The organism is Nonomuraea maheshkhaliensis (genome assembly GCF_039529435.1).
Classification (GTDB): Bacteria; Actinomycetota; Actinomycetes; order Streptosporangiales; family Streptosporangiaceae; genus Nonomuraea; species Nonomuraea maheshkhaliensis.
Window position 1 is genome coordinate 1 of the sequence record NZ_BAAAMU010000031.1, and the last position, 100156, is coordinate 100156.

General features: G+C 71.6%; 86 protein-coding genes. 44 read left to right on the forward strand and 42 right to left on the reverse strand.

What is annotated here, in order from left to right; translation table 11 throughout:
• The 4 genes from ABFX54_RS21820 to ABFX54_RS21835 all read left to right on the forward strand — a co-directional run.
• Nucleotides 1–833 (forward strand): carbohydrate ABC transporter permease (locus ABFX54_RS21820; protein WP_346107484.1); only part of this gene is annotated, 833 nt, incomplete at its 5' end.
• 8 nt (nt 834–841) lie between these two features.
• A complete protein-coding gene (locus tag ABFX54_RS21825) occupies nt 842–1684 on the forward strand; it encodes a carbohydrate ABC transporter permease (protein ID WP_346107485.1) in 843 nt (280 codons plus the stop codon).
• A gap of 135 nt (nt 1685–1819) precedes the next feature.
• The gene (locus ABFX54_RS21830; RefSeq protein WP_346107486.1) at nt 1820–4738 is read left to right on the forward strand and encodes an Ig-like domain-containing protein; all 2919 of its coding nucleotides are present in this window, start codon (nt 1820–1822) and stop codon (nt 4736–4738) included.
• Between the two features lie 96 nt (nt 4739–4834).
• Nucleotides 4835–7627 (forward strand): AfsR/SARP family transcriptional regulator, encoded by a 2793-nt coding sequence (locus tag ABFX54_RS21835; RefSeq protein ID WP_346107488.1) that lies wholly within the window; start codon nt 4835–4837, stop codon nt 7625–7627.
• Nucleotides 7628–7640: 13 nt separating this feature from the next.
• Here the strand turns inward: ABFX54_RS21835 and ABFX54_RS21840 are convergent, their stop codons facing one another.
• The 6 genes from ABFX54_RS21840 to ABFX54_RS21865 all read right to left on the reverse strand — a co-directional run bounded on the left by ABFX54_RS21840 (nt 7641) and on the right by ABFX54_RS21865 (nt 14039).
• Nucleotides 7641–8411, reverse strand: a complete 771-nt coding sequence (locus ABFX54_RS21840) for an AfsR/SARP family transcriptional regulator (protein ID WP_346107489.1) — start codon at nt 8409–8411, stop codon at nt 7641–7643.
• Nucleotides 8392–9231, reverse strand: a complete 840-nt coding sequence (locus ABFX54_RS21845; protein WP_346107491.1) for an AfsR/SARP family transcriptional regulator — start codon at nt 9229–9231, stop codon at nt 8392–8394. The genes ABFX54_RS21840 and ABFX54_RS21845 overlap by 20 nt, the downstream gene beginning before the upstream one ends.
• 79 nt (nt 9232–9310) lie before the next feature.
• Nucleotides 9311–10525, reverse strand: a complete 1215-nt coding sequence (locus tag ABFX54_RS21850; RefSeq protein ID WP_346107493.1) for an MFS transporter — start codon at nt 10523–10525, stop codon at nt 9311–9313.
• Complete coding sequence (locus ABFX54_RS21855; RefSeq protein WP_346107495.1) at nt 10522–11610, reverse strand: SagB/ThcOx family dehydrogenase; 1089 nt, start codon at nt 11608–11610, stop codon at nt 10522–10524. The genes ABFX54_RS21850 and ABFX54_RS21855 overlap by 4 nt, the downstream gene beginning before the upstream one ends.
• Nucleotides 11611–11872: 262 nt before the next feature.
• Nucleotides 11873–13123 carry an MFS transporter gene (locus tag ABFX54_RS21860; protein WP_346107496.1) on the reverse strand — a complete coding sequence of 417 codons (1251 nt, stop codon included), beginning with the start codon at nt 13121–13123 and terminating at the stop codon, nt 11873–11875.
• Nucleotides 13124–13289: 166 nt separating this feature from the next.
• Complete coding sequence (locus ABFX54_RS21865; RefSeq protein WP_346107629.1) at nt 13290–14039, reverse strand: hypothetical protein; 750 nt, start codon at nt 14037–14039, stop codon at nt 13290–13292.
• Between ABFX54_RS21865 and ABFX54_RS21870 the strand changes: the two genes are divergently transcribed.
• Nucleotides 13926–14198 (forward strand): nitronate monooxygenase family protein, encoded by a 273-nt coding sequence (locus ABFX54_RS21870; protein ID WP_346107626.1) that lies wholly within the window; start codon nt 13926–13928, stop codon nt 14196–14198. The genes ABFX54_RS21865 and ABFX54_RS21870 overlap by 114 nt on opposite strands.
• On the opposite strand, the gene ABFX54_RS21875 is transcribed toward ABFX54_RS21870, so the two are convergent.
• Nucleotides 14161–14832, reverse strand: a complete 672-nt coding sequence (locus tag ABFX54_RS21875; protein WP_346107498.1) for a TetR/AcrR family transcriptional regulator — start codon at nt 14830–14832, stop codon at nt 14161–14163. The genes ABFX54_RS21870 and ABFX54_RS21875 overlap by 38 nt on opposite strands.
• A gap of 95 nt (nt 14833–14927) precedes the next feature.
• Between ABFX54_RS21875 and ABFX54_RS21880 the strand changes: the two genes are divergently transcribed.
• Nucleotides 14928–15839 carry an SDR family NAD(P)-dependent oxidoreductase gene (locus ABFX54_RS21880; protein ID WP_346107500.1) on the forward strand — a complete coding sequence of 304 codons (912 nt, stop codon included), beginning with the start codon at nt 14928–14930 and terminating at the stop codon, nt 15837–15839.
• Between the two features lie 36 nt (nt 15840–15875).
• Here the strand turns inward: ABFX54_RS21880 and ABFX54_RS21885 are convergent, their stop codons facing one another.
• Together ABFX54_RS21885 and ABFX54_RS21890 are read right to left on the reverse strand one after the other, a co-directional pair.
• Nucleotides 15876–16910 carry a glycoside hydrolase family 76 protein gene (locus tag ABFX54_RS21885; RefSeq protein WP_346107502.1) on the reverse strand — a complete coding sequence of 345 codons (1035 nt, stop codon included), beginning with the start codon at nt 16908–16910 and terminating at the stop codon, nt 15876–15878.
• Between the two features lie 18 nt (nt 16911–16928).
• The gene (locus ABFX54_RS21890) at nt 16929–18053 is read right to left on the reverse strand and encodes a GntR family transcriptional regulator (RefSeq protein WP_346107505.1); all 1125 of its coding nucleotides are present in this window, start codon (nt 18051–18053) and stop codon (nt 16929–16931) included.
• A gap of 144 nt (nt 18054–18197) precedes the next feature.
• On the opposite strand from ABFX54_RS21890, the gene ABFX54_RS21895 reads away from it, so the two are divergent.
• The 5 genes from ABFX54_RS21895 to ABFX54_RS21915 are packed head-to-tail and all read left to right on the forward strand — an operon-like array spanning nt 18198 to nt 24112.
• Nucleotides 18198–19472 carry a glycoside hydrolase family 125 protein gene (locus ABFX54_RS21895; RefSeq protein WP_346107507.1) on the forward strand — a complete coding sequence of 425 codons (1275 nt, stop codon included), beginning with the start codon at nt 18198–18200 and terminating at the stop codon, nt 19470–19472.
• Nucleotides 19469–20407: a carbohydrate ABC transporter permease gene (locus ABFX54_RS21900; RefSeq protein ID WP_346107509.1), complete on the forward strand. Its 939-nt coding sequence runs from the start codon at nt 19469–19471 to the stop codon at nt 20405–20407. The genes ABFX54_RS21895 and ABFX54_RS21900 overlap by 4 nt, the downstream gene beginning before the upstream one ends.
• A complete protein-coding gene (locus tag ABFX54_RS21905; RefSeq protein WP_346107510.1) occupies nt 20404–21276 on the forward strand; it encodes a carbohydrate ABC transporter permease in 873 nt (290 codons plus the stop codon). The genes ABFX54_RS21900 and ABFX54_RS21905 overlap by 4 nt, the downstream gene beginning before the upstream one ends.
• Nucleotides 21277–21306: 30 nt before the next feature.
• Nucleotides 21307–22587: an ABC transporter substrate-binding protein gene (locus tag ABFX54_RS21910; RefSeq protein ID WP_346107512.1), complete on the forward strand. Its 1281-nt coding sequence runs from the start codon at nt 21307–21309 to the stop codon at nt 22585–22587.
• Between the two features lie 43 nt (nt 22588–22630).
• Nucleotides 22631–24112: a glycoside hydrolase family 76 protein gene (locus ABFX54_RS21915; RefSeq protein ID WP_346107514.1), complete on the forward strand. Its 1482-nt coding sequence runs from the start codon at nt 22631–22633 to the stop codon at nt 24110–24112.
• A gap of 140 nt (nt 24113–24252) precedes the next feature.
• Here ABFX54_RS21915 and ABFX54_RS21920 read toward each other — a convergent pair whose 3' ends face one another.
• The 3 genes from ABFX54_RS21920 to ABFX54_RS21930 are packed head-to-tail and all read right to left on the reverse strand — an operon-like array spanning nt 24253 to nt 27148.
• Entirely contained in the window at nt 24253–24903 is a 651-nt protein-coding gene (locus ABFX54_RS21920) for a chorismate mutase (RefSeq protein ID WP_346107515.1), read from the reverse strand.
• Between the two features lie 29 nt (nt 24904–24932).
• Nucleotides 24933–26306 (reverse strand): FAD-binding oxidoreductase, encoded by a 1374-nt coding sequence (locus tag ABFX54_RS21925; RefSeq protein ID WP_346107517.1) that lies wholly within the window; start codon nt 26304–26306, stop codon nt 24933–24935.
• Between the two features lie 38 nt (nt 26307–26344).
• Nucleotides 26345–27148, reverse strand: coding sequence for an alpha/beta fold hydrolase (locus tag ABFX54_RS21930; protein ID WP_346107519.1), 804 nt, complete (start codon nt 27146–27148; stop codon nt 26345–26347).
• Nucleotides 27149–27377: 229 nt separating this feature from the next.
• Between ABFX54_RS21930 and ABFX54_RS21935 the strand changes: the two genes are divergently transcribed.
• The 4 genes from ABFX54_RS21935 (at nt 27378) to ABFX54_RS21950 (ending at nt 30689) form a co-directional block, all read left to right on the forward strand.
• Entirely contained in the window at nt 27378–27806 is a 429-nt protein-coding gene (locus tag ABFX54_RS21935; RefSeq protein WP_346107520.1) for a MarR family winged helix-turn-helix transcriptional regulator, read from the forward strand.
• Nucleotides 27796–28329, forward strand: a complete 534-nt coding sequence (locus tag ABFX54_RS21940; RefSeq protein WP_346107522.1) for a hypothetical protein — start codon at nt 27796–27798, stop codon at nt 28327–28329. Before ABFX54_RS21935 ends, ABFX54_RS21940 begins: the two co-directional genes overlap by 11 nt.
• An 87-nt stretch (nt 28330–28416) precedes the next feature.
• Nucleotides 28417–29541: a threonine aldolase family protein gene (locus ABFX54_RS21945; RefSeq protein ID WP_346107524.1), complete on the forward strand. Its 1125-nt coding sequence runs from the start codon at nt 28417–28419 to the stop codon at nt 29539–29541.
• Between the two features lie 206 nt (nt 29542–29747).
• Complete coding sequence (locus tag ABFX54_RS21950; RefSeq protein WP_346107525.1) at nt 29748–30689, forward strand: esterase/lipase family protein; 942 nt, start codon at nt 29748–29750, stop codon at nt 30687–30689.
• A 21-nt stretch (nt 30690–30710) separates the two neighbouring features.
• Here ABFX54_RS21950 and ABFX54_RS21955 read toward each other — a convergent pair whose 3' ends face one another.
• A complete protein-coding gene (locus ABFX54_RS21955; RefSeq protein ID WP_346107527.1) occupies nt 30711–31553 on the reverse strand; it encodes a LysR family transcriptional regulator in 843 nt (280 codons plus the stop codon).
• Between the two features lie 72 nt (nt 31554–31625).
• Between ABFX54_RS21955 and ABFX54_RS21960 the strand changes: the two genes are divergently transcribed.
• The 4 genes from ABFX54_RS21960 to ABFX54_RS21975 all read left to right on the forward strand — a co-directional run bounded on the left by ABFX54_RS21960 (nt 31626) and on the right by ABFX54_RS21975 (nt 36664).
• Nucleotides 31626–32819: an MFS transporter gene (locus tag ABFX54_RS21960; RefSeq protein WP_346107529.1), complete on the forward strand. Its 1194-nt coding sequence runs from the start codon at nt 31626–31628 to the stop codon at nt 32817–32819.
• A gap of 179 nt (nt 32820–32998) precedes the next feature.
• Nucleotides 32999–34183, forward strand: coding sequence for a hypothetical protein (locus ABFX54_RS21965; RefSeq protein WP_346107531.1), 1185 nt, complete (start codon nt 32999–33001; stop codon nt 34181–34183).
• A gap of 90 nt (nt 34184–34273) precedes the next feature.
• On the forward strand, nt 34274–35404 hold the full coding sequence (locus ABFX54_RS21970) for a hypothetical protein (protein WP_346107532.1): 1131 nt from the start codon (nt 34274–34276) through the stop codon (nt 35402–35404).
• A gap of 96 nt (nt 35405–35500) precedes the next feature.
• Nucleotides 35501–36664: an NAD(P)-binding protein gene (locus ABFX54_RS21975; RefSeq protein WP_346107534.1), complete on the forward strand. Its 1164-nt coding sequence runs from the start codon at nt 35501–35503 to the stop codon at nt 36662–36664.
• Nucleotides 36665–36745: 81 nt separating this feature from the next.
• Here the strand turns inward: ABFX54_RS21975 and ABFX54_RS21980 are convergent, their stop codons facing one another.
• Entirely contained in the window at nt 36746–37690 is a 945-nt protein-coding gene (locus tag ABFX54_RS21980; protein WP_346107536.1) for a methionyl-tRNA formyltransferase, read from the reverse strand.
• A 122-nt stretch (nt 37691–37812) separates the two neighbouring features.
• Here ABFX54_RS21980 and ABFX54_RS21985 point away from each other — a divergent pair, with 122 nt between their 5' ends.
• Nucleotides 37813–39129 (forward strand): lysine N(6)-hydroxylase/L-ornithine N(5)-oxygenase family protein, encoded by a 1317-nt coding sequence (locus ABFX54_RS21985; protein ID WP_346107538.1) that lies wholly within the window; start codon nt 37813–37815, stop codon nt 39127–39129.
• 148 nt (nt 39130–39277) lie between these two features.
• On the opposite strand, the gene ABFX54_RS21990 is transcribed toward ABFX54_RS21985, so the two are convergent.
• The gene (locus tag ABFX54_RS21990) at nt 39278–40378 is read right to left on the reverse strand and encodes an alpha/beta hydrolase-fold protein (protein ID WP_346107540.1); all 1101 of its coding nucleotides are present in this window, start codon (nt 40376–40378) and stop codon (nt 39278–39280) included.
• Between the two features lie 143 nt (nt 40379–40521).
• On the opposite strand from ABFX54_RS21990, the gene ABFX54_RS21995 reads away from it, so the two are divergent.
• From ABFX54_RS21995 to ABFX54_RS22005, 3 genes are read left to right on the forward strand one after another with little or no spacing between them, the layout of a single operon-like run.
• Nucleotides 40522–42297, forward strand: coding sequence for an ABC transporter ATP-binding protein (locus ABFX54_RS21995; protein WP_346107542.1), 1776 nt, complete (start codon nt 40522–40524; stop codon nt 42295–42297).
• Between the two features lie 24 nt (nt 42298–42321).
• The gene (locus ABFX54_RS22000) at nt 42322–53409 is read left to right on the forward strand and encodes an amino acid adenylation domain-containing protein (protein ID WP_346107544.1); all 11088 of its coding nucleotides are present in this window, start codon (nt 42322–42324) and stop codon (nt 53407–53409) included.
• The gene (locus ABFX54_RS22005; protein ID WP_346107545.1) at nt 53402–55090 is read left to right on the forward strand and encodes an ABC transporter ATP-binding protein; all 1689 of its coding nucleotides are present in this window, start codon (nt 53402–53404) and stop codon (nt 55088–55090) included. Before ABFX54_RS22000 ends, ABFX54_RS22005 begins: the two co-directional genes overlap by 8 nt.
• Before the next feature lie 62 nt (nt 55091–55152).
• On the opposite strand, the gene ABFX54_RS22010 is transcribed toward ABFX54_RS22005, so the two are convergent.
• On the reverse strand, nt 55153–55314 hold the full coding sequence (locus tag ABFX54_RS22010; protein WP_346107547.1) for a hypothetical protein: 162 nt from the start codon (nt 55312–55314) through the stop codon (nt 55153–55155).
• A gap of 121 nt (nt 55315–55435) precedes the next feature.
• On the opposite strand from ABFX54_RS22010, the gene ABFX54_RS22015 reads away from it, so the two are divergent.
• Nucleotides 55436–56194 carry an AfsR/SARP family transcriptional regulator gene (locus tag ABFX54_RS22015; RefSeq protein WP_346107548.1) on the forward strand — a complete coding sequence of 253 codons (759 nt, stop codon included), beginning with the start codon at nt 55436–55438 and terminating at the stop codon, nt 56192–56194.
• Between the two features lie 82 nt (nt 56195–56276).
• Here the strand turns inward: ABFX54_RS22015 and ABFX54_RS22020 are convergent, their stop codons facing one another.
• From ABFX54_RS22020 to ABFX54_RS22040, 5 genes are read right to left on the reverse strand one after another with little or no spacing between them, the layout of a single operon-like run.
• Nucleotides 56277–56462 carry a hypothetical protein gene (locus ABFX54_RS22020; protein WP_346107550.1) on the reverse strand — a complete coding sequence of 62 codons (186 nt, stop codon included), beginning with the start codon at nt 56460–56462 and terminating at the stop codon, nt 56277–56279.
• A gap of 25 nt (nt 56463–56487) precedes the next feature.
• Nucleotides 56488–56649: a hypothetical protein gene (locus tag ABFX54_RS22025; RefSeq protein WP_346107552.1), complete on the reverse strand. Its 162-nt coding sequence runs from the start codon at nt 56647–56649 to the stop codon at nt 56488–56490.
• Nucleotides 56622–58517 carry an ABC transporter ATP-binding protein gene (locus tag ABFX54_RS22030; protein WP_346107553.1) on the reverse strand — a complete coding sequence of 632 codons (1896 nt, stop codon included), beginning with the start codon at nt 58515–58517 and terminating at the stop codon, nt 56622–56624. Before ABFX54_RS22030 ends, ABFX54_RS22025 begins: the two co-directional genes overlap by 28 nt.
• Nucleotides 58507–58929, reverse strand: coding sequence for a S26 family signal peptidase (locus ABFX54_RS22035; RefSeq protein WP_346107555.1), 423 nt, complete (start codon nt 58927–58929; stop codon nt 58507–58509). Before ABFX54_RS22035 ends, ABFX54_RS22030 begins: the two co-directional genes overlap by 11 nt.
• 8 nt (nt 58930–58937) lie before the next feature.
• Nucleotides 58938–59444: a TlpA family protein disulfide reductase gene (locus ABFX54_RS22040; protein WP_346107557.1), complete on the reverse strand. Its 507-nt coding sequence runs from the start codon at nt 59442–59444 to the stop codon at nt 58938–58940.
• Nucleotides 59445–59620: 176 nt separating this feature from the next.
• On the opposite strand from ABFX54_RS22040, the gene ABFX54_RS22045 reads away from it, so the two are divergent.
• A complete protein-coding gene (locus ABFX54_RS22045; protein WP_346107558.1) occupies nt 59621–60346 on the forward strand; it encodes a haloacid dehalogenase type II in 726 nt (241 codons plus the stop codon).
• Between the two features lie 59 nt (nt 60347–60405).
• On the opposite strand, the gene ABFX54_RS22050 is transcribed toward ABFX54_RS22045, so the two are convergent.
• Nucleotides 60406–60834: a hypothetical protein gene (locus ABFX54_RS22050; RefSeq protein ID WP_346107559.1), complete on the reverse strand. Its 429-nt coding sequence runs from the start codon at nt 60832–60834 to the stop codon at nt 60406–60408.
• Nucleotides 60835–61056: 222 nt separating this feature from the next.
• Here ABFX54_RS22050 and ABFX54_RS22055 point away from each other — a divergent pair, with 222 nt between their 5' ends.
• Together ABFX54_RS22055 and ABFX54_RS22060 are read left to right on the forward strand one after the other, a co-directional pair.
• Complete coding sequence (locus ABFX54_RS22055) at nt 61057–62433, forward strand: sensor histidine kinase (RefSeq protein ID WP_346107561.1); 1377 nt, start codon at nt 61057–61059, stop codon at nt 62431–62433.
• 156 nt (nt 62434–62589) lie between these two features.
• Entirely contained in the window at nt 62590–63999 is a 1410-nt protein-coding gene (locus ABFX54_RS22060) for a HAMP domain-containing sensor histidine kinase (protein WP_346107563.1), read from the forward strand.
• Here ABFX54_RS22060 and ABFX54_RS22065 read toward each other — a convergent pair.
• Genes ABFX54_RS22065 through metX form a run of 3 tightly spaced genes read right to left on the reverse strand, consistent with a single transcriptional unit; the run spans nt 63971 to nt 67018 of the window.
• Entirely contained in the window at nt 63971–64453 is a 483-nt protein-coding gene (locus ABFX54_RS22065) for a CoA-binding protein (protein WP_346107564.1), read from the reverse strand. The two genes, ABFX54_RS22060 and ABFX54_RS22065, sit on opposite strands and share 29 nt — an antisense overlap.
• Nucleotides 64450–65787 (reverse strand): O-acetylhomoserine aminocarboxypropyltransferase/cysteine synthase family protein, encoded by a 1338-nt coding sequence (locus ABFX54_RS22070; RefSeq protein ID WP_346107566.1) that lies wholly within the window; start codon nt 65785–65787, stop codon nt 64450–64452. Before ABFX54_RS22070 ends, ABFX54_RS22065 begins: the two co-directional genes overlap by 4 nt.
• A gap of 19 nt (nt 65788–65806) precedes the next feature.
• Nucleotides 65807–67018, reverse strand: coding sequence for a homoserine O-acetyltransferase MetX (metX, locus tag ABFX54_RS22075; protein WP_346107568.1), 1212 nt, complete (start codon nt 67016–67018; stop codon nt 65807–65809).
• 80 nt (nt 67019–67098) lie between these two features.
• Between metX and ABFX54_RS22080 the strand changes: the two genes are divergently transcribed.
• A complete protein-coding gene (locus ABFX54_RS22080) occupies nt 67099–67647 on the forward strand; it encodes an OsmC family protein (RefSeq protein WP_346107570.1) in 549 nt (182 codons plus the stop codon).
• Between the two features lie 72 nt (nt 67648–67719).
• Nucleotides 67720–68943 carry an NAD(P)-binding domain-containing protein gene (locus ABFX54_RS22085; RefSeq protein WP_346107627.1) on the forward strand — a complete coding sequence of 408 codons (1224 nt, stop codon included), beginning with the start codon at nt 67720–67722 and terminating at the stop codon, nt 68941–68943.
• 6 nt (nt 68944–68949) lie between these two features.
• Here the strand turns inward: ABFX54_RS22085 and ABFX54_RS22090 are convergent, their stop codons facing one another.
• The gene (locus ABFX54_RS22090; protein WP_346107572.1) at nt 68950–69075 is read right to left on the reverse strand and encodes a hypothetical protein; all 126 of its coding nucleotides are present in this window, start codon (nt 69073–69075) and stop codon (nt 68950–68952) included.
• A 191-nt stretch (nt 69076–69266) separates the two neighbouring features.
• Nucleotides 69267–70490: a formaldehyde dehydrogenase, glutathione-independent gene (fdhA, locus tag ABFX54_RS22095; protein ID WP_346107574.1), complete on the reverse strand. Its 1224-nt coding sequence runs from the start codon at nt 70488–70490 to the stop codon at nt 69267–69269.
• Between the two features lie 270 nt (nt 70491–70760).
• Here fdhA and ABFX54_RS22100 point away from each other — a divergent pair, with 270 nt between their 5' ends.
• The 3 genes from ABFX54_RS22100 (at nt 70761) to ABFX54_RS22110 (ending at nt 73181) form a co-directional block, all read left to right on the forward strand.
• Nucleotides 70761–71390 (forward strand): HD domain-containing protein, encoded by a 630-nt coding sequence (locus ABFX54_RS22100; protein WP_346107575.1) that lies wholly within the window; start codon nt 70761–70763, stop codon nt 71388–71390.
• Nucleotides 71391–71457: 67 nt separating this feature from the next.
• A complete protein-coding gene (locus ABFX54_RS22105; RefSeq protein ID WP_346107576.1) occupies nt 71458–72039 on the forward strand; it encodes an LppU/SCO3897 family protein in 582 nt (193 codons plus the stop codon).
• A gap of 107 nt (nt 72040–72146) precedes the next feature.
• Nucleotides 72147–73181, forward strand: a complete 1035-nt coding sequence (locus ABFX54_RS22110; RefSeq protein WP_346107578.1) for a trypsin-like serine peptidase — start codon at nt 72147–72149, stop codon at nt 73179–73181.
• Nucleotides 73182–73282: 101 nt separating this feature from the next.
• Here ABFX54_RS22110 and ABFX54_RS22115 read toward each other — a convergent pair whose 3' ends face one another.
• The 4 genes from ABFX54_RS22115 to ABFX54_RS22130 form a co-directional block, all read right to left on the reverse strand.
• Nucleotides 73283–74317: an ABC transporter ATP-binding protein gene (locus ABFX54_RS22115; protein WP_346107580.1), complete on the reverse strand. Its 1035-nt coding sequence runs from the start codon at nt 74315–74317 to the stop codon at nt 73283–73285.
• A gap of 102 nt (nt 74318–74419) precedes the next feature.
• On the reverse strand, nt 74420–75325 hold the full coding sequence (locus ABFX54_RS22120; RefSeq protein ID WP_428834548.1) for an ABC transporter permease: 906 nt from the start codon (nt 75323–75325) through the stop codon (nt 74420–74422).
• A 31-nt stretch (nt 75326–75356) separates the two neighbouring features.
• Nucleotides 75357–75770, reverse strand: coding sequence for a TOBE domain-containing protein (locus tag ABFX54_RS22125; protein WP_346107584.1), 414 nt, complete (start codon nt 75768–75770; stop codon nt 75357–75359).
• A gap of 128 nt (nt 75771–75898) precedes the next feature.
• Nucleotides 75899–76348, reverse strand: a complete 450-nt coding sequence (locus tag ABFX54_RS22130; RefSeq protein WP_346107586.1) for a carboxymuconolactone decarboxylase family protein — start codon at nt 76346–76348, stop codon at nt 75899–75901.
• Nucleotides 76349–76433: 85 nt separating this feature from the next.
• Here ABFX54_RS22130 and ABFX54_RS22135 point away from each other — a divergent pair, with 85 nt between their 5' ends.
• The 5 genes from ABFX54_RS22135 to ABFX54_RS56985 all read left to right on the forward strand — a co-directional run bounded on the left by ABFX54_RS22135 (nt 76434) and on the right by ABFX54_RS56985 (nt 79870).
• Nucleotides 76434–77303 carry a sigma-70 family RNA polymerase sigma factor gene (locus ABFX54_RS22135; RefSeq protein WP_346107588.1) on the forward strand — a complete coding sequence of 290 codons (870 nt, stop codon included), beginning with the start codon at nt 76434–76436 and terminating at the stop codon, nt 77301–77303.
• A gap of 93 nt (nt 77304–77396) precedes the next feature.
• Nucleotides 77397–78122, forward strand: coding sequence for a hypothetical protein (locus ABFX54_RS22140; RefSeq protein WP_346107590.1), 726 nt, complete (start codon nt 77397–77399; stop codon nt 78120–78122).
• A gap of 106 nt (nt 78123–78228) precedes the next feature.
• The gene (locus tag ABFX54_RS22145; protein ID WP_346107592.1) at nt 78229–78801 is read left to right on the forward strand and encodes a dienelactone hydrolase family protein; all 573 of its coding nucleotides are present in this window, start codon (nt 78229–78231) and stop codon (nt 78799–78801) included.
• A gap of 121 nt (nt 78802–78922) precedes the next feature.
• A complete protein-coding gene (locus ABFX54_RS22150; RefSeq protein ID WP_346107593.1) occupies nt 78923–79336 on the forward strand; it encodes a hypothetical protein in 414 nt (137 codons plus the stop codon).
• A 327-nt stretch (nt 79337–79663) separates the two neighbouring features.
• Nucleotides 79664–79870, forward strand: a complete 207-nt coding sequence (locus tag ABFX54_RS56985; RefSeq protein ID WP_428834549.1) for a tetratricopeptide repeat protein — start codon at nt 79664–79666, stop codon at nt 79868–79870.
• Between the two features lie 90 nt (nt 79871–79960).
• Here the strand turns inward: ABFX54_RS56985 and katG are convergent, their stop codons facing one another.
• From katG to ABFX54_RS22180, 6 genes are all read right to left on the reverse strand, one after another.
• On the reverse strand, nt 79961–82192 hold the full coding sequence (katG, locus tag ABFX54_RS22155; RefSeq protein WP_346107595.1) for a catalase/peroxidase HPI: 2232 nt from the start codon (nt 82190–82192) through the stop codon (nt 79961–79963).
• Nucleotides 82193–82226: 34 nt separating this feature from the next.
• Nucleotides 82227–82664 carry a Fur family transcriptional regulator gene (locus ABFX54_RS22160; protein ID WP_346107597.1) on the reverse strand — a complete coding sequence of 146 codons (438 nt, stop codon included), beginning with the start codon at nt 82662–82664 and terminating at the stop codon, nt 82227–82229.
• 99 nt (nt 82665–82763) lie between these two features.
• Nucleotides 82764–83936: a serine hydrolase domain-containing protein gene (locus ABFX54_RS22165; protein WP_346107598.1), complete on the reverse strand. Its 1173-nt coding sequence runs from the start codon at nt 83934–83936 to the stop codon at nt 82764–82766.
• A 51-nt stretch (nt 83937–83987) separates the two neighbouring features.
• Nucleotides 83988–84365 carry a hypothetical protein gene (locus ABFX54_RS22170; protein ID WP_346107600.1) on the reverse strand — a complete coding sequence of 126 codons (378 nt, stop codon included), beginning with the start codon at nt 84363–84365 and terminating at the stop codon, nt 83988–83990.
• A gap of 102 nt (nt 84366–84467) precedes the next feature.
• The gene (locus ABFX54_RS22175) at nt 84468–85688 is read right to left on the reverse strand and encodes a cytochrome P450 (protein WP_346107602.1); all 1221 of its coding nucleotides are present in this window, start codon (nt 85686–85688) and stop codon (nt 84468–84470) included.
• An 81-nt stretch (nt 85689–85769) separates the two neighbouring features.
• The gene (locus ABFX54_RS22180) at nt 85770–87386 is read right to left on the reverse strand and encodes an FAD-dependent oxidoreductase (RefSeq protein ID WP_346107603.1); all 1617 of its coding nucleotides are present in this window, start codon (nt 87384–87386) and stop codon (nt 85770–85772) included.
• A 210-nt stretch (nt 87387–87596) separates the two neighbouring features.
• Here ABFX54_RS22180 and ABFX54_RS22185 point away from each other — a divergent pair, with 210 nt between their 5' ends.
• Nucleotides 87597–89126, forward strand: coding sequence for an alpha-N-arabinofuranosidase (locus ABFX54_RS22185; protein ID WP_346107605.1), 1530 nt, complete (start codon nt 87597–87599; stop codon nt 89124–89126).
• 2 nt (nt 89127–89128) lie between these two features.
• Here ABFX54_RS22185 and ABFX54_RS22190 read toward each other — a convergent pair whose 3' ends face one another.
• Together ABFX54_RS22190 and ABFX54_RS22195 are read right to left on the reverse strand one after the other, a co-directional pair.
• The gene (locus ABFX54_RS22190) at nt 89129–90514 is read right to left on the reverse strand and encodes an amino acid permease (RefSeq protein WP_346107607.1); all 1386 of its coding nucleotides are present in this window, start codon (nt 90512–90514) and stop codon (nt 89129–89131) included.
• A gap of 22 nt (nt 90515–90536) precedes the next feature.
• Complete coding sequence (locus ABFX54_RS22195) at nt 90537–91661, reverse strand: aminotransferase class V-fold PLP-dependent enzyme (RefSeq protein ID WP_346107609.1); 1125 nt, start codon at nt 91659–91661, stop codon at nt 90537–90539.
• 88 nt (nt 91662–91749) lie between these two features.
• On the opposite strand from ABFX54_RS22195, the gene ABFX54_RS22200 reads away from it, so the two are divergent.
• The 5 genes from ABFX54_RS22200 (at nt 91750) to ABFX54_RS22220 (ending at nt 96356) form a co-directional block, all read left to right on the forward strand.
• Nucleotides 91750–92283 (forward strand): helix-turn-helix domain-containing protein, encoded by a 534-nt coding sequence (locus tag ABFX54_RS22200; RefSeq protein ID WP_346107611.1) that lies wholly within the window; start codon nt 91750–91752, stop codon nt 92281–92283.
• Nucleotides 92284–92333: 50 nt separating this feature from the next.
• The gene (locus ABFX54_RS22205) at nt 92334–92813 is read left to right on the forward strand and encodes a DUF305 domain-containing protein (protein ID WP_346107613.1); all 480 of its coding nucleotides are present in this window, start codon (nt 92334–92336) and stop codon (nt 92811–92813) included.
• Between the two features lie 213 nt (nt 92814–93026).
• Nucleotides 93027–94469, forward strand: a complete 1443-nt coding sequence (locus tag ABFX54_RS22210; protein WP_346107615.1) for a phytoene desaturase family protein — start codon at nt 93027–93029, stop codon at nt 94467–94469.
• A gap of 34 nt (nt 94470–94503) precedes the next feature.
• Nucleotides 94504–95403, forward strand: coding sequence for a phytoene/squalene synthase family protein (locus ABFX54_RS22215; protein WP_346107616.1), 900 nt, complete (start codon nt 94504–94506; stop codon nt 95401–95403).
• Nucleotides 95400–96356, forward strand: coding sequence for a phosphate acyltransferase (locus tag ABFX54_RS22220; RefSeq protein WP_346107618.1), 957 nt, complete (start codon nt 95400–95402; stop codon nt 96354–96356). Before ABFX54_RS22215 ends, ABFX54_RS22220 begins: the two co-directional genes overlap by 4 nt.
• 8 nt (nt 96357–96364) lie before the next feature.
• Here ABFX54_RS22220 and ABFX54_RS22225 read toward each other — a convergent pair whose 3' ends face one another.
• Nucleotides 96365–97102 carry a spheroidene monooxygenase gene (locus ABFX54_RS22225; RefSeq protein ID WP_346107620.1) on the reverse strand — a complete coding sequence of 246 codons (738 nt, stop codon included), beginning with the start codon at nt 97100–97102 and terminating at the stop codon, nt 96365–96367.
• A 40-nt stretch (nt 97103–97142) separates the two neighbouring features.
• Here ABFX54_RS22225 and ABFX54_RS22230 point away from each other — a divergent pair, with 40 nt between their 5' ends.
• Nucleotides 97143–97817, forward strand: coding sequence for a glycerol-3-phosphate acyltransferase (locus tag ABFX54_RS22230; RefSeq protein WP_346107621.1), 675 nt, complete (start codon nt 97143–97145; stop codon nt 97815–97817).
• On the opposite strand, the gene ABFX54_RS22235 is transcribed toward ABFX54_RS22230, so the two are convergent.
• Both ABFX54_RS22235 and ABFX54_RS22240 read right to left on the reverse strand, forming a co-directional pair.
• Nucleotides 97768–98811 carry a glycosyltransferase family 2 protein gene (locus tag ABFX54_RS22235; RefSeq protein WP_346107623.1) on the reverse strand — a complete coding sequence of 348 codons (1044 nt, stop codon included), beginning with the start codon at nt 98809–98811 and terminating at the stop codon, nt 97768–97770. The genes ABFX54_RS22230 and ABFX54_RS22235 overlap by 50 nt on opposite strands.
• Before the next feature lie 158 nt (nt 98812–98969).
• On the reverse strand, nt 98970–100156 hold a 1187-nt coding region (locus ABFX54_RS22240), incomplete at its 5' end, for a phytoene desaturase family protein (protein WP_346107624.1).

The window sequence follows — 100156 nt, forward strand, 5'->3', positions numbered from 1 at the left end:
CCCCCGCCGTCGTGATCTACACGGTCATGACGATCGTCCCGGTCGTCGTGGCGCTGTACCTGAGCCTCACCGACTGGAACGGCTTCTCCTCGGCCGCGTTCGTCGGCCTGGACAACTACACCCGCCTGTTCGACGACCCGGACACCGTCAGGGCCGGAGCGGTCACCGTGATCGTGGCCTTCTTCGGCTCGGTCGGGATGCTCGGGCTCGGCCTGGTCTACGCGCTCCAGCTCAAGGAGCGGAACTGGGCCAACTCCTTCTTCCGCACCCTCGCCTACTACCCGCACGTGATCAGCTCGCTCATCCTGGGCTTCCTGTGGAGCGCCATCCTCGGCACCAACGGCGCGATCAACAACACCCTCGCCGACCTCGGCATCGGCCCCGTCGGCTTCCTGTTCGACGAGAACCTCGCGGTGATCACCCTGGTGGGCGTCATCGTGTGGGCGGGCTTCGGCTTCAACGTGGTGCTGTTCGTGGCCGGCCTGCAGACGGTACCGCGCGAGCTGGTCGAGGCGGCGCAGATCGACGGCGCGTCGCGGCGGCAGATCAACCGCAGGATCGTCATCCCGATGATCGCACCGGTGGTCACCGTCGCCATGGTGCTCAACCTGGTGGGGCTGATCAAGGTGTACGACATCGTCGTCAGCCTCACCGACGGCGGCCCGGCCGGGGCCACCGAGACCATCGCGTACGTCATCCTCACCAGGTCGTTCGCCGGCACGGACGTCGGCTTCGCCACCGCCCAGGCCGTGGGCCTCATGGTGGCCTCCGCGGCGCTGTCGGTCGTCGTCACCGCCCTGCGCAACCGGCAGGACCGGGCCGCGACCAGCTAGGAGCCCCCATGACTTCTGAAACCCGTACAAAGTCGCCGGTTCGTGTCGCGCTGCTGACCCTGCTGTTCGCCGTCATGACCGTGCCGGTCTACCTGCTGCTGGTCAACAGCTTCAAGTCGCAGCAGGACATCCAGAACAGCCCGTTCTCGCTGCCGTTCGCCAGGATCTCGCTGGACTACCTGGCGGCGGCGGTGCAGAGCCCCCAGTACAACGTGCTCGAGAGCTACGGCTTCACGCTCGTGCTGGTGGTGGCCGTCGATGTGCTCTGCATCCTGTTCGCCGGGCCCGCCGCGTACGTGATCGCGCGCAGTCTCAAGCGGCGCACCCAGTTCCTGCTGCTGTTCTTCCTGGCCGGCACGTTCATCCCCGCCTCGGCCCTCATCGTGCCGCTGATCTACGTGCTGCGCGCGATCGGGCTGGGCAACACGGTGACCGGGCTGATCCTGCACGACGTCGCCATGACGCTGCCGGTGAGCATCTTCCTGTTCGTCGGCTTCATCCGGACCGTGCCCCGGGACATCGACCACGCGGCCGCGATCGACGGGGCCGGGCGGCTGCGTACGTACTGGCAGGTCATCTTCCCGCTGACCCGGCCTGCCGTGATCACGGTGCTGATCCTCAACTCGATCGGGATCTGGAACGACTTCATCAGCCCGCAGATCCTGCTCAGCCCCGGCTCCGGCACGTACACGGTCACCACCGCCATCTACGCCGGCATCAGCCAGTACGCGACCGACATGACCAAGGTCTTCCCCAACCTCCTCCTCGCCGTGGCCCCGGTGATCATCTTCTTCGTCTACATGCAGCGGCACATCATCAGCGGCCTGACGGTCGGCGCGCTCAAGGGCTGAGCGCCGCCGAGCCCGGTTGAGCGCGGTTGAGCGCACCCCACCCCCCTCGGAAAGGCAGGAACTGTGTCCATCACACGACGGCTACATGCCCTTTTTGCGGCTTGCCTCCTGTTACCGCTCACGGCGACACCGGCGGTGGCGCACGGGTCGCGAGCGCCGGGACAGATCCTCTACGTCGCGCCCGGCGGCAACGACGCCGCCAACGGGACGAAGGGCCGCCCCCTGCGCACCCTCGAAGGGGCCAGGGACGCGATCAGGAAGCTCAAGGCCCGCCACGGCCTGCCGGCCGGCGGGGTGACCGTCTACCTGCGCGGGGGCACGTACCAGCGGAGCGCGTCCTTCGCGCTCGACCAGCGGGACTCCGGCACGGCGAAGGCGCCGGTCGTCTACCGCTCCTACCCCGGCGAGACGGCCAGGCTCACCGGCGGGCGGCAGCTCTCCCACGACAGCTTCACCCCCGTGACCGACCAGGCCGTGCTGGGGCGCATCGTGGACGAGCCGGCCCGGGACAAGGTGCTGCAGGTCGACCTCAAGGCCCTCGGCTTCACCGACTACGGCCAGCTCAGCCGGCACGGCTACTGGAAGGCCAACGACGTCAGCACCGTCCCGCCCATGGAGCTGTACGTGGCGGGGCAGGGCATGACGCTGGCCCGCTGGCCCAACGACGGCACCGTACAGATGAAGGACATCATCGACGCCGGGCCCACCGTGAAGGACGCCGACCTGCAGAACCGGGGCGGCACGTTCAGCTACGGCTACGACCGGCCGCGCCACTGGACGCAGGCCGAGGACGTCTGGCTGGACGGCATCTTCGGCTACAGCTGGGAGTGGTCGTACAACAAGATCGCCTCGATCGACCCGGCGGCGAAGACGATCACGCTCCGCTACGGTGAGATGTCCGGCCTGATGAAGTCGTGGTACCCGGACTTCCACTTCGCCCAGAACCTGCTGGAGGAGCTGGACGCCCCCGGCGAGTACTACATCGACCGGGCCAAGGGCGTGCTGTACCTGATGCCCAACGCGGCCTTCCGTACCAAGCAGGGCGACATCACCGTCACCATGCTCAAGGAGCCGATGATCAAGACCGCCGGCGCCTCGTACGTCTCCTTCCAGGAGCTGGCGCTGGAGTACGGGCGCAGCCTGCCCGCGGTGATCCTCGGCGGCAGCCACGTCACCATCGAGCGCAGCGACATCCAGAACTTCTCCGACGGCGGCGTCTACATCAACTCGGCCGGCCGCTACGTCTACGACGGCATCCCGGACAAGAACAAGGGCCGCGACCACGCCGTGATCTCCTCCACGATCCGGCACGTCGGCGGCGTGGGCGTCGTCCTCAACGGCGGCGACGACAAGACCCTGGAGCCGGGCCGCAACCGGGTGGAGAACTCCCACATCCACGACTTCGCCTACTACCACAAGGCGTACAACCCGGGCGTGATGTTCGACGGCGTCGGAAACACGGCGCGCGGCAACGAGATCCACGACGCGCCGCATCCCGGCATCATCGTCCACGGCAACGACCATCTCATCGAGTACAACGACATCTACGACATCTGCCAGGACTTCCAGGACCTCGGCGCGATCTACATGAACGCCGGCATGACGCCGCACGAGCGCGGCACCGTGATCCGGCGCAACTACTTCCACCACATCGGCGAGGGGCGCGGCGGCGTCGAGGGCGTCTACCCCGACAACCTCACCATGGGCCTGACGATCGACGAGAACGTCTTCTACCGGATGGGCAACGACGCCATCAAGAGCGGCTCCGGCGACCACATCAAGGCCAGAAACAACATCTTCGTCGACACGCACGTCCCGTACGACAACTACGAGATGTGGATGGGCGACCAGCCCGGCAACACGGTGGACAAGAACTACCTTCCGGCCTGGCAGAAGCTCTTCGAGGAGAACGGCGGCTTCACCGGTACACCGTACGCCGCCAAATACCCCGAACTGCTCACCTTCTTCGACGAGAACCACTACTTCCCGGCCAAGAACTTCTTCGAGAACAACCTCGTCTGGAACCCCGAGCTGACCCGCGCCTCCAGCGTCAACCAGCACGGCGCGCGCGATATCAAGAACCTGCTCAACTACGCCGGCAACTGGGTCGCCGACCACGACCCCGGCTTCACCGACTGGCGGGCCGGCGACTTCTCGCTGACCGCGGACGCCGAGGTCTTCCAGCGCATCCCCGGCTTCAAGGCCGTCCCGTTCGCCGAGATCGGCACCCACGGCAAGATCGGGCTGCCGGGCGGGCCCGACCGGATCGAGCTGACCGCCCTGCACCTGCCCGGCGACCAGCTCACCGTCCCGCTCGGCAAGACGCTGTCCGTCCGGGCCGAGCCGGTACCGTGGAACGCCACCGACCAGGCGGTGACGTACGCGAGCAGCGACCCGGCGGTGGCCACGGTGAACGCGGCCGGCACGGTCACCGCGCTCATGCCCGGCACCACCACCGTCACGGTCACCGCCAAGGCCCATCCGGAGATCACCGACACGGCCACCGTCACCGTGAGCGAGGGCGACGGCGTCATGCACGCCACCGACTTCGAGTCAGGCGGCAACGGCTGGCCCGTGGACCCCAACCGCAGCATCGTCGCCGACCCTGACGGCAACCACTGGTACCGGATCGTCAACGGCGCCAACGGGCTGCTCGACCGCGCCTTCACCGACTACGCGCTGTCGTACCGGCTGCGGACGCCCGCTCAGGTGCCGGAAGGGGCGGTCCTCATCATGTACGACCGCCAGGGCAGCGCCGGTTTCGTCCGCTACCGGCACGCGGCGGCCGGTCCGACCTGGACGCTCTACGACCCGCAGTGGCGCACGCTGAAGCAGGTCGTCCTGCCGGCCGACGGCGGCCTGCGTCCCGGCACTGGGTACGACGTGCGGCTGACGGTGCGGGGCACGTCGGTGACCGTCACCGTCGACGGCGAGACCGTACTCGAAGGCACGAACCCGGCACAGAACCCGTCCGGCAAGATCGGCTTCTATACCGAGGGCTTCCAGCACCTCGACTTCGACGACGTCACCGTCTCACTCCCCCGATCCTCCTGACCGATGTTCCGGGGCGCGCCACCCACCGGCCGCGCCCCGGAACACACCGATGAACCGGGCTGCCGCAGCATCGAGATGTGCGGTAGACCTGGAGCCGTGGGCATCGGCAGGGGGCTGCGGTTCAGTGTGCTTGGGCCGTTACGGGTGGCCGGCGGCGATGGGCCGATCACGATCAGCGCGGGGAAGCAGCGGGTGGTGCTGGCCACGCTGCTCCTCCACGCGGGGCAGGAGATCTCCTACGACCAGCTGACGGATCGGGTGTGGGATCTGAACGCGCCGGACGACCCGCGTAGCGCCCTGTTCATCCACGTGACGCGATTACGCCGGGTGCTGGGCGACCGGGGCGAGGAGCCCCGGCTGATCCGGACGCACGGGCACGGATACGCCATCGACGTCGAAGACGACTGTTTGGATCTGACCCGGTTTCGCCGGCTGGCCCGGCGGGCCGAGCGGGCGGCGGGAGAAGGCGACCTCTCCGGGGAGGCGGACCTGCTGGAGCAGGCGCTGGGACTGTGGCAGGAGCCGGTTCTGGGCAACGTACCGTCGGAAGTGGTGCATCGCGACGACGTCCCGCAGCTCGTCGAGGAGCGGATGCGGACGCTGGAGCGGTGGTTCGACGTCAGTCTGACGCTCGGCCGGCACGGTCAGATCGTCGGGGAGTTGCTGGCGGCGGCGGACGCCCACCCGCTGCGCGAAGGGCTGCGGGCGCGCCTGATGGTGGCGCTGTACCGGTCCGGTCGCCAGGCCGAGGCGCTCAAGGCGTACCAGGACCTGGCGACGCTGCTGCGCGAGGAGCTGGGTGTGGATCCCGGCAAGGAGGTGCGGGCGTTGCGGCAGGCCATTCTGAACGACGACGCCGAACTCGCCGCTCCTGGGACGGCCGGTCAGCGGGTGCACGCGCGGGTGGTGCCCCGGCAGTTGCCCGCTCCGCCCGCGCCGTTCGTCGGACGCCACGACGAGCTGGAGCGACTGGACGACGCCCGCGCCGCGGGCGGACCCGTGGTGATCTCGGCCATCGCCGGCGGCGGCGGGATGGGCAAGACCTGGCTGGCGCTGCACTGGGCGCACCGCAACCTCGACCGGTTCCCGGACGGGCAGCTGTTCGTGGATCTGCGCGGGTTCAGCCCGGACGAGACGCCGATGGCGCCGGAGGTCGCGGTGCGGGGGTTCCTGCACGCGCTCGGCGTCGCGCCCGGCCAGGTGCCGGATCAGCCGCACGCCCAGGCGTCGCTGTTCCGCAGCCTGGTGGCGACCAGGCGGATGCTGCTGGTGCTGGACAACGCGGTGGACGCCGCCCAGGTCGCTCCGCTGCTGCCGGGCGGCGGGACGTGCGTGGTCGTGGTGACGAGCCGCAGGTGGCTGTCCGGCGTGACCACCCGGCACGGCGCGCGCCACCTGGCGCTCGACACCCTCTCCGACGACGAGGCCCATGCGCTGCTGACCCGCAGGATCGGCGCGGCGCGGGTGGCCGCCGAGACCGCGGCCGTCACAGAGTTCGTCGCGTTGTGCAAGGGCTTGCCGCTCGCGTTGAGCATCATCGCCGCCCGAGCGGCGGCCCAGCCGCGCCGGTCACTGATGGAGCTGGTCGCCGAGCTGCGTGACGAAGGACTCGGCGCGCTCGACGACGACGATCCGTCGGCCAGCCTGCCGGCCGTCCTGTCGTGGTCGCTGCGGGCGCTCCCCGCCGAGCAGGCCCGGGTGCTGGCGCTGCTGGCGATCGCGCCCGGTCCCGACCTCGGTCCGTACGCCGCCGCCGACCTCACCGGGTTGCCCCTCGGCCGGACCAGGACGGTCCTGCGCCAGCTTGAGCAGGCGTCGCTGCTGAGCCGGGACGAGCACGCCCGGTACCGGATGCACGACCTGGTCCGCCGCTACGCCGCCGAACGCGGACCGGCGGACACCGCGGCGTTGCGCCGGGTCGTCGGCTTCTACCTGCGCACGATGAGGACGGTCGACATGGTGGTGCACCCGGCCGCCCCGGTCGTCGAGCTCGACCCGCCCGCGACCGGCGCCGACCCCGCTCCGCCGCACGACATGGCGGCGGCGCTGTCGTGGTTCGACAGCGAGTATCAGTGCCTGCTCGCCGCCCAGAAGACGGCCGCGGACCATGGCATGCACGTCCCGGTGTGGGCGATGGCCTGGTATCTGAACAACTACCAGGAGCGGCGGGGACTGCTCCGCGACCAGCTCGATGTCGTCCAGGCCGGTCTGGACGCCGCCGTGCACCTCGGCGACCCGGCCGCCGAGGCCCGCATGCGCAGGCTGCTCGGGAACGTGTCCGCCAAGCTCGGCCGGTACGACCAGGCGATGGAGCACCTGACCCACGCACTGACGCTGGCCCGCGAAACCGGCGACCGGCTCGCCGAGGCCCGGGCCTACCGGGCGATCGCGGTGGTCTGGATGCACCGGGAGGACTACGAGCCGGCACTCGACCAGGTCACCCGAGCTCAGCAGATCTTCCACGCCCTCGACGATCCGGTCGCGGAAGGCGACGCGCTCAACGACATGTCCTGGTACGCCGCCAAACTCGGCCGCTACGACGTCGCCCGTGAGACCGGCGAGGCCGCACTGCTGCTGGCACGACGCACAGGGAGTCCTAGCGTCGAGGGAACCACGCTCGACACCCTGGGATACGTCAACCATCTCAGTGGCGACCATGCTCGGGCGGTTCAGCACTACCGCGACGCGCTGAGGATCCAAACCGAGATCGGCAGCCACTACTTCGCCGCCAACACGCTGGTACGGCTCGGTGACGCGTACGCCATGCTCGGCGACCACGACGAAGCCCGTGCCGCGTGGCAGCGGGCCCTCTCGATGTACCAGCAGCAGGGGCGCGCCCAGGACGTCGCCCGCGTCCGCCGCCTTCTCGGACCGGACCAGAGCCGGTAGCGCGCCGGCGACCTCACGAGAGATTCACGGTGCGAGCGGACCGGTGACGCGCGTACGCCTGCTGGATCTCCGGACCCGGGTCGAGGCCGAGCTCCGCACGCAGCAGCGCACGGACCGTCCGGTACGTCTCCCGCGCCTCTGCAGGACGTCCCCCGAGGGACAGCGCGAGGATCAGCTGGGCCCAGAGCCGTTCGTGCGTGGGGTGCGCGCCCACGGCCGCCCGCAGCTCGGGGATCACCTCGGCGGGCTCACCCAGTCTGATGCACGCCTCGAACCAGCGTACCTGCGCGCGCAGCCGCTCCTCCTCCAGGAGCGGCACCACCTCGCGGTGCAGGGATTCCGAGGTGATGTCGGCGAGCACGGGCCCGCGCCACAACGCCAGCGCCTCACGCAGCAGCCGCGCCTCCTGCCCGGTGTCGTCCCGCGACCTCGCCGCCGCAGCCGACCCGACGAGCCGGCGGAACCGCAGCACGTCGAGCGTCTCGGCACCGGCTTGGATCGAGTAGCCCAGGTCGTGGGTCCTGATCAGATTCCGGCCGGCCCGCAGCGAACGCCGGAGCCGGGCGATATGCGTGTGCAAGGAAGCCGTCGGGTCGGCAGGAAGGTCGTCCGCCCAGATCCGGTCGATCAGCTCGTCCCTGGTGACCAGGTTGCCGGCCTGCAAGAGCAGCGTGACCAGGGCCACGCGTTGTTTCGCCGCCGCGATGACGACCGGAGCTCCCCCTCCGACGATCTCCAACTGGCCGAGCACGCCGAAACGCAGCTCATCGCCTGTCTGCTCCATCGTGCAGGAACACCCCCTCATCCCCCGGATCCCGCTCCGTCGGCCGCGGGTGGTCCCCGCTGGCCAGCCGCAGGTGACAGGGCTCGATCGGCTGCCGGCGCAGGATCAACGCCTGGATCTGCCGCATCTCCTCGCCCGGCTCCAGGCCGAGCTCCGCGCGGAGCCTGCCGCGTACCGTCTCGTACGTCTCCAGTGCCTCCGCCGGACGGCCCGACTGGTAGAGGCAGAGCATGAGCCGCTCGCACAAGCGCTCGCTCAGCGGGAAGGCGCTCAGTGCCGCCCGCACCTCGCCGATGACCTGCGCGCCCTGGCCGGAGCGCAACGCGAGGTCGAACCAGCGCTCCTGTACGCCCAGGCGCTCGGCGGCCAGAGCGGGCACCTCTTCGCGGTGCAGCACGTCGGACGGCACGTCGCCGAGCAACGCTCCCCGCCACAACCCGAGCGCCTCGCGCAGCAGCCCTTCGGCCCGGTCGTGGTCCCGGGCCGCCTCGGCCACCAGCCGCCGGAATCTCAGTACGTCCAGCGACTCCGGGCATGCCCGCAGGAGATAACCGCCCTGGCCGGTCTCGATCAGGGCCGGACCGAGCCGGCCGTCGCCCAGCGTGTGCCGGAGCCGGGCCAGGTAGGTGTGCAGCGAGGAGCGCGGATCGGCCGGGCCCTCGTCGTACCAGAGCCGGTCGATCAGCCGCTCCATCGACACCTGTCGGTTGGCGTGCAGCAGCAGCGTCGCCAGCAGGATCCGCTGCTTGCTCGCGGTGATCGCGAGCGCGGTTCCGTCGCGCTCGACCTGCAGCGGACCCAGCACCCGGAAAACCAGCACGTCCACCTCCTTCGGCACCGCGAATATAGGCAGCCGCCTTTTCGCCGATCTTTCGTGCCGCTTTCGCGAGGTCGTCAGGTCAGGAGGTTCTGGCAGAGCCGCTCGTCCGTACCCATGCCAGCGACAGGCCGATCGCCAGGGCCGTTCCGATCGCTCCCGAGGCCGCGATCACCGTGGACGACGTCGCGTGCTGGGCGGCGAACCCGAACATCAGGATGGCGACGCCCTGTGTGACCCGCATGGTCGTGGTGAGCAGGCCCACGGCCTGCCCGCGCATGTCGTCGGGGACGGTCTGGGTGAACTCGGCGGTGAGCGGGATCCAGAAGTACAGCGCCATTCCTGAGACCACGATCAGCACGGTCGCGACCACCGCCCCCGGCACGGCGGCGAACAGCATCAGCGGCAGGCAGCCGAGGGCCGACAGGACCACCACGTGCGGCGGGCGCTGATCGGGGATCAGCAGGGGCAGCAGCCAGAGCCCGATCACGATCCCGGCGGGGGTGGCGCCCATCAGCAGGCCGGCGACGGCCGTCCCCTGGCCGAGCTGTGCCGCGTACGGCGCCGCGAGTGTCGCGGACACGAGGCAGGCGGCGATGGGCAGGGTGAACAGCATGATCACCCGCAGCCGTGGGTGCGCGGCGATGTAGCGGGTCGCGGTGCGGAACGAACCGAGCCAGGACGGCGCGGAGGCGCCGCCGCCGGCGGTGGCCGGCCGGGCCCGTACCCCCGCCAGGATCGCCAGGCCGGACAGGACGAAGGTCGCGGCGTTGAACACCAGGACCGCGGACAGTCCGGTGATCGCGACGATCACGCCGCCGAAGGCGTACCCGATCGTGTAGGAGACGTGGTTGACCACCTGCGTGACCGCAGACCCCTTCACCAGCCGCCGGCCCGGCAGCACCACCGACATGGTGGCCAGATAGGAGCTGCTGAACGGCGAGTCCAGCAGCCGGATCAGGAAGAGCAGGGCCCACAGGGCGACCAGCGGCAGCCCGGGGATCGCCATGATGAGCAGGAGGAACGCTCTGCCGAGGTCGGCGGCCACCATGACGGCGCGCCGGGGGATTCGGTCGGCCAGACCGGCCAGTAACGGGCCGCCGATGAGGTCCGGGAGTGTGGTCAGGGCGAAGGTGACGCCCATGAGCGCCTCCGACCCGGTGTCGGCGAAGACCGCGATGACCAGCGCGGCGCGAGCGACGTAGTCGCCGACGGTGGCCAGCACCCGGCTGGCGAACAGCGCGCGGAACTCACGCACGCCGAAGATCTCCGCGTAGGTGACGCGGCCGGCGGTCATGCGCCCCCGCACCTCGTCCGCGGCATGCCGATCACCGAGCAGCCCATCACCAGTTCGCCGGCGGCGTCGATGCCCAGCAGGTCTTCGAGCTGCTCGTCCCTGATCGCCGCGGTGAAGGTGACGCCGAGCCCGAGCGCGGCGGACAGCAGGTAGAGGGTCTGGCTGAGGTGACCGACATCGAGGTGGAGCATCCGGTAGGTACGCGGAGTCGAGTATTTCCACATGCTGCGCGCGAGCACACAGGTATAGAACACGACACAACCGCTGGCCGCCACCCACTCCTGGCCTCCGAGCAGCTCCACGAGGGCGTCCCCGGTGTGCGGCGGCCCGACGAGTTCCAGCTCGTGGCGCCGGACGTTCAGGTGATACAGCCCGGGAGCGAGCCCGCTGACGCGGTGCGCGTGGAGGTAGATCTCGGTGGGGTGCCGGCCTCCTCCTGAAGGGGAGGTTCTGAAGGCGGTCTGGGTGGGCTCGTCGAGTTCGACGATCCCACCGCCCCAGCGCAGCAGCGCGCTGATCGCGTCGAACGGCACCGGTTCCCCGCTGAACCGGCGTGAGCTGCGGCGATGGGACAGGACGTCGAGGAAGCCGGAACGGGCCCACGGCGCCGTGCCGGCCTCGGCCAGCACGACGCGGTGCGGTGCCGGCACCTCCCGGCACACGGCGGGCGGCGGCTCGTCGTCGGGCCGCCGCCGCAGCCGCTCCTGTTCGAGCTCGGCCGTCATGAACGGCTGGTCGCGCAGGTTGCGGGTTTCCGCGTGGAACACGGCGGCGAGCCGGCCCCAGCGATGCCAGGCGGCCTCGCCGGCGGCCTCGGCGCGGTGCCGTTCCGACTTCCAGGTGACGAGGACGTTGGCCGCACGCAGCCGCTCGACGATCGCGACCAGGAACGCGGCGTGATCATCATCGCGGGCGCACGTACGCACCTCGCTCAGTGGCCGCCAGGTGGTGAAGCACCGCAGCACGGCGTCGGCGTCCTCACCGAGGACGAACCGGCGATGAGCCAGGGTGTCGTGCCAGACCAGCTGATCGGCGTGCCACAGCAGCGCACCGCACGATGAGATCCGCAGTCGTGGGTCGTCCACGTGCAGCCTCGCCGGTCAGCCGATGTCGGGCGTGCGGTCGACCCAGCTCGTCAGGATCTCGGCGGGCGCGTATTCGCCGGCCAGCTCGATGACGGCCTCGTCCGCGGCTGATGTGTTCATCTCTTGCTCCTTCGCTTGTTCTGCCGGACTTTTGCTTACTGGTCTTTACTGGTCCTTTCCTCTGGTCATTCCCGTTCCCTCCCTTCCGGTTCTCGCCGGCCGATGGTGCCGGTGCGGGTTCACCAGTTCTGTCCCGGCTTTCTCATGGATTTCGCCTCCTCTCTTCGGTTCGGGCGGCCGCCCACTCCCGGGCCGGATATGCGCCGGCCATGATGCCGGCGAGGCCGGCCAGGGCGATCGCCGCGACGGGTCCCGTCCAGGTGGCCACCACGCCGCCGGCGAAAATGCCCAGACCTTGCACCGTGATGAGCCCGGACGACATCACCCCCATTCCCTGGGCACGGGACGCGTCCGGAAGAATGCGTACGAACAATGCGCCCACCTGCATCTGGTAACAGATGGAGCAGGCGCCGGAAAGCGCGAAGAGAATCGCGGACATCGTCAGGCCGGGCCACAGAACGCACAATGCCAGCGGCACGCCGGCCAGCAGGGCGAGCACTCCCACCGTTCTGTCGCGGACCGGCTCGGGAACGAATCTGCCGAAGATGAACGCGCCGATCACGCATCCGACCGGATCCGCCGCCATGATCACACCGACGGCCAGGGCGGAGCCTTCGTCCAGCGCATCGGCGTATGGAGCCGCGAGCCCTTCCGGCATCACGTAGAAGCCGGCCAGCCAGCTCAGCGCGGCCAGTGACCGCAGCCGCGGATCCCGCCACACCATCGCCAGTCCGAATCCGCCCGCCGGCACCCTCGACCGTCCGCCGCCTCCCGCCGCCGCAGGTCGCCGGCGCGTGCCGAACCTGACCAGCAGCGCGGACAGCACGAACGTCGCGGCGTCGACGGCCAGCCCCGTGGTGGAGCTGAGCGCCTGGGCGAGCAGTCCCCCGCCGAGGAAACCGCCGATCTGGGCGCTCTGAATGGTGATCTGCCGGATGGAAAGACCGAGGACGTAATGGTCGCCGGTCAGGACATCGGCGAGCAGGGAGAGTTGGGCCGCCTTGAACGGCCCGCTCAACGCGGTCATCACGGCCAGCAGCACGGCCAGCGCCGGTAACGGCATGCCGGGCAGTGCCATCGCCGCGACCAGCACCGCGCGTACGAGATCGACGACGAAGATGACCTCGCGGCGCGGATATCGATCGCCGACCCAGCTCAACGTCATTCCGCCCACCAGGGACGGGAGGTACGTCAACGCATACGTCAGCCCGGTCAGCGCGGCCGAGGCCGTTCGCTGGTAAACCAGGACCGCGATCGACACCCTCGCGAACTGGTCCCCCACCTGGGAGAACAACTCCGCCGACCACAATGCCCTGAACTCGGCGACCCCCAGCACCGCACGAAACGTCGCCTTCTCCCCCGATGCAACAGCATTCACAGCGAACTCCGTCACGCCCCGGAAACGATGCCGGCGAAAGAATCTCCCTCGAAGACGGCCGACGCCTGCCTACCGCGCACCAATCTGCCGCATCGCCCTCTCGTCCCCCTGTCGTCCTGCTGTCGTCGACATCGCGGTGGACAGAACGCGGGCACCGCTTTCGCCGTCTTTCGTCGCGCCGTCACCCGCTCACGGCGATCGCGACGAAGTTGACCAGCTGAAGGAGCGACTGCACGACGGCGAGAGCGGGCCCCGTCCATTTCGTCACCGGCCGTCTGACCGGGAGCGCGAGAGCGGAGATGCCCGTCACCGCGCTGCCGATGAAAGCCCAGAACGCCACCGTTCCGAGCAGCCCCGCATTCGGATTGCAGTCTCTCCCCCTCTCGAAGCAGATCCCCCACGACGGAGTGATGATCATGATGAAGCCGGCCAGGATGACGGACGGAATGAGGGTGCCGAGGCTGATCATCGCGGAAATTCGCCAGGCGATCCTTCGTCGTAAGACCGGGTTTTCTTGGTTCTCGGACATGTCTGCCAATCTGAAGGTCGTGCCCGGCAACATACAGGACGCTTGAGAAAAAGGGCGATGACTTTTCCTGCTTTCCCGGCGAAAGAATGGCGACAGCGTCAAGAAATCCGCCTGGCCTAAAATGCGGCGCGGATATGGCCGGTGTTCGGGCGCCGGTAATATCCTGCTGCCGATACCGAAATGACAGCCCAGAGACCGGGGGTCCGCATGACGACACCTTTGTGCGATCGGCCGGTGATCGCCGCCGGAGGCATCGGTGACGGGCGCGGGCCGGCCGCCGCGCTGGCCCTGGGTGCGCCGGCGGGGTGGCTGGGGACCCGCTTCCTGACCGCCGAGGAAACGGCCACCCACGACACGTACCGGCAGGCTGTCTGCCGGGCGTCCGCCGGCGACACCGTTCACACCACGTGCTTCGACGGCGGCCGGCCGGACGCGCCGTATCGCGTGCTCGGCAATCGCACCCTGGAGGCGTGGGAGCGGGCGAGCCCGTCGGCGGCTCCCGATCGGCCGGGCTCGTGCGTGATCAGGCGCGTGGCAGCAGGCCCACGAGTGTCGCGGTGAAGGCGGAGCGGAGGGCGTCGCGCAGGTCCAGGTGGAGCATGTTGAGTGCGGGTTCCTCCGCGTAGGCGGCCAGGACGCTGGGCGGCGGCGGGACGTACGAGGACAGGGCGCCCGCCGAGACCATGGCCATCAGGCAGAACAGTCGCGCGTCGTCCCCGAGCTCCGGCAGGTGACGGCGGATGAGGTCGGTGATGGTCGTGAGCCGGGCGAGAGAGGCACGTTTGTGCCGTTTGACCACCTCGACCGAGACGTTGTGCTCAAGGACGCCGCCCTGCGCGCCGAAGAGGTCGCAGAGCACCTTCCGCTCCGCCAGCGACCGGCTGAGGATCTCGGCCAGCTGACGGGCCCGCACTTCCGGGGTCGCCTTGGCGTCGATGCCCGCGGCCAGGGCGTCCGTCATCTCGGCTTCCCAGCTCGCCAGGAAGGCGTCCAGCAGTTCGAGCAGCACCGCCTCGCGTGACTCGAAGTAGCGCAGGACGTTCGACTTGGCCAGGCCCACGCGCCGGCTGAGCTCGTTGAGGCTCACCTCGGCCACCGGCATCTCGTCGAGCATCGCCGCCGCCGTGTCCAGGATCACCTGGCGGCGGATCTCCCGCTGCTCCTCACTACGCGCCCGCTTGAATGTCACAGCCATCACCCTAGCTTAAAGACCGGCAGTCTCTTGACAGCAGACCGATGGTCTCTTATGTTGAGGCACGTAAGAGACCGACGGTTCTTTAGGAGGACCTCATGAGTGGCAACTGGACCGAACAGGACATCCCCGACCAGAGCGGGCGGGTGGCGATCGTGACCGGCGCCAACACCGGGCTGGGCTTCGAGACCGCGCGGATGCTGGCCGAGCACGGGGCCACGGTGGTACTGGCCGTACGCAACGTCGAGAAGGGCAGGCAGGCGGCCGGCCGCATCAGCGGCGACGTCGCCGTCCAGGCCCTCGACCTGACCTCACTCGACTCGATCCGGTCCGCGGCGGCCGACCTGCGCGCCACGTACCCGCGCATCGATCTCCTCATCAACAACGCGGGCGTGATGTACACCCCGCCGCAGCGCACCGCCGACGGCTTCGAGCTGCAGTTCGGCACCAACCATCTGGGCCACTTCGCCCTGACCGGCCTGCTGCTGGACCGGCTGCTGCCCGTGCCCGGCTCCCGCGTCGTGACGGTCAGCAGCACCGGCCACCGCATCAGGGCCGCCATCCACTTCGACGACCTGCAGTGGGAGCGCTCGTACAGCCGCGTCGGCGCCTACGGCCAGTCGAAACTCGCCAACCTGCTGTTCACGTACGAGCTGCAGCGCCGGCTCGCCCCGTACGGCACCACGATCGCGGTGGCCGCGCATCCCGGCGTGTCCAACACCGAACTCGCCCGCAACACGCCCGCCCTGCTCCGCCTGCCCATCACCTGGCTCGCGCCGCTGCTCACCCAGGACTCCGACATGGGCGCCCTGCCCACCCTGCGCGCCGCCACCGACCCGGCCGTCACGGGCGGCCAGTACTACGGCCCCGGCAACCGGGGGGAGATCAGCGGCTACCCGAAACTGGTCACCTCCAGCCCCGCCTCCCATGACCAGGCCGTCCAGCAGCGCCTGTGGACGGTGTCCGAGGAGCTGACCGGAGTGACGTTCTCGGCGCTGGCAGCGCAGTGAAAGCCCTCATGAGTTCCCAGTCTCGGCGGGGGGCCGTCAGCCGGTGGTGAGGGCGGCGCAGGCCTCGGTGGCCATCACCGCGCTGAGCTGGGCCGAGAGTGAGACCTTCGGGCCCGGCGGGTGGTTCCAGTTCTGGCCGGCCAGCAGCAGGCCGTCCCGCAGGGACGACTTCCACAGCCGTTCGGTGCTGTCCAGCAGGAAGTCCCGGACCTCCGGCACGTCCTGGGCCTCCAGCAGGCGGTGGGCGTACCGGTAGTAGATGCCCTTGAACAGGCCCTCGTCGCCGCCGTCGCCCTCGTGGGCGAAGACGCCGTCCGAGCTCAGCTCCGTGATGGCCGTGCGGGCCGTGCGGGTGGCGCGGGACAGGTAGTCGTCCCGGCCGAGCGCCTGGGCGAGCTCGACGCAGGCCCCGGCGTAGAGACCCTGGTTGTACGTGAAGCGCCACTGCACGTCGATGGCGTGATCCTCCTGGCGGTTGACGCCGTCCTCGACGAAGCCGTCCGGCCGCACCAGGGCGCCCTCCAGCCAGTCCATCGTCCTGACCGCCCACTCCAGGTAGCGGGGGTCGCCGGTGACGCGGTGAAGGCGGGCCGACAGGATGGCGAAGGGGCCGTTGGCGGGGGTGTTCTTGTAGTACGGCTGCTGGACGCGCCAGGCGATGCCGCCGCCCTCGTGGTCGTTCCAGCCGTCGTCGAGCACGTGCTGCCAGATCACGATGACGTCGTGGCGCAGGTCGGCGGAGCCGGTGGCCTCGGCCAGGCGCAGGGTCGCGAGCGCGAGCCAGAGCATGTCGTCGAAGTAGTCGTTGAAGAGCCGGCCGCCGTTGCGCCGGCGGATACCCGCCAGGATCGCCGCGGCCTGGTCGAGCCGGGCCGGGTCGCCGGTCCGCCGGTGGGCGTCGATGCGCACGTCCATGGCGTGCGCGAGCCACCAGTAGTTGAAGGTGTCGTTGTCGCCGGGCTCCAGCGGGTGCCAGTTGTCGAAGAGCTGGTCACCGGGGGCGGCGAAGTAGTGGTCGAGGCTGCGCTGAGCCAGGTCGGCGCGGTCGTTCCAGAGGTCGGGCAGCGACAAGGGTGGGTCCTCCGTGGATCAGCTGGTCTCGGGGTCGACGATCGAGAACGGGACGATGGAGCGTGGCGGCACCGGCTCGCCGCGCATCTGGGCCAGCAGCAGGTCCACCGCCTGCCGGCCCATCTCCCGCTGCCCCTGCCGCACGTGCAGGAAGCCCGGCCCGGCGACCGGGTCGAGGGGTGAGTCGAAGCAGGCGATGAGCGGGCGCGGCTCCGTGCCGGAGATGGCCCGGCCCATGACCCGCGCCAGGTTGTACTCGCACACCACGAACGCGGTCACCTCGGGCTCGCGGGCCTGGAAGGCGCGGATGCGTTCGACGTCGGCCCGCACGTTGTCGGGAGTGAACGCGCCAGGCAGCGTGCTGGACAGGTCGGTCAGCTGGTGCACGAAGTCGAGGGACAGGCCGCGCCCGGTGAAGGCGGCGCGGAAGCCCTCCAGCCGCTCCTCGATGCTGGAGGTGTTCTCCGGCGGCGGGGAGGCGAACGCGATGTGCCGGTGCCCCTGGTCGAGCAGGCGCTCGGTCAGGGCGCGCGCGGCGGCGACGTTGTCGGTGTGCACGGCGCACACCTGGATCCCGGCCAGATAGCGGTCCACGAGGACGAGCGGGAAGCCGTCGAGGATGGTGCGGAGCAGGCCGGCGTTGTAGTACTCGCCGTGCACGGGGAAGACGATCAGGCCCTCGGCGAGCCCGGCGTCGACCATCGACTCGATGGCCTTCTCCTCCTCTTCCTGGCTGCCGCGGGTCCGCTTGATCACCAGGGTGATGCCGCGCTCGGCGCAGCGCTCCTCGACCGCGCAGAGCAGCTCCAGCCCGTACGCCTCGGACGCGTCCGGATAGATCATCGCGATCGTGCCGGGCACCCGCTCGCCCTCAGCCGCCGCGCGGACCGGTGAGAGCGCCAGGGAGTCGAGGTCGGGCAGCTCCGCGGCCACGAACGAGCCCTTGCCGCGGACCCGGTGCACGACGCCGGCCTGCTGGAGGATCTCCAGCGCCTTCTTCGAGGTGATCCGGCTGACCTCGAACCGCTCGGCCAGCTCCATCTCCGAGGGGACGCGGTCGCCGGGGGTCAGCGCTCCACGCCGGACCTCGTCCAGGAGGTAATCAATGATCCGCTCGTACAGGAGCGGGCCTCTCGCAGCCACTCTTCCCCTTCATAGCTTGGTATGTCAGCACATCTAGATATATATCATCTCATAAATTGAACCATCGAAACATATTGACTTATGCCAACTTGATTCCTACGTTTCCCTCAGATGACATCTCGCGCACCTCACGAAGGGAAACGCGTGAACGCTGTCCCAACTGTGCTGCACGACGTGGCCGACCGCGTACGAACACTGCTGGCGCCCCGGTTCCCCGAGGCCGCCGCGATGTTCGAGCAGTGCTTCCTCAACACGCTGGAGACCACGGTCAGGCGGCTGCCGGACGGGACCACGTTCGTGCTGACCGGCGACATCCCGGCCATGTGGCTGCGCGACTCCGCGGCCCAGATCGAGCCGTACGTGCGCCACGCCGCCGACGACGACGGCCTGCGGGCCATGGTCCGCGGGGTGATCCGCCGCCACGCCCGGTACGTCGCCCTCGACCCGTACGCCAACGCGTTCAACGAGGGCCCCGACGGCATGGGCCACCAGGACGACCGGACCGAGCTCACCCCCTGGGTCTGGGAGCGCAAGTGGGAGCTGGACTCCCTGTGCCACCCGCTGCGGCTGCTGCACCTCTACTGGACGGTCACCGGCGACGCCGAGGTGTTCGACGAGGCCGTGCACCGCATGCTCACCGTCGCGGTCGCGACCATGCGCACCGAGCAGCACCCCGAGTCCTCGCCGTACCGCTTCGTCCGCCCGAACCCCCAGCAGCCCACGGACACGCTGGTCAACGAGGGACGCGGCCCCGAGTGCGGGTACACCGGCATGGTCCGCTCGGCGTTCCGGCCCAGCGACGACGCCTGCACCTACGGCTTCCTCGTCCCGTCCAACATGTTCGCGGTCGTCGTGCTCGGCCACGTGGCCGCGTTCGCCCACGACTTCTACGCCGACACGGCCCTGGCCGACGACGCCGCCGCGCTGCGCGCAGAGATCGAGGAGGGCATCGGCCGGTACGCGGTCGTCGACCATCCCGAGCACGGGCCCGTCTACGCGTACGAGACCGACGGCCTCGGCAACCACCTGCTCATGGACGACGCCAACGTCCCGAGCCTGCTGTCCATCCCCTACCTGGGCTACCGCCCGGCCACGGACCCCACGTACCGCAACACCCGGGCCTTCGTCCTCAGCCCGGGCAACCCGCACTACAGCTCGGGCAAGCACGCCCGCGGCGTGGGGAGCCCGCACACCGCGCCCGGCCACATCTGGCCGATGTCGCTGACCATGCAGGGCCTCACCAGCACCGACCCGGCCGAACAGGCGGAGCTGCTGGACATGCTCGCCGCCACCACGGCCGGCACCGGATACGTCCACGAGAGCCTGGACCCCGACGACCCCGGCGTCTTCACCCGCCCCTGGTTCGGCTGGGCCAACAGCCTGTACGCGCAGTTCGCCATGGAGGTGGCGCTGACATGACCCAGACGCTCGCCGGCCCACCCGCGGTCGGCCGGGCCTCCCCCGGACAGGCGAGGCGGCGGCGGTCCCGGATGTCCCGGCACCAGGCGCGGGCCGGGGTGCTGTTCGCCACTCCGCCGATGGTGCTGTTCGTCGTCTTCACCGTGCTGCCCGTGGCCGGCGCGCTCGGCCTGAGCTTCACCACGTACGACGTCTTCACACCGCCGCAGTGGGCCGGCCTGCAGAACTACGCCAGGCTGCTCGAAGACACCACCTTCTTCACCACGCTGAAGAACATCCTGCTCTACTGCGCGATGTTCGTGCCGCTGATGATCGCCGCCTCGCTGCTCCTGGCGGTGGCGCTCAACAGCAGGCTGCCGGCGATGAGCGTCTTCCGCACCATCTACTACATCCCCGTGGTGACCTCGCCGGTGGCCGCCGCGACGGTGTGGACCTGGATGCTCAACAGCCACTACGGGCCGATCAACGAGATCCTCGGCTTCTTCGGCATCCCAGGCCCGGCGTGGGTGGGCGACAGCAGCACGGCCATGGTGTCGATCGTGCTGGTCACGCTCTGGCAGGGGGTCGGCTCCAACATGCTGATCTACCTGGCGGGCCTGCAGAACATCCCCACGCACCTGTACGAGGCCGCCGCCCTCGACGGGGCCGGGCGCTGGGCCACGTTCGTCCACGTCACCTGGCCGCAGCTGCGGCTGACCACGCTGTTCGTCACGACCCTGTCGCTGATCGGCGCCTTTCAGCTCTTCGACCAGGCGTACGTGATGACCAAGGGCGGTCCCGGCAACTCGACGCTGACGCCCGTCTACCAGATCTACGAGACCGCCTTCAACCGGCTGCAGATGGGCTACGCATCGGCGCAGGCGTTCACGCTCTTCCTCATCATCGTGGCGGTCACCGTGATCAACATGCGGATCAACCGGAGTGACGAGACATGACCATGGCCAGGCGGATCAGGATCGCCCTGTTCTACGGCGTGCTCACGGTCGTCGGGCTGTTCATGCTGCTGCCGTTCCTGTGGTCACTCAGCACGTCGCTCAAGCCCGACGACGAGATCATCGCACTGCCCATCAAGTGGCTGCCCAGCTCGATCACCTTCGAGCACTACTGGTCGGCGTTCACCACCGTGCCGTTCGCCCGGCACTTCGCCAACTCGATGCTGCTGGCCGTGGCGGGGGTGATCACCAACCTGCTGCTCGGGGCGCTGGCCGGGTACGCCTTCGCGCGGCTGCCGTTCCGGGGCAGCCGGGTGCTGTTCCGGCTGCTGCTGGGCTCGATGATGGTGCCGGCCGTGGTGACGCTCGTGCCGTCGTTCGTCATCGTCCGCAGCATGCCGCTGGCCGGCGGCAACGACCTCATGGGGCAGGGCGGCGTCGGGCTGCTGAACACGTACTGGGCGGTCATCCTGCCGGGCGCGGTCGGCGCGTTCTCCGTGTTCATGATGCGGCAGTTCTTCCTCGCCCTGCCGAAGGACCTGGGCGAGGCGGCCCGGGTGGACGGCTGCCCCGAGTTCCGCATCTTCTGGAAGATCTACCTGCCTCTGTGTCGTCCCGCCCTGGCCACGCTCGCGGTGTTCACGTTCGTCGCGGGCTGGAACGGCTTCCTCTGGCCGCTGATCGTGCTCAACGACCCCGACATGAACACCATCCAGATGAGCCTGGCCGCCTTCTCCTTCAACAAGCAGACCGACTACGGGCCGCTCATGGCCGGATCCATCGTCGCCATGGCGCCCACCCTGCTGCTGTTCGCCTTCGCACAGCGCTACCTCACCCGGGGACTGGCCTTCACCGGCTCCGGTCTCCAATGACATGTCTTCACGAAAGGAAGTGAGCCGCCGATGCACGCGACCCTGACCAGGCGGCTGGCAGCCGCCGCCCTCGCCGTCGCCACGGTGATCACCACTGGTTGCGCCTCCTCCGGTTCGTCCTCCTCGTCCTCCTCGGGCGACGTGGTGCGGCTGAAGTTCTGGGGCGACTGGTCCGGAGAGGGCGAGCAGCAGTTCAGGACGATGACCGCGGCCTTCAACAAGACCCACCCCGGCATCCAGGTCGAGTACGTCGTCCAGGAGGACATGCTCACCAAGTTCCTCACCGCCTCCACCTCGGGCCAGGCCCCCGACGTCATGTTCTGGGACCGCTGGCGGACCGCGAGCTACGCGCCCAAGAACGTGCTGGAGCCGCTCGACGAGCGGCTCAAGAAGGACGGCATCCCGCCGGACCGCTTCTACGGTGAGGCCGTGCGCGAGCTCACCCACGACGGCAAGCTGTACGGGCTGCCGCTCACGGTGGACGCCCGCGCCCTGTTCTACAACAAGGCCCACCTCAAGGAGGCCGGCGTCGAACCGCCGAAGACCTGGGCCGAGCTGGAGCAGGCCGCGGTGAAGCTGACCAAGCGCGACGGCGGCAAGCTCGTCCGCGCCGGACTGTCCATGGACGACGCCGGCCTGTTCAGCATGTACCTGGCCCAGGCCGGCGGCCAGATGGTCACCGACGACTGCTCGCGCACCGCCTTCAACAGCCCGCAGGGCCTGCAGACACTCGACCTGTGGAGCCGGATGATCAAGGAGGGCGTCTACCAGAGCGGCTTCGAGAAGGGCCTCGGCGAGGGCACCGACGCGTTCGCCACCGGCAAGGTCTCCATGATCCTCACCGGGCCGTGGAACATCACCACGTACAAGAAGTACGGCAAGGACCTGGACTTCGGCATCGTGCCGCCGCCGAGCGGGCCGCAGGGCGGCAACGCCAGCCTCATGGGCGGCTTCGGCCTGGTGATCCCGCGCGCCGCCAAGCAGAAGGACGCGTCCTGGGAGTTCATCAAGTGGTGGACGGCCGAGAAGGACAACTCCATGTTGTGGGCCAAGACCAGCCTGAACATCCCCGGCAACGTGCAGGCGTCGGAGGATCCGTTCTTCTCCGGCGACCCGTTCTGGAAGCCGATCCTCGACACGCTGAAGTTCGCCAAGACCCGCCCCGCCTGCGCCGGCTACGCGCCGATGGAGGAGGAGGCGGTCATCCCGAACCTCCAGCTCTTCCTGGAGGGCAAGGCCGGCGCACAGCAGGCCCTCACCCAGGCGCAGCAGCAGGGCGACCGGGTGCTGAAGGACAACAACCTCAACTAGGGAAGCGCAGATGAGATTACGCGTCGCCGCTGCCGGTGTTCTGTTGTCGGCAGTCTTCATCCAGCCCGTCCAGCCGGCCCACGCCGCCGTTCCCGAAGCGGGCCGCCGCCCGGCCCACGTCCCCGCCGATGCCGACGCCGCCATGTCGGCGTTCGTCACGACCTTCTGGGACCCGGCGAAGAAGTACTTCTACACCAACAGCGACCGGCAGATCCACGAGCACGCGCACGGCCCCGAGAACGGCCGCTACACCGACTTCTGGTGGGAGGCCCAGCTGTGGGAGCTGGTGATGGACGCCTACCAGCGCACCGGCAAGGCCACGTACCGCACGATGATCGACGACGTGTACGCCGGGTTCCTCGCCTACTACCCGACGTTCGAGAACGACTTCAACGACGACCTGGGCTGGTGGGCGCTGGCCAGTGCGCGGGCGTACGAGATCACGCGTAACACCACGTACCTGGACCGGTCGCGGTCGTTGTTCGACCGCATCTGGGCCGAGCAGGACTCCACGTACGGCGGCGGCATCTGGTGGCAGAACAACACGCGCAACCAGAAGAACGTGGCCACCAACGCCCCGGCCGTGCTCACCGCCACCAAGCTCTACGCCGCCACCGGCGACGCGAGCTACCTGAACCGGGCGCGGGACCTGTTCGCCTGGATCAAGGCGAACCTCCAGGAGTCGGGGCACGTCTACGACCACCTGGAGGGCTCCGGCACTCTCGTCAAATGGGACTTCACCTACAACTTCGGGACCTACATCAGCGCCGCCGCCGCGCTGTACAAGGCCACAGGAACGGCGTCCTACCTGGCCGACGCCCGCGCGGCGGCCGACTGGGCCACCGCCAACCTGACCAACGGCGGCACGGTGCTGCACGAGGGTGTCAATGACGGCGGCGGCTTCAAGGCGCGGCTGATCCGCGGGCTCAACACCCTCGTCACCGAGCACGGGCAGCGCCAGTACCTGCCGTTCCTGCAGCGCAACGCCACCCAGGCGTGGCAGCACCGCCGCACGTCCGACGGCCTCGTGGGCCCGGACTGGTCGGCGCCGGCTCCGAGCACGTACCTGCAGAGCCTGACCGCGGCCGCCGCCGTCAGCACGCTGCAGATCGTCCAGCCGGACGGCAACTCCGGGCTCCAGCCGGAGAACGGCGTCTACGAGGCCGAGAACGCGCGGCCGTCCGGCATCGGCTCGGAGAGCAGCCAGCCCGGCTTCAGCGGCCGTGGCTACCTGGCCGGCTGGAACACCGCCCGCCAGACGCTCACGTTCCACGTCAACGTGGCCTCCGCGGGGGCACACCAGCTGCGCTTCCGCTACGCCGCCGGCGCGGGCGACGCCACCCGCCGGGTCCTCGTGAACGGCGCCCAGGTCACCGCCGGCCAGCCGTTCGCCTCCACCGGCGGCTGGGGCACGTGGAACACGGCCGTACTGAGCGGCGTGAACCTCGCGCGGGGGTACAACACGATCCAGCTCGAAATGGGGTCGAACTTCCTCAACCTGGACCGGCTCGACATCACCCGTTAGCAGCGGGGTGGCGGGGCCGGTCGGCGTCGTGCGCGGTCCGATCGGGGGCGTGCACGACCCGGCCGGCGGGTCAGACCGCGTCGACCAGGTGGTGCGAGGGGCCGTAGCCGATCTTCCAGTCCCCGCGACGCCAAGGGCCGTCAGCGGCGAGCGGCCGGCCCGCCCTCACCGGTACGGCACACGGACGGGGTCGCCGCCTTGAGCGCCTGGCGGTGCAGCCGGTCCAGCCGTTCCCGTGACGCCCCCGACGCGGTGGCCAGCGCCAGCTGCACCGAGCACGCGACCGGCCTGTCCCGCACCCGCTCGGTGTTCTTGAGCTCGGCGAGCAGGTCCGTGGTCAGCCGGTCGAGCCGCTCGCGGATCTGGCCGAGGTCGGGGCGCGTCGTGGGCGCCTCCTGCGGATGCGCGGTCCAGCGGGCGAACAGTCCCTTCTGCACGACCTTGCTGGCCGTGATCTGGTCGCGGAAGAACGCCACCGCCGCGTCCGGGTCCAGCTCGGCCGCGGCGGCCTGCTTCCTGACCTGCGCAAGGACCTGCTGCTCGCGTACGGGGTCCTCGATGGGCGAGTCGGTGCCGAACTTGGAGGCCGCCACGTCGTCGCCCACGCGGATGCGTTCGATGACCAGGTCCGTCAGGGGGCCGAGCCTGCCACGTGACGCGGTCGCCTCGACCGAGCTGCCTGCACTCGCCGGGGCCACCGCGGCCGCGGCCGGCGGGGCGGCCAGCCCGGTCGCCGCTCCGAACATTCCGGCGATCATCGCGAATCGCGTCATCCTTGTACGCAGGTTCATTTGCCTACCTCTATTTGGATCTAGAAGCTTCATGACGGGTCCGGCAGCGGGATCGCGTGGAAGACGTGGTCCGGGTCGAAACGGCGTTTGACCGCCAGCAGCCGCTCGGTGTTAGGACCGTAGGCGTGCGCGATCCGTGCGACCTCGTCTTCCCCGAGCAGGTTGGGGTAACCGCCCGGCAGCGCGTCGGGGTCGAGGGCACCGGTCACGTCGGCGGCCCACGCGCGGTGCTCCGCCGCACGCGTGTCGCCGGGTTCCCAGAGGGCGATGATCTCGATCATGAGGTGCGGGTCGCGGTTGCCGAACGCCGTCTCCGTCACGGGTACGCGCGCCGCGGCCCCGTGCAGGCTGTGCACGGACACGGCCGAGTAGGGCGAGGTCAGGGTGGCGCCCGCGAGGCTCAGCGCGTCCCGGACCCCGGAGGTCGGTGACGGCACCCAGCGGGGCCGGATCTCGACGTGCCGGCCGAAGGGGAACTGCGCGTCGATGCCCGCGAGCAGCTCGGGCATGGTGGCCGGGGCGATCTGCGAGACGAGGGGCGTGCCGAGGGCGTCGAGCCGGGCCAGCGCGCGGCCGCCCGCCGCCGCGTCGTCGCCGCTCCAGGTCGGCGAGAGGAACACCATGGGCCGGCCGTCGGGTCCTGCCAGGACGCCGAACTGCACGGTCAGCTCGTCCGCGCTCCCGGCCAGGACCTCCGGCAGCCCGGCCAGCACGGTCCCGGCCTGGTCCCACGGGAACAGCACCATGCCGGACAGCAGCGTCGGCACGGCGTGCAGGCGTACCCGCATCGAGGTGACGAGACCGAAGTTCCCGCCGCCGCCGCGCAGGGCCCAGAACAGGTCCGGCTCCCGCTCGCGGTCGGTGGTGACGACGGAGCCGTCGGCGAGCACCACGTCGGCGGAGAGCAGGTTGTCCAGGGCGAGACCGAAGCGGCCGCTGAGCGGCCCGTAGCCGCCGCCGAGCGTCAGGCCCGCCATGCCCACGGAGCCGGCGGAGCCGGTCGCGGCGATCAGGCCGAAGGGCTGGGCGGCGCGGACGACGTCGCCGGCCGTGGCCACGCCGGACACGGTCGCGACCTTCGCCTCGGCGTCCACCGTCACCCGGCGCAGACCGGACAGATCGATGGTCAGGCCGCCGTCGCTCAGCGACCTTCCGCCCCAGTCGTGGCCGCCGCCGCGCACGGAGAGAGGCACCCCGGCCTCCCCCGCGGCCAGCACGGCGGCCCTGGCCTCGGCCGCGTCGGCGCACCGGACGACGACGCCGGGGCGGGCGGTCACGGCGCCGTTCCAGACGGCCCGGCCGGCGTCGTAGTCAGGCCCGGTGGTGGCCACGCGGCCCCTGCGGATGGCCTGGCGCAGGGTGCCGGTCAGCGGGCCGAGCCGTGGATGTGGCGTCGTGGACACGGAACTCCTGTCTCGAGAAATCGGGTGCGGAACGCGTTTCACCGGACGCTGCGGGCCGCGTCCTCGATCACCCGCGTGACGGCGTCGGGACGGCTGACCATCACCGCGTGGGAGGCACTGACCTCCTCGATGTGCGCGCCCGCCCGCTTGGACATGAAGCGCTGGAGGTCGGGGGCGATGGCGTGGTCCTGGCGGGTGATCAGGCTCCAGGAGGGGACGGTGCGGTACGCCTCCTCCACGCCGGCGTCGGAGACCGCTCTGGTGTCGGCGGGCCGCTGGGTGGCCGCCATGTCGGCGGCGGTGGTCCTGTCGACGTCGCCGGCGAAGGCGTCACGGAAGTGGTCCGGGTCGATGGACACCTCCGTGCCGTCAGGGACGGCGACCGAGACCAGCGGGATGGGCGTCGAGGACTTGCCGGCCAGCTCGCCCACCGTCTCACCCTTCGCGGGGATGAAACCGGCGATGTAGACCAGGGCCTTGACGTCGGGGTCGGAGACGCCGGAGTTGGTGATCACGGCGCCGCCGTAGGAGTGCCCGACCAGCACCATGGGGCCGTCGACCGTGGCCAGGTAGCTGTTGACGTAGGCCGTGTCGCTGGTGAGCCCCTGCAGCGGGTTGGCGATGGCGCGTACCGGATAGCCGTCCTCGCGCAGGCGTTCCATCACCGACGACCAGCTTGAGGAGTCCGCCCAGGCTCCGTGGACGAGCACGACGGTCGGCTTCTGGGCGGCGGCGGACGCCGATCCGGTGCCGTCCGCCAGCGCCACGCTCGGCGCGGTGGCGCCGATCAGGGCGAGGGCGCCGACGGCGAGGGCGGCACGGCGGAGAACGAGGTTGCGCATGATGTGGCCTTTCGGGTTCATAGGTGCTTCGGGCGAAGCGGCTGCGACGTTCCTGACGACAGGTGCGGTCAGGTCTCAGATCTCACCGATGAGGTAGAACGTTCGGTCCCATCATTGGGCACGCCTGACACCTTCGTCAAGACCGAACGTTCTACCTCTTATGTCTGCCCTTCGGTGGCGAGCCGCCATCTGGTTGCGTGGTACAACCAGATGGTTGTATGGTCGAACCATGTCGGATGATCGCGAGCTCCAGGAGGCCGTGTCCCGGTTCGTCCGGGCCTTCGGGCTGCACCAGCCGGACCAGACCCCGTGCGGGCAGCCCATCCCGACCTCGGAGGCGCACGCCCTGGGCGAGCTGGCCAGGGACGGCGCGTTGCGCCAGAGCGAATTGGCGCACCGGCTGCGACTGGAGAAGAGCACCACCAGCCGCCTGGTTACGCAGCTCATCACCCGCGGCTGGGCCGAGCGCACCCCCGCGCCGGACGACGGACGCGGCGTGCTGGTCCGGCTCACTCAGCACGGCACGAACGCCGCGGCCCGCCTGGCCGAGGCCAGGGCGAAGCGGTTCTCCGCCGTCCTGGACCGTGTCCCCGAGGGCGAACGCGCCGACGTGCTGCGCGCCCTGAGCATCCTGACGAAGGCCATCGATGAAACGTGAGAATCGACGCGTCCAGGCGCTCCTCGCCGCGCTCGCCCTCGCCCTCGTCGCCGTCGCCGTCGCCGTCGCCGCGACGGCGTACGTGCTCATCAGGACGAACGAGCAGCGGGCGGTGGCCGCCCGCCAGGCCGAGATCGCGGCCAAGGGCCGCACGGTGATGCCGTTCGACCTGGAGCGCACCACCCACCGCTTCACCAAGACCGCCACCGGCGGCGTGCAGACCGTCAGCTCCGACGACCCTGCCGACGCCGAGCAGGTGGCTCTGATCCGCGAGCATCTGACCGCCGAGGCGGCGGGGTTCAGCGCGGGCGACTACGGCGATCCCGCCTCCATCCACGGCGGCGAGATGCCCGGTCTGCGGGAGCTCGAGGCGGGCCACGGCCGGATCGGCATCCGCTACGCGCAGGCTCCCGCCGGGGCCGAGATCACCTACACCACCTCCGACCCGGCACTCCGCGAGGCGCTGCACGCCTGGTTCGACGCCCAGGTCACCGACCACGGCCGGCACGCCGAGCACGGGTGACCCGGAGCCGGGCTCGCGGACGAGGGCGCCAGGCGTACCGGTGATCGTCGGCGGCTGGATCGAGGCGCTCATATGCCGACTTTTCGGATGACCGTAATGACGAAGGAGACGTTCATGCCCGACACCGGCCCGCAGGTGCGGCGATCGCTGTTCCTGCACGCGCCCATCCGCCGGGGGCCGCGCAGGATGCTGGAGCAGATGCTGGCCCTGGTGGACGACGACACTCCGGCCGACGGGCCGCGAGGTCCCGTCGCGGTGCTGGAGCGGCGGCTGGCCGAACTGCTCGGGAAGGAGCGCGCGCTGTTCTTCCCCAGCGGCACGATGGCCCAGCAGACCGCGTTGCGGGTGCACGCCGACCGGCGCGGCCGCCGTACGTTCGCCGCCCATCCGCAGTCGCACCTGGACGTGTGGGAGGAGCAGGGCTACAACGCCGTCCACGGGCTGACGTTCCACCGCACGGGCGACCCGCACGAGCTGATGACGGCCGCGGACCTGGCGGCCGTCGGCGAGCGGCTCGCCGCGGCCGTGTGGGAGTTGCCGCAGCGCGACCTCGGCGGCCTGCTGCCCACCTGGGACGAGCTGGGCGAGCAGGTCGCGCTCGTGCGCGCCACCGGCGCCGCCGCGCACCTGGACGGCGCCCGGCTGTGGGAGGCCCAGACCTATTACCGGCGGCCGTTCGACGAGATCGCCGCCCTGTTCGACACCGTCTACGTCTCCCTCTACAAGAGTCTGCAGGGTGTGCGCGGCGCTGTGCTCGCCTCCGACGCGGCCACCGTGGACGCGGCGCGGGTGTGGCGGCAACGGCTCGGCGGCGGCATCCGCGACGCCTGGCCGCTCGCCCTGGCCGCGCTGGTCCACCTCGACACCCTGGCCGAGCGGATGCCCGCCTACCGCGAGCACGCCATCGCCATCGCGGCCGCGATCAACAAGGACGGCGCCGCCCGCGCCCACCCCGACCCGCCGCAGACCCCGCTGTTCCACGTCCACCTGCCCGCCGGCCGCGCCGCCGTCGAACGGGCCGGTCAGGAGCTCCTCGCCGAGCACGGCATCCAGCTCTGGGGCCGGGTACGGTCGGCGTCCGAGCCCGGCCGGTGCGCGTTCGAGGTCAGCGTCGGCGAGAACGCCATGGAGTTCACCCCCGACGAAGTGGTGGACCTCGTCCACGACGTGCTGGCCCGCGCCGCCGAAGGGCCGGCCACCCGCTCCGCCTGACCGCCGGCCGCGCCAGAAGGCGGTCCTTGGTCCGCGGTCGCCCGCCTGGCGGGGCCGTTCAAGTGCTGCGGGCTTTCTCCGGGACGGGCGACGGCCGTGCGCACCTGCGCACGCGGGCCGGGCGCGGGTAAGCGCTGTTCAACTGAGGCGCGCGATGATCGTCCGCGGGTTACTCTGCCTCCGGCTCAACGGAACGGAGACCGCGGATGTACAGATTAGCCAAGTCCGGATTCGCCCTGTCCCTGGTCGGGGCAGTGGTCGCGGCCACCCTGATCGCCACCGCACCGGCCGCGTCGGCCGCGCCCGCGCGCGCCGACGGGCACCGGGTCACGGTCATGGTCCACGGGTTCGACAGAGAGGCCGACATCAGCTGCTCCGGCGCCTGGAACAGCGCCGAGAACGTGCTGAACGCGGGCGGCTGGGGCGACGTCGTCACCTTCGGCTACTACAACAAGGCCACCAACTGCGACCTCAGGCTCCGGGGCACCACGGACACGCGCATCCAGGAGGTCGGCCGCCAGTTCGCGTGGACCGTCTACTACCTGTACTCCAGCAAGGACGTGGCCATCGACGTGGTCACGCACTCCATGGGCGGCCTGGTCGCGAAGGCGGCCATCGAAGGCGTCAACAGGTACGGCGTGGGCAAGCCGGCGCCCGACCTGAGCGGGGTGAGCGTCGATCCTGACGACATCGGCGCGACCGACTGGCCGAGGGACTGGCCGCCGTTCCTCTACATCGAGGACATGGTCACGTTCGCCACGCCGCATCAGGGCATCGGCAGCGCGGTGGTGACCGCCTGCGCCATCACCCACGAGCAGTGCAGCGACATGCGTCCCGGCAGCGGGTTCATCAGCTGGCTGGGCAAGCAGCCGCCCTCCCAGATGGGTACGGACTACACGTTCCTCGCCTCAAGTCACGACGACACGGTCAGCTCCGACTCGGCGACCAACAAGCGCACCGCCCACCACTGGGCTCTCTACGGCTCGAACGCCGAAGGCGGCACGCTCAGCCACACCTCCATCCGCAACACCTCGACCGGCGACTGGCAGGCGTCGTACGGAGGGCAGTTCAGCGACGAGGGCGAGGGCTCCTACCCCGCGCCACTGCTGCGCATGATGGACGGCCTCTACGACCAGCAGGCCCAGTAGCGAACGCCCTGCGCCGGGGCCTCAGAGCATCCGGCGCAGGGCGGTCTCGACGGCGTCGACGAGCGGATCGCCCTCGGTGCCCGGGTGGCGGGCGAGGCCGAGTTCGACGTCCGGCAGGGGCGGCAGCGCCGAAGGGTCATGACAGGCCATGGACGGTTCGAGGTTGGCGGGCAGCAACGCGCCCACCCCGAGCCCGGCCCGCAGGGCGGCGAGCACCCCGGCGAGGCTGTTGCTCTCGAACGCCACCCGCCACGGCCGTCCCAAGCTCTCCATCGCGTCCAGCACCGCCGTCCGCCAGGCGCACGGGTTCGCGAACAGCACCACCGGCAGCGGATCGGCATCGACGGCGACCCCCTGCCCGATCGCCCACACCAGCGGCAGCCGCACCGTCCACTTCGGCGCCCGGGGCAGCTCGGGGACCTCGTCGAGGACGAGCTGCACGCGGCCCGAGTCGTACGCCTCCCGCGTGGCCGCGCCGGTGAGCGTGAGCACCTCCAGCGTCGCGCCGGGGTGCAGCCGGGCGAGGTCGGCGAGTGCCTGGTGCAGGCGGGAGGCGGCCAGGTCCTCGTGCAACCCGAGGCCGCAGTGCCCGGTGAGCGCCCGCCCGGTCTCGGCCAGCGCCTGCGCCGACAGCGCGAGGATGCGTTCGGCGTACGGCAGCAGCTCCTCGCCCACCCGGGTCAGCGTGACGCCGGAGGGCGCCCTGAGCAGCAGCGGGCTGCCGATGGTGCGTTCGAGCTTGCGCAACTGCTGGCTGAGCGCGGGCTGGGTGCGGCCGAGCGCCGCCGCGGCCCGGCTGATGCTGCCGGCCTGGACGGTGGCGACGAACGACCGCAGCAGGGCGGCCTCAAGGTCACGGGCCATAAGCATTAATTATGCCTGACCCTACGAAATGACGACTTCCTATGGCCTGCCCGGATGACTACCGTCGAACCGGTGACCGGATTTCGACAGGTGCTCGCGGTGCCGGGGCTGACCCCGCTGCTGGGCATCTCCCTGCTCGCCCGTACCGCGATCACCGCGGACGCGATGGCGCTGACGATGATCGTCGTCGTCACGCTCGGCCTGAGTTACGCGGCGGCGGGAGCCGTGATGGCGGCGCTCACCGCCGGGGTCGCGCTGGGCGGGCCGCTGCTGGGGCGGATGATCGACCGGCGCGGCCTGCGCCTCGTGCTGCTGATCACGCTCGTGCCGCAGCTCGTGTTCTGGGCGGTGGTGCCCGTGCTTCCTTACCCGGCGCTGGTGGCCGCCTCCTTCGCCGCCGGGCTGCTGATGGTGCCCGTCCAGGCGGTCACCAGGCAGGCCATCGCCGCGATGACGACGGTGGCGCAGCGGCGGGCCGCCTTCGCGCTGGAGTCGGTGGTGGGCGAGCTGTCGTACATGGTGGGGCCCGCGGTGGTGATCCTGTTCGCGACGACGGTGTCCCCCGGCGTGGTGGCGTGGGGCGTGGGCGCCGCGATCGTGGCCGGCGGGGCCGGGATCGCGCTGCTCGACCCGCCGCTGCGGGGCGAGGGCGAGACCATCGGCACGGCGCCCGGCCGGCCCCGGCGCAGGGAGTGGCTGGGGGCACGTATGATCGCCGTCCTGACCATGGGATTCGGCGTGGCGATGCTGCTCAACGGCGTCGATCTGGCCATCGTCGCCACGTTGCGGGAAGCAGGCCAGGCACCGTGGGCGGCCGTGGTGGTCGCCGTGTGCGGGGTGGCGTCCGTCGTGGGCGGGCTGGTCTACGGCGCGCTGCCCCGACCGCTGCCCACCTGGCTGCTGCTCGGGCTGCTCGGGCTGGTGACGATACCCGCGGGGCTCGCCTCCGGCTGGCCGTGGCTGTGCGCGGCCGTCGTCGGGCTCGGACTGCTGACCGCGCCCACCCTGTCCACGATCACCGACGCGGTGAGCCGGCTGACGCCCGCCAGTGTGCGCGGCGAGGCGACCGGGCTGCATTCGTCGGCGGCGAGCGCGGGGTTCGCGCTCGGGGCGCCCGCGGTGGGGATGGCGATCGACGTCTCCGCGCCGGCGGGCGGCTTCGCGGCGGCGGGCCTCGCGGGGCTGCTCGCCGCGCTGACGGGGTTCCTGCTCTGGCGCTCGGAAACGGTCACCGCGCCGCCGGTCGCCGATCTGACAAGGACCTGAAACTTTCACCGCACGCGGTCCGCGCGGTTCGGGCGGTTTCGCGGGCCTGACCTCTTTCACGTCGTCGTACGTGATCCCGCGCCGCAACAGGAACGCTGACACCGGCGTTGACATGCGCCGGGGCGCGCTCTTTGCTGTGGGGCGATCACCGCCATCCCGCGACGAAGGAGCGATAGCTGATGTTAGCGCTAACAGATCTTGCCACGGCACCCGGCCGGAGGCCCCTGTCCCAGGTGGTCGCGGCCATCACCGGGCTGATGGCCGCCGCGGCCGGAGTGGTGTTCGGCGCGGCGCCCGCGTCCGCCGCCGCCTGCGGAGACGGCTCCTTCCAGGCGCAGGTCACGGTCAGCGGCAGCACCTGGACGGCGCGGAACAGCGCCGGCGCCGGCGTCTACACCGGCACCGACTTCCGCGCGGCGGTCCAGGCCGGCATCGGCAGCCTCACGGCCGGGCGCACCTCGATCCAGCGGGTCGTGGTGCGCGGCAACGGCACGATGAGCGCCGGCAGCCGCATCTCGCTGCCCAGCTACACCTCCCTGTCGGTCTGCGGCACCGTCAACGTGACCGGCTCGGGCTCCGGCGACTACGCGCCGATCTACTCGCGCGGCACCACGAACATCGAGGTTCCGTACCTGAACGTCACCGGCACCCCCGTCTACGGCGTCTTCCTGCGCAACGTCACGAACGTCTGGCTCGGCCAGCTCGACATGCGGCTCGGCGCGGGCCTCGGCGTGCGCGTCGACAACCGCGGCGACACCAGCCAGTGGAGCCGCAACGTACGGGTCGACAGCGTGTACGTGCAGGGAGCCAGCTCGCACGCGATGGAGACCTACGGCGTGGACGGTCTCACCGTCGGCACCGTGACGGCACGCGACGTCGGCGAGTCCGGCCTGCTGCTCAACCAGACGATCAACGCGACCGTCGGCACCGTGGACGCCGACAACGCCGGCGCGGGCACCGGGTACGCGGCCTTCCGCATGGCCAACCGCAACGGCCGGATCGGCAGCTCGTACCCGAACAACATCCGCGTCGGCACGGTCAGGGCGCGCGGCGGCGGCCGGGGGATCTTCTGCGTCTCCGAGAGCGGCGGCGCCACCATCGACCGGGTCGACCTCGCCAACACCGGCAACAACGCGATCCTGGTGGAGAACTGCCACAACGTCGTCATCGCCGGCTCGTCGGGCACGATCAACGGCGGTGGCGAGGTCCGCATCGCGGCCCGTACGGAGTTCGCCCCGTCATCGGGGATCAGGTTCCAGAACCTGACGGTCTCCAACACCGGCATCAGGTGGAGTCCGTGCACCGGCAGCAACAACACGATCAGCAACGTGACCAGGGTCAACTCCACGCTGACCTGGTGCTGACGGCGCCCCTGCCTTCTCGATCATGCCGATGTGAGGAGGTTCGACGGTAGGATCCCTCGTTATCCGTCGTGATCTGTCGCGGAGGCGCCGATGAGGGCACGGTTGCTGGTCGTCGCCGCGTGTCTGGTCGCGCAGGGCTGCGCCGCCGCGCCACCGCAGACCTCGGCGGACGCGTCCGGGTCGCCGCCCGCGTCCGAGCCGCTGCCCGAGCCCTCCCCGCCACAGACGGGGACTGAGACGGAGACGGCGGCGCCGGTCGACGAGGACGTCCCCGTGTCGGAGCGGTGGGAGCGCGTTCCCGGCCTGCCCGACGACTCCGGCTGGGAGCGCGGCCTGTACGACGTGAGCGCCGCCTCCCCCGACCTGGCCTGGGCCGCCGGCTATCACGGCTGGGAGGACAGCGTGGAGATGACCCTGCGCCACTGGAACGGCTCAGGCTGGCAGGAGCTGCCCGCGGGTTACACCGGCAGCCTCGCCGCGGTGGACGCCGACGGGCCCGGCAACGTCTGGGCGGTGGGCGGCGGCTCGTTCGACAAGCCCGTCGCCCTGCACTGGGACGGCGGTTCGTGGCGGCGCCATCGCTCCCCGATGAGCACGCGGGACGTCGCGGTGGACGGCGCGCGCGTGGTGCTCATCTCGTCCTCGCAGGTGATGGAGGGCGACGGGACCCGCTGGACCAAGAAGCTCGGCGTCCGCTCACCGGAGGCCGAGCTGCGCGCGGTGAGCGCGGGCGATGGGCACACCTGGATCGCCGGAACCCGCATGGACCGGCCGATGATCTGGCACGGCTCGGCCGGCGGCTACCGGCAGGCCGAGCTGCCCGACGCGCCGGAGAGCGGCACGCTGGGCGCCGTCTGGCAGAACGGCCCGTCCGACGTGTGGGCGGTGGGAGCGACCGGGGAGAACCCCCTCGTCATGCGCTGGGACGGCTCGTCATGGAAGCGGGCCGCGCTGCCGCCGGACTGGCGGGGCAACGCGACCAGCGTGACGGCCTTCGGCCCGGACGACGTGTGGATCGCGAGCCTGCGTACCGAGGCCGCTCCGAAGCACGTCGTGCTGCTGCACTGGGACGGCCGGACGTGGACGCGCGAGCGCTCGCCGTCGCCCGGCGAGGTGACCAGGGCGGTGATCGAGCGCATCCCGGGCACGTCACAGGTGTGGCTGGCCACCTCGATCGCGAACGGCGACTCCGAGTCGATCGTCCTCTACCGCCGCCGCTGACCACCGGTCGGCTCCCGCCGAGTTGGGAGGTCATGTCACATTCGCGGCCTCTTCTTCCCTCGTATGTCGTACGAGGCGACGAGGAAGGGGAGCGACGTGGCGAAGCGGGTCGTGGTGATCGGCGGCGGGCTGGCCGGGCTGGTGGCGGCCGTCGCCTGCGCGGAGGCGGGCGCGAAGGTGACGCTGTACGAGGCGCACAACAGGCTCGGCGGGCGGGGGCGGGCGATCGGCGGGCCGTACCTGGCTCATGGGGGCGGTCACGTCTTCTACGCCGACGACCCGAACTGGGCGTGGTTGCGGGAGCGAGGGCTGGTCGGAGCGCTGGGCAGGCCGGCGCCGCGGGATTTCCGGATGGGGTTCGTCCGCGACGGCCGGCTGCGGGCGCTGCCGCCGGCCGGGTTCGTCCGGATGATGACGACGGGTCCCGCGACGGCGCCGGTGGACGTGGACTTCCACACCTGGGCCTCCGCCCGGTTCGGCGAGCGGACCGCCAGGGCGGCGGCCAACGCGATCAGCGTGGTCACCCTCGACGCCGACACGGGACGGCTGTCGGCGGCGTTCGTGTGGAATCTGCTGCGCCGGGTCTTCGCGCTGCGCGTGCCGGCGGTCCGCTGGGTGGTCGGCGGCTGGCAGGCGGTGATCGACCGGCTCGCCGCCAGGGCCCGTGACCTCGGCGTCGCCGTCGAGCTGGGCGCGCGGGTGAACGAGCTGCCGGCCGGGCCGGTGGTCGTGGCCACCGAGCTGTCCTCGGCCCGGCTGCTGCTCGGCGACCCGGGCCTGCGCTGGGAGAGCGGCGACTGCGTGCTGTTCGACCTGGCCGTACGCTCGGCCCGCGGTGACCGGTTCGTCGTCTGGGACCTGGACGCCGGCGGCTTCCACGAGAGCTATTCGATGCAGGACCCGACCGCCGCCCCGGCCGGGGAGACGCTGTTCCAGCTCGACATGCCGATCAGGAAGGACGAGAGCAGGGCCGAGGCGATCCGGCGGGTGGAGGCGCTGGCCGACCTGACGGTGCCCGGCTGGCGCGAGCGGGTGACCTGGCGGCGCTCCGCCGCGGCCAGGCACCGCAGCGGCGCGCTCGACCTGCCCGGCCTGACCTGGCGCGACCGCCCGGCCGTCGAGCGGGGCGACGGCGTGTTCCTGGCGGGCGACATGGTCGCGGCGCCCGGCATGCGCGGCGAGATCTCCATCGCCAGCGCGCTCGGAGCCGCCGGCGGCGCCCTGCGCGCCCTCCGCCTCGCCGGCCACGCCACCCGGTAGGCCCACGAGCCCGGAGCGCCGCACGTCTTCCCCGCACCTTCAGATCACCCCCCGCGCCGCGCTCACGGGGCCGGTGATCGGTCAGGGGCGGGCGGTCAGGTAGCCGCCCATGGTCCTGAACAGGTCGCCGGCCGGCAGGTCGGTGCCGTCCTCGGTGCGGACGCGTTCGATGACCAGGCCGTGGCTGCGGCCCCTGCGGGCCTCGGCGCCGGCCACGATGACGACGCCCTCGCCCTCGCGGATGAACACCCGGCCCGGCGTGCCACCGTAGATCCCCTTGGAGACGGACGCCTTCAGGATGCGGACGCGCTCGCCCTTGTAGTGGGTGAACGCGTTGGGGTACGGGTCGGACTGGGCCCGGACCAGGCGTTCGATGTCCTCGGCCGGCCAGGTCCAGTCGATGCTGCTGTCCTCGATCGAGCGCTTGTGGAAGAAGCTGGCCTTCGAGCGGTCCTGGGGCGTCCAGTCCGTACGCCCGGAGGCGATGAGGTCCAGCGACTCGGCCACGATGGGCGCGATGAGGTCGACCGTACGGTGGAACAGGTCGGTGGCGGTGTCGGCCGGGCCGACGGGGACGGCGCGCTGCACCACGATGTCCCCCGCGTCGAGTTCGTCGTTCATCATGTGGGCGGTCACGCCGACCTCCCGCTCGCCGTTGATGAGCGCCCAGATGAGCGGCGAGAAGCCGGCGTAGGCGGGCAGCAGCGAGTCGTGCACGTTGAGGATGCCGTGCCGGGGCAGGGTGATGAACTCCGGCGGTATCCACGTGCGCCAGTTGTTGGCGACGATGAGGTCAGGCTGGACTTCCTTGAGGGTGAGGAGCAGGTCGTCGTCGGGGCGGCTGGCCAGCACGACCGGGACTCCGTGCGCCGTGGCCAGGCCGGCCACCGAGTCGCTCCAGATCTTCTCGTACGCGTGGTCGCTCTGAGGGTGGGTGACCACCAGCGCCACGTCGTGCGCGGACTCCAGCAGGGCTTGCAGGGTGCGGTGCCCCCACGTCTGGTAGCCGAACATCACGACCCGCATCAGCTCTCCTCGCTCGGCGACTTAGGGGTAGGGGTGGCCTCGCCAATTAGGGAAGCCTAACCTAAGTTATAGAAGGATTCCAGCGCGGACTCCGATCTAGGACCCCTCCAGAAAGGCCTTCCATGCCCACTGCCGAGCAGCCCGTGCACGACCTTGTCGGTATCGGTTTCGGCCCTTCCAACCTCGCCCTGGCCATCGCCTTGCGCGAACGCGGGGCGCGTACCGGCGAGCAGATCGACGCGGTGTTCCTGGAGAAGCAACTTTCCTTCGGCTGGCACCGCGGCATGCTTCTCGAAGGCACCACGATGCAGGTCTCGTTCCTCAAGGACCTGGTCACCATGCGCGACCCCACCAGCGAGTTCAGCTTTCTGAGCTACCTCAAGGCACGCGATCGGATGATCGACTTCATCAACCACAAGACGATGTTCCCGTCGCGCCTGGAGTTCCACGACTACCTGGAGTGGGCCGCGACGCCCTTCGCCGACCAGGTCGAGTACGGCTCGGAGGTGGTCGCGGTCACGCCCGTCACCGGGGGCGATCAAGGGGCGGTGGAGTGCCTCGACGTCGTGGTCCGCCAGGCCGACGGCGAGCTCAGCACCCGGCGTACCCGCAACCTGGTCCTCGCCGTCGGCCTGACCCCGGTGCTCCCCGACGGGATCGTCAGCGACGAGTGGATCTGGCACAGCGAGGAGCTGCTGGACAAGCTGCCCTCGCTCACCGACCCGCGCAGGGTGCTGGTGGTCGGGGCCGGTCAGAGCGCCGCGGAGGTGACCGAGCACCTGCACGGACGCTTTCCGGAGGCCGAGGTGTGCGCGGTGTTCGCCAAGTACGGCTACACCCCGGCCGACGACAGCTCCTTCGCCAACCGGATCTTCGACCCCGCCGCGGTGGACCACTTCTTCGGCGCCCCCGAGGCGGTCAAGGAGCGGCTGCTCGCCTACCACACCTCCACCAACTACTCCGTGGTCGACCTCGACCTCATCGACGAGCTGTATCGCCGCCACTACCAGGAGAAGGTGCGCGGGAAGGAACGGCTGCGCATCCTCAACGCCTCCCGGCTCGTGGACGTGGCCCAGGACGCGGAGGGCGTGCACGCCACCGTCGAGTTCCTGCCCACGGGTGAGCGGACGGTGCTGGAGGCCGACGTGATCGTCTACGCCACCGGCTACCGGCCCGGCGACCCGCTGACCCTGCTGGGCGCCACCGGCGAGCACTGCGAACGGCTGCCCTCCGGCGGGCTGCGCATCGAGCGCGACTACCGGATCGTCACCTCCGAGAACGTGCGCTGCGGCATCTACGTGCAGGGCGCCGCCGAGCACACCCACGGCCTGACCTCGACGCTGCTGTCGAACACCGCCGTCAGGGCCGGGGAGATCGCCGACGCGGTGGCCTCCCGGCTGAGCAGGAGCGGGCGCGGCTCGTACGCGTTCTCGCACTAGGCCCGCGCCGTGGTGCCGGCCGACCGGCGCGGGCCGGCGGGCAGGGCCTTGACCAGCAGCCGCTTGCCCGGGCCGGCCCGCCACCACGGCGCGTCTCACCGGCGTACCGAACCGGCACGTCCCAGATGGCCCTCCTCACTGGCGCGGCTCACCCTTCGAGTGCCCAGGCGACATCTCTGAGCAGGGCGTGCCGCCAGCTCGCCCGGTCGTGGCCGGCCGGCGAGCGCGAGACCCGCACCGTCGCCCCGGCCCGCGCCGCCAGCGTCTCGACCAGCTCGCCGTGCGGCAACATGCGCGGCTCGTGCTCCCCCATGTCGAACGCGACCCGCAGGCCGGACAGGCCGGGCCGCCGCCGCAGCAGGTCGGCGACCACGCCCCCGGCGGGACCGCCCAGCGGGTCGGCCAGGTCCGCGGCCCCGGGCGTCCACCAGAACGAGCCCGACTGGCAGGCGACGCGGGACACGAGCTCGGGGAACTCCAGCGCCGCGTACACCGCGCTCAGCCCGCCGAGACTCTGCCCGGCGACCACGAGCCTGCCGGTGTCGGCGGGCACGCCGCAGCCCGCCACCAGGGGCAGCAGCTCGTCCCTGACCGCCTCCCACAGCTCAGGCCGGCAGCCGAACTCGGCCTCCCGGTCGAGGGCGGGCAGGAAGACGAGGGTGACGGGAGGCAGCTCGCCCCGGGCGACGGCCGAGTCGAACGCGGTCATGGCCGGGTGCAGGTAGAGCCAGTCGTCCCCGTCGAGCAGCAGCACGACCGGCCCGCCGCCGCCCGCCGGATGGAGGCGCACGGTACGCCGCCGAAGCCGTTCGCCCAACCGCCCGTTGAGCCGCTCGCTGGTCCAGCGCAGACGGGCGCGCGGCAGGGGCAGGACGTCGTCGGGACCGACGGCGGGCCAGTGCGGCTGGTCCGGGGCGTCGGGGGTCGTGGCGATGGACCGTTCGCCGCCCGCGCCCACCGGGTTGAACGGATCCGCGTACGCCACGCCGTCACTGACCAGCCAGTACGTCACCCGCAGCCGCGCGGGCACGGCCACCTCGGCGTACCAGCAGTCCGTCTCCCCCCACCGGCGCAGCGCGACCGGCTCCGACCAGCTCTCGAAGTGCGCGCTCGCCGGGGAGCCGCGCCACAGGAAGAGCACCGTCCAGCCGTCGTCCGACGGCACCGCGGCGGGACCCTTCGCCGCCGCCCAGAACGCGCCGGTCCCCGGTTCTCCGGGCATCCCGTACGCGGCGAAGGTGCTCTCCATGCGACCCTCCATCGAGACTGTAAGGTTAGCCTCACCTAAGCTACCCATGTTACGGTTTGCCTGCCCGGCAACGGGCGCATGACTGCAAAGGGATACCTGATGCCCCTCGACGTGTCCTTCCCCCGAGCCGCCATGATCCAGGCGTGAGCACCCCAGACCCGGTCATCCTGCGCACCGCGACCGGGCCCGAGGCCACCCGCTGGGTGACCGCGCACCTGCGGGAGGTGCCGGGGCTGGCGACCGCCGCCGTGCTGACCACCGTGGCGGGAGCCGCGCTCCAGGTGGTGCCGGTGTTCATCCTCGGCCAGGTGGTCGACGGGGTGGTCGCGGGCGAAGCGCCGTCGGTGCTCGTCACGATCGGGGCGCTGCTGGTGGCCGCCGTGCTGCTCGGCGCCGCCGCCACGGCCGCTTCGACGTACCTGATCGGGCGGCTGGGCGCGGACCTGCTCGCCAGGCTGCGCGAGGCCGCCGTCCGGGCGGTGCTGGGCATGCCGAGCGCGCGGATCGAGCAGGTCGGCCGGGGCGACGTGCTGTCCAGGGTCGGCGACGACGTGGCCGTGGTGTCGAAGGGCATCCGCACGGCCGTCCCCACGGTGTTCTCCTCAGGGGTGCTGGTCGCCATCGCCACGGCCGGCATGTTCGGGCTGGACTGGCGGCTCGGGCTGGCGGGGGCGGGGGCGCTGCCCGCGTACTGGCTGGCCCTGCGCTGGTATCTGCCCCGGTCGGCGCCGCTCTACCAGCGGCAGCGGGAGGCCCAGGCCGACCGCGCGCAGGCGCTGATCAGCGGGCTGAACGGGATCGGCACCGTCCGCGCCTACCGCCTCGAAGCGGACTTCCGCGCCCAGGTCACCCGCGAGTCGTGGCGGGTGCGCGACCTCGGCATCGAGGTGTTCCGGTTCTTCGGCCGGTTCGTCGGAAGGGAGAACCGGGCCGAGTTCATCGGGCTGAGCCTGATCATCGTGGTCGGGTACGTGCTGCTGGAGGCCGGCGCCGTCACCCTGGGCCAGGCGTCGGTGGCTCCGCTGCTGTTCCACCGGCTGTTCAATCCGCTGGGCGCGATCATGTTCACGTTCGACGAGGCGCAGAAGTCGGGTGCCAGCCTGACCCGGCTGGTCGGCGTGCTGGCCGAGCAAACGGAGGAGCGGCTGGTGGGCCTGGCGGCGGCCGCGCCGGCGGACGGCGGGCCCTATCCGGTGACGGTGGAGGGGCTGACGTTCGCCTATCCGGGCACCGAGCGGCCGGTGCTGGTGGAGGTGAACCTGGAGATCCCGGCGGGCGGCTCCCTCGCCCTGGTCGGGGCGACGGGCGCGGGCAAGACGACGCTCGCGGCGCTGATCGCGGGCATCGGCACCCCGCAGGCCGGCTCGGTGCGGATCGGATCGACCGACCTCGCCGGGCTGGACGAGGCGGGGGCACGGGCCCTGGTCAGCATCCTGACGCAGGAGACGCATGTGTTCTCCGGCCCGCTCGCCGACGATCTGCGGCTGGCCGCGCCGGAGGCGAGCGAGGCCGAGCTGATGGACGCGCTGCGCACCGTCGGCGCGGGCCCGTGGGTCGAGGCGCTGCCGGACGGGCTGGACACCCTGGTCGGCGAGGGCGGCGAGCGGCTGGACGGCACCAAGGTCGCCCAGCTCGCGCTGGCCCGGCTGATCCTGCACCGGTCGCCGGTGGTGGTGCTGGACGAGTCGACCGCGGAGGCGGGCAGCCAGGGCGCCGCCGAGCTGGAACGGGCCGTGACGGCCGCGTGCGCGGGACGGACCACGCTGTACGTGGCGCACCGGCTGACCCAGGCGATGGCGGCCGACCGCATCGCCGTCCTCGACGCCGGGCGTGTCGTGGAGCAGGGCACCCACGCGGAACTGGTCGCCCTCGGCGGCCGGTACGCCCGGCTCTGGCGGGCCTGGCAGGAAGGCTCCTAGAACACAACTAGCGAAGGATGGCTGATGGAAGCGCGCCCTCGTCTCGTATCGCTCTCTCCCGCACGACTGGCCGACGTGCGCCGGCGGACCGGTGACCGTTCCGACAGGACCATCACCCTGGCCTGCGCCGCCGGGCTCGCCCACTGGGCCACCGGCCAGAGCCCCGACCTGCTGGAACTCACCCCCGCGACCCCGTTCACCGACCTCCTCGACTGGGCGGCCGGGGACGGGGCGGCCGGCGGCGGCGGTCTCGCGGGGTGGGAGGTCGGCGCGGACGGGCGGAGCATCGCCGTGCCCGGCGGCGTGGACCCGGCCGAGGCGCAACTGGCGCTGGACGACCTGGCCGACTTCCCCGACCGGCCGCTCGGCACCATCGGCCCCTCCAGCGTGGCGGCCCGGCTGGAGACCCTGGCCAGGTGGAACGGCACCAGGGCCGACAGGGAGCGCCCCACCATCGTGGAGATGTTCCGCGAGCAGGCCAGGACCAGGCCCGACGCGGTCGCCATCGTGGACGAGCGGCGGTCGCTGACCTACCGCGAGGCGGCCGCGCTGTCCAACCAGCTCGCCCACCACCTGATCGAACGCGGCCTCACCGACGAGCAGATCGTCGGCATCTCGCTGGACCGCTCCGCCGAGATGGTGCTCGGCCTGCTGGCCGTGCTGCAGGCCGGGGGCGCGTTCGTGCCGCTCGACCCGCGCTGGCCCGCCGCGCGCCGGGCGGTCGTGATCGAGGACGCCGGCGTGGTGCTGCAGCTCGACGCCTCCGGTACGGGCGCGGCGGGCGAGCCGGAGGCCGTGACCGTCGATCTCGACGCGTGGCGGTTCGCCGCGTACCCGGCAGAAGACCCCGAGGTGGACATTCCCGGCCCCGCGCTGGCGTACGTGATCTTCACCTCCGGTTCGACCGGGCGTCCCAAGGGCGCGATGATCCGGCACGAGGCGATCAGCGAGCGGCTGCTGTGGCAGAGCCGCGAGATCCTCGGCTTCGGCCATGACGACGCGTCGCTGTTCAAGGCGCCGCTGTCGTTCGACATCTCCATCAACGAGATCTTCCTGCCGCTGGTGTGCGGCGGCCGGCTGGTGGTGCTGCGGCCCGGCGGCGAGCGCGACCCGCACCACCTGCTGAGCGTGATCGCCGAGCAGCGCGTCACCTTCACCTACCTCGTGTCGTCCATGCTGGACGTGCTGCTGGAGATCGAGGGCGACTCGGGGCGGCTGGACAGCCTGCGGCACGTGTGGTGCGGCGGCGAGGTGCTCACCCCCGACCTGTACGAACGTTTCCGCACCCGGCTCGACATCCCCATGTACCACGGCTACGGCCCGGCCGAGACGACGATCGGCGTCTCGCACGTGATCTACCGGGGCGCCGCCGAGCGGCTGTCCACCTCGATCGGCAGGGCCAACCCCAACACCGAGCTGTACGTGCTGGACGACGAGCTGCGCCCGGTCCCCGTCGGCGTCGGCGGCGAGCTGTACGTGGGCGGCTTCCTGCTCGGCCGCGGCTACGTCAACGCGCCCGGCCTGACCGCCTCCCGCTTCGTGGCCAACCCGTTCGCCGGCGACGGCTCCCGCCTCTACCGCACCGGCGACCTGGCCCGCTTCGCCCCCGACGGGTCGCTGGACTTCCTCGGCCGGGCCGACAACCAGATCAAGATCCGCGGCATGCGGCTGGAGATCGAGGACGTCGAGATCGGCCTGGCCGAGCATCCTCGCGTCCGGCACACCTGCGTCGTCGCCAGGAAGAACGCGGCCGGCGGCACCTATCTGGCCGGATACGTCATCCCCGTCTCGGGCGCCGGCGACCTGAGCCCCGACGAGGTCCGGGCGTGGGCCGCCGAGCACCTGGTCGAGTACATGGTGCCGGCCCACGTCGTCGTGCTGAAGGAGTTCCCGCTCACCGCGAACGGCAAGCTGGACCGCGCCGCGCTGCCCGAGCCGGAGCTGCGTACCGGCTCGGTCGCCGCGCCCGCCACCGAGAACGAGCGCGTCGTGTGCGCGGCCGTCGCCTCCGTGCTGCGGCTGGAGGAGGTCGGCCCCGACCAGAACTTCTTCCGGCTCGGCGGCGACAGCCTCATGGCGATCTCCCTGATGAGCGCGCTGCGCGACGCGGGCCTGCACGTCACCGCGACGCAGATCTTCACCAGCCTCACCGTGGGAGCGCTGGCGGCGGTGGCCACCCCGGCCGAGGCCGCGTCGGCGGACCTTGAGGACGTCGCGACCGGCCCCTTCGCGGGGACGCCCATCGTGCGCTGGCTCGCCGGGACCACGGACGCGATCGACGGTTTCGTGCAGTCCGTGGTGCTCAACACCCCGGACGGGCTCACCGCCGACGCCCTCGGCGAGCTGCTCACCGCCCTGGTCAGGCGGCACGACATGCTGCGCGCCCGGCTGGTCCGCGCGGAACCGTGGGGGTTCGACGTGCCCGAGCCGGACACGGCCGTGGCGAGCTGGGAGGAGAGCGATCGGCCCCTGGATGAGTGCGTGGAGCTCGCCACCGCCGGGCTGAGCCCGGACGACGGCGTGATGCTGCGGGCCGTGTGGCGGCGCGCGTCCCGGCAACTGGTGCTGGTCGCCCACCACGTGGTGATCGACGGCGTCTCGTGGCGGGTGCTGATGGACGATCTGGCCACGGGGTGGCGGCAGCTCGACTCGGGCGCGCCGGTCGAGCTGCCGCCGGCGGGCACCTCGTTCCGGCGCTGGGCGCACCTGCTGGAACGGGCGGCGGCCGAGGCCGATCCCGGCTGCTTCCAGCACCCACTGCCGGGTCCCGACCGCCCGCTCGGCCGGCGTCCGCTCGCCGGGTCCGACGTCGTCGCCAGGGAACGGGTGCGCACGGTCACGGCCGGCCCCGAGATCACGGCGGCGCTGCTCGGCGAGGTGCCCGCCAGGTTCCACGCCGGGGTCAACGACGTCCTGCTGACCGCGCTGGCCGTCGCCCTCGCGCGGTGGCGGCGCGATCTCGGGCAGGAGCAGACGTTCGCGCACATCGAGCTCGAAGGGCACGGCCGCGAGGCGGGATTCGTGGCCGGCGCGGCCGGGTTCGAGCCCGACCTGTCGCGGACGGTGGGCTGGTTCACCACGTTGTTCCCAGTGACCGTGGACCCGGGCGCGGCGGCCGACCTCACCGCGCCCGCGTACCTGTCGGCCGCGCTCAAGGCGGTCAAGGAGGACCTGGCCCGGGTGCCGGACAACGGGGTCTCCTACGGGGCTCTGCGCTACCTGGCCGGCGCCGCGTTCGACGCGCCCGCGCCGCAGGTGCTCTTCAACTACCTGGGACGCTACGACGCGGGCACCCCCGGCGACTGGCAGCTCGCCGGCGCCACCGGGCAACTGGGCGAGAGGCGCGATCCGAAGATGCGGCTGCCGCGCGCCCTGGAGTTCAACGCCATCGCCGAACCCGGGCCGACGGGCGCGTACGAGCTGGTCACCAGCATCTCGTGGCCGGACGGGATGTTCACCGACGAGGACGTCGCCACGATCGGCGAGTACTTCCTGCACGCCCTGACCGGGCTGGCCGCGCTCGACACGGGCGGCCACTCCCCCAGCGACTTCGCAACGGTCACGCTCACGCAGGCCGACGTGGACGCCCTCGACGGCCCGGCGCTGCTCGACGTCCTGCCGCTGACGCCGCTGCAGGAGGGCCTGTACTTCCACTCGGTCTTCGACGACGACTCGGCCGGCAGCTACGTCGAGCAGCAGATCCTGACGCTGGACGGCGAGGTGGACGCCGGTCGGCTCGCGGCGGCGGCCGACCGGCTGCTCGCGCTGTTCCCGAACCTGGCCGCCCGGTTCGTCGCCCTCGCCGACGGGCGTGTGGTCTCGGTGCTGGAGAGCGGCGTCACGGCGCCGTTCCGCACGCTCGACCGTCCGGGGATCGGCGACGACGAGCTGCGCGACCTGGCCGAACGTGACCGCCGCGCCGGGTTCGACCTGGCCGAGGGGCCGCTGATGCGCTACACCCTCGTCCGTACCGGGCCGGGGCGGAGCATTCTGGTGCAGACCGTGCACCACATCGTCGCCGACGGCTGGTCGGTGCCGCCGATGCTGCGCGCGTTGCTGGCCGAGTACCACGCGCCGGGGAGCGTGCACGTACGGGACGGTTTTCCCGCGCATGTGCGGGCGCTCGCGGCGCGAGACGGCGACGAGAGCGACCGGGTGTGGCGCGAGCAGCTCGCCGGGCTGCCCGGCCCGTCGCTGGTCGCCGAGGGGCACACCCCGTCGGGCTGCTTCGCGGAGACCGGCGTCGAGGTCTTCGGCGCGCTGGACGGCGACATCGACGCCGCCGCGCGTGCGGCGGGCGTGCCGCTGAGCGTCGCCGTGCACAGCGCGTGGGCGGTGACGCTGGGCGGCGGCATCCTCCAGAGGCGGGACGTGGTGTTCGGCTCCACGGTGTCCGGGCGCGATGCGGACGTTCCGGGCATCAAGGACATGGTGGGGCTGCTCATCAACACGATCCCCGTACGGGCCCGGTGGGAGCGCGGCACGACGGCGCGCGCCCTGCTCGCCTCGGTACGGGACCACCAGAGCGCGGTGCTGGAGCACCAGCACGTCTCCCTGACCAGAATCGGCCGCCTGGCCGGGAGCGGGACGTTGTTCGACACCCTGGTGGTGTTCGACGTGCCGACGGACGTGACGGCGTTGCGCCGGCCCGGGGACGAGTTCGTCATCAGCGACCTGGTGAACGAGGGCGCGCCGCACTATCCGCTGACGCTGGTGGTCGAGCGGGAGCCTGGCGGGCGGGCGCGGTTCAACCTGATCTACGACGGGGAGCTGCTGCGGGAGTCGCGGGCACGGGCGATCCTGCTCACGTTCACCCGCACCCTGACCGGCCTCCTCACCCGCCCGGACGACCCGATCACCGTGGCCGCGACCGGCCCTTCGTCGAGAGAGGCCAGGGTGATCGCACCGGTGGGCCTGGGCGGCGAGCTCGCGCCGGTGACGCTGGGGGGCCTGTTCGATGCCGCCGCGCGCCGTGACCCGGCCGCCACCGCCGTCACCCAGTGCGCGCTCGACGGCGGCACCCGGTCGATGACCTACGGCGAGCTGGCCGCGGCCAAGGACGAGCTGGCGGCGGCGCTGCGTGCGGCCGGGGTGCGGCCCGGTGAGCGGGTCGCGGTGGCCGTCCCGCGCTCGCTGGAGCAGGTCGTCGCCCTGATCGCGGTCGTCAGCGCGGGCGGCGCGTACGTGCCGCTGGACCTGGCGTATCCGGACGAACGGCTGGCGTACGTGCTCGCCGACGCCACTCCGAAGGTCGTGCTCGTGGACGGGGCGGAACGGGAGCGATTCACCGAGCTGGCGGCCAGAGCGGGATCGCCGGCCCGGCTGCTCACGCTGGACGGCGAGCCGGCGGGGCCCGGCCAGGAGGGTGAGCCGCCGTCAGACACCCCCGAGGCCGAGGCCGGGTACGAGACCGAGGTCGACTGGAACGACCCGGCGTACGTGATCTACACCTCCGGATCGACCGGCCGGCCCAAGGGCGTCGTCGTGCCGCACTCCAGCGTGGTGGCGCTGCTCGCCGACACCCAGCCCGCCATGGGGTTCGGCCCGGACGACGTGTGGGTGCAGTTCCACTCCTTCTCGTTCGACTTCGCGGTGTGGGAGCTGTGGGGCGCGCTGGCGTACGGCGGTGAGCTGCTGCTGCCCGAGTACGCACTGACCCGATCCCCGCTCGACTTCCACCGGCTGGTCCGCGAGCGCGGGGTGACCGTGCTGAACCAGACCCCGTCCGCTTTCTACCAGTTCGCCGAGGCCGACCGGCATGCACGCGAGCCCGTCACGTCGCTGCGCCGGATCATCTTCGGCGGCGAGGCGCTCGACCTGGGACGGCTGCGCGGCTGGGTCGAGCGGTACGGCACCGCCTCGCCTGAACTGGTCAACATGTACGGCATCACCGAGACCACGGTGCACGTCACCCACCGGGTGCTGACCGGCGACGACTTCACCGCCGGGGACGTCAGCCCGATCGGCGGCCCGATCCCCGGCCTGACCACGTACCTGCTCGACGACCGCCTCCGTCCGGTGCCGCCGGGACGGGTGGGCGGCATCTACGTCGCGGGCGACCAGGTGTCGCTGGGTTACCTGGGCCGCCCGGAGCTCACGGCCGGCCGCTTCGTGGCCGACCCGTTCGCGGGTGACGGGTCCCGGATGTACCACACGGGTGACCTGGCCCGGCGGACGATCGACGGCGAGCTGGAGTTCGTCGGGCGGGCCGACGACCAGGTGCAGCTCAAGGGCTTCCGCATCGAGCTGGGTGAGGTGGAGTCCGCGATCAGGGAGCTGGACGCCGTCGTGGACGTGGCCGTCACCGTGGCGGCCGGCGGCGACCAACTGGTGGCGCACGTGGTGGGGCAGGTGTCCGACGACCTCACGGCGTCTCTGTCGGCGAAGCTGCCCGCGCACATGGTGCCCGGCCGGGTGCTGCGCGTGGACGCCCTCCCCCTGACGGTGAACGGCAAGCTGGACCGCGCGGCCCTGACCGACGCCGGAACGTACGCGACCGGCGGCGCAGGGGACGACCTCCCCACCACGCTCGTGAACGGCCGACCTGCGTCTGCCCTCGACGGAACGCCCTCCACCCTCGACGGCCCCACGTCCGCCCTCGATGGGACCGTGACCGCCGGTGACGATGCGCTGGCCGCGCTGGTCAAGGTCTTCGGTGAGGCGCTTCCCGGCGTGGACGCGGACGCCGACACCGACTTCTTCGTCGCCGGTGGGGACAGCATCGTCGCCATCACCGTCGTCAACCGGGCCAGGGCGCTCGGCCTGCCGATCACCCCGCGCGACGTGTTCCTGCTCAGAACCCCGCGCGCGCTCGCCGACCACGTGAGCACCCGCACCCCGCGAGTCACGGCCCCCGCCCGGCGCGAGGACGGCCCGTTGACGCCCACGCCGATCATCCTGCGCCAGCGGGAGCTGGGCGGCTCGCTGGCCAGGTTCGCCCAGGCCAGGACGCTGGTGGCGCCCGAGGGCACCCGGTTCGAGGACGTCGAGCGCGCCGCGAACGCCGTGGTGGCCACGCACCCCATGCTGCGGCTGCGGCTGCGCGTCGAGCACGGCGTATGGACCCTGCGCACCGACCCGACCCGCACGGTCACCGTCACCCACCCGCAGGCGGCCGCCGACCCGGCGGCCGTGGCGGACGAGCTGGCCGGGAGGCTTGATCCCGAGGCCGGGGAGGTGGTCGCGCTCGCGTGGCCGGCGGGAAGCCGGACGCTGGTGATCGTCGTGCACCACCTGGCCGTCGACGCGGTCTCCTGGCTGATCCTGCTGGACGACCTGGCCGCCGCCCTGCGCGGCACACCGCTCACCCCGCCGACCACCTCCTACGCCGACTACGCCGACGCCCTGGCCACGGGAGCCACCCAGGCCCAGGCGGCCGGCACCCTCGACCGCTGGATCACCGCGCTCCAGGCGCCCCCGCTGCTGCCCAAGCCGGAGGGTCTGCGCGACACCACCGTGGAGCTCCCGCCCGAACTGACCACCGCCCTGACCCGTACCGCGCCCGCCGCGCTCGGGCTCGGGCTCACCGAGTCGCTGTGCGGCGCGCTGCGTGCCGCGCTGACGCACGTCCAGCCTGCCCCCACCGACCTGGCGATCGAGCTGGAACGCCATGGCCGCGTCCCGGCGGGCGACCAGCACGACTACGCCCGCACGGTCGGCTGGTTCACCGCCATCGCCCCCGTACGGCTCACCCCGCACACCGACCCCGTCGCCGCGGCGCGCGAGGTCGCCGAGCGCCGGCCGGACGAATCCGATCACATCGCCTACGGCCGGCTCAGGTACCTCAACCCGCAGACGGCCCCGCTGCTGACCGCCCGCCCCCAGGTGCTGTTCAACTACCTCGGCCGGGCCACCGAGTCCCAGGCGCTCCCCATCACCGGCGGCGACCAGGGCAGCCCGTACGCGGTCGAGGTCAACGCCTGGATCGACGCGGGCACCGGCACCCTGCGAGCCACCTTCACCCTGGCCGATGCCGTGCCGGGCGAGATCGTCGAGCACTGGCGGCAGGCGCTGGAGCGGATCGCGGAGGCCGCCGCGACGGCCGAGCGGACGGCCCCGGTGACCCCGTTGCAGCGCGGCCTGTTCTTCCAGGCCCAGCTCGCGGGCCCGGCCGGCCACTACGTCGCGCAGAACTACTTCACCTTCGACCGGCGGCTCGACCCCGACGCCCTGGCCGAGGCGATGGCGTACGTGATCGCCCGGCACCCGGTCACAGGCGCCGGCTTCACCGCCGACGCGGCCGGGAACCCCGTCCAGGTGCTCGCGGCCGGCCGGCGGGCCGGCGTGCGGACGATCGCCCTGACGACGGACGCCGAGGTCGAGGCCCTGTGCGCCAGGGATCGCGACACCGGCTTCGACCCGGGCGAGCCACCGCTGATCCGGCTCACCGTGGTGCGCCGGCCGGACGGCCGGGACGGCCTGCTGCTGAGCTACCACCTGCTGCTGTGGGACGGCTGGTCACGGGAGATCGTGCTGCGCGACCTGTTCGACGCCTACGAGGCGGCCGTCGCGGGCAAGCCGCTGGACCCGGTCCCGGCCACGCCGAGTTTCGAGGAGCACGCCCGCGCGCTCGACGCCAGGGATCCGGATCCGTCGCGGCGCTTCTGGGCCGAGCACCTGGCCGGGCTGCCGGGCCCGACGCTGCTGGCCGGGCCCACGCCGTCCTTGACGGACGCCCTGCCGCGACAGCTCGTGCACACGCTCTCCGCCGAGCAGTCGGACCTGCTGCGGGAGGCGGCGCGGACCCACGCCGTCACCCTGAACTCGCTGCTGACCGGCGCGTTCGGCCTGCTGCTCGGCGCGCACACCGGCCGCGGTGACGCCGTGTTCGGGGTGACCGTCTCGGGCCGCGAGGGCGAAGGGCTGGACGGCATCGTCGGCGTGCTGCTCAACACCGTGCCCATGTGGACGCGGCCCCGCCCGTACGAGACCGTGGGCGAATACCTGGAAGGCGTGCAGGCGGCCAGGGTCGCCGCGATGGAGCACGAGCACCTGGGGCTGGGCGAGATCCAGCGGACCGGCGGGCACGACACGCTGTTCGACAACCTCTTCGTGCTGCAGAACTTCCTCGACCTGGACGCGCTGGCCGCGATGAACGCCAGGCACGGCATCACCTCGGTCCGCGCCGACGACTCCACGCACTACCCGTTCACCTGGGTGGTGACGCCGGGCGAGCGGTTCACGATCAAGCTGGAGTACCGCGACGACGACACCGAGCGGGCCCGCGCCCTGCTCGACGACTATCTGCGCGTGCTCGGCGACGTGGCCCGCGCGACCGGACCCGTGGGCGGATTGCCCGGGTTCGGGGCGGAGCCGGAGCGGGGCCCGCGGACGGACGTCGGCCCCGACACCGTGGTCGACCGGTTCGACCGGGCGGCCGAGCGCAGCCCCGAGCGGGTCGCGCTCGTCGCCGACGGCAAGACGATGACGTTCGGGCAGCTCCAGGAGCACAGCCGGGCCGTCGCGGGAGTGCTCGCCGCGCGCGGGCTCGGCCCGGACAGGACCGTGGGCCTGGCCATCCCGCGCTCGCTCGACTCGATCGTGGCGCTGTTCGCGGTGCTGCGGGCCGGGGCCGCGTACGTGCCGCTGGAGCTGGACCATCCGGACGAACGGATCGCCGCGATCGTCGCCGACGCCCGCCCCGACGTGATCCTCACCGTGAGCGCCGTCTCCCCCCGCCTGACGGCCACCGCCCCTGGGCTGATCGAGCTGGACCGGCCGCTGCCCGAGGCCGAGCCGGTCACGACGTTCGCGCCGGACGACCCCGACCGCCTGCGCCACCCGGCGTACGTCATCTACACCTCGGGCTCCACCGGCCGCCCCAAGGGCGTGGTCACCGAGTACGCCGGGCTGACGAACATGCTGATCAACCACCGGCGCCGGATCTTCGAGCCGGTCCTGGCCGAGCACGGGCACCGCATCTTCCGGATCGCGCACACGGTGTCGTTCGCGTTCGACATGTCGTGGGAGGAGCTGCTCTGGCTGGCCGACGGCCACGAGGTGCACATCTGCGACGAGGAGCTGCGCCGCGACGCGCCCCGGCTGGTCGAGTACTGCCTGCGGCACACGATCGACGTCGTCAACGTGACCCCCACCTACGCGCAGCAACTGGTGGCCGAGGGGCTGCTCGACGACCCGGGACGGCGGCCGCCGCTGGTGCTGCTGGGCGGCGAGGCGGTCACGCCGGCGTTGTGGCAGCGCCTGGACGAGACGGAGGGCACGGTCGGCTACAACCTGTACGGCCCCACGGAGTACACGATCAACACCCTGGGCGTCGGCACGTTCGAGTGCCAGGATCCGGTGGTGGGCGTGCCGATCGACAACACCGACGTGTACGTGCTGGACCCGTGGCTGCGCCCCGTGCCGGACGGCGTGCCCGGCGAGCTGTACGTGTCGGGCGTCGGCATCGCCCGCGGCTACCTGGGGCAGCCCGGCCAGACCGCGCACCGGTTCGTCGCCTGCCCGTACGGTGAGCCGGGCGAGCGCATGTACCGCACCGGCGACCTCGTGCTCCGCCGGCCGGACGGGAACCTCGCCTACCTGGGCCGCACCGACCAGCAGGTCAAGATCCGCGGCCATCGGGTCGAGCCGGGCGAGGTCGAGGCCGCGTTCACCGCGCATCCCGCGGTCCGGTTCGCCGCCGCGGTGGCCCAGCCGGACCCGCAGGTGGACGGCGCGTACCGGCTGGCCGCCTACCTCGTGCTGGACGGCGCCGACCTGGCGGAGGTCGCCGCCGAGGTGGGCGCCGGGCTGCCGGACTTCCTGCGGCCCACCCACTACGCCGAGGTGGCCGCGATCCCGCTGACCGTGAACGGCAAGGCCGACGTCAAGGCGCTGCCCGAGGCCAAGCCCCTGGGCGCGCTGAGCACGGCGGGCGAGCGGCGGCCCGCGACCGAGACCGAGATCACGGTGTGCGAGTTCTTCGCCGAGGCCCTGGACCTGGATGATGACGAGGTGAGCGCGGTGAGCGACTTCCTGTCCCTCGGGGGACACTCCATGCTGGCGGTGCGGCTGGCCGGGCTGCTCCGCCGCGAGTACGGCCCCAGGATCACCATCCGCGACCTGTACGCCCTGCGTACGCCAGAAGCGATCGCCCGGCACCTCGATGACTGACGAACCGGCCTCCCGCGCGGCGATCCTGCGGACCACGCTGCGGCGCAACCTCGGCGCCATGGCGGGCGGCACCCTGCTCATGGGCCTCTACCAGGCCGGCGAGACCGCCTTCCCGATCGCGCTCGGCCTGATCGTCGAGCACACGATGCGCGAGCGCGACCTGGGCCGGCTCGGCCTGTCGATCGCGGCGCTGGCGGTGATCATCACCACCGTGTCGCTGTCGTGGCGGTTCGGCATGCGCGTGCTGCAGAAGGCCAACACGACCGAGGCCCACCGCTGGCGGGTACGGGTCGCGGGCTGCGCGCTGCAGCCGGTGGCCAGGGACACCGGGCTGAAGTCCGGCGAGGTGCTGACCATCGCGACCGAGGACGCCGACCAGACCGCCGACATCATCGAGGTGGTGCCGCTGCTGATCAGCTCGCTGGTCGCGGTGCTGATCACGGCGGTCGCGCTGGGCCTGGCCGACGTCCGGCTCGGCCTGCTGGTCATCGTCGGCACGGTCGCGATCCTGTCGATCCTGAGCGTGATGTCGAAACGCATCGGCGCGAGCACCCGGGAGCAGCAGGCCAGGGTGGCGCGGGCGGGCGCGAAGGTGGCCGACCTGATCAGCGGTCTGCGCCCGCTGCACGGTTTCGGCGGCAACTACGCGGCGTTCCGGTCGTACCGGAAGGTCAGCACGGAGGCGAAGAGCCAGGCGATCGCCGTGGCCAGGGTGAACGGCGCGTACGCCGGCATCGCGCTGGCGCTCAACGCGGCGCTCGCCGCCGCGGTGACCCTGACGGCGGGCCGGCTCGCGTTCGAGGGCCGGATCGGCATCGGTGAGCTGGTCATGGCGGTGGGGCTGGCGCAGTTCATCATGGAGCCGCTCAGGCTGTTCTCGGAGATGCCGAAATACGTGATGATCGCGCGCGCGTCGGCCGAGCGGATGGCGCTCGTCCTGGCCGCGCGCCCGGTGATGACCCCGGGCACGCGGCGCCCGTCCGCCGGCGGCGGCCTGGAGGTGGACGGCGTCCGGTACAGGTCGCTGCGCGAGGTGAAGTTCCACGTGGCCGCCGGCGAGTTCGTGGCCATCGCCGCCTACCAGGCCCAGGCGGCGGCCGACCTCGCGGCGATCCTGGCCGTGCACGTCCCGCCCGGCGCCTATGAGGGCGTCGTACGGGTCGGCGGGCAGGAGACGGCGGACCTGTCGATCGAGGCGGGCAGGGAACACCTGCTGGTCAACCCGTACGACGGGGAGATCTTCGCGGGCACGCTGCGCACGAACATCGACCCCTCCGGCACCGCCGGCCTGCTGCCCGAGGCCGTCGAGGCGTCCATGCTGTCCGACGTCGTCGCCCTCCACCCGGAAGGGCTCGACCACGGCGTCCGCGACCGCGGCGCCAACCTGTCGGGCGGGCAGCGCCAGCGGCTGTCGCTGGCCCGCGCCCTCGCCGCCGACGCCGAGATCCTGGTCCTGCACGACCCGACGACGGCCGTGGACGCGGTCACGGAGCAGCTCATCGCGCGCAACCTCGCCCGGCTCCGCCGTGACCGCACCACCGTCGTGATCACCAGCAGTCCCGCCTTCCTCGACGCCGCGGACCGCGTCCTCGTCCTGGACGGCGGCGTCATCACCGCCGACGCCACCCACCGCGACCTGCTCGCCGCCGACGCCGGCTACCGCCAGGCCGTGGCCCGCTGACCTCGCCATAAAAGCGAAAAGGCCGCCCTCCCTTGGCGGGGAGGGCGGCCTGCTTGTTCCGCTTACACGTCGAGGCACCACATGGCGCCGTAGCCCGGCACGTAGCAGCGGTACCAGCCCTCGGGCGGCATCGCCTGCGCGGGGGCGCTGGTGATACCGACGGTGAGGGCAGCAGTGGCGACGACGAGGGCCAGAGCCGCGGCGCGGCGTACACGAGTTCTCATGGGCATCATGCAACCGGGCCCGTCTTGTGGATCACTTGGGACCGGCTGGTACGGCGCCGCGAGCCGCCCGTCATACCTGGAACATACTCGCCCCGATCAGAATGCCGATCGGAGGTGCACGATGACCCAGACGATGTTCCAGCTGTTAGGACGCATGGCGGTGGTCGACCGCGGGGGCCGGGCGATCGGCGTACGTGCCGCGAAGCAGCAGGCGATCCTCGCCGTTCTCGTGCTGCGGCCGGGCGGAGTGGTCAGCGTGGACCGGCTGATGACGGAGCTCTGGCCGGAGGAGCTGCCGGCCACCGCGCGGGCGAGTCTGCAGACGTACGTCTACCGCCTGCGGCGCACCCTGGCGCCACTGGCCGGCCACGGTGTAGAGCTGGCCACGCTCGGGAACGGCTACACCCTGACCGTCCCCGACCGGGCGGTGGACGTCAGGACGTTCGAGCAGCGCTTCACCCGCGGATCGCAGGCGCTGGCCGCGGGCGGCGCGGCGGAGGCGGCCGAGCTGATGCGCGCGGCGCTGGAGCTGTGGCGCGGGCCGCTGGCGCCGGGGATCGAGGTCGAGACCGTGCTGTGCGAGCGCCGCCGCCTCGACGCGATGCACCTGACCGCGTCCGAGCTGCGGGCCGAGGCCGAACTACGGCTCGGCCTGCACAACTCCGTCATCCCGGAGCTGGAGCGCCTGGTCGAGGCGCACCCGTTCCGCGAGTCCCTGTGGGAGCTGCTGCTGCGCGCCCTGGCCGGGCGTGGCCGCCGCGCCGAGGCGCTGGCCGCCTACCGGCGCATGCGGGACATCCTCAGCACGGAGCTCGGCATCGAACCCGCCGACCGGCTACGCCGGCGCCACCAGGCCATCCTCGAAGGCGCGTCGTCCTAGCCCGTCGGCGGGTACGGGCCGAAGGGGAGCGCCTCTGGCCGGCGCCTGCCAGAAGGCCCTCCCCTCAGCTCCCTTTACTCACTCAGGCGCACTGCTTCCTGGTGTAGACGGAACAGTCCGTCCTCCAGCACTTGAAGACGGTGCAACAGATGCTGCCGGTACAGGTCGTGTTGACGACGATGCACCGCGCGGTGCAGGCGGCCTGCGCGTCGCCGGACGGCACGACGAAGGCGACGATCCGGTCAGCCAGGTCGGTGATGAGTTTCACCTTGCTCCACCCTTCATCCCACGTCTTACTCGCACAGAGTGACCGTCCGGTAGGTGCAGTCAGTGTTGTAGCAACGCATCTTGTAGCAACCGGTGTTGGGGTCGTAGCTGATCTGCACGCACCTCGGGGTGCACGCGGCGTCGGCCTTGACGGTCGGGATCAACCGGTCGATGAGCTTGTCCAGCATTCCTTCTTCACCTCCTCTCCTGTCTCGGGTCCGATGGGCGCGGCATCACGGTCAGGCACCTCGTGATAGCCGCGGGCTTGGAGGCGGAAGAGACGGGCGTATTCGCCGTCCACCGCCATGAGGTCGTCGTGGGAGCCCAGCTCGGCGACGGCCCCGTCCTTCAGCACGACGATCAGGTCGGCGTCGCGCACGGTGTTCAGCCGGTGGGAGACGAGCAGGCTGGTCCGGCCCGCGCGGTGCCGCCGCATCCGGGCGTGCACGTCGGCCTCGGCCTCGGGGTCGAGGCCCGAACTCGGCTCGTCGAGGATCATCAGGTCGCGCCCTTCGCGCAGGAAGGCCCGGGCCAGGGCGGTCCGCTGCCACTGGCCGCCGGAGAGCACGACGCCGGTGGCGGCGTCCGCGCGGTCCTCCTCACTGGTGAACATCCGGGTGAGCTGCGTGTTGTAGCCGCGCGGCAGGCCCGCCAGCAGCTCGTCCACGCCCGCCCTGCGCGCGGCGGCGCGGATGCGGCCGAGGTCGTCGCGGGCGGCGACGTCGCCGACGCCGATGTTGTCGCGGGCGGAGAAGTCGTAGGCCATGTGGTCCTGGAAGACGCCGCTGATCCGCTCCCGCAGCTCCTCCGGCCGCACGTCGCGCAGGTCGGTCCCGTCCCAGAGGATCGCTCCCCTGGTCGGGTCGTAGAAGCGGCAGAGCAGTTTGACGAGCGTGCTCTTGCCCGCGCCGTTGAGGCCGACGAGCGCGACCGAGGCGCCGTACGGGAGGAACAGGTCGACGCCGCGCAGGATCCAGGGATGTTCGTCGCTGTAGCGGAACCACACGTCGCGCAGCTCGATCCCCCGGCGCAGCGGCGGCAGCGGTGCGGGGTCGGCCGGCGGGGGCAGATCGGGCTCGGCCCTGATCACCGCCACGTAGTGGCCGAAGAGGCGCAGGTTGTGGTCGGTCGCCGCGATGCCGGTGACCAGCGCGTCGAGTCCGCCCTGGACCGCGACGACGGCGACGGTGAACATCGAGACGTCCCCGACGGTGAGCGTGCCGGTGCGCGCCGCGGCGATGGCCCAGACAAGCCCGCCCCCGGCCACCACGGCGGACAGCAGCGCGAGCGCCCCCTCCGCCGACAGCTCCTTCCTGTCCATCCGCCGCTTGCCCGCGTGCGCCGTCGCCAGCTCGGCCATGAGCCGGCCGCGCAGGAATCCGCCCGCGTTGAAGAGCCTGATCTCCTTGGCCGCCTCGATCGTGCTCAGCAGCGTGCTGTAGAAGAGCTGCCGCCGCTCCGCCGGGCCGATCTGCCACATCATCGCCGTACGCCGCCGGGACAGCTTCAGCTGCGCGACGAGGGCCGGGCCTGCCGCGCACAGCACGACCACGGTCATGACGGGACTGATCACCAGCAGCGAGCCGACGAAGCCGATCACGGTGACAGCGGAGCGGACCAGGCCGAACGCCTCGGTGACGATGCCCTCCGCGCGCGACGTGCCCTCCTGGGCCAGGCGCAGCCGGTCGAGGAAGCGCGGGTCCTCGAACGGCCGCAGCCCGGGGAACCGGGCCGTGGCCGCGAAGAGCCGGTCGGTCGTGGTGGCCGCCATGGCGCGGCCGATCTGGCCGCCGAGGTAGCGCGAGCAGTGCGGCAGGATCGCGGCGGCGACGCCGGTGCCGGCCAGACCCGCGGCCAGGCCGAGCAGCCCGGCCAGGGAGGCCGAGCCGGTGAGCCCGTCGATGACCAGCTTGGTCAGCCAGGCCACCGCCACGGGCGCCACGGCCGTGCCCAGCAGGGTGACCGCGTACCCGATCATGGGGGCGGCGGCGGCGCTCCAGCCGGTGGCGACCGCCTCATGCGCAGCGGCGCTCAGCCGGGCCCCGTCAGCGGCCATGCCGCTGCCTCTCCAGCTTCCTGACGGTGACGGCGTGCAGGTCGGCGGCGTGGAAGTAGCCGTGCTCGCGGGAGTCGAAGCTGGCCTCGGTGTTGTCACCGATCAGCACGAACCTGCCGTCGGGGACGACGTCGTCGGCGACGACCCACCTCACCTGCTCGGGCACCGGATCGCCGGGCACGGCGGCGACGCGCTTGATCAGGTACTTGCTGCCGGTCGGGCGCGGGCTCAGGACGACCGCGATCTGCCCGCTGCGCAGCTCCGCCAGATCCGTGCGCCGGGACAGGAGCCGGTCCCCGTCGGTGAGCGTGGGCGCCATGCTGGCGCCGTGAACCCGGATCACCAGGTGCGTCCTGCGCAGCCGTACGGCCAGGAGGGCAAGCCCCGCGACCCCGCACGCCGCTGCCAGCACCGCCCACCTCATGACGCCCCCGCCGCGGCGGGCAGGTCGTGCCCGCTGGTGACGATCGTGTCGCCGGCGCCGACCGTGAGCACGGTCGGGAAGGCGTTGACCCCGAACGCCGTCTGGAGCGGCCCCAGGGGCGGTTCGGTGACGACGCGCGCCACCTCCGCGAGCAGCGCGGTCTCGGCCGCGGAGTCCTCGCCGGGGGCGGAGACGACCACGGCGAGCACGGCGTCCGACGTGCCGCGCGCCCGCTCCACGAAGAGCGGCAGCAGGTCCTCGCAGGGCCGGCAGCCGTGCGAGAAGAAGCCGATCAGCGCGGGCGTGCCGAGCAGTTCGTCGGAGATCGGCTCGCCGCTCGTGGTCGTGGTGGCGAACTGCGGGATCCGCGTGCCCGGCGGCAGGGTGTCCGCCGCCGGCACCGCGCTCTGCCGGCGCAGCCGCCGGATGACACCGACGGTCAGCAGCAGGTTCAGCACGCCCAGCAGACCGACCAGTACGACCGCGGCGACCAGGTACTGCATCTCACCCTCCCCGATCCGTCCATCAACACCCCGGCGAGCTCTCGCCGGTCGCGAATCTGGATATTTCACGACCCCGCTAGCCCGGCTCTCGCGCGCCGCTAGCCCGGCGGGAAGAAGGGGAAGGACGCGCGGGGAGGTGATCGACTCTGCCGGGGCGGCGACGCATGATGGGCTGTATGAGCGATTTCGACCCCGCCGACCTCCGCGTGATCGCCTTCGACATCTTCGGCACCACCTTCGACTGGTACAGCGGCGTCTCCGAGCAGGTCTCCCGGATCGCCGCCGAGCAGGGCGTCACGATCGACGGCGGCCGGTTCGCCGACGACTGGAGGGGCCGCTACATCCCCTCGATGCGGACCGTCAACAGCGGCGAGCGCGACTGGGCCTACCTCGACACGCTGCACCGCGAGTCGCTGGACGACCTGCTGGAGCTCCACGGCGTGGCCGCCGCGTTCGACGAGGCCGCCCGCCGCCGCCTGGTCCACGTGTGGCACCGGCTGCCCGCCTGGCCGGACGCGGCCTCAGGGCTGGCCCGCCTGCGCCGGCGGTACGTGCTGGCGGCGCTGTCGAACGGCGGGTTCGCGCTGCTGACCAACCTGGTCCACCACTCGGGGCTGCCGTTCGACTGCGTCGTGTCGGCGGAGCTGGCCCGGGCGTACAAGCCGTTGCCCGCGCCCTATCTGACCGCCGCCGGCCTGCTCGACGTGGAGCCTGGCCAGGTCCTCATGACCGCGGCGCACGCTTGGGACCTCGACGGGGCACGCGCGGCGGGGCTGCGAACCGCGTTCGTGGAGCGACCGCTGGAGAAGGGACCGCACGGCGCCCCTGACCGCGCCGAGGACGCCACCAGCGACCTGGCCGTCACCGGCTTCGGCGAACTCGCCGACGCGCTCGGCTGCTGAGCCCCCTGCACGACAGCAAATAGGGCCGGTCAGAGGTGACCGGCCCGTTCCGCTGCTCGTCAGATGCCGCGCGTGTACGTGGTGCAACTCGGGTCGGAGGCGGCGCTGGTGTCGAAGAGGGCTTCGACCCGCGCGTACACCTGGTGCGGCTTCGGCCGGTTCACCGAGATGGTCCTGGTGCCCGTCCTGCCGCCCTGGAAGCTGAACGCCTTGAAGACGATGTCCGGCTGGGCGTCCTGGACGAAGTAGAAGCGGACGGAGTTCTTGCTCCCGGTGTTGGCGGTGGTCCGCCAGGACACCTGGTCGAACACGTGCCGCGTGCTCGTGGTCAGGTAGCGGACGCGGATCTCGATGCCGTAGTCGCCCTTCGAGCAGCGGGCGACGAGGTAGGCGTCGGCGGAGGCCACGGCGGGCCCCGTGGCCGCCGCGGTGATCGTCGTGGCGAGGGCCATGGTGGTGACGGCGGCCGCCTTGCGCAGGATCTTCAAGGTTGCCCTCCCGTAGGTTTGTGATGGTCATTCCCGGAGGGGCGGTATGCCGGAGGTATGCGGGATCCGAACGCCATGCCATGACGTCGTCCGGAAACGCCAATCCCTGGCTGCGCAACTGGTCATATTAGGACAAGCATTCGCATAGGGAGCAGAAGTCCTGGATACCGTCAGCGTATGGCCGGGCTACGCTCTCCTCTCCGACGGCGGCGCCGCCCGTTCGTGAACTCCATCCGGGTGCGCTACACCATCGTGGTGGGAGTGCTGTTCCTGATGATCCTGACGGTGGTCGGCGCGCTGGTCTCCCTGGGCGTGCGCAACACCGTCGCGGCCGACCTCAACGAGGACATGCGCCTGACCATCATGGACTGGGTCACCGAGATGCGGCCCGGTCACATCCCCTCGCCCATGCCGACCGCCCGCGCGAAGTACCTCCAGCTCGTCGACTCCAGGGGACGCGTGGTGGCGTCCAACGCCGCGGCGGCGGGCAAGCCGCCGCTGAGCACGGTCCGCCCGCCTCCCGACAACCGCCTCCTGGACGGCAAGTCGTGCCCGCCGTGGGAGGGGGACAGGTGCCTGCTGATCACGGCCCTGCGGTTGGACGACGGCGCGGCCAGCGCGCTCTTCGGCGGCGAGCCGCACTACGTCTACGCGGGCATAATGGAGCCGCCCGCCCTGGCCATGCGCTACCTGGAGGCCGGCATCGTGGTCGCGGTCCTCTTCGCCTCCGCGACGGCCGCGTGGAGCACCTGGATGGTGGTGGGCCGGACGCTGCAACCCGTACGGGTGATCAGCATGAAGATGCGCAAGGCCGCGGAGAGCGACCTGAACCTGCGCGTCCCCGAGCCGCCGGGCAACGACGAGATCTCCGAGTTCGCCCGCACCTCCAACATCTACCTCGACCGGCTGGAGAAGGCGGTGAGGGCGCAGCGCCGGTTCGCCTCGATGGCCTCCCACGAGCTGAGGTCCCCGGTCGCCGCCCTGCGCACCCAGCTGGAGGAGGCACTGCTGTATCCGGAAGACACCGACCTCCGCCTGACCCTGCAGCACACGTTGCGCAGCACGGAACGCCTTGAGGCGATCATCGACGATCTGCTCGCCTACACCAGGGTCAAGGGCGCCCTTCCGGCGGCGTACGAGCCGCTCGACCTCGCCGAGCTGGTGGAGTTCGAGGTGACCGCGCTCCCCCGCAACGGCGCCGAGGTCCGGCTGCGGGTGGTGGAGCGCCCGATCGTGATGGGCTCGCGGATCCAGCTCTGCCGGGTGCTGACCAACCTGCTGGCGAACGCGCGGCGGCACGCCAGATCGCGCATCGACGTCACCGTCGAGCAGAACCGCGGGCAGGCCGTGGTGAGCGTGCACGACGACGGCGCGGGCATCGCCCCCGAGGACCGGGAGCGGGTCTTCGACACCTTCGTCCGGCTGCGGGAGGCGCAGCTCCTGGATCCCGGGGGCACCGGGCTCGGCCTGGCCATCAGCAGGGAGACGTGCCAGGCCCACGGCGGGTCGCTCACCGTGGCGGACGACCCGGTCGGAGCGCGGTTCGTGCTGCGCCTGCCGTTGCCGGAACCGGCCCCCCAGGACGAGCGCGCCGGCTGACGGCATGCCCGGATCGGTCGTGGATGAGACGCCGTCCGCCAGGTTTGCACCGAAATGGCATGTATGCCAGCTTTTTGCGAGGTATTGACGCGCTTCATGCCGTCGCCGGGGCCCGGCCTGCACCTCCCGCTACGGCCCGTGTGCTCGACTGGGCGCATGAGGGCTGGGCGAGACTGGTCGATCATCACGCGTATCACGGTGTTCGCGGGCGCGGTGGCGACGCTGCTGTCGGCACTGCTGGCCGTCTCGGTGATGCTCGCCATCCACAAGTACGTGACGCAGGACCACATCAACGAGATCGCCGTGGACGGCGGCCGGGTGGCGCACGAGATCGAGCACGACGGCGTCCACCCCCACATGATCGAGGAGGACGGCCGCGATCTGCAGGTCGTCGACGCCACGGGCAAGGTCGTCGCCTCGACCCCGGGGCTGCGCGGTCAGCCGCCGATGGCCGACTTCACGCCCCTGCCCAAGGCCATGTCCAGCAGCGTCGTCTGCGGCGGCGTGTTCCCCGACGGCGACTGCAGGCTCGTGGTCGCGCAGTCGGCCTACCGGGCGGGACAGGACTGGGTCGTCTACAGCTCCGGTCACACGATTCCGCTCTACGTCGCCCCGTGGCTGTCGGCGACCGTGTTCGGCGCCGCCGCGCTGATGGCCGCGGCGATCACGGCCCTCGGCCATCGGATCGTCACCACCGCGATCAGACCGGTGAACACCATCCGCGCGGAGCTCGACACGATCAGCGAGAGCTCTCCACAGCGCCGGGTGCCCCTGCCGCCGACCCACGACGAGATCCACGATCTGGCCGAGAGCGTGAACCGGACTCTGGCCCGCCTGCACGCCGCGATGACGCAGCAGCGCAACTTCACCTCGAACGCCTCGCACGAGCTGCGCACCCCCATCACGGCGATCCGCGCCGAGGTCGAGGACGCCCTGCTCGCGCCCGAGGAGACCACCGTGCGGAAACTGGGCGAGGCCGTGCTGGTCAGCGTGAACCGGATCGAGACGATCGTCGGCGACCTGCTGGCCATCGCCCGGCTGGAGGCGGAGCAGCCGGTCGACGGCGAGCCGGTCGACCTGGCCACGCTGGTGAGCGCGAAGTGCCGGGACGTGTCCGGCCGGCGCAAGGCGTTCGACTGCGCGCTGCAGCGCGGCGTGGTGGTGACCGGCGATCCTTCGCAGCTCTCCCGCCTGCTCACCAACCTGCTCGACAACGCCGAACGGCACGCCGCCGGCACCGTCACCGTCCGCGTCTCGCACGAGCCGGCGTCCGGGCGCGACGCCAAGCGCTTCCCGCTGGGCGTGGCACTGCTGGAGGTGATCGACGACGGGCCCGGCATCGAGCCGGACAAGCGCGAGCTCGTCTTCCAGCGCTTCGCCCGCCTGGACACCGCCCGCGACAGGAACACCGGCGGCACCGGGCTCGGGCTGGTGATGGCCAGGAAGATCGCCCAGGCGCACGGCGGCACTCTCCGGGTCGAGGACAGCACCGCCGGCGCCCGGTTCGTCCTGCGCCTGCCGCTTGCCGCCGTCCCCGTTACTGCAGCCCCGCGCGGACGGACGTGATGCGCTGGGTGTTGAAGCCGAGCCAGTGCATCCGGCCCACGTAACGGGCGTGCTCGACCTTGATGCAGCGGTCCATGACCACCGTCACGCCGCCGTCCTCGGCGATCCGCGCGCCCTCCTCGTTGATCACGCCGAACTGGCACCACAGGGCGCCCGCCTTGATCGCCACGGCGTCGCGGGCGATGCCGGGCAGCGCGTCCGGCGCGCGGAAGACGTTCACCAGGTCCACCGGCTCGGGCACGTCGAGCAGGCTCGGATAGCTGGTCTCGCCCAGGATCTCCTTCTCGCGGGGGTTCACCGGGATCACCCGGTAGCCGTGCCGCTTGAGGTAGTAGCCGACGAAGTAGCTGGCCCGCAGCTCGTTGCCCGACAGGCCGACGATCGCGACCGTCCTGGTGGAGTGGAGCACGCGCTGGATCGTCAGCGGGTCCTGGTAGCGAGCGAGATCGGTCATGCCGTCTCCACCTTCTTCTCGATCGTCGCGGCGACGCGGGCGAAACCCTGTTCAAGATCCCAGATGAGGTCCTCGACGGACTCGGTGCCCACCGACAGCCGCACCGTACCCGGTCCGACGCCGGCCGCGCGCAGCTCGTCGTCGCCGAGCTGGCGGTGCGTGGTGCTGGCGGGATGGATGACCAGGCTCTTGGCGTCGCCGACGTTGGCCAGGTGCGACCAGATGGTCAGGCCGCCGATGAGGCCCTGGCCGCCGGCCCGGCCGCCGGCGCAGTCGAAGGAGAACACCGCGCCCGCGCCGAGCGGCAGGTACTTCTCCACCAGCGCCTTGTGCCTGCTGCCCGGCAGGCCGGGATAGGTGACGTTCGAGGCCAGCTCGTGCTCCTCCAGGAACGCCGCCACCGTGCGCGCGTTCTCGACGTGCCGGTCCATCCGCAACGACAGCGTCTCCAGCCCTTGCAGGAACAGGAAGGCGTTGAACGGCGAGAGCGCCGCGCCCAGGTCGCGCAGGGTCTCGGCGCGCAGCTTCATCAGGTAGCCGTACGTGCCGAAGGTCTCATGGAAGCGCAGCCCGTGATAGGCGGGCGACGGGTCCGCGACCACGGGGAAGCGCCCGTTGGACCAGTCGAACGTGCCGGCCTCGACGACCACGCCGCCGATGCTGGTGCCGTGGCCGCCGATGAACTTGGTCGCCGAGTGGATCACGATGTCGGCGCCCCACTCGATCGGGCGGCACAGGTACGGGGTCGCGAACGTGTTGTCCACGATCAGCGGCAGCTCGTGCTCGTGCGCGACGGCCGCCACGGTCTCGATGTCGAGCACGTTGCCGCCCGGGTTGCCGATCGTCTCGCCGAAGAACGCCTTGGTGTTCGGCCGGACCGCCTGCCGCCACGCCTCGGGGTCGTCGGGATCGACCCAGGTCAGCTCCACGTTCATCTTGCGCAGCAGATGCTTGAGCTGGTTGACGGTGCCGCCGTAGAGAGCCGAGGAGGAGACGACGTGGTCGCCTGGCTCCAGCAGGGTGAAGAGCGCGGCCGCCTGCGCGGCGATGCCGCTGGCGAAGGCCACCGCGCCCGCGCCGCCTTCGAGGTTGGCCACGCGCTCCTCGAACACCGCCACGGTCGGGTTCATGATCCGCGAGTAGGTGTTGCCGTATTCCTGGAGGTTGAAGTAGGCCGCCGCGGACTCTGGGTCCTCGAAGACGTAGCTGGTCGTCTGGAAGATCGGCACCGCGCGGGCGCCGGTGTTGGGGTCGGGCCGCTGCCCGGCGTGCAGCTGGCGGGTCTCGAACCCGAACGCGCGGGCCTGTTCCTGACGGGAGGGCTTGTCGGTCACGAACGTCTCTTCCTCGATCTCACCTGGACCCGCCCCGGGCCAGGAACTCCTTGATGATGGGCGTCTGCCGCGCCTCTTCCAGCAGGAAACAGTCGTGACCGTACGGCGCCTCGATCACCTGGAACTCGACCGGCTTGCCCAGCCCGCCGAGCGCCTCGGCGATCTCGCCCGACGCGGACGGCGGGTAGAGCCAGTCGGAGCTGAACGCGATCAGCAGGGTCCGCGCCTTGACGCCTTCGAGCGCCCGCGCGAGCGATCCGCCGCCGTGCTGACGGGCGAGGTCGAAGTAGGTCAGGGCGCGCGAGGTGTAGAGGTAGGTGTTGGCGTCGAAGCGCTTGACGAACGAGTCGGCCTGGTGACGCAGGTAGCTCTCCACCTCGAACTCGGGCTCGGTGATCGTGTAGCGGACGTCGTCGGCGAACTGCAGCCGCCGGCCGAACTTCTCTTTCAGCCCTTGCGCGGACAGATAGGTGATATGGCCGACCATCCGCGCCAGGCCCATGCCGGCGTCGGGCGCGCTGCCGGTGCCGTGGTAACGCCCGCCCTGCCAGGCCGGGTCGCGCATGATGGCGTCGCGGGCGATGGCGTTCCAGGCCACTCCCTGCGGGTGCAGCGCGTGGGTGCTGGCGATCGGGATGATCGCGTCGACCTGGTCGGGGAACTGGACCGCCCACTCCAGCGCCTGCATCCCGCCGAGCGAGCCCCCGGCCACCGCCGCGAGCCGCTCGATGCCGAGGGCGTCGAGGAACGCGCGCTCGGTGCGGACCATGTCCGCGACCGTGATCACCGGGAAGTCCGCGCCGTACGGCCGGCCCGTCGCCGGATCGATCGACGAGGGCCCCGTGGTGCCCCGGCAGCCGCCGAGCAGGTTGGTGGAGACGACGAAGTAGCGGTCGGTGTCGAACGCCTTGCCGGGGCCGATCATGCCGTCCCACCAGCCGAGCCCCTTGCCGGCCGCGCCGTCGCGCTCCTCGGCGCCGAAGCCGTCGCGCGTGCCCTCCTCGGGCGGCGCCTTCGCGAAACCGGCCGCGTGGGCGTCGCCGCTGAGCGCGTGGCAGACCAGGATGACGTTGTCGCGCCGTGGGGACAGGACGCCGTAGGTCTCGTACGCGACGCGGACCGGATGCAGCTCCCGGCCGCAGTCGAGGCGCACCGGCTCGGGCAGATCGAGATGGCGCGTCTCCACCGTGCCGACGGAGCCGGCCGCGAGCGTAGTGGCTGGCTGCGACATGGGGCTATGGTAGCCCGCCACGGGCAGTATATGGTCAAATACCTACCGGGAAAGTAGGATCTCAGGCGAAGGGGCGGGACATGACCACGGTCGCCAACGGAGTCAACGTACAGGCACTGCTGGACGCGCGCGAGGCGCTGAAGGGCGCCCCCGAGGCCGCCCAGTTCGTCTGGCGGGCCTCCTCGAAATGGCAGGACGGTGTCCACAGCACGACGCGGGTCAAGGAGTTCTTCGGCCTCGGGCAGGAGCAGGAGCACAAGAACGAGGCGGTCTTCGACGCCGACCACCCCGAGGTCTTCGCGGCCCAGGACAACGGCATCACGCCGATCGAATACCTCCTCATCGGCCTGGCGAGCTGCCTGACGGCGGGCGTGGCCTCCGTCGCGCAGAACCGCGGCATCCAGCTCCGCTCGGTCGAGGCGGCGCTCGAAGGCAAGCACGACATCCGCGGCATCCTCGGCGTCGACAGCGACGTGCGCAACGGGTTCAACGACATCAAGGTGACCTTCACCATCGACGCGGACGCGTCCAGGCAGGACATCGAGGCGCTGGTGGCGCAGTCGCAGAAGCGGTCGGCCGTGTTCGACGCGCTCACGAACCCGACGGACGTCACCGTCGAAGTCGCCTGAACCACTCTTTCCCCCTGAGCAGTACTGAGCAGTCTGAGGAGCAGCGCCATCGAGTCCGTCACCACCGTCGTCATCGGCGCCGGGCACGCGGGACTGGCCGCGAGCCACTTCCTCACCCGGCGCTCGATCGACCACGTCGTGCTCGAACGCGGCCAGGTGGCGAACTCGTGGCGGCGCGAGCGCTGGGACTCCTTCCGGCTGCTCACGCCCAACTGGCAGAGCCGCCTGCCCGGCCACCGCTACGACGGCCCTGACCCCGACGGCTACATGACGATGGCGGAGGTGACCGCGTTCATCGAGGGCTTCGCCGCCCGCTCGGGGGCGCCCGTCAGGACCGGCGCCGACGTCACCTCCGTGCGGCGGGCCGGCGACGGCTATCAGGTGACGACGGGCGGCGGCGAGTTCCGCTGCCGGACGGTGGTGATCGCCAGCGGGGCCTGCAACGTGCCCGTGGTGCCACCGTTCGCCGGCGCGGTGCCCGCCTCCGTCGAGCAGCTGACGCCGTTCGGCTATCGCGGTCCCGCGCAGCTCCCCGACGGCGGCGTGCTCGTCGTCGGGGCGTCGGCGACCGGCGTGCAACTGGCGGCCGAGCTGCGGCGCTCCGGCCGGCCCGTGACGCTCTCGGTGGGCGAGCACGTACGGCTGCCGCGCACGTACCGGGGGCGCGACGTGCTGTGGTGGATGGACGCCTCCGGCGTGTGGGACCAGCGCTACGACGAGATCGACGACCTCACCCGGGCCAGGCGGCTGCCCTCGCCCCAGCTGATCGGCACGGCCGAGCGGACCACACTCGATCTCAACGCGCTCACCGCGATGGGGGTCGAGCTGGTGGGCCGCCTGGCCGCCGTACGGGACGGCCGGGCGCTGTTCTCCGGCGGGCTGCGGAACGTGTTCTCCCTCGCGGACCTCAAGATGGAGCGCCTGCTGGACACGTTCGACGCGTGGGCGCGCGAGCACGGCCGGGACGACGAGGCCGGGCCGCCCGAGCGCTTCGCCCCGACGCGGGCGCCTGAGCGGGCGCGACTCCAGCTCGACCTGCGCGGCGGTGAGATCCGCACGATCGTGTGGGCGACGGGGTTCCGGCCCGACTACGGGTGGCTCGACGTGCCCGTGGTCGACGAGAAGGGCCGGCTGCGGCACGAGGGCGGCGTGGTGGACAGCCCCGGGCTGTACGCGCTGGGGCTGCCGGTGCTGCGGCGGCGCAGGTCCACGTTCATCCACGGGATCGAGTCCGACGCCCGCGAGGTCATCGACCACCTCGCCGGCGTGGCCCTCGCGGGACGCCCCGACGCCTGAGCCGGGTCAGCCGGGTGGGTCCGTGGTGGTGGCGGCGTGGCGTTCGTAGTGGCGGGCCCGGTCTTCCGCCGCCGGGCAGATCCTCGGCCTGGCCACCGTCCACGCCGCGCTGATGGCGATGTGGTTGCTCACCTGGGCGGCGCTCCTGCACCGAGGGGCGCACCTCGTCCGCGAGGCGCGTTCCCGGCGGATGATCGGCAGGGGTGAGCGCCGTGGTGCTCGTCGCACTCGGTGTCAGGGCCGCCACGGCGTAGCCCGTACGCGAGCGACAGGGCGGGCCCCGGAGGCCGCGGGGATGGCGGCGGCCTCCGGGGCCGCGCCGGTCAGGCCGCCTTGGGGATCATGCCGTTCGGGTCGAGGACGTACTTGCGGGCCGCGCCCTCGTCGAACTCGTGATACCCGCGCGGCGCCTCGTCCAGCCCGATCGCCGTGGCGTTGACCGCCTTGGCGATCTGCACCTTGTCGTGCAGGATCGCCTGCATCAGCCGGCGGTTGTAGCGCATGACAGGGCACTGGCCGGTGGCGAAGCTGTGCGACTTGGCCCAGCCCAGGCCGATGCGGATGGACAGCGACCCGTGCTTGGCGGCCTCGTCGGAGGCGCCCGGGTCTCCCGTCACGTACAGGCCGGGGATGCCGAGCGCGCCGCCCGCCCTGGTGACGTCCATGAGCGTGTTGAGCACGGTGGCGGGGCGCTCCACCTCCGCCTCGCGGCCGTGGCCGCGCGCCTCGAAGCCGACCGCGTCCACGCCGCAGTCCACCTCGGGCTCGCCGAGGATCTGCGCGATCTGCTCCTTCGGATCGCCCAGAGCCACGTTGACGGTCTCGCAGCCGAAGCTGCGGGCCTGGTCCAGGCGTTCCTTGTTCAGGTCGCCGACGATCACCACGGCGGCTCCGAGCAGGTGCGCGGACGCGGCGGCGGCCAGGCCGACCGGTCCGGCGCCGGCGATGTAGACCGTGGATCCCGGGCCCACTCCCGCGGTCACGCAGCCGTGGAAGCCGGTCGGGAAGATGTCCGCGAGCATGGCCAGGTCGAGGATCTTCTCCATCGCCTGGTCCTTGTCGGGGAATTTCAGCAGATTCCAGTCGGCGTACGGGACGAGGACGTACTCGGCCTGCCCGCCGACCCAGCCGCCCATGTCGACGTAGCCGTACGCCGAGCCGGGCCGGTCGGGGTTGACGTTCTCGCAGATGCCGGTGTTGCCCTCCTTGCAGTTGCGGCACCGGCCGCAGGCGATGTTGAACGGGACCGACACGAGGTCGCCCTGCTTGATGAACTCCACGCCTGGACCCGTCTCCACGACCTCCCCGGTGATCTCGTGACCGAGGACGAGTCCCTGGGGGGCGGTGGTGCGCCCGCGTACCATGTGCTGGTCGCTGCCGCAGATGTTGGTGGCCACCGCCTTGAGTATGGCGGCGTGCGGCAGTTTGCGGCCGACGTTGGCCGGATTCACGCCGGGGCCGTCCTTCAGCTCGAATCCGGGATAGTCGATCTCGTGGACCTCGACCTTGCCTGGGCCATCGTAGATGACTCCCTTGTTACCAGGCATGGCGCTTTCTCCCTCGCGTCGGAAGTGATGGGGCATGCGTTCACGGCACAGGCTCGCGGACCACCTCCTCCCCGCCGGGACGAAGACAAACGACGGACGTTTTGTCCTCTATATCCGAATATATCCCTATAAGTCGGCGGGACCCTGGGGGCGGGTGAAGGCGTACAAAAGGGGCTTTGTTAGATCTTCACCGTTTCATGCATGCGGCCCGGACGCGGCGGCGGGAAAGGCTTCCGTGGGACGCCGGGAAGGCGTGAGACGGGGGTAGCCATGGGGATCAAGCAGACCGTTCCCGACACCAGGCTGGCGGCCGAGGCCACCGACTTCGTACGGCAGGCCACCAGTGACCTGATCTACCACCATTCGCGCCGGGTCTACTTCTGGGGCGTGCTCCAGGGCCGTGAACGCGACCTGAGCTTCGACCCCGAACTGCTCTACCTCGGCGCCATGTTCCACGACCTGGGGCTGAACGAGGAGCACCGCGGCAGCGGGCGGCGCTTCGAGGTGGACGGCGCCGACGCCGCCCGCCGCTTCCTGCGTGAGCGCGGCGTGCCCGAGGACAGCGTCCGGCGGGTGTGGACCGCCATCGCGCTGCACACCACCCCCGGCATCCCCGAGTACATGGAGCCCGAGGTCGCCCTGGTCACCGCGGGCGTCGAGTACGACGTGCTCGGCCTCGGCTACTACGACCTCACCGACGAGCAGCGCGCCGAGGTCACCACGCTGCATCCTCGGCCCGGCTTCAAGCAGGCGATCCTGCGGGCGTTCACGGAGGGCATCGCGCCCAAGCCGGAGACCACGTTCGGGAACGTGAAGGCCGACGTGCTCGAACGGTATGTGCCCGGCTTTCAGCGGGGGAACTTCGTCGACACGATCCTCGACTCGCCGTGGCCGGAGTGACGCCCGACATTTCGGCTATTCGGTAAACGAGGGGAAGCGTCCGGCGAGCTCACTAGGCTGCCGTGCCATGACCGGCCCCATACACCACCGCTCACTCCCCCGCCCCAGCCTCGTCAGGGGCCTCATCACGCGTCTCACCGCTCGTCTCACCATGGGGCTCGCCTGCGCGCTCCTGCTCACCGTGACGGCCGGCTGCGCCGCCGAGGACGATCCGAGCCGGGCCACGGTCGGCTCCTGCCTCGAAGCGCAGGGCAAGGGCGGCAAGACCGTCCGGGACGACTTCCGCATCGTCCCGTGCACGAGCCCGCGGGCCGCGTACAAGATGATCGAGAAGGACGACCAATGCGGCGACAGCACCAACGGATACCTGGAGATCGGCACCCGCCGGTCACGCACCCGCCTGTGCCTGACACTGAACGCGCAGGAGGGCGACTGCTTCTACCAGGAGATCGGCTTCCCGACCGGCCGGGCGTCGAAGGTGAGCTGCGGCCCCTCCGCGACCTACCGGGTCACCAAGGTGTCGGACGGCACCGCCGACGCCTCGGTCTGCGGCAAGGACGTACCGAACTGGACCAAGACCCCTGACGTGCTGCCGCGCGCCATCGTGTACCGCCACCCGCCACTCACCCTCTGCGCCGACCGCCCCTAGCCTTTGCCGTCTCCCACCTGCGCATTCGGCCCTGGTCAGATCTCTGATTCCCGTCATAGCCGACATGTGTGGTAATTCTCCGTAACCACATTTGTCACGGAGGCCCCATGCGTATCCTGGCCGTTGCCGGGTCGATCACCATGCTGCTCGGGTCCGGCGCCGTCGCCGCACCCACCGCCTTTGCCGCACCCATGGCCCTGGCCGCGCCCGCCGCTCTGGCCGCGCCCACCAAGGACGGACCCGTCGAGCATCGGCTCGCGACCACCTTCGCCGCGGGTGACGACTACTGGACGCCTGAGCGCATGCGCGCCGCCCAGCCGCTGGCCGCCCCGGCCGGCCCGGCCAAGGCGGCGACCAGCCGCGCCACGACCTCGGCCGCGGCCGGCGCGCCCGTGGAGTTCGCGCCCGTCGCCGGCCCGCGCCCGGGGCCCAAGCCCACGAACGGCTTCCCCTTCGTCGCCAAGGCGGCCGCCCAGCAGACGTGGAAGGGCGGCGGCCTCATCGCCAAGACGGCCGGCAAGGTGTTCGGCACGGGCGGCAACGGCAAGAACTTCGTGGCCTCCGGCACAGTGGTGAACAGCGCCGACGGGGACGTCATCGTGACCGTCGCGCACGCGATGATCGACAGCGAGGGACGCTGGAGCACCAACCTGGTCTTCGTGCCCGCGTACAAGGACGGGGCGGCGCCGTACGGGAAGTTCACCGCGCGCACCATGTACATCTGGTCCGGCTACTACAAGGACAACGCCCACCAGCCGCCGCTCGACTTCGGCATGCTCGTCGTCAACAAGGTGAAGAGCAAGACCCCGGTGCAGACCGTGGGCGGGCAGGGCATCAGGTTCAACGTGACCACCGAGGGCACGTCCAACACCCTGTTCGGCTACCCGAGCAACGGCAACGGCGGCAAGACCCTGCAGTACTGCAGCGGCGGGTCCGTCGACCCCTCGTACGGCATGAAGTACGCCATGCTCTGCGACATGGGCGGCGGCTCCAGCGGCGGGCCCTGGTTCCAGGAGTTCAACCGGACCACCGGCACCGGCTACGTGGTCTCCGCCCACGCCCTGCGCAACACGACGACCAGCTACGGCGCCTACTTCGGCCCCGAGGCCCTGGCCACCTTCCGCGCCGCCGTCGCCGCCTGACCGCTCTGCGGCCGGTTGCCGCTTTCGTCCCTCCGGCTCGGCCGCGGCCCAACGGACTGCGGCCGGTCGCCACCACCTCGGCCCCCGGCACCCTCGGCGGCTCAGGCCGGGTAGGCGTGGGTTTCCGTGGCCTTGACCGAGGCCCAGATCCGCTGGCCGGGGGTCAGGTCGAGGTCGGCGAGCGCGGCGGGCGTGATGTCGGCGAAGGCGGCGATCGGACCGTCCAGGTGGACGCGGACGTTGTCGCCGTGCCGTTCGATCCCTCCGATGCGGGCCTGCCACAGGTTGCGCGGGCTGCCGTCCGGGCGGGTCCGGTACAGCGCCACGGCGGCGGGAGGAAAGGCGACGAACGCCGCCCCGTCGATCGGGGGTTCGGCGGTGTGCAGCGGCAACTCCCCCACCTCGACCCGGCCCCCGCCGGCCACGCCGCGATACAGATTGAGCCCGACGAGCCGGGCCACGTAGTCGGTACGGGGCCGCCTGGCCACCTCGGCCGGGGCGCCCTGCTGGACGACGGCGCCGTGCTCGATGACGATCAGCCGGTCGGCCAGCACCATCGCGTCCAGCGGATCGTGGGTGACCAGCACGGTGACGCCGTCGAAGTCGGCCAGATGACGCCGCAACTGGGACCGGATCTCCAGCCGGGTGTGCGCGTCGAGCGCCGCCAGGGGCTCGTCCAGGAGCAGCAGTTCGGGCTGTACGGCGAGCGCGCGGGCGAGCGCGACCCGCTGGGCCTGCCCGCCGGACAACTCCCGCGGCCTGGCCGCCGCCCGATCCCCCAGCCCGACCCGCTCCAGCAGCACAGCGGCGGCGGCCCTGGCATCGGCCTTGGGCCTCCCCTGGCAGCGGAGACCGAACGCGACGTTGTCCAGCGCGGACAGGTGCGGGAACAGCAGGTAGTCCTGGAAGACCATGCCGATCGGCCGGCTCTCGGCGGGCAGGGTGTGCAACGGCCTGCCGCGCAGGGTGATGTGCCCACCGGACAACCGGGTCAGCCCCGCCAGGCCACGCAGAGCGGTGGTCTTGCCCGCACCGTTGGGGCCCAGCAGCGCCACTACCTCGCCCGGCCGTACGTCCAGCGTCAGATCGAGCGTGAAGGCGGCCCGCTCGACCACGAGCCGAGCCTCAAGGCTCACAGCGCCCTCACCTCCCTGATCGCGCAGGTTTCCCGCAACGCGCTCACCCATTCGTCGCGCAGCCCGGCCGCGGCGCGCTCACCCACCGACCACACAAGCCGGTCATGGCGCACTCACCCACCGGTCGCGCAGGCTGGCCAGGATGACCACCGACACGGCCAGCAGCACCAGGCTGAGCACGATGGCCGCCTCCGGCTCGGTCTCCAGCGCCAGGTAGACGGCCAGCGGCATCGTCCGGGTCGTACCGGGAAAATTGCCGGCGAAAGTGATCGTCGCCCCGAACTCGCCCAGCGCCCGCGCCCAGCACAACACCGCCCCCGCGACGACACCCGGCATGACCATGGGCAGCGTCACCCGCCGGAACACCGTCCACCGCGAGGCCCCCAGCGTCGCGGCGGCCTCCTCGAACCGCCTGTCGGCGGCACGCAAGGCACCCTCCACGCTGATCACCAGGAACGGCATCGCCACGAACGCCTCCGCCACGACCACCCCTGCCGTGGTGAACGGCAGCGTGACCCCGAAACCGGCCTCCAGCCACTGCCCGACCAACCCGCGCCGCCCCAATACCAGCAGCAACGCGACACCCCCGACCACCGGCGGCAGCACCAGCGGCACGGTCACCAGAGCCCGCACCACCCGCCGCCCGGGAAACTCCACCCGGGCCAGCAACCACGCCAGCGGCACCCCCAGCACCAGGCACAGGACGGTGGCGACGGTCGCGGTGACCAGCGACAACCGCAACGCCTCCAGCACCTGCGGCTCGGCCAGCCGTTCCAGCAACGTCGACCAGGGAGCCCGCACCAGCAGCCCCGCCAGCGGCAGCACCAGAAAGACCAGCCCCAGCACGGCAGGCACCACCAGCACCCACGGCAACCGCCCGGAGACCCCACGCCCTGACTCCGAACGCCGAGCGGCCCCGTCCCGGCGTCCATGACGGCGTCCGTCACCGGAGCCGTGGCGGAGGCCGCCACCGGGACCGGCGTCAGATTCCGGTGTGGGGCTGCTCATCAGCGGACTTCGCAACCCACGAACCGCCTCCTCACACCTGCCCGGCCACACGATCGCGCCCGGGAACCTCCACGACGACGTTGGTGGACTTGATCACGGCGACCGCCACCACGCCGGGCTCCAGCCCCAGCTCGTCGGCGGCCTGGCGGCTCATCAGCGACACCACCCGGAACGGCCCGGCGGCGATCTCCACCTGGGCCATCACCGCGTCGCGGATCACCTCGGTGACGATCCCCCGGAACCGGTTACGCGCCGACGAACGGCCGCCGTCGGCATCGGCCCCCACCTGCGCGCGGGCGAAAGCGGCCAGGTCGGCCCCCTTCACCCGCCGGTGACCGTGCTCGTCCCGCTCGGCCCCCAGGCGGCCCGCGTCAACCCAGCGGCGGACCGTGTCGGAGCTGACGCCGAGCAACGCCGCGGCCTCACTGATCCTGAACGTCGTCACAGCCCCACACACTACCCACCGCACGTGCCAGCCATAACCCCCGCCATCCCCGCAACAGCGGCACCGTACCGACGACAGCCATCGCATTTGGGACACCGCCCCCGCAAGCCCACCAAGGCCCGGCCGGGTCACCAGGTCTTGCCGGCCTGCTCCCTGATCGTGTGGTTGATCCGGTTGAAGAAGTTGGTCAGCGCGATGTCCAGAATGACAGCCGACAACTGCCGCTCGTCGAAGTGCTCGGCCGCGGCGGCCCAGATCTCGTCGGTCACCCCCGGCGCCCCGTCCTGGATCCGGGTGGCCGCCTCCGTCAGCGCGAGCGCGGCCCGCTCCGCCTCCGTGAAGAAGGGCGTCTCGCGCCACGCGGCCACGCTGTGCAGCCGTTCGTCGCTCTCCCCGTGCTTCCTGGCCGAGTCGATCCCGGCGAAGACGCAGGCGGAGCAGCCGTTGATCTGGCTGGCCCGCAGATGGACCAGCTCCAGCACGCGCGGGTCCACCCCGCCCGAGTACATAGCCTTGTAGAGCCCCTTGACGGCCGCCATGACGTCGGCGTCGGCCGGGCTCTGCATCCGTGCTTGCATCGTTGTCGCTCCTTCGTTCCGGTTACCCGGGCCGGTCCTGGCCCGTCATCACCTATGACGGAGCGGTTTCGAGGAAGGTAACGACATGTCCGACCACAGCCAGGCAGACCCGGTGACCGAGGCGTTCGAGGCGCAGCGCGAACGGCTGCGCGCGGTCGCCTTCCGCATGCTGGGCTCGCACGCCGACGCCGAGGACGTGGTCCAGGAGGCCTGGCTGCGGCTCTCCCGCCAGGACGCGGCGGCCGTCCACAACCTGGCCGGCTGGCTGACCACGGTGGTCGGCCGGATCAGCCTCGACGTCCTGCGCTCGCGGAAGACCCACCCCGAGGCGTCGTACGGTGACCGGCTGCCCGGCGTCGTCGTCCTCGACGAGGAGAGGGAGCCGGAGGACGAGGCGGTGCTGGCGGACTCGGTCGGGCTGGCGCTGCTCGTCGTCCTGGAGTCGCTCACGCCGGGCGAGCGGCTGGCGTTCGTCCTGCACGACCTGTTCGCGGTGCCGTTCGACGAGATCGGCCGGATCCTCGGCAGGTCGGCCGACGCGGCCAAGATGCTGGCCAGCCGGGCCCGCAGGAAGGTGCGGGCGACGGAGGGCGAGCTCGTCCCCGGGCGGGAGCAGCGGCAGGTGGTGCGGGCCTTCCGCGCGGCCGCGCGGGACGGTGACTTCGAGGGGCTGCTGCGCGTGCTCGACCCCGACGTGAAGCTGACCGTCGACACCCCGGGTGGCGAGGTCGTCGTGCTCGGGGCGACCGAGGTCGCCGGCCGGGCGCGGCTGTTCTCCGGCGCGGCCGCACGGATGCGGGACGTGCTGGTGGACGGCCTGCCGGGGTTCATGTCCTGGCGCGCTGACGGCACCCCGCTGTCGATCCTGTACTTCGCCGTCACCGGCGACCGGATCACCGCCATCACGGCCCTGACCAACAGCGCCCGCCTGGCGGCGGTGAACCCACCGGCCTGAGCGTCCCGAGACGCCTCCCGTCCACAAGACCAACACAAGATCCAGGCCCAGGCCGACGGATGACCCTCGGCACCGGGCTTAAGATCCACCTTTATGATCATTCGTTTATTAGCCGGCACCGCAGTGGGCCTGGCACTCGTCTCCGTCCCGGCCACCGCGGAGCCGGTCAAGGGCGCTCCCGAGCTGACCCACAACGACCTCTACAAGGCCAAAGCCCCCAAGGCCGCCTGCAAGCTCGCCAAGGGGACAAGCAGGGCATCCACCAAGAAGTACGTCACCAAGCTCGTCGACTGCCTGAACAAGGCGTGGAAGCCGGCCATCAAGGACTTCCAGCCCGTGAAGGTGACGTTCAAGAACGAGGACGACAAGGAGTCCTGCTCCACCGGCGTGCGCCTCTCCCGTTCGTACTCCGAGATCTGCTTCAGGGAGATCCGCGTCAGGGTGGCCGACGACTGGATCAGGGCCAAGAACGACTTCGCGGTGTTCACCTCCGTCGCCGCCACCTGGAGCGGGGTCGTGACCGGGCAGACCGGCATCGGCTCGGCCTGGTGGGCGCTGCCGAACGACGCGTCGGAAACCGTCATGCACGAGCACAACCGCCGCTACTACCTGCAGATCGACTGCTTCCACGGCGTGTCGGCGAAGGCGCTGGGGCGCCGGGTCAAGGACTGGAAGCCGGTCACCAAGGTGCCGGACATCTGGAAGCACAAGTTCCACGGCAAGCCCGCCAACCGCCTCCACTGGCTGGAGACCGGCTACAAGAGCGGCAAGCCGGGCGCCTGCAACACCTGGAAGGCCGCCTCCGCCAAGGTCGCCTGACCGCGCCGACGTGAGCGCTCATCGTCCTCGCCCGGCTCAGGACTGTTCCGGCGGCTCGCGCGGGGCGGACGACCGGTGCCGGGCTGGGGCTGGCTAAGCTGCGCGCATGGCGCGGATTCTCCTCTTGCACTCGATGTACGGCCTGCGGCCCGCCGTCCACCAGGCGGCCGACCGGCTGCGGGCGGCCGGTCACACCGTGCACGTCCCCGACCTGTACGACGGCCGGGTCGTCGACACGCCCGAGGAGGGCATCGCGATCAAGGACGAGATCGGCCGCGACGAGCTGCTGAAGCGGGCCGTGGCCGCGGCGGCCCCGCTGTCGGCCGACGGGCTGGTCTACGCGGGCTTCTCGCTCGGCGCGGCCATCGCGCAGAACCTCGCCCTGGGCGACGAGCAGTCGCGCGGCCTGCTGCTGCTGCACGGCACGTCCGACATGGCCGAAGGCGTGTCCGCCGACGACCTGCCCGTGCAACTGCACGTCGCCGACCCCGACACCTACGAGCCGGTCGACTGGCTGAACGCCTGGTACCTGCGGATGCGCCAGGCGCGGGCCGACGTGGAGGTCTTCCGCTACCCCGGCGTCGGCCACCTGTTCACCGACCCCGACCTGCCCGACTACGACGCCGAGGCCGCCGGACGCGCCTGGGCCATCGCCCTGGACTTCCTCGCCGATTTGTGAACGGTAATGCGGATCGTGTTCATCCCGATTACCGGACATGATGCCCAGGGAGGGGGCTGAGATGTCGGGTGAGGCGTTAACGGCGTTGGCCGCGGCTGGTGGTACGGCGCTGGTGTCGGCGATGACCACCGATGCGTGGGAGTCGGCCGAGCAGGGTTTCACCCGGCTGCTGAGCCGAGGCCGGCCTGAGCGGCAGGAGGTCGCAGTGCGGCGGCTGGAGCGCTCGCGGCATGAGCTCGCCGGCAGGACCGGCGCGGAGCCGGAGCAGGTACGCGCCGAGCAGGAGGCGGTGTGGCGGATACGGCTGAGCGACCTGTTGGAGGACGATCCCGCCGCCGAGGCCGAGTTGCGCGTGCTGGTGGCGACGTTCAGCACGTCGGCCTCCGCCTCCAGGCCGAGGTCGATCGCGATCAGCGGTGACAACAGCGGGATCGCCTCCACCGGTGACCACGCGACGAACGTACAGATGCGGGCGGAGGCGTCGGGGTCAGGCCGCGTGTATCAGGCCGGCCGTGACCAGACCATCAACGAATGATGAGCATGCCCCCGCCGACTGCAGGCGACCCACGACGACGGTGCTGCCCGAGGCAGCTGCGCGACCGGTGGCCGAGGGGGCCGCACCACCGAAGCTGGTGAACCTTCCCCGGCACACGCGCACTTTCGTCGGCCGGCGCCCTGCAACCGGAACTGGCCACGGCCCTGGCGTTGGAGGCGCCGGCTGAGCGGGCCACCGCGTGGCCGCCTACAACGTGATCACCCTCGACGGCACGACGATCACCGTGCACCGGCTGGTCCAAGCCGTGGCCCGCACCCCCGACGCCGAAGGCCCGCACCGACAGGCACCATCAGCAGCGCGATCGGCGTGCTCACCCGCGCCCGTACGGCCGATGAGCGGGTGCTGGGCACCGACCATCCCGACACCCTGGCCTCACGCAACAACCTCGCCAACGTCTACCAGACGGCAGGAGACCTGGACCGCGCCGTCCCCTGTACGAGACCACATTCGCCGACCGCGGGCGGGGACTGGGCATGGAGCACCCTACGACGAAAACGGTGCGAGCCAACCTGAAGGCGATCAGGTAACCCGCCGAACAAGCCAGTCCCCGCCCACGACAACGGGCCGGCCCAAGCGGGCCGGCCCGAGTCGAAGCGGGGACGATCAGGCGATGTCGAACCGGTCGAGGTTCATGACCTTGTCCCAAGCCGCGACGAAGTCCGTGACGAACTTCTCCTTGGCGTCATCACTCGCATAGACCTCAGCCAGCGCCCGCAGCTCCGAGTTGGAGCCGAAGACGAGGTCGGAGCGGGTGCCGGTCCACTTGACCTGGCCGGTGGCGGCGTCGCGGGCCTCGAACGTGTTGTCGTCGCCCCCGACGGCCGACCACTCCGTGCCCAGGTCGAGCAGGTTGACGAAGAAGTCGTTGGTCAGGACGCCGGGCGTCTCGGTGAGGACGCCGTGCTGCGAGCCCTGGTAGTTGGCGCCCAGGACGCGCAGGCCGCCGATGAGGACGGTGAGCTCCGGGGCGCTGAGGGTCAGCAGGTTGGCCCGGTCGAGCAGCAGGTATTCGGCCGGCAGCCGGTTGCCCTTGCCCAGGTAGTTGCGGAAGCCGTCGGCGGCCGGCTCAAGGGCGGCGAACGACTCGACGTCCGTCTGCTCCTGAGTGGCGTCCACGCGGCCGGGACGGAAGGGCACCTCGATCTCGTAGCCGGCGTCCTTGGCGGCCTTCTCGACGCCCGCGACACCGGCCAGCACGATCAGGTCGGCCAGCGAGACCTGCTTGCCACCGGTCTGCGCGCCGTTGAAGGACTGCTGGATGCCTTCGAGCGTGCCGAGCACGGCCGCGAGGCGGTCGGGCTCGTTGACCTCCCACGAGCTCTGCGGCTGCAGGCGGATGCGGGCGCCGTTGGCGCCGCCGCGCTTGTCGCTGCCGCGGAAGGAGGAGGCCGACGCCCACGCCGTGGAGACGAGCTGCGACACCGTCAGGCCCGAGGCCAGGATCTGGCCCTTGAGCGCGGCGACGTCGGCGGCGTCGATGGTCGCATACGTCGCCTTGGGCAGCGGGTCCTGCCACAGCAGGACCTCGGCCGGCACCTCGGGGCCGAGGTAGCGCTCGACCGGGCCCATGTCGCGGTGGGTCAGCTTGTACCACGCCTTGGCGAAGGCGTCCGCGAGCTCGTCGGGGTGCTCCAGCCAGCGCCGGGTGATCTGCTCGTAGATCGGGTCGTAGCGCATCGACAGGTCGGTGGTCAGCATCGTCGGGGCGTGCGTCTTCGACGGGTCGTGCGCGTCGGGCACGGTGCCGGCGCCCGCACCGTCCTTCGGCCGCCACTGGTTGGCGCCCGCGGGGCTCTGGAACAGCTCCCACTCGTAGCCGTAAAGGATCTCCAGGAAGCTGTTGTCCCAGGTGATCGGGGTGTTGGTCCAGATGCCCTCAAGGCCGCTGGTGATGGTGTCGCCGCCCTTGCCGGTGCCGAAGCTGCTCTTCCAGCCCAGGCCCTGCTGCTCGATGGAGGCGGACTCGGGGTCGTCGCCGACGTTGTCGGACGGGCCCGCGCCGTGGGTCTTGCCGAAGGTGTGGCCGCCGACGATCAGGGCCGCCGTCTCCTCGTCGTTCATCGCCATCCGGCGGAACGTCTCGCGGATGTCGCGGGCGGCGGCGATCGGATCGGGGTTGCCGTTGGGGCCCTCGGGGTTGACGTAGATGAGGCCCATCTGAACGGCACCGAGCGGGTTTTCCAGCTCGCGGTCACCGGTGTAGCGCTCGTCGCCGAGCCAGGTGGTCTCGGGACCCCAGTAGACGTCCTCCTCGGCCTCCCAGACGTCCTCGCGGCCGCCGGCGAAGCCGAAGGTCTTGAAGCCCATCGTCTCCAGGGCCACGTTGCCGGACAGGACGAGCAGGTCGGCCCAGGAGAGCTTCTTGCCGTACTTCTTCTTGACCGGCCACAGCAGGCGGCGGGCCTTGTCCAGGTTCGCGTTGTCCGGCCAGCTGTTGAGCGGGGCGAAGCGCTGCTGGCCCGCTCCGGCGCCGCCGCGGCCGTCGCTGATGCGGTACGTGCCCGCGCTGTGCCAGGCCATCCGGATGATGAACGGGCCGTAGTGGCCGAAGTCGGCCGGCCACCAGTCCTGCGAGGTGGTGAGCACCTCGGCGATGTCCCGCTTCACGGCCGCGAGGTCCAGGCTCTTGAACGCCGCGGCGTAGTCGAAGTCCCCGCCGAGGGGGTTGGCCACGGCGGGGTTCTTGGCCAGGATCTTCAGGTTGAGCCGCTCCGGCCACCACTGACGGTTGCCACCACCCTGAGTCGGGTGCGGTGCGCGCGTGTGCGCGACCGGGCAGCCGCCTTCGCCCTCCGGCTGCGGGTCTGTGACGATCGCGTCATGGTTCTCGGACATGGGCATCCTTCCGGACTGTGGAGATCACGTTTGCTCAGATACTGATGTCGGTGGAACAGGCGGGGCACAGGCCCCAGTAGATGACCTCGGCCTCGTCGATGACGAAGCCGTGCTCCTCGGACGCGCTCAGGCACGGCGCGTGGCCGACGGCACAGTCGACGTCGGCCACGGCCCCGCAGGACCGGCAGACGATGTGGTGGTGGTTGTCCCCGACCCGGCCTTCGTAGCGGGCCGGGCTGCCGGCCGGTTCGATGCGGCGGACGAGGCCCGCCGCCGTGAGGGCGTGCAGGGCCTCGTAGACGGCTTGCAGGGAGACGTGGCCGACGCGTTCGCGCACTCCGTCGGCGATCGCCTCGACGCCGAGATGATCGCCTTCTCTGACGGTGTCGAGCAGTGCCACGCGGGCGGCCGTGACCCGCAGGCCCGCGCCGCGCAACTCCTCGGCGGCGGTCGGAGTGCTGGATGCGGTCATGGCATCAAACCTACCGCCACAAAGACGAACTGTACAAGATAATGAATTGCCCAAGTCTGGGGTGCGGACAGGTAACCCACGGTGCCCGAGCCGTGCCGGTCAGGCCGCGACGGCCACGCGTACGGCGCGGTAGAGGCTCGCGGCCCGGTCGTCGGGGACGCCTTCCCTGAGCCGGTTCATCACGTAGCCGAAGGCGATCCCGCTCTCCTGGTCCGCGAAGCCGATGGAGCCGCCGAGGCCCCCGAAGCCGAACGCGGAGGGCGAGTACCAGTACGCGTCCTTGGCAGGCAGGCCGAACCCGGTGCCGATCCGTACGGGCACCCGCAGGATCCGGTCGATCCCGGCGGCCCTCTCCTCGATCGCGGCGGCCAGGCTGCCGGGGGTGAGGATGCGGCGGCCGTCCACCTCGCCGATGAGCGCCGCGTAGAAGCGGGCCAGGCCGCGGGCCGTGCAGATGCCGTTGGTGGCGGGCAGTTCGGCGGCCTGCTCGGCGGGGTCGTTGTGGTCAAGCGCGGGCTTGACGACCCCCATCGCGCGCGAGGTGAGCGAATCAGGGTCGGCGTAGACGGCCAGGATCTCGCGCATGGACTCGGGGAGGGCGTCGAGGTCGATGGCGCTGGGGTCGAAGGCGGCCTCGTCGGTGAGGATGCGGCTGACGCGGTGGTGCTCGGACTCGGGCAGGCCGATCCAGAAGTCGATGCCGAACGGCCCCGCGATCTCCTCGGCGAGGAACGTGCCGACGCTCCTGCCGCTGACCCGGCGCACGACCTCGCCGACGAGCCAGCCGTACGTCATCCCGTGGTAGCCGTGCTCGGTCCCGGGCTCCCAGTACGGCTTCTGCGCGGCGAGCGCGCGCACCATGGGCTCCCAGGCGATGGCCTCGGCCGGGGTGATCGGCCGGTCGACCGCGGGCAGCCCGGCCTGGTGGGTGAGCAGCCACCGCACCGGCAGCCGTTCCTTGCCCTGGGCCGCGAACTCGGGCCAGTAGCGGGCCACGGGCGCGTCCAGGTCGAGCTCACCCCGCTGGGCCAGCAGCAGCGCGCAGGCCGCCGTGACGGCCTTGGTGGTGCTGTAGACGACCTGGAGGGTGTCGCGCTCCCACGGACGCCCGGTCTCAGGATCGGCGATCCCGCCCCACAGGTCGACCACCTCGCGGCCGTGCACGTAGACGCTCACCGCCGCGCCGACGTCCTGGCCGGAGTCCAGGTTGGCGGCGAACGCCGCGCGTACCGCCTCGAATCCCGGTGCGACGTCCCCATCGATCTCGGGCATGGCTCATCTCCTCTCGTCAGGTCCGCGAAGAAGACGCGAAGAAGACAGGGGTCAGCGGCGGAACTTCTCGACCAGCCAGGCACACAGCTCAGGCTCGCTCATCTCGGGGAACTCCGCCGCGAACGTGGACAGCGCGCGCAGCGCCTCGTCCCGGTCGAGGCCGCGGGCCAGCGCGGCCTTGAGGTAGTCCTGCCGGGCGGCCGTCGGGCGCCCTCCGCCCGCGCCGCGCCCTGGCAGCCCCTCACGCCAGCGGACGATCTCCGCCAGCCGATCCGCCCGCCAGCCGGGGGCCCCGTCCACCTCGACGTCGGGCGCGGGGAACGGGTGATCGGAGTCGCCGGGAAAGCGGGTGCGCCACTTGTGCACCGCGTGCCGGGTCACCCCCAGGGCCTCGGCCAGGCCGAGGATGCCGAGGTAACGCTCGGTCATGGATGCACCTGCTCGTCTGTCCGGCCTCCTTCGCGGATCTCCACTACTACCACGGACGGCGCCCTGCTTCGCGAGCGCCGGAAACATTGTCTCTATAAGAGACTACGTTGGCAGGTGCGGCTCCACGCCGTCGTACTCGACCAGGAGGTGCCGCGGCCCGCGCAGGACGGGGCTCGGCCGGTAGGGAGGCGGGTCGGTGACGAGCCTGGGCGCGCGCAGCCTGCGCACGAGCTCCGTCAGCATGATCTGCCCCTCCAGCCGGGCCAGCGGCGCGCCGAAGCAGTAGTGCACGCCGCCGCCGAAGCCCAGATGCTCGTTGCGGACGCGGTACGGGTCGAAGCGGCCCGGGTCGCTCACGTGGGCCGGGTCCCGGCTGCCCGCCGCCAGCGCGAGCACGACGGGCGCGCCGGCCGGGATGGTGACACCGGCGATCGTGATGTCGTCGAGGGCCACCCGCGAGGACAGGAAGTGCACCGGCGGCTCGTAACGCAGCAGCTCCTCGACGGCGGGGACGATCAGGCCGGGATCGGCGCGCAGGCGTTCGAGCAGGTCAGGCTGGCGCAGGAAGGTGAGCATGCCGTTGGCGATGAGGTTGATCGTGGTCTCGTGCCCGGCGATGAGCAGCAGCACGGCGGTGGACATCACGTCCTGCGGCGTCATCCCGCCCTCAGGGCCCCGATACGTGACGAACCCGGACAGCAGGTCCTCCCCCGGCTGCCGGCCGCGCTCCTCGGCCAGGCCGCCGAGATAGCCGCGCAGCTCGGCCGCGACGGCCTCGCGTTCCCGCTCGCGCTCGGCGCGGTCCTCCTCGCCCGGTTTCAGCGTCTCGACGAGTGCGTCCGCCCAGACGCTGAAGCGCGGCTGGTCCTCCACCGGCACCCCGAGCAGCCGGCAGATGATCGCGACCGGCAGCGGGTAGACGACCTCGTCCACGAGATCGACCCTGTTCCTGTCCGCGATGCCGTCGATCAGCCCGGTGGTGATCTCCAGCATCGCCGGCCGCAGCCCCTCCACCACGCGGGGCGAGTGCGGCGGCCCGAAGTGGCGCATGGCGAGGTGGCGCAGCCGGTCGTGCTCGGGCGGATCGAGCCCGATGAACGAGGGATTCCGGTCGAGCGCCTCGGCCGGGGCGGCGAGGTTGCGGCGGTCGGAGCTGATCCGCGGGTCGTGCAGCAGCGCGACGATCTCCCGGTACGTGCTCACGACGTACGTGCCGTCCTCCTGGCGCGCCACCGGCGTCTCGCGCAGCCGCTCGTAGAGCGGATAGGGGTCGGCGCGGCCCGAAGGGTCGAGGATCCGCTCGAAGAGGCTCTGCGATGACATGACCTGCACTCCTGATCCATGCTCTGACCGATGTCTGTCCATGCTCTGGCCGATGTCCGTGCTCCGACCGATGGCGGCCGGTCAGCGCCGCGGCGGGTGCAGCAGCGTGGCGCGGCGCTCGGCCGGGTCGTGGCCGGTCACCACGACGGTCGCCCCCGCCGTGGCGACCGTCCGGTCCGGGACCTGGGCCGGCACCGGCCGCGGGGCCTCGCGCCGGTCGACGTGGCGGGACACGGGCGGGAACGGCGCGGCCCGCTCGATCAGCCCCTGGTAGTACTCCAGCCACATCCCCTGGTCGAAGGTGACCGCCGCGGTGACCCGGCCCTGGTAGCCATAGACGGCCACGAAGCGGCGCTCGTCCGTCGAGCCCTGCGCGATCACGATCTCGTCGGCGAACGTGGGCACGCCGACCGACTTGATGTTCACGCCGAACTGGGTGGACCAGAAGACCGGCACCGACAGGTGCGGCCAGCGGTGGGCCTGGTCGCTGACCATGTTGTGGGCCGCGATCTCGGCCTGCGCGACCGCGTTGCCCCAGTGCTCCAGCGTCATGAACTGGTACTGGTAGAGCGGATGCGGGAAGCGGGCGATGTCACCGGCGACGAAGACGTCGTCCGTGACCAGGCCGTTGGTGTCCACGGCCCGGCAGCCCGCGTCGCAGGCCACGCCCCACACGCCGGCGGCCAGCCCCGAGCCGTGCAGCCACTCGACGTTGCGGATCGAGCCGAGCGCGACCACCGCCACGTCGGCCTCCACCGTGCTGCCGTCCGACAGGCGGGCGCCGCGCAGCCGGCCCTCCGCGTCGCCTTCCAGGGCGGTGACGGTCGTGTCGCAGCGCAGGTCGACGCCGTGGTCGCGGTGCATCCGCGCGGCCACGCCGCCGATCATCGCGCCGAGCGCGCTGACGAGCGGGCTGGGGCCGCGTTCGACGACCGTCACGGGAAGGTCCAGCTCGCGGCAGACGGAGGCGATCTCGCTGCCGGTGAAGCCCGCGCCGAGGACGAGCACCCGGCGCGGCCGGGCGGCCAGGGCCTCTCGCAGGCGGGCGGCGTCCTCCAGGGTGCGCAGCGTGTGGACGCCCTCCAGCGCGGCCTCGGCCTCGTTCGGCCAGGGGCGGGCGCGGGTGCCGGTGGCCAGCAGCACCCGGTCGAAGCCGATCTCGCGGCCGTCGGCCAGGTGGACGCGCTTGTTCGCCACGTCCAGCCCCGTCGCCGGGGTGCCCGCGATCCATTCGGCCTCGACCTCGCGCAGCCGGGGCAGCATGGTGTGGCCGGACGGCACCTGCCCGGTGAGCACCTGTTTCGACAGCGGCGGCCGGTCGTAGGGCTCGTGGATCTCGTCGCCGATCACGGTCAGCGTCCCGCCGAAGCCCTCCCGGCGCAGCACCCCGGCGGCGCGCGCGCCGGCCAGCGAGGCTCCCACGATCACGATGTGGCCTTCGGTCATCTTCGCGGCCGCCGGCTGCTCGGCGAGCAGCCGCGCGGCCGAGGACAGGCCGACCCGGCGCGTCTGCGTCCAGTCGAGGTGGATGGCCTGGACGGGGCAGGCGGCGGCCGCCCGCAGCACGTGCTCGCGCTGCTCGCCGCCGGGGTCCAGGTCGTACAGGAGCGCCTCGTCGCGCACGGTGAAGACGTCGGGCGCGAGGAAGGCGCACTGGCCGTATCCCTGGCAGCGGGTCAGGTCGACGATGACTCTCACAAGGCCACTCCCCCGTCGAGCGAGCACGTTCCCGCTGGCCGGCGGCGGGTCCCGGCGTGGGACCTACCCGCGCCGCCGAGGGCCGTAGCCCGCCCCGCGCGATCCTTCCCTGCTCTTTGCATGCCGGGTGCCGACGCCTTGACAGGCGAACTTGTATCGATACAAACTTGCGTCGCCTTCATGCCGCACGAATACGCGAGGTAGTCCAGGATGAGTGCCGTCCCCGCCGTCATCAACGTCGACGTCCCCGGTCCCGTGATCAACCGGCACCTGTACGGCCACTTCGCCGAGCACCTGGGCCGGTGCGTCTACGGCGGGTTCTACGTGGGCGAGGACAGCGACCTGCCGAACGAGGGCGGCCTGCGCCTGGACGTGGTCGAGGCGCTGCGCGCCCTGAACATCCCCAACCTGCGCTGGCCAGGCGGCTGCTTCGCCGACGAATACCACTGGACGGACGGCATCGGGCCCAAGGACCGGCGCCCGGTCATGGTCAACACCCACTGGGGCAACGTCGAGGAGAACAACCACTTCGGCACGCACGAGTTCATGGCCCTGTGCGAGCTGCTGGGGGCGGAGCCGTACATCAGCGGCAACGTCGGCTCGGGCACGGTCAGGGAGATGAGCGACTGGGTCGAATACCTCACCCGCGACGGCGACTCGCCGATGGTGCGGCTGCGCAAGGAGAACGGGCGCGAGGAGCCGTGGCGGGTGCGCTTCTGGGGGCTCGGCAACGAGGCGTGGGGCTGCGGCGGCAACATGAGCGCCGCGCAGTACGCCGCCGAGGCGCGCAGGTTCGGCACCTACTGCCGTGACCACGGCGACAACAAGCTCTACCGGATCGCGGCGGGGGCCAACTCCTTCGACTACGCCTGGACCGAGACGCTGATGAAGCAGCTCGGCGAGCTGGGCTGCGCCTACCGCCCGGCGCCGTTCATGCAGGCGCTGTCGGTGCACTACTACACGCTCACGGGCACCTGGCAGGACAAGGGCCAGGCCACGGACTTCGGCACCGACGACCACTACCGCACGATGGTGCAGGCGGCCCGGGTGGACGAGCTGCTCACCGGCCACTCCAACGTCATGGACTGCTACGACCCGGGCCGGAACGTGGGCCTGGTGCTGGACGAGTGGGGCACCTGGTGGAACGTCGAGCCGGGCACCAACCCCGGCTTCCTCTACCAGCAGAACACGCTGCGCGACGCCCTCGTGGCCGGGCTGCACTTCGACGTCTTCCACCGCCACGCCGGCCGCCTGGTCATGGCCAACATCGCCCAGACGGTGAACGTGCTCCAGGCCATGATCCTCACCGATCCCGAGTCGGGCGCGCTGGTGCTCACGCCCACGTACCACGTGTTCGAGATGAACAAGGGGCACCAGGACGCGGCCTCGCTGCGGGTGGACCTGCCCTCGGGGCTGCCCACCCGCGAGGTCGGGGAGGACCGGCTGGCGACCGTCTCGCTGTCGGCCAGCCGCAAGGACGGCCGGCTCCTCGTGTCGCTGTCGAACGTGGACGCGGACGAGGCGGCGGACGTCGAGCTGGACCTGCGCGGCGGCGCCGTGACTGACGTGCAGGCCCGGATCCTCACCGCGGGGCGGCTCCAGGACCACAACACCCCCGAGGCCTCCGCCGCGGTCGCGCCCCGCCCGTACGAGCAGGTCACGGCCACGGCGTCCGGGCTGCGGGTGCACCTGCCCGCCCACTCCTTCGTCACCGTGGAGGGCCGCCTGGACGGCCGGTGAGGCTACGTCCGCGACGGTTCGCGGGCGCCGCCGCGGCGGGAGACGACGGCGTACACCACGCTGACGATCACGAAGAACGGGACGCCCGCCCACCACGCCGGCCGCAGCGGCTCGATGAACAGTGTCGAGACGAGCACGGCGGCCAGGAACAGCATCACCACCACCGAGGTGACGGGCGCGCCCCAGAGCCGGACCGGCGACGGCGCCAGCCCCTGGGCGGCCCGGGTGCGGCGGAAGGCGTGGTGCGTCACCAGGATGAGCAGCCACACGACCAGCGCCCCGAACACCGACACCCCGAACAGCGCCAGGTACGCCTCGCTCTCGCTGGCCGCCGAGACGATCGCGGCCAGCGCCAGGCCCAGCGCCGACAGGGCGAGCGCGTTGCGCGGCACGCCGGAGGCGCTGAGGCGGCCGGTCCAGGCGGGGGCGTAGCGGTGGGCGGCCAGCGAGTGCATCATCCTGGTGGTCAGGTACAGGTTCGTGTTGGCGCTGGAGAGCGCGGCGGTCAGGACCACGAAGTTCATGATCGTGGCCGCCGCCGGGACGCCCGCCGCCGAGAAGACGCGGACGAACGGGCTCTCGGTGACGTCGCCGCCCTGCGCTGTCGTGGTCCAGGGCACCACGGTCAGCACGACCGCGATGGCCAGCACGTAGAACAGCGCCAGGCGGGTGACCATGCGGCGGGCGGCGCGCGGGATGTCGCGCGTGGGGTTCTCGGACTCGGCGGCGGTGACCGAGACGACCTCGGTGCCGATGTAGCTGAACAGCACGAACACCATGGCCAGGAACAGGCCGTTGATCCCGTTGGGCAGGAAGCCGTCGTGCGCGGTCAGGTTGGACACGCCGGTCGCCTGCGCGCCGGGCAGCCCGACGGTGACCAGGACCACGCCGAGCAGGATGAACACCACGATGGCCACCACCTTGATCATGGCGAACCAGTACTCGACCTCGCCGAACAGCTTGACCGCGGCGGCGTTCGTGATCAGCACGACGGCCGAGAAGACGGTGACCGGCAGCCACAGCGGCAGCGACGGCCACCAGAACTGCACGTAGATCCCGGCCGCGATGACCTCGCCGCCGATCGCGATGACCTGGATCGTCCAGTACGTCCAGCGGACCACGAACCCGGCCCACGGCCCCAGATACCGGTGGGCGATGACCCCGAACGCGCCCGCCTCCGGATGCACCACGACCATCTCGGCCAGCGCCCAGCCGATCACCAGCGCCACGCCGGCGCAGATCACGTACGCGACGATGGTGGCGGGACCGGCCTGGGAGATCGCCAGGCTGGAGCCGAGGAAGAGCCCGGTGCCGATGGCGCCGCCCAGCCCGATCATGGTGAGCTGGCGGCCGGTCAGCCGGCGGCGCAGCCCGGTTTCGTTGTCCACGGAAGACCTCTCGGGGGGATGATCAGGTCCTGCGGCAGTCCCTGATGGCTTCGACGGCCGCGTCCACGTCGGACCGGTCGTTGTAGTAGTGGAACGACAGCCGCAGCAGGTCGCCGCGCGGCGCGGTCCAGATGCGGCGCTCGGCCAGCCTGGCGGCCAGCTTGTCCGGGTCGGGGTCGATGATGGCGACCTGCGGGCCGCGCGCCCCCGCCGGGCTCGCCACCCGCTCGCCGTCCTCGGTCAGCCGCTGGGCCAGCTCCTCAACCAGGGCCGACACATGCTCATGTACGGCGTCCAGGTCGACCCGTTCGATCAGGTCGAACCCGGCGTTGGCCGCGTACGCGGACGGGATGGGCGGGGTGCCGGTCTCGAAGCGGCGGGCGTCGGCCGGGAAGTCGAGCAGCCTGGGGTCGAAGGCGAACGGCTGCGTACGGCCGAACCAGCCGGTCAGCTCGGGCTCGCGCTGCTGCTCCATGCCGCCCCTGACGTACAGGAAGGCGATGCCGGGCAGGCCGAGCAGGTATTTGAGCGACCCGGAGGCCAGGTAGTCGCAGCCCAGCCGCTTGACGTCGATCGGGACGACGCCGGTGGCCTGGTAGGCGTCCACGAAGACGCGCGCGCCCCGGTCGTGCGCGAGCCGTACGACGTCCTCGACGGGCAGGCGGGCGCCGTTGCGGTAGGTGTGCAGCGGCACGGAGACGAGGTTGACCCGCTCGTCGATGACCTGCTCGTACGCCTCGGCCGCGACGTTCTCGCCGGTGTCGGCGGCCACCCGCACCTCGGCACCGCGCTGGCGCTGGGCCAGCCACACGTGCGCGATCGAGGGGAACTCCAGGTCGTTGGTGACGATGCCGGGGCGGCGGGCCCAGTCGAGCGAGGCGGCGGCCTGGAAGGCGGCCTCGGACGCGCAGGACAGCACGGCCACCTCGCCTGGCTCGGCGCCGATGAGCCGGGCGAAGCGCTCCCTGGCCCGGCCGACCTGCTCCATCCAGGTCTGCCACGGGGCGCCCTCGGCGCGCAGCGAGTGGCCGATCTCCTGGAGCGCGTAGGCCAGCCGCGACGACAGCGCGGCCTGGCTGCAGCTGGCCAGGTGCACGGAGTCGGCCAGAGAGGGGAACTCGGCCCGGAACTGGGTTGCGTTCAACATGCGCGACATTTCGGGCACACTATCGGGCGGGATTTAACCTGGTCAATGGGCGTTAAATGGTGTTAACAATGGATATGATCCGCGGGTGATGGGCGCCAGGATCCGGAAGCTCCGTACCGAACGGGGGCTGACCCTCGCGCAGCTCGCCGCCGCGGCGGGTGTGTCGAGCGGGCTGATCAGCCAGGTCGAGCGCGACCTGGCCGACCCGAGCCTGGAGACGCTGAGGAAGATCGCCAAGGTGCTGGACCTGCCGCTGTTCAGCCTGTTCCAGGAGCCGGACGCGGCCGTCGTCGCCGTGGTCCGGCAGGACAAGCGCATGCTGGTCAGATCCCCCACCGGCGGGGTCACCTACACCCGCGTCTCCCCCGGGCACGGGCGGCTTGAGGTCCTGGAGGGCCGGCTGGAGCCCGGCGGGTCGTCAGCCGCCGAGCCGTGGTCGCACCCGTCGGAGGAGTGCGTGCTGGTGCTGCGGGGGCGGCTCGTGGTGGAGGTGTCAGGGGTCGAGCACGCGCTGGAGGAGGGCGACAGCTGCTACTTCGACTCCGCGCTGCCGCACCGCTACCTCAACCCGGGCGAGGAGCCGGTCGACTTCCTGATCACCGCGACCCCGCCCAGCTACTGAACCTTTCCCCGGCGCCCCGCGTACCTTCGTACATGCGTTGGAGAATGGCCTTGATCGCCTTGCTGGGGCTGCTGGCGGCGAGCGCGTGCTCCGCCTCGGCGGAGACCCGAGCCGGGTACAACCAGGCGGACGTGCGGTTCAACCAGCAAATGATCACCCACCACCGCCAGACCATTCAGCTGGCCGAGCTCGCGGCCGAGCGGGGCGGCGGCGACTACGTGCGCAAGCTGGCCAAGGAGATCATCCCGAACGAGCAGGCCGACATCCAGAAGATGTCCGGCTGGCTCACGTCCTGGTCGGAGTCGGTGCCGGCCGAGGAGAAGACGGACGAGGGCGCCGAGCTGAAGGCGGGCGACGGGTTCGATCGGGGCTGGCTGACGCTGCTGAAGGGGCACCTCGAACACGGCGTGCACATGGCCAAGGAGATCCAGAGCACGGGCGAGCACGCGGCGACGCGACAGCTGGCCGACCAGATCGTGACCACGCAGAACGAGGAGCTGTCCGCCATCGGCAAGCAACTGGCGATCTGAGCTCGGCCGCCTCGCGCTCGCGAGGCGCGGGACTTGTGCGACCGGTGGCCGGCTGACGACCTTCTGGCACGTCTACCAGCCGGCGCGGGCGTGTCCCTCCTCCCCAGCCCGCGTCCGATGGATACCGTGATGGTGCGGTTCCGAGGCTGAGACGCGAGGAACCCGACCCACTCTCCCTCCGCAGCTTGTCACCGAGCGACGGAAGGGAGCCCCGTGCGGCGAGGTCCTGTGGTGATCGTCGGGGCGGGCCTGGGCGGGCTGTCGGCGGCCGTGCGCCTGGCCGCCGCCGGGCGCGAGGTGGTCGTGGTCGAGGCCGGACGGGAGCCCGGGGGCTGCTGCGGCACCGGGCGTGCGGGGACCTACCGGTTCGACGTCGGGCCGTCCGTGCTGACGATGCCCGGCGTGCTGGCCGACGTCTTCGGCGCGGCCGGGGAGGAACTGCGCGACTGGGTGCCGCTGCGCCGCCTCGACCCGTCGTACCGGTTGATCTTCCACGACGGCTCGCGGCTGGACGTGCGGGCCGGGCGCGAGGAGATGACCGAGCAGGTACGCGCGCTGTGCGGGCCCGCCGAGGCGGCACGCTACGAGCGCTACCGGCGGCTGCTCGACGAGTTGTTCGCGGTGGAGTGGCCCGCGTTCATCGACGCCGACATGACCAGGCTGCGCGCCCTGGCCAAACCCGCGGCGCTGCTGCGGCTGGCCGCGCTCGGCGGCTTCCGCCGGCTCGACCGCCTGGCCGCGCGCCACCTCACCGACCCCCGGCTGATCAGGGCGCACACCTTCCAGTCCCTGTACGTGGGGCTCTCGCCCCAGCGGGCGCTGGGCCTCTACGCCGTCGTCGCGCACATGGACACCGTCGGCGGTGTGTACTTCCCCTCGCACGGCGGCATGCACGCCATCCCGGTCGCGATGGCGGCGCTGCTGGAGAAGCTCGGCGCGACCCTCCGGTACGGCGTACGCGCCCACCGGGTCGAGACCGACGGCGACGGCGTCACCGGCGTCCTGCTGGAGGACGGCGAACGGCTGCCGGCCGCCCACGTGGTCGTCGCCTGCGATCGGCTGGCGGCCCGGCGGCTGCTGCCCGGCCGCGCCGACGACTGGCGGCTGCGCCGTCCCCGCTACTCCCCCTCCTGCCTGGTGCTCCACCTCGGCCTGGACCACGAACCACCCGGCCAGGCCCACCACACCGTGCACTTCGGCCAGGCCTGGCGGGAGACGTTCGCCGCGCTTTCGACGGGCCGGCCGCAGCCCGACCCGAGCCTGCTGATCACCTGCCCGGACACTGGCGGGCCCGCCACGCTCAGCGTCCTGGAACCGGCCCCCAACCTACGCGCCGCCGACTGGACCCGCCTGCGCCCGGCGTTGGAGTCACGCCTGCTCACCCGCCTCACCGACCTCGGCTACGGCGACCTGTCGGGAGCCCCCAGGCTGGTGCTGGACCCACCCGCGTGGGCGGCCCGCGGCCACACCGCCGGCACCCCGTTCGCCCTCGACCACCGCTTCAGCCAGACGGGGTGGCTACGACCGTCCGGCGTCGCCAGACGCGTCCCCGGTCTGCACTTCGCCGGCATGTTCACCGCGCCAGGGGTGGGGGTACCACCGGTCCTGATCTCAGGCCGCCTCGCCGCGGAACGCATCCTCGGGGAGTCCTCATGAGGCGCACCACCGGACCGACACCTGGGGACCCGCCATGACGCTGACCGCCGGCTACGAACGCTGCCGGCGGCTGCACGCCCACTATGGCCGTTCCTACTACCTGGCCACCCGGCTGCTACCCGCCTGGAAGCGGCGTCACGTACACGCCCTGTACGGTTTCGCCCGATATGCCGACGAGATCGTCGACTCCTTCACCATGGCCGGCGACCGGACCCGGGCGCTCGACCGCCTATGGGCCGGCGTCGAGGCCGGGCTGTCGGGAGCCGAGGTCCGCGACCCGGTCCTGCCCGCGTTCCTGCACACCGTGCGCTCGTTCGGCGTCGAACGCGACGACGTGCGCTCGTTCCTGACCTCGATGCGCGCCGACCTATCGGTCACCCGGTACGCCACGTACGACGACCTACTCGGATACATGGCCGGCTCCGCCGCCGCCATCGGCACCATGATGCTGCCGCTCCTGGAACCCGCGCCCGGGTACGAGGAGCAGGCCCGCGAGCCCGCCCGCCAACTCGGCCTGGCCTTCCAGCTCACCAACTTCCTGCGCGACGTCGCCGAGGACTACGCCAGGGGCCGCATCTACCTGCCGATGGAGGACCTGGCCAAGTTCGGCGTCGAGCCGGAGCACCTGGGCGCGCGGCGTACCGGGCAGGCTGTCCGGGACCTGCTCGCCTTCGAGGCCGAACGTGCCCACGCCCACTACCGCGCCGCCGCCGGGGGCGTCGACCTCCTCGTCCCCTCCTCACGACCATGCGTACGCGCCGCCCGCGAACTGTACGGGGGCATCCTCGCCGAGATCGAACGCCGCGACTTCGAGGTCCTGGCCGCCCGCGTCCGGCTACCGCGCCACCACAGGGCCGCCATCTTCACCCGCCACCTCCTGGCCGCCACCGCGGCGAGCCGGGCCGAGCACCGCGTCCAGGTGGAACTCCCATGACCATCACCGGACCCGTGGTGCTGGACGCGATGGGTGGTGACCACGGCCCGGCCGAGACGGTGGCGGGGGCCGTCGAGGCCCGGCGGGCGCACGGGGTGCCGATCATCCTGGTCGGCGCCGAGGCGCAACTGAGCAGGGAACTGCGGCGGCACGAGGCGGAGGGCGAGATCGCCGTGGTGCCCGCGCCGCACGCCGTACCGATGTCCGAGCGGGGCGCCGCCGCGGCGGCCCTGACCGGCTCCAGCCTCGCGGTCGGCTGCGATCTGGTCCATCAGGGGGTGGGCGGCTCGTTCGTGTCCGCCGGCTCCACCGGCGCGGTGGTCACCTGTGCCGTACGCGGCATCGGCCGGGCCGCCGGCGTACTGCGGCCCGCGCTGGCCGTGGCGCTGCCGTCACTACGGGGCGGCGCGACGGTGCTGGTCGACGCCGGGGCGACGGCCGACCCCAGCCCCACCATGATGGCCCAGTTCGCGCGACTCGGGATCGGGTACGCACGTTCCGTACTGGGCCGGCCCGACCCGATCGTGGGCCTGCTGTCCATCGGGTCGGAGCCGGGCAAGGGCAACCGCCTGACCTGCCAGGCCGAGGAACTTCTGACCGGCCTGCCACTGCCCTTCACGGGCAACATCGAGGGGCACGAGGTGCTGTCCGGCCGGGCGGACGTGATCGTCACCGACGGCTTCACCGGCAACGTGGTCCTCAAGACCATCGAGGGATGCGTCCGTACGGTGCTGACCATGGCCGCCCGCGAGGGCGCCGCCGCCCCCGAACGACTCGCCGGGGTGGCCCGCCGCTACGCCCCGGAAACGCACGGCGGCGCAACCCTGCTCGGCCTGCGCGGCACGGTCGTCATAGCACACGGCTCCTCCCGCGCGACCACCATCGCCAGGGCCTGCGCGGTGGCGCACGCGCTGGCAGGGACGGCACCCGGGACGGAGGCGGCGACCTCATGAGCGCGCGCTCAGCGCGCAGGGTCGGTGCCGTGGTACCGGCCGCGTGGGGCGCCGGCGCCTGGCCGCGGGCCCGGCTGCATGGGGTCGGTGCCGTTCCACGTGCCTTCGCTGGCGTACGGGATGAAGCGGGCGAACAGCTCTTCGGCGTACCAGTCGTGGGAGCGTACGAGCTCGACGACCCGCCGGTGTTCCGCGCCCCGGTACGCGAAGCCGCGCATCGCGTCCTGGTCGCGCCACAGCGAGAACGTGGCCTGCCGGACCAGCGGCCACTCCCCCATCCCGATCGAGGCCAGACAGCCGTCCTGCCGTCGCAGCAGCTCATCGACCGGCGGCACCGACCGGTAGAACGCGACCAGCCGCCGCACCCGAACAGAGGCCCTGGTAAGCACCGCCACCGGACTGCCCCGCGCAACCGCCACGTCCTGACGCGGGCCACCGAACAGGCCCGCCCGGGTGCCGCACGAGCCGCCGAACGGATCCCGGCCTGCCCAGGTGCCGCGCGAGGACAGCGGGGCCAGCCGTACCTGCCAGCACTCCACCGCCTCGTCGCGCCAGCGCGCCGCGATCGGCGACGAGCGCAGGAACGCCTCCAGATCACCGTCCGAACGCCACACCGCGAACAGCGCCCAGCGATACAGGTCGGCCCCGAGCGACATCGAACGCCCACTCCCCGTACCGAGCAACCGCCAGAACAACAGCCCGTCACTGTCACGCAACAGCGGCCGATCGAAGGCCATGTGACGCATCGCGCTCACGGTGTCGTACCGGACGAGATGGAACGACGCGATGGCTGAGACGGGAGCCGGCGCAGGGGCCGGGCCAACGATCGACGCGGCGCTGGCGGGAATCGGCGAAGCCGGACCTGCGCTCACTGCGGCGGTGGCGGTCATCGGCGGTTATCTGCTCGGGTCGGTGCCGGTCGCGGTGCTGGTGGGTCGCGTCCACGGTGTCGATCCCCGCGACGTGGGAGACCGCAACCCCGGGTACTGGAACGTCAAGGAGCGGCTCGGTCGGCGGGCGGCGGTGCCGGTGTTCGTCGGCGACACGATCAAGGGCACACTGGCCGCCCTGCTGGCGCTCCTGGTCAGCGGCGCGCACACCTCCTCGTCCGGCACGGTCTCGGGTGCGAGCGCGGTGCCGGTGTACCTCGCGGTGGCGGCGGCGATGGCCGGGCACGCCTGGCCGGTGTTCGCCGGGTTCAGGGGCGGGCGGTCGGTGCTCACGTTCGCCGGCGGGATCGCGGTCATCTGCCCGCCCGCGTTCGGACTGGCGGTGGCGGCGCTGGTGGCGACGGCGCTGGCGGCGCGCTCGTTCGCGGTGGGGGCACGGGTGGCGGTGTTCGCCGTGCCGGTGCTGCAGTGGCCGTTCGCACCCGCCGAACTGGTCGCGGCCACCGGCGGACTGATGTGCCTCATCGGCCTGCGCTTCGTGCTGGCCACCCGGTCCGCCCGCCGCCGCTGACCGTCGTGTCCGCACGGTCCGCGGATGTCCGGACGAGCCGGGATCGCGGGTATGTCCGGCTACGCCACCTGCGTACGGGACGAATCGTGGCGTGGGTCAGGCGGACGGCGACCGCAGGGTCGAGCAGCGGCGACAGCAGCAGCTCAGCGCCGGCTCTCCGGTAGCTTCCGCGTAGCGCGCCGGCCACCAGCACCCGCAGGGCCAGCAGCGCCAAGTCCGGCCAGGACGGCCGCCCGGCCGCCAGCCGCAGCACCGGCACCGCCCCCGTCAGCCAGATCACGGCCAGGTCGGCCGCCTGCTGCCCCGGCCCGGTCACGTCGCCCAGGGACAGCGAACGACCCCACTCGCGCCACAGCTCGCCCGCCGAGTCGTGCATGTCCACTTCCAGCAGGCCTCCCGCGTCCAGGAAGCCCACCTTCCAGCCCCGGCGGGCCAGGTGGCGGGCCAGCGCCACGTCGTCGGTCATCCGGTCGCGCACCCACGTGAACCCGTCCGCCTCCGCCATCCGCGCCCGGCGGAAGGCCAGGCACTGGCCGTTGGCGATCGTACGGTGCGGCGGGGGCGCGGTCGGCGGGCCGATCGGGCCGAACCGGTAGACCAAGCTGGCCAGCATGGAGGCGTGCAGGGCCCGTTCAAGGCGGCTGTCGCAGCGGAAGCGGGGGCCGGCGCTCACCAGGTCGTACTGGTCCAGTACCCGGGTCAGGGCTCCGAACAGGCCGGGTGCGGGTCTGGTGTCGGCGTCGAGCGTGACCACCACCTCGCCCCGCGTGGCCGCCACGCCCTGGCGCAGGGCCCACTGCTTGCCGATCCATCCGGGCGGCAGCGGCATCGAGGTGACGACCTTGGCTCCCAGCTCCGCCGCCACGTCCGCCGTACCGTCGCTTGAGCCGTCGTCAACCACGATCACCTCGCCGACCTCGGGGTCGGCCAGCACGGCCCGCAGGCACGGCCCGATCCTGGAAGCCTCGTCCCGAGCCGGGATCACCACGGACACCTCGGCACCTGTCGGAGGGCCCGCGTCAGGCGACAACGAACCCGGCGCCTGTGGCGGCGCCGGAAGCGACGCCTGTAGCGACGGCAACCGCCGCCGCCCGCGCGCCAGCCGCGCGACCACAATGGCGGCGGCCACGGCCTGAGCCACAGCAAGCACCCTCACCGGCCGCCCCGCTCGACGTCCCGTGACCGCATCGGGGCCGCCGCCGCGTCGGAGAAGCCACGCGAAGGCGGCGAACTCAGCACGGCATCGCGCGAGCCCCGCGACGAGGCTCGACCAGGCCCGGCAGGTGGGAAGTCCTGGGCCACGAGGCGGGTGACGATGCGGGCGCCCAGTACCACCATCGGCAGGCCGCCGCCTGGGTGGGCCGAGCCGCCCACCACGTACAGGCCGCGTCTCGGCCCCCTGTTTCCGGGGCGGAGGAAGGACGAGAGCCGGCCCCGGTAGGCGCTGCCGTAGATGGCGCCGCCCCATGCGCCGTAGCGGTCCCGCAGGTCGGCGGGGGTGAGGATGTCGACGAAGCGCACCCGGCCCAACAGGTCGTAGCCGCGGGAGGCCAGTCGTTCCAGGACCAGGTCCCGGTACGCGGCCACCCCGATCGGCCAGCGCGCCGGGTCGCGGGCCGGTACGTTGACCAGGATCGTCCAGTTCTCGGCCCCCTCCGGCGCATGAGTGGGGTCGTCCACGGCCGAGCAGCCGAGGTAGATGGTCGGGTCGCCGGGTGGCCGGCGGTGGTCGAAGATGTCGGCGAACTCGCGCTCGTAGTCGCCGGAGAACAGCACCGAGTGGTGCGCCAGGCCGGGGGTCCGGCCGTCGACCCCGGCCATCAGCAGGAACGCCGACGACGAAGGCCCGAGCGCGGCGATTCTGCGCAGCCGCCGGCGGTCGGGCAGGAGGTGGCCGTACAGGGCGGCGGCGTCGGTGTTGGCCACCACGATGTCGCAGGGCACGTCCGGCCCGCCGGCCGGCCGGACGCCGGTGACGCGCGAGCCGTCGCAGGTGATGGCGGTGATCGGGGTGGACAGGTGAATCTGCACGCCGGCCGCCTTCAGCAGCAGCGTCAGGTCGTCGGCCAGCCGGGGCAGGCCGCCCGGCGCGTACCAGACGCCCTGCCCGTGCTCCAGCGCCGGGACGCAGCCGAGCGCGGCCGGCGCGCGGTACGGGTTGGAGCCGGCGTAGGTGGCGTAGCGGCCGACGTACTGGCGCAGGCGCGGGTCGCGGAAGAAGCGGCGGGCCAGGCCGTCCAGGGTACGGGCGGGCGCCATGGCCAGCAGGTCCGCCAGCCGGGCCCGACCGAGTGGGCCGGGCGGCGCGGGCGGGCCTAGCAGGGGGCCGGCGAAGGCGG

Excerpts from the sequence above, each read along its gene's own strand:
- ABFX54_RS22065 (WP_346107564.1), bottom strand. The coding sequence starts at position 64,453 with ATGACCGATCTCGCTCGCTACCAGGACCCGCTGACGATCCAGCGCGTG.
- ABFX54_RS22145 (WP_346107592.1), top strand. The coding sequence starts at position 78,229 with ATGGCGCGGATTCTCCTCTTGCACTCGATGTACGGCCTGCGGCCCGCC.
- ABFX54_RS21840 (WP_346107489.1), bottom strand. The coding sequence starts at position 8,411 with ATGGAGCAGACAGGCGATGAGCTGCGTTTCGGCGTGCTCGGCCAGTTG.
- ABFX54_RS22025 (WP_346107552.1), bottom strand. The coding sequence starts at position 56,649 with ATGCTGGACAAGCTCATCGACCGGTTGATCCCGACCGTCAAGGCCGAC.
- ABFX54_RS21965 (WP_346107531.1), top strand. The coding sequence starts at position 32,999 with ATGTTAGCGCTAACAGATCTTGCCACGGCACCCGGCCGGAGGCCCCTG.
- ABFX54_RS22005 (WP_346107545.1), top strand. The coding sequence starts at position 53,402 with ATGACTGACGAACCGGCCTCCCGCGCGGCGATCCTGCGGACCACGCTG.
- ABFX54_RS21920 (WP_346107515.1), bottom strand. The coding sequence starts at position 24,903 with ATGAACCTGCGTACAAGGATGACGCGATTCGCGATGATCGCCGGAATG.
- ABFX54_RS22120 (WP_428834548.1), bottom strand. The coding sequence starts at position 75,325 with ATGAGCAGCCCCACACCGGAATCTGACGCCGGTCCCGGTGGCGGCCTC.
- ABFX54_RS21930 (WP_346107519.1), bottom strand. The coding sequence starts at position 27,148 with ATGCGCAACCTCGTTCTCCGCCGTGCCGCCCTCGCCGTCGGCGCCCTC.
- ABFX54_RS21970 (WP_346107532.1), top strand. The coding sequence starts at position 34,274 with ATGAGGGCACGGTTGCTGGTCGTCGCCGCGTGTCTGGTCGCGCAGGGC.
- ABFX54_RS22230 (WP_346107621.1), top strand. The coding sequence starts at position 97,143 with ATGGCTGAGACGGGAGCCGGCGCAGGGGCCGGGCCAACGATCGACGCG.
- ABFX54_RS22135 (WP_346107588.1), top strand. The coding sequence starts at position 76,434 with ATGTCCGACCACAGCCAGGCAGACCCGGTGACCGAGGCGTTCGAGGCG.
- ABFX54_RS22040 (WP_346107557.1), bottom strand. The coding sequence starts at position 59,444 with ATGCAGTACCTGGTCGCCGCGGTCGTACTGGTCGGTCTGCTGGGCGTG.
- metX (WP_346107568.1), bottom strand. The coding sequence starts at position 67,018 with ATGTCGCAGCCAGCCACTACGCTCGCGGCCGGCTCCGTCGGCACGGTG.
- ABFX54_RS21850 (WP_346107493.1), bottom strand. The coding sequence starts at position 10,525 with ATGACCGCCGGCCGCGTCACCTACGCGGAGATCTTCGGCGTGCGTGAG.
- katG (WP_346107595.1), bottom strand. The coding sequence starts at position 82,192 with ATGTCCGAGAACCATGACGCGATCGTCACAGACCCGCAGCCGGAGGGC.
- ABFX54_RS22185 (WP_346107605.1), top strand. The coding sequence starts at position 87,597 with ATGAGTGCCGTCCCCGCCGTCATCAACGTCGACGTCCCCGGTCCCGTG.
- ABFX54_RS21825 (WP_346107485.1), top strand. The coding sequence starts at position 842 with ATGACTTCTGAAACCCGTACAAAGTCGCCGGTTCGTGTCGCGCTGCTG.
- ABFX54_RS21985 (WP_346107538.1), top strand. The coding sequence starts at position 37,813 with ATGCCCACTGCCGAGCAGCCCGTGCACGACCTTGTCGGTATCGGTTTC.
- ABFX54_RS22225 (WP_346107620.1), bottom strand. The coding sequence starts at position 97,102 with ATGCGTCACATGGCCTTCGATCGGCCGCTGTTGCGTGACAGTGACGGG.
- ABFX54_RS22220 (WP_346107618.1), top strand. The coding sequence starts at position 95,400 with ATGACCATCACCGGACCCGTGGTGCTGGACGCGATGGGTGGTGACCAC.
- ABFX54_RS21945 (WP_346107524.1), top strand. The coding sequence starts at position 28,417 with ATGACCGTAATGACGAAGGAGACGTTCATGCCCGACACCGGCCCGCAG.
- ABFX54_RS21875 (WP_346107498.1), bottom strand. The coding sequence starts at position 14,832 with ATGGCTGTGACATTCAAGCGGGCGCGTAGTGAGGAGCAGCGGGAGATC.
- ABFX54_RS22165 (WP_346107598.1), bottom strand. The coding sequence starts at position 83,936 with ATGCCCGAGATCGATGGGGACGTCGCACCGGGATTCGAGGCGGTACGC.
- ABFX54_RS22215 (WP_346107616.1), top strand. The coding sequence starts at position 94,504 with ATGACGCTGACCGCCGGCTACGAACGCTGCCGGCGGCTGCACGCCCAC.
- ABFX54_RS22000 (WP_346107544.1), top strand. The coding sequence starts at position 42,322 with ATGGAAGCGCGCCCTCGTCTCGTATCGCTCTCTCCCGCACGACTGGCC.
- ABFX54_RS21940 (WP_346107522.1), top strand. The coding sequence starts at position 27,796 with ATGAAACGTGAGAATCGACGCGTCCAGGCGCTCCTCGCCGCGCTCGCC.
- ABFX54_RS21990 (WP_346107540.1), bottom strand. The coding sequence starts at position 40,378 with ATGGAGAGCACCTTCGCCGCGTACGGGATGCCCGGAGAACCGGGGACC.
- ABFX54_RS22010 (WP_346107547.1), bottom strand. The coding sequence starts at position 55,314 with ATGAGAACTCGTGTACGCCGCGCCGCGGCTCTGGCCCTCGTCGTCGCC.
- ABFX54_RS21955 (WP_346107527.1), bottom strand. The coding sequence starts at position 31,553 with ATGGCCCGTGACCTTGAGGCCGCCCTGCTGCGGTCGTTCGTCGCCACC.
- ABFX54_RS21980 (WP_346107536.1), bottom strand. The coding sequence starts at position 37,690 with ATGCGGGTCGTGATGTTCGGCTACCAGACGTGGGGGCACCGCACCCTG.
- fdhA (WP_346107574.1), bottom strand. The coding sequence starts at position 70,490 with ATGCCTGGTAACAAGGGAGTCATCTACGATGGCCCAGGCAAGGTCGAG.
- ABFX54_RS22160 (WP_346107597.1), bottom strand. The coding sequence starts at position 82,664 with ATGACCGCATCCAGCACTCCGACCGCCGCCGAGGAGTTGCGCGGCGCG.
- ABFX54_RS22100 (WP_346107575.1), top strand. The coding sequence starts at position 70,761 with ATGGGGATCAAGCAGACCGTTCCCGACACCAGGCTGGCGGCCGAGGCC.
- ABFX54_RS22175 (WP_346107602.1), bottom strand. The coding sequence starts at position 85,688 with ATGTCATCGCAGAGCCTCTTCGAGCGGATCCTCGACCCTTCGGGCCGC.
- ABFX54_RS21910 (WP_346107512.1), top strand. The coding sequence starts at position 21,307 with ATGCACGCGACCCTGACCAGGCGGCTGGCAGCCGCCGCCCTCGCCGTC.
- ABFX54_RS21900 (WP_346107509.1), top strand. The coding sequence starts at position 19,469 with ATGACCCAGACGCTCGCCGGCCCACCCGCGGTCGGCCGGGCCTCCCCC.
- ABFX54_RS22195 (WP_346107609.1), bottom strand. The coding sequence starts at position 91,661 with ATGTTGAACGCAACCCAGTTCCGGGCCGAGTTCCCCTCTCTGGCCGAC.
- ABFX54_RS22060 (WP_346107563.1), top strand. The coding sequence starts at position 62,590 with ATGAGGGCTGGGCGAGACTGGTCGATCATCACGCGTATCACGGTGTTC.
- ABFX54_RS22130 (WP_346107586.1), bottom strand. The coding sequence starts at position 76,348 with ATGCAAGCACGGATGCAGAGCCCGGCCGACGCCGACGTCATGGCGGCC.
- ABFX54_RS22140 (WP_346107590.1), top strand. The coding sequence starts at position 77,397 with ATGATCATTCGTTTATTAGCCGGCACCGCAGTGGGCCTGGCACTCGTC.
- ABFX54_RS22105 (WP_346107576.1), top strand. The coding sequence starts at position 71,458 with ATGACCGGCCCCATACACCACCGCTCACTCCCCCGCCCCAGCCTCGTC.
- ABFX54_RS21905 (WP_346107510.1), top strand. The coding sequence starts at position 20,404 with ATGACCATGGCCAGGCGGATCAGGATCGCCCTGTTCTACGGCGTGCTC.
- ABFX54_RS22045 (WP_346107558.1), top strand. The coding sequence starts at position 59,621 with ATGAGCGATTTCGACCCCGCCGACCTCCGCGTGATCGCCTTCGACATC.
- ABFX54_RS22015 (WP_346107548.1), top strand. The coding sequence starts at position 55,436 with ATGACCCAGACGATGTTCCAGCTGTTAGGACGCATGGCGGTGGTCGAC.
- ABFX54_RS22170 (WP_346107600.1), bottom strand. The coding sequence starts at position 84,365 with ATGACCGAGCGTTACCTCGGCATCCTCGGCCTGGCCGAGGCCCTGGGG.
- ABFX54_RS22200 (WP_346107611.1), top strand. The coding sequence starts at position 91,750 with ATGGGCGCCAGGATCCGGAAGCTCCGTACCGAACGGGGGCTGACCCTC.
- ABFX54_RS21935 (WP_346107520.1), top strand. The coding sequence starts at position 27,378 with ATGTCGGATGATCGCGAGCTCCAGGAGGCCGTGTCCCGGTTCGTCCGG.
- ABFX54_RS21950 (WP_346107525.1), top strand. The coding sequence starts at position 29,748 with ATGTACAGATTAGCCAAGTCCGGATTCGCCCTGTCCCTGGTCGGGGCA.
- ABFX54_RS21880 (WP_346107500.1), top strand. The coding sequence starts at position 14,928 with ATGAGTGGCAACTGGACCGAACAGGACATCCCCGACCAGAGCGGGCGG.
- ABFX54_RS22080 (WP_346107570.1), top strand. The coding sequence starts at position 67,099 with ATGACCACGGTCGCCAACGGAGTCAACGTACAGGCACTGCTGGACGCG.
- ABFX54_RS22030 (WP_346107553.1), bottom strand. The coding sequence starts at position 58,517 with ATGGCCGCTGACGGGGCCCGGCTGAGCGCCGCTGCGCATGAGGCGGTC.
- ABFX54_RS22110 (WP_346107578.1), top strand. The coding sequence starts at position 72,147 with ATGCGTATCCTGGCCGTTGCCGGGTCGATCACCATGCTGCTCGGGTCC.
- ABFX54_RS22150 (WP_346107593.1), top strand. The coding sequence starts at position 78,923 with ATGACCACCGATGCGTGGGAGTCGGCCGAGCAGGGTTTCACCCGGCTG.